Source organism: Amycolatopsis sp. NPDC114503, from assembly GCF_055633655.1.
In genome coordinates this window covers 1-111,519 of sequence record NZ_JBVKDT010000021.1, presented here as the reverse complement: position 1 = coordinate 111,519, position 111,519 = coordinate 1, and the positions used below count along the sequence as shown (strand labels likewise).

The window sequence follows — 111,519 nt, the reverse complement described above, 5'->3', positions numbered from 1 at the left end:
GGGTGCTCGACGTCGACCCGGCCCGGCTCGACTACCTCGCCGACGTCGACCAGGGCGAGGTGCGGCTGCTGCGCGAGCAGATGACGACCACGCTGTTCGACGCGAACCTCGTCGTGCTGGAGCGGATGGCGCTGGCGAGCAGGCTGTTGCCGGCGGGCGTGACCGCGAAGATCGCGGAGAAGGTGTTCGGCCCGCTGCTGTGCGCGCGGATCGCCGGTCTGGTCGACGTGTCGCGCGGCGTCGACGTCGCGAAGCGGCTGTCGCCGAAGTTCCTCGCCTCGGTCGCGGCGGAGCTGGACCCACGACGTGCGACTTCGATCATCACGCGGATCCCGGTGACGACGGTCGTGGCGGTCGCCGAGGAACTGACCCGCCGCGAGGACTGGATCACGCTGGGCCGGTTCGTCGGCCACTTGCCGGACGAAACGGTCCGCCGCTGCATCGGTCTTCTGGACGACGCCGGTCTGCTGCGCACCGCGTACGTGCTGGACGACCGGAGCCGGATCGACCACGTGCTCGCTCTGCTCGGCGACGACCGGCTGCCCGCGCTGGTCCGGACCGCCGCGGCGGACGAGTCGCTGTGGGCACCGGCACTGGACGTCCTGGCCCACCTGAACGAAACTCGCCGGGCAACGGTGCGACCGCTGCTCGACGAGCTTCCGGAAGAACTGCGAACCCGCGCCGAGGCGGCGCTCGCCTAGGCCACGATCAGATAGATCCCGTACCCGATCACCGCGGCGCAGATCGCGAAGCACACGACCGCGCCGGTCAGCTGAACCGTGCCGCTGCCGCCGTGCGCCCGTGCCGTCACGCGCTCGGAGAGCCCACGCACGCCGTACGCGAACAGCCCGGTGAGCACGACCACCGCGGCCAGCGCCACCACGAAAACGATGCCGAGAGCACCCCAGTTGATCGCCATGTCGTGCTCCTCAAGCCGCGACCGGGGCGGCCTCGACGGCCTCCGGCTCGTTGTTGATCGCCATGTCCTGCTCCCTCAAGTCGCGATCGGGGGCGGGTTTAGCGCCGTCCGGCTCGTCGTTGATCCCCATGCCCCGCTCCCTCAAGCCGCGACCGGAGCTGCCTCAGCGCCCTCCGGCTCGTTGTTGACGGTGGCCGGCGTGACCGGATTGCGCCGCGACGCGAGCCAGATGCCCAGCGCGAGCAGCACCCCGACCCCGCCGACGAGGACGGTGCCCCAACTGCCGCGCGTGGAGACCGCGGCCGCGATGGCACCGACGATCGCGGCGGCGGGCAGCGTGAGCGCCCACGCGATCACCATCTTGCCCGCGACGCCCCAGCGGACCTCGGCGAGCTTCCGGCCGAGCCCGGAACCGATGATGCCGCCCGAGGTGACGTGCGTGGTCGACAGCGCGAAGCCGAGGTGCGACGAGGCCAGGATGACCGCCGCGGAACTCGTTTCGGCGGCGAACCCTTGCGGCGTCTGGATTTCGGTGAGCTTCTTGCCCATCGTCTGGATGATCCGCCAGCCGCCGAAGTAAGTGCCGAGCGCGATCGCCGCACCGGAGGCGAGGATGACCCACACCGGCGGATTGGACCCCGGTGCGAGCGAACCCCCGGCGATCAGCGCGAGCGTGATGACGCCCATCGTCTTCTGCGCGTCGTTGGTGCCGTGCGCGAGCGAAACCAGGCTGGCCGAAAGCACCTGGCCGGTCTTGAACCCCTTGCCGACGACGTCCTGGCGGGACTTGGCCGTGATCCGGTAGACGAGGAAGGTGCCGACGATCGCGACGACGCCCGCCACCACCGGCGACGCGATCGCCGGGATCAGCACCTTTTCGACGACCTTCGCGAAGTGCACGGCGTCCGCGCCGGACGCGATCCAGGTCGCCCCGATCAACCCGCCGAACAACGCGTGCGACGAACTCGAGGGCAGCCCGACCAGCCACGTCACGAGATTCCAGACGATGGCCCCGACCAATCCGGCGAAAATCACCACCGGCGTGACCTTGGTGTCGTCGACGATCCCGCCGGAAATGGTTTTCGCGACCTCGATCGAAAGAAACGCGCCGACGAGATTCAATACCGCCGAGATGGCGACCGCGACCCGGGGCTTCAGCGCGCCGGTCGCGATGGAAGTGGCCATGGCGTTGGCCGTGTCGTGGAACCCGTTGGTGAAGTCGAAGGCCAGCGCCGCGACGATCACCACCAAGACGATGAGAGAAAAGTCCATGCCCGCTCTCCACTTCGGAGTGTCCTGCGAGAGTGACGGTACCGACGCGGGCGGGGTCTCCAGATCCCTCAGCGGGTGGCCAGTAGTTGAACTCTGAATGAACGAGATCTTGCCGACGTGGCTGATTTTCCGCTGTTCACCTGCTGGTCCTTTTTCATCGTTGCCCTGATGGTTCGAGACCGCGCGCGAGGCCGGGCGCGGGGGCAGGAACTCTGCCCCCGCGCACTTCTCACGCTGGTTTACAAAACGGATGCCGAGGACATTTCCGGCAATGGATTCTGCCCCAGATGCCGCACCCCATTCGCCGCGGACTCGCGCACCGCAGCGAATCCGCACCGGCGCATTTCCGCCTCGTATTCCCCGATCGCGTCCGGATTTCCGCTGCTCAACGCGGCGGCGAGCGCGGCGCCGTCGCGCATCGCGGTGTTCGCCCCGGCCCCGGCGGCCGGGCTCATCGCGTGGATCGCGTCGCCGACGAGGGTCACCCGCGACGGCTCCCACGGCCCGACCGGCACGCTGGTCCGGATCGAGACGAGGAATATCGTTTCCGGGAGCCAGCTTTCGACGATCCGGCGCACCTTCGGATGCCAGCCGGAGACCCGGTCGAGCGCGAGCTTGTGCATCTCGTCCCCGGACAACGCGCGGAGTTCGTCGTCGGTCAGCCCGAAGATCTCCACGCGCGCACCGAAAGCGCAGGTCATGTACGGCTCGTCGAGGCTGAGCCGCACGTCGGGCGCGAGCCGCGCGCAGGCGTCGGCGATCGGCTCCGGATAGTCGACCGGCGCGACTCCGATCATTGCCTTGCCCGGCCCGGAAATAATGTTGAACACTGAGAACATCGCCGGGTCGAACAACTCCCGGTTCGCCTCGGTGAGCGGAATCTTCCCGTACAGCTGGCGCAATCCGGTGTCGACGACTTGCGCGTGCGGAAGATAGTGGCGGCGCACCGGCGAATTCACCCCGTCCGCGCCGACGAGAAACGCGCCGCGCGCCTGCGTCCCGTCGGCGAAGTGCGCGATCACACCGCTCTCGTGCGTTTCGTACCGGACGAGCTCTTTGCCGAAGTGGACGTTGTCGAGCCCCTCGAACAGAATCTCCCGGAGAGTGAACCGGTTGACGTTGCGCTGGGCGTCGCCGTCGTCCAGCACGAACTCGGTGAGCTGCGTCAGCTGGCTGTCGTAGATCGTGGTGGCGTTGCGCGGCTGGCCCGAGGTGGCCCGGAACAGCTCGTGCAGGTGCGCCGGGAGCACGTCCCGCAACGCCTGGTCGCCGCGGGAATCGACGTGCAGCCGATAGCCTTGCCTGCGTGCGTCCAGCGCGGAATCGCGTTCGTAGACCGCACACGGGATCCCGGCTTTGCGCAGCCCCTGCGCGAGACACAGCCCGCCGAGCCCGGCCCCGATCACGAGGACGGTGTTATCGGCGTTGCCCGCGGCGGCATTATCAGTGTTATTCGCCATCAGCGAAGTCCCTTCCGTACCAAGTTCTGGTTCGAGAGGGACGCACTGGGCTGGCCCGCTTACGCCGGGCGCTTGGAAACAGAGCGAATGGATCGTCCAGCCTAACCCATACCGGACAATGGTCTTTCGCGCGTCCTGTTCCCTTTCACGTTAGCGCAGCGGCGGACTCGGTCGCCACCCGGATTAACGCACCTTTGCCCCTTTCCGCCACACCGAGCGGGTCAACGGGACCCCGGGCCGATAAGCGAGATGCGTGGTGGACGGAGCGTCGAGTACGTGCACATCCGCCCGTGCCCCCGGCCGCAGATACCCGACGTCCTCGCGGCGCAGCGCCCGCGCACCGCCGGCGGTCGCCGACCACACAGCCTCGTCGACTGTCATCCGCAGCTGAAGCACAGCCGTCGTCACGCAGAACGCGACCGACGTGGTGTACGAACTGCCCGGATTGGCGTTGCTGGCCAACGCAACCGTCGCTCCCGCGTCCAGCAGCCGCCGCGCCGGAGCCAACGCCTGCCTCGTGGACAAATCGCACGCCGGAAGGATCGTCGCGACCGTGTCGGACGACGCGAGCGCCTCGACGTCAGCATCGCTCAGGTACGTGCAGTGGTCGACGCTAGCCGCGTCCAGTTCCACCGCCAGCCGCACGCCGGGACCTTCGCCGAGCTGATTGCCGTGCACGCGCAGCCCGAGCCCGCGTTCCGCCGCCGCCTTGAGCACGCGCGCCGACTGAGCCTCGTCAAACGCTCCGGTCTCGCAGAACACATCGGCCCACCGCACGTGCGGCGCGACGGCGTCCAGCATCTCGCCGCACACTAAGTCCACATAGGACTCCGCGTCGGCACCCGGCGGCACCAGGTGCGCACCGAGGAAGGTCACCTCATCAGCGACCGCGCCAGCGATCCGCGCCGACCGCGCCTCGTCAGCGACAGTGAGGCCGTACCCAGTCTTCGTCTCCAGGCAGGTGGTGCCCTGCGCAGCCGCTTCCTCGACATGTCGACGAAGGTTCGCCGCCAGCTGCTCGTCCGAAGCCGCCCGCGTCGCATCGACCGTGACCGCGATTCCGCCTGCCGCGTAAGCCTGTCCGGCCATCCGTGCCTCGAACTCGGCGGTGCGGTCGCCGGCGAACACGAGGTGGGTGTGGCTGTCCACCCACCCGGGCAGCACAGCGCGACCCTCGACGTCCACGCGCTCGTCGGCGTCCGGGGCCCGCGCCGCCGGACCGGCCCACGCGACGGTTTCGCCGTCGAGCACCAGCGCGGCGTCGCGGAGCTTGCCCAGCTCCGGGTCGTTCGTGGTGAGCTCGCCGATTCCGGTGATCAGAACTGCCACAGCGCCTCTATCTCCTTGGCCAGTATGGTTTCCGGTCGTTCGATCAGCACGTGCGCACCGTCGCGCACCACTTCCCGTCCGGCCACCACCACGGTACGGACGTCCGCGGCAGCGGCGGCGAACAGCACGCCGGACGGTTCGATCCCAGCCGTGCGCACCGTATCCGTCGCGACGGTGACCAGGTCAGCCCCAGCGCCCGCCGCGAGAGTGCCGGTCTCCGGCCAGCCCGCGGAGATGTGCTCGGTCCCTGCGGCAAGCAGCTCTTCCGCGGTGAACCGGCCGCGTTCCTCGCTGGCCAGGCGGTCGTCCAGCTCGAGCGCCCGGGTCTCCTCGAACGCGTCGACCACCGCGTTGCTGTCACTCCCGATGCCGAGCCGCGCACCCGCGTCGAGCAGGCTTCGCGCGGGCCCGATACCGTCGCCGAGATCCCGCTCAGTGGTCGGGCAGAAACACGCGCCGCTCTTGGAATCGCCCAGCCACTTGATGTCCTGCTCGGTCAGGTGCGTCGCGTGGACCGCGGTGAGCCGCTCGCCGAGCACGCCGTAATCCCAGAGCAACCCGGTCGGCGTCCAGCGATACGCGGCCTCGCACTGCTCGTTCTCCGCGCGCTGCTCGGACAGGTGGATGTGCAACGGCCGGTCCCGCGGCACCGCGTTGTCCACCTTAGGCAGCTCGTACTCCGGCACCGCGCGCACCGAGTGGATCGCCCCGCCGACGCGGAACAGGTCGTCTTCTTTCAGCAGCGCGACGCGTTCCGCCCAGTTTTCGGCGGAACCGTCCGAAAACCGCTTCTGCGCCTCGTCCGGCGGCACACCGATCCCGCCCGCGAGATAACAGGTGTCGAGCAGGGTCATCCGGATCCCGGCGTCCCGCGCGGCCTGCCGCAGCGCGTCGCCCATGGCGTTGGGCGACGCGTACGGCTTGCCGCCCGGCCCGTGGTGCAGATAGTGGAACTCGGCGACGCTCGTGTACCCCGCCAGCACCATCTCCGCGTAGACGCCGCGCGCGAGCCGGTAGTACGAATCCGGATCGAGCCGGGCGGCGAGCGAGTACATCCGCTCGCGCCACGTCCAGAACGTGCCCCGCTCGTGGTGCGTCCGGCCTCGCAGCGCGCGGTGGAACGCGTGCGAGTGACCGTTGGCGAACCCGGGCAGAGTCAGTCCATTAAGGACAGTTCCGGTCTTGTGGGTGTTGGCCGCCACCGCAACGATCCGGCCGTCGGCGATCTCGATCCGGACCGCGTCCGCGACCCCCTCGGGCAGCCAGGCCCGTTCGCACCAGTAGATGGTCATCTCGCGAGCCGCTCCAGCACCTCGGCGAGCGCCCGCGCACCGGCCTCGACGTCGTCCGCCTCAGCGAATTCCTCCGGCGCGTGGCTGATCCCGGTCGGATTGCGCACGTACAGCATTCCGGACGGCACGAATCCCGCCAGGATCGCCGCGTCGTGCCCGGCACCCGTGGGCAACTCGGGCGGCGCACCCAGCCACTCCCCCAGCGACCGCCGAAGCGACTCGTCGAACACCACGTCGTCCGAGTACGACTCGCGCGTGACCGCCAGCTGGCACCCTTCCGCCTCCGCGGCAGCCTGTGCCTCGCGGGCGATCTCCTCGACCAGCTCCGGCGTCGAAGTACCAGGGACGCGTGCGTCCAGCCAAAGGTCCACAGTGGACGCAATCACGTTCGTCCCGCCCGGCGTGGGCACGAGCCGCCCCACCGTCGCCCGCGCGTCCGACAGCTTCCGCGCCAACCGCCGCACCGCCAGCACGGTCTCGGCAGCAGGCAGCATCGGATCAACGCGGTCCGCGAGCAACGTCGCACCGGCGTGGTTTCCCTGGCCAGCGAACGAGAATCGCCACCGGCCGTGCGCGATCACCGTGTTGCCCACGGCCACCGGCGACCCGAGGTCGATCAGCCCCCTGCCCTGTTCGACGTGCAATTCCAGGAACTGCCCGACCAGCCCGAGCCGATCCGGATCCGCGCCGACGCGGTCGACGTCCAGCCCGGCCTTCGCCGCGGCCTCGGCGAACGTGACACCGGACGGATCCCGCAACGCCCGGGCCCGGTCCGCGTCGATCGTCCCGGTGAGCAGCCGCGAACCGAGACACGGCACGCCGAAGCGCCCGCCCTCCTCCTCGGCGAACACGACCACCGCGAACGGCTTTGCCGGACGGAACCCCTTGGCCTGCAACGCTTCCACCGCCGCCAGCGCACTCACTACGCCGAGTGGCCCGTCGAACGCGCCGCCGCCCGGAACCGAGTCCAAGTGGCTGCCGGTGACGACCGCGTTCGCGCCAGGAGCGCCCCACCACGCCCACAGGTTGCCGTTGCGATCGGTTTCGACGTCGAGGCCCAACTGCTGCGCTCGTTCCACGAACCACGTGCGCAAGTCGTGCTCCGGCGCATCGAACGCGTGCCGCGAGTAACCGCCGCGCCGGGCATCGCGCCCGACGTCGGCGATCTCGCCGAGCAGCCCGGATGCGGTCACGCCTGCTCCCGCATCGGCACCCGCACGCCGCGCTCGTCGGCGACCTCGGCAGCGCGGTCGTACCCGGCGTCGACGTGCCGGATGACGCCCATGCCCGGGTCGTTCGTGAGCACCCGCTCCAGCTTCTGCGCCGCCAGCGGCGTGCCGTCCGCGACGCTCACCTGCCCGGCGTGGATGGACCGGCCCATGCCGACCCCGCCGCCGTGGTGGATGGACACCCAGCTCGCGCCGGACGAGGTGTTGACGAGCGCGTTGAGCAGCGGCCAGTCGGCGATCGCGTCGGAGCCGTCGGCCATGCCCTCGGTCTCGCGGTACGGCGAGGCGACGCTGCCCGAGTCGAGGTGGTCGCGGCCGATCACGACCGGGGCCTTCAGCTCGCCGCTGGCCACCATCTCGTTGAAGCGCAAGCCGGCCAGGTGCCGCTCGCCGTAGCCGAGCCAGCAGATCCGGGCGGGCAGGCCCTGGAACGCGACCCGCTCGCCGGCCATCTTGATCCAGCGCGCCAGCGATTCGTTCTCCGGGAACAGTTCGAGCATCGCCCGGTCGGTCGCGGCGATGTCCTCCGGGTCGCCGGACAGCGCGGCCCAGCGGAACGGTCCGTTGCCCTCGCAGAACAGCGGCCGGATGTAGGCGGGCACGAAACCGGGGAAGTCGAACGCGCGCTCGCAGCCGCCGAGTTTCGCCTCGCCGCGCAGGGAGTTGCCGTAGTCGAACACCTCGGCACCGCGGTCGAGGAACCCGAGCATCGCGTCGACGTGGTCAGCCATCGACTCGCGCGCCCGGTCGGTGAACTCGTCCGGCTTCTTCGCCGCGTAGTCCTGCCAGTCGTCCACGCTGATGCCCTTGGGCAGGTAAGACAGCGGATCGTGCGCTGAGGTCTGGTCGGTGACGATGTCCACCTCGACGTCGCGGCGCAGCAGCTCCGGCAGCAGTTCGGCGGCGTTGCCGACCACGCCGACCGACAGCGGACGCCGTTCCTTCTTCGCCGCGGTGACCCGCCGGATCGCGTCGTCCAGGTCGTCGGCCACCTCGTCGAGGTACCGGTGCTCGACGCGGCGGTGCGCGCGTTGGGCATCAACCTCGATGCACAACGCCACCCCGTCGTTCATCGTGACAGCCAGCGGCTGCGCGCCGCCCATGCCGCCAAGCCCGGCGGTGACGGTGAGCGTGCCGCGCAAGGTTCCGCCGAAACGCTTCTTCGCCACCGCGGCGAACGTCTCGTAGGTGCCCTGCAGAATGCCTTGCGTGCCAATGTAAATCCACGAACCGGCGGTCATCTGGCCGTACATGGTGAGGCCCTGCTGCTCGAGCCGGCGGAACTCCGGCCAGGTCGCCCAGTCGCCCACCAGGTTCGAGTTCGCGATCAGCACCCGCGGCGCCCACTCGTGCGTGCGGAACACGCCGACCGGCTTGCCGGACTGGACCAGCAGCGTCTCGTCCTGCTCCAGCGCGGTCAGCTCGCGGGTGATCGCGTCGAAGCTCGCCCAGTTGCGCGCGGCGCGGCCGGTGCCGCCGTAGACCACCAGGTCGTCGGGCCGCTCGGCGACCTCGGGGTCGAGATTGTTGTGGAACATCCGCAGCGCGGCCTCGGTCTGCCAGTTCTTAGCGGTCAGCGAGGTGCCGCGGGCGGCGCGGACGGTACGGGCGGTGCTGGTCATGCTCAGGCCTCCAGTTCGGCTGCGGCCAGGACAGCGCCCGAGGCCACGAGTTCTTCGGCGGCCGCGATCTCGGGCGCCAGGTGACGGTCGGGGCCAGGCCCTTCGACCTTGGTACGCAGCAGGTCCCGGACGCGTCCGGTGACCGGCGAGGGCTGCAGCGGCGCGCGGAAATCGAGCGCGCGGGCCGCGGTGAGCAGTTCGACGGCGAGCACGGTGGTCAGGCCGTCGACCGCCTTGCGCAGCTTGCGCGCGGCCGACCAGCCCATGGACACGTGGTCCTCCTGCATCGCGCTGCTCGGGATCGAGTCCACCGAGGCGGGCACCGCGAGCCGCTTGAGCTCGCTGACGACGGCGGCCTGGGTGTACTGCGCGATCATGTGCCCGGAGTCGACGCCGGGGTCGTTCGCGAGGAACGGCGGCAGCCCGTGCGAACGCGCCTGGTCGAGCATCCGGTCGGTGCGGCGTTCGGCGATGCTCGCCACGTCCGCCACCGGCACCGCGAGGAAGTCGAGCACATACGCGACCGGCGCGCCGTGGAAGTTGCCGTTCGACTCCACCCGGCCGTCGGCCAGCACCACCGGATTGTCCACAGCGGACCAGAGTTCCCGCTCCGCGACCAGTTCCGCGTGCGTCAGCGTGTCCCGCGCGGCGCCGTGCACCTGCGGCGCGCACCGCAGCGAGTACGCGTCCTGCACGCGGTTGCAGTCCGGGCCGCGGTGGCTTTCCACGATCTTCGACCCCTGCAGCGCCGCGAACATCCGCGCCGCGCTGGTCGCCTGCCCCGGGTGCGGCCGCAACGCCTGCAGATCGGCGGCGAACGCACGGTCCGTGCCCAGCAGCGCCTCGACGCTCATCGCCGCGGTGAGGTCCGCGACGTCCAGCAGCCGGTGCAGATCAGCGGCGGCGAGCAGCAGCATGCCGAGCATGCCGTCGGTGCCGTTGGTGAGTGCGAGGCCCTCCTTCTCGGCCAGCACGACCGGCGTGATCCCGGCCGCCCGCAACGCGTCCTCCGCGGGCTTCCGCTCGCCAGCGTGGAACACCTCGCCCTCGCCCATCAACGCCAGCGCGACCGCGGCCAGCGGCGCGAGGTCGCCGGAGCAGCCGAGCGAGCCGTACTCGTGCACGACCGGCGTGATGTCCGCGTTGAGCAGCGCCGCAAGCGTTTGCGCCGTCTGCGGTCGCACGCCGGTGTAGCCGCTGGCCAGCGTGCGCAGGCGCAGCAGCATCAGCGCGCGCACCACCTCGGTCTCCACCGCCGGCCCGGCACCCGCGGCGTGCGAGCGAATCAGGCTGCGCTGCAGCGCGGCGCGGCTCTCGACAGGGATGTGGCGCGTGGCGAGCGCGCCGAACCCGGTCGAGACCCCGTAGGTCGGCGACGTGGCGTCGGCGAGGTCTTCGATGTGCTGGCGAGTGGCGGCGAGGTTCTTCTCGACCGACTCGGCGAGCCCGACGTGCGCGTGCCCGCGGACAACGTCGACGACCTGCGCCGCGGTCATCGGCTTCGAGCTCAGGAGGACTGGTTCCGGCATGCCCACATTGCACCTCCCGGCGAGCCGCGGCGACAGTGCGGAGTCGGCGGTAGTGTCTGGGATTCAAGACAACACGTGGCGAGAGCCTCGACTACCGGAGCGAACGGACCCCTCATACTCCGTCCGGGCGGTGCGAGGGGTCCCCTCGCGCCATTTCCTGAGGAGGCAGAGGAGTCCCCGGTGAGCAGTTCCGACGTCCCCGCCCTGCGCAACGGCCTCTCCGTCCTGCGCCTGCTCGCCGGCCACGCGGGCCCGGTCTCCGCCGCCGCCATCGCCCGCGACCTCGACCTGCCCCGGTCCACGACATATCACCTGCTCAACGAACTAACCGCGGCCGGCTTCGCCACCCACCTGCCCGCCGAACGCCGCTACGGCCTAGGCATCGCAGCCTTCGAACTAGGCTCGGCCTACCTGCGCCACGACCCGCTGGAGCGCTTGGCCGGGCCGCTGCTGCGCAAACTGGTAGACCGCATCGGCCACACCGCACACCTGGGCGTCCTGCACGGCAACGAGTCCCTGTACCTGATCAAGGAACGCCCAGCCCGCCCGGAAACGCTGGTCACGGACGTCGGCGTACGCCTGCCCGCCCACCTGACCGCCTCCGGCCGCGCGATGCTGCAACACCTGCCAGCCGCACACGTCCGCGCCCTGTTCCCAGCCGCCGCGTCGTTCGTCCTGCGCACTCCCCGCGGACCGAATTCACTGGCCGCGCTACGCCGCACCTTGGCAACCGAACGCCGCCTGGGCTGGTCAGTGGAAGACGGCCACGTGACGGCGGGCTTCGCTTCTGTCGCTGCGCCGGTGTTCGACCACGGGTCCCGCCCGATGGCGGCGATCAGCGTGACGTTGCGTCATCTGTGCCCGGAGGACGTTCCTTGCCAGGAAACCTTCCCCGATTTGGCGGAAGCTGTGGCTGCGACTGCAGCAACACTCACTACCCACATCGGCGGCAACCGGCCGGAGTGAGATCAGGATTTTGCGGCCTGCATGCCCGCGGCCTCGTCGGACTCAGGGACCAGGCTCAGCGCAAGTAGAGGCATGAACTCGCAAAGCACCTTCTGCACGACGGTGCCCCCCGAGAAATCGTGGCAGTCACCAAGCACGCCAACCTAAAACCCGGCGGGCGAGCTGGACACCCTGAGCGCAAACACCGGCTCACGCGAAGAATCCGAAACCACAGCCGTCTTCCGCACCCATTGCCCGCCAAACCACACCAAAGCCGTAGTCCGTGCAGAACCCCGGCTCGTGGCGGGCAGATCCGACCTGCTGGTTCGCTACGTACCGCCGATGACCAAAGGCACCATGTACAAGATGAGACGCCACGTCGCAGCATTAGCCGTCATGAGCTTGGTGCTGACGGCTTGCGGCACCGGGGAGCCCAACCCGATGGACGCTCGACAACAGCAGTTCGCTGAACTGGCACAACGTCCCGACATCGATCAGGCCTCCGCGCGCTACGCCGATATGTCGGCGAAGGTCCGCGACGCCCTCTCCGCCGCGTTCCCGGCGTTGAAGTGGCGACAGACCACTCAATTGACCGGCGCAGCCTGTGGCGAGGACTACCCCGGGCTCAACGGCGACGGAGAAATCCGAGGACTGCCGAACTGGCTGGCCGAAGGCCCCCTCTCCGACGCCCATTGGGAGCAGGCGGCATCCGCAGTCCGCACCGTGGCACACCAGTACGGATTCACTGCAGAACAAGCGACCGTCAACCGACCCGACGATCACGAAATCGTCTTCCGAGACCAATACAGCGCAGAACTGAACTTCGGCGCTGCCGTCAACACGACCCTGCTAGTCCGCACCGGCTGCCACCTGACAACAAACGCGAAAACCCGCAGCCCCCCGCCCGGCACCTAACCCACGCCTCGCCCTCCGTCCCGGAACCCCGCCACACAACCCGACCACAACGACGGGGGTCCAGGGGGCACAGCCCCCTGGCGGGGGTTTGGGGGTCCGACCCCCAAAGCAAAAACGAAGAAGAGCCCTGGCCAACGCGCCAGCGTGGCAGGGCTCTTCTTCGTTTCGAGTGGAGGTGCCGGGAATTGAACCCGGGTCCTCTAGCGCCTCCTCAAGGCTTCTCCGTGCGCAGTCCGCTCTGTCTCTGCTTGGCCCCTTCAGTCACGCGAACAAGCTGAAGTGACGAGCCCAGCCACTGTTTGCTTCCCTACCGGGCCCCGTGGCCGGGACCGGCGGTAAGCCTCCTAGCTGATGCCGGCGACCGGGTCGGAGGCGACCCCGGGCCGACAGACTTGCTCTGCTGCGATCAGGCAGCGAGAGCGAAGTCGCGCTGGCTATTGGCCTTGGCGCTTATTAGGTTGCGATGACGCTTACGGTGGTCTCTCGCCTGCACCGGCACGCTTCCCTTGATTCAACGTCCAGAGTCGAAACCGTTCACCCCCTTGTAGGTGCTTGTAACCTCACCATCATAACTCCCCCGGCAACCCGATAATTCCGGCATGGGCCAGTGCATGGGCCAGCAGGCGGGGTAGGGCTGTCCCCACCTCCAAGATGCCCGCTCGCCCCCTGGTTGCCCGGCACCGGTCCGGCCATGCTGAGCAGGTCAGTTTCCGCAGTGAGGGAGCCCCGCCATGGTCACCGTGCCCGCCGGTCGCAGTTTTGGGCGCCGCACTCCGCCGTTGGGCGGGGCGCTGGCTTATCTGCTGCTCAACCTGCCCATCGGCATCCTCTCGTTCACGCTGATCGTGACGCTCGCGGCGGCCGGGTTCGGGACGCTCATCGTGTGGCTGGGCGTTCCGCTGCTCGCGCTGCTCGTCCTGTTCGCTCGGACCGCGGGGCGGGTCGAGCGGGGGCGGGTGTTCGCGCTGCTGGACGTGTACGTCGACGACCCCTATCTGCCGTTGCCTCCGTCGGGGCTGAAGCAGCGCTGGCTGGCCCGGCTGAAGGACCCGGCGACCTGGCGGGACCTGTCCTACCTGTTCCTGCTCTTCCCGCTCGGCCTGCTGGAGTTCGTGCTGGTCGTGACCGTGTGGGCGGTCAGCTTGGGCCTGGTCGGGCTCCCGATCTACTACCGCTTCCTTCCGGACGGCGTCTACTCCTTCCCGAGCTACGATGTGCCCTGGTTCGTCGTCGACTCGACGGTGACCGCGCTGCCGTGGGCGGCGCTGGGGGTGTTGTTCGCCGCGATCGCCGTGGCCCTGACGAAGGGGCTGGCTGCGCTGCACGCGGCGTTCGCGACCGGGCTGCTGCGGCCCACGGTCGCCCAGCGGCGCCGCATGGAGCGCTCGTGGAACGAGATCGACGGGATCACGGTGGCCGGATGACTTCGCAAGACCCGCCTCCGGAGCACCCCCGTCCGCATCCGGCCCGCACGATCGGGTACATGATCCCGTCGTTCGTGCTGCGGCTGCTGCAGTTCATCCTCATCGTGGTCGGCGGGACCGTCGGCACGGCGACGCTCATCATCTGGATCGGCTTCCCGATCCTGCTGGCCGTCACCGGGTTCATCCGCTGGTCAGGCGACCTCGAACGGCGCTGGGCCCGCCGGATGCTCGGCACCCCGATCGGCCCGGTCGAACGGCTTCCGCTGGACGGGCAGTCGCTGACCCGCCGCTGGCTGACCCGGCTGTCCGACCCGACGACCTGGCGCGACCTGGCCTACCTGATGGTCGCGTTCCCGCTGTCGATCGTCGAACTGCCGATCGCGCTCGCGTCGATCGTGCTGCTGCCGATGGCGATCTGGGTGACGCCCTGGCTGGGCTGGCTGCACGGCAACCTGGCGCTGTCGATGCTCGGCCCGAACCGCACGAAGAAGCTCGAAAAGAAGGCTGAGCACCTGCAGGCGTCGCGGGCTCGTGGCGTCGACGCCGCGGAGGCCGAGCGCCGCCGGATCGAGCGTGACCTGCACGACGGCGCCCAGCAGCGGCTCGTGGCGGTCGCGATGAGCCTCGGCCGGGCGAAGTCGAAGTTCGACAACGACCCGAACGCGGTGCGCGACCTGATCGACGAGGCGCATTCGGACGCCAAGCTCGCCGTTTCCGAGCTGCGCGACCTCGCCCGCGGCATCTACCCCGCCGTGCTCGGCGACCGTGGTCTCGACGCGGCCCTGTCCGCGCAGGCCGCCAAGTCGCCGATCCCGGTGGACGTGCACGTCGACGTCGAGCCCCGGCCGCCGGCCGCGGTCGAGACCACGGCGTACTTCATCGTCGGCGAGACCCTCACCAACATCGCCAAGCACTCCGGCGCGACCGAGGCGATGGTGAAGGTGTGGCGCTCGGACACGCACGTCATCACCGAGATCACCGACAACGGCCACGGCGGCGCCGAGGTCCGCCCTGGCGGCGGGCTCGCCGGGCTGGCCGACCGAGCGGCGACCATCGACGGCGTGATCACCGTCGTGAGCCCGGTCGGCGGGCCGACGGTCATCAGAGCGGACCTGCCGTGTCAATGGTGACCCGTTCGTGAGTGAATAGCCCCCGGGAGCTTTTCACTCACGGACCTGGGGGCTTTGATGCGAGTAGTGATCGCCGAAGACGCCGTGTTGCTTCGGGCGGGGGTCACCCGGTTGCTCGCCGACGAGGGCATCGAGACGGTCGCCGCGGTCGACAATGGCGACGATCTGCTCGGCGCGATCACCGAACACCGTCCTGACCTGGCGATTGTCGACGTCCGGATGCCGCCGACGTTCACTGACGAGGGCTTGCGCGCGGCACTGGCCGCCCGCAAGAAGATCGCTGGACTGCCGGTGCTCGTGCTGTCCCAGTACGTCGAGGAAAGCTACGCGGTCGAACTGCTGTCCGGCGGTGCCGGAGGCGTCGGCTACCTGCTGAAAGAGCGCGTCGCCGACGTGGACGAGTTCCTGGACGCGGTCCGTCGCGTCGCGGACGGCGGCACCGCCATCGACCCCGACGTCATCGCCCAATTGATGGCCCGCGGCCGCCGCAACCCGCTCGATTCGCTCACCGCGCGTGAATCCGAGGTACTCGGACTGATGGCGCAGGGCCTGTCCAACAATGCCATCGCGAACTCGCTGGTCGTGTCGCACGGAGCGGTCGAAAAGCACATTGGCAACATCTTCGCCAAGCTCGGTCTCGAGGCCAGCTCCGAAGAACATCGCCGGGTCCGCGCGGTGCTGACCTACCTTGGCCGTTAAACCTGGCCGCTGAAACCCCTCACTCGAACTGACGGCAGCCCGGGCGGGCATCCCTCGCTTACCATGGACTGATGCCGAGCGAGGAGAACCCGATGTCCGACCGCAGCGTCCGCTTCTTCGGCGGCCCGCTCGACGGCCGGGTGCAGGAACTCGCCGACGAGGAACCGGTTCCGGGCACCGTCGTGCGCCACATCCACCTGCACGGCGGCCCGAAAATCGAGACGCGGTACGAACTCGGCCTGACCGAGAGCGGCTGGGCGTACCGCGTGCAGGCGCGCGAATCCGAACCGGAGCCCGACACTCTCCCGTAGGGGTAGGGCAAACCCCACCTCGCACCCCCTGCTGGCCAGAGCCCCTTTTCGGTGGTCTGCACCGCTGTTTCCGAGCCCGGGAACCGACAGGCTCTTCAGCATGACGACGAGCCAGTTGCCGACCCGCAGCCCAAGGGCGACCCGGGACAAGTTCCTCGACGTGGTGCGCGCCGGAGCGATCCTCGCGGTGATCGCGCAGCACTGGACGATGCCGGTGCTTTCCTTCTCCGGCAACACTCTTGCCACCGGCAACGCCCTCGCGACGCCGGGCTGGTGGATCATCACCTGGGCCTCGCAGGTCATGCCCCTCGTCTTCTTCGCCGGCGGCGCGGCGAACCTGATCTCCTTGCGCCGCGCGGAATCCACCCGTGCCTGGTTCGCCGGGCGCGTGCGCCGGCTGCTCGTTCCGGTCCTGCCGCTGATGGCGGTGTGGCTCGTCGTGCCAGATCTGTTGCACGGCATGGGGGTTCCGTCTCAACCGGTCCAGGTGGCCAGCGCGATCGCCGCGCAGCTGCTGTGGTTCCTCTCCGTCTATCTGCTCACCGTGCTGCTCACGCCGCTGATGGTCGCCGCACACCGCCGCTGGGGTCTCGCGGTGCCGGCGGTACTGGCCGGACTGGGCGTTCTCGTTGACGTGGCACGGTTTTCCGACCTCGGCCTGATCGGGTACGCCAACGCCGTCATCGTCTGGGTGGCCGTGCACCAGCTCGGTTTCCACTACGTCGAAGGACGTCTCGGCTCGCTCAGCCGCCGTGCCGCGCTGGCCGTGTCCGCCGCCGGTTTCGGGGTGACGGCGCTGCTGGTCGCGTTCGGTCCGTACCCGGCGAGCATGATCGGCATGCCGGGCGCGCCGGTGTCCAACATGAGCCCGCCGACCGTCCTGCTGCTGTTCCTGGCGCTCGGCCAGATCGGCTTCCTGCTGGCGTTCCGCGAGAAGCTCGTCTCGCTCCCCCGCGTCACGGCCGCGCTCAGCTGGCTCAGCCCGCGGTTCATGTCGGTCTACCTCTGGCACATGCCCGCGCTGGTCGTGGTTTCCGGCGTGACCGTGTTCGGCCTCGGCTACTCGACGCCGACCCCGGGCTCGTCGATGTGGTTCCTGATGGCGCCCGCCTGGTTCGCGGTGTGCGGCGCGGTGCTGCTGGGCCTGCTGCGCCTGTTCGAACGCTTCGAGATGCAGCCGGACGGCCTGGTCGTGACCGCACGGACGCCCCAGCTGGTGCTGGCGGGCCTGCTCGCCTCCGGCGGTCTCCTCGGCCTGGCCGCGCACGGGTTCGCCCCGCTGAGCGACGGCAACCTGCTGAATGGTCCGCTGCCGTGGGTGGCGCTGGTCGCGGCCGGGTTCGCGCTGGCTGGACGTCAGGTGTCGCTGCCGCGCGGCCGGGCCCTCGTGGCGGTCAAACGCTGAGCAGCTTCGCGGGGGTGTCGTGCAGCACCGCTCGCAGGAAAGGCTCGCCAAGGCGATCGTCGGCTGCCCAGCCGGCGATCGCCCGCAGCTGTGTGGCGTAGGAGTACGGGATGTTCGGGAAGTCGGTACCGAGGACGACGCGGTCGGCCACCTCGGCCAACCGGACCGTCCAGTCCGGCGGCAGCGGCGACATCGCCTCCGCGAACGGCACGCCGACCATGGTGGTGTCCAGGTGCACCCGCGGGTACCGGGCCATCAGCTCGAACGCGGTGGTGAACTGGGGCATCGCCGCGTGCGCGAGGACGGCGGTGAGCCGCGGATGCCGTTGCAGGACTTCCTCGAACACCTCGAGCCCGGTGAAATCGCCGCGCAACGGCCCGTGTCCACAGTGGATCACCACCGGCACGCCGGCGTCGGTCAGCGAGCCCCACACCGCGTCGAGCAGCTCGTCACGCGGGTCGTAGGCCCCCACCTGCACGTGCGCCTTGAAGCACCGGGCTCCCGCGCGCAACGCACTGTCCACATAGGACGCCGCGCCCGGCTCCGGGTAGAACGTGCCGGTCGGCACCGCTTCCGGCACCTGCTCGGCGAACTCCAGCACCCACGACGTGAGCCACTCCGCCATGCCCGGCTTGTGCGGGTACACCAGCGGCGCGAAGGCTTTCACGCCCAGCGCGCGCAGCGTCTCGATCCGCTCCGCCTCGGGCGTGCGGTAGTGGATCGGCCACGGCGTGCCGTAGTGCTGCTCGGCGCGGTCGAAATACGCCCACACCTTGTCCAGCACCGGCTTCGGCAGGAAGTGCACATGCAGGTCGACGATGCCGTCGAGGCCGAGCCCGGCGATCCAGCCCGGGACGTCGGCGTCGGTGGCCGGACCCGCGCTCACTCCGTGAACCGGCCCTTCAACGCCCGCCCCATCGCGCGGCTGATGTCCTTCTGCGCGTCGCGCTTGGCGAGCGACTGGCGCTTGTCGTAGGCCTTCTTGCCCTTGGCCAGCGCGATCTCGACCTTGACCTTGCCGTCCTTGAAGTACATCGACAGCGGCACCAGCGACAGACCGCTTTCCTTGGTCTTGCCGATGAGCCGTTCGATCTCGCGCCGGTGCAGCAGCAGCTTCCGCGTGCGCCGCGGCATGTGGTTGGTCCAGGTGCCCTGGGTGTACTCGGGGATGTGGACGTTGCGCAGCCACACCTCTCCGTCGTCCACCGTCGCGAACGCGTCCACCAGCGACGCTTTGCCGGCCCGCAGGCTTTTCACCTCTGTGCCCACCAGCACCATCCCGGCCTCATAGGTGTCCAGGATGGAGTAGTCGTGCCGAGCCTTGCGGTTCGACGCGATGACCTTCTGTCCACGTTCCTTGGGCATACCGACCACTTTACGTGATGTGTCCGACGGCGAGCAGCGGATTTCTCCGCCGCTAGTGCCGCACGTACAGCCGCAGCGTCACGTATCCGGTGATCGCCGAGATCACGATCGACACCGCCAGCAGGATCGGCGCGACCGGGAACAGCACCTCGAGCGTAGTGATCTGCGGGAACACCTCGCCGGTGAAGACCGTGTCGAGGAAGGACAGCTTCGTCAGAAGCAGGAACACCACCCCGAGCACGGCGCCGACCGTGCCGGCGACCACCGCCTCCAAGAGGAACGGCAGCTGGGTATACCACCGCGTCGCGCCCACCAGGCGCATGATGCCGACTTCCGTCCGCCTCGTGAACGCCGAAACCTGAATGGTGTTCGCGATCAGCAGCAGGGCGGCGACGGCCATGATGAGCGCCATCACGAACGCGATGTTCCGGACTCCGTTGAAGACGTTGAACACGCGGTCGAGGAACTTCTTCTGGTCGTCGACCTTCTTGACGCCGGGCTGGCCGGTGTACTGCTTGATGATCGCGTCGGACCGGTCCGGGTCCTTCAGCTTCACCTGCAGCGACGCGGGCAGCGCCTCGGGACCGGTGAGCTCGAGCAGTTCGGGCTGGCTCGAGAAGATCTTCTTGAACCGGTCGTAGGCCTGGTCGCGGTTCTCGTAGACGACCGACTCGACACCGGGGTTGTTCTGCAGCGACTGGCGGAGCCCGTTGCAGAGCGCCTGCGTGCAGTTCTTGTCGTTCGCGCTCACCTCGTCGACCAGCGAGACCGAAACTTCGACTTCGGCGAGGAAGTTCGCCTTCATCTTGTCGATCGTGCGCACGGCGAGCAGACCGCCGCCGAGCATGGCGAGCGAGACCGCGGTGGTGAGGATCATCGCGATGGTCATCGTGACGTTCCGGCGCAACCCGGTGACGACCTCGCTGAAGACGAAACTGGCTCGCATCGCTCTCGTAATTCCTTGGGTCGGGGCGGAAAAGGGCGGGGTGCGTCAGCGGCCGATGCCGTAGACGCCGCGGGCGTCGTCGCGGATCACGCGACCGAGCTGCAGCTCGACGACCCGCCGCCGCATCGAGTCCACGATGGAATGGTCGTGCGTGGCCATCAGCACCGTGGTTCCGGTGCGGTTGATCCGCTCCAGCAGCAGCATGATGTCCTGGCTGGTGTCCGGGTCGAGGTTCCCGGTGGGCTCGTCGGCGAGAAGCACGAGCGGACGGTTCACGAACGCGCGGGCGATCGCGACGCGCTGCTGCTCGCCGCCGGAGAGCTCGTTGGGCAGCCGGTCGGCTTTGCCGTCGAGGCCGACGAGTTCGAGCACCTCGGGCACGACCTTGCGGATCGTGGGCCGCGGTTTCCCGATGACCTCGAGCGCGAACGCGACGTTTTCCGCGACGGTTTTGTTGGCCAGCAGCCGGAAGTCCTGGAACACGCAGCCGATGGTCTGGCGCAGGCGGGGGACCCTGCGCCGGGCGAGCTTGGCGACGTCGAAGTTCGACACCATGACCCGTCCCTTGGAGGGCACCTCTTCCCGCAGCAGCAGCCGCAGGAACGTCGACTTCCCGGAACCGGACGGGCCGATGAGGAAGACGAACTCACCCTTGTCGATCTCGACCGACACCCGTTCGAGGGCGGGACGGGTCGAGGTCTTGTAGACCTTGGAAACCTCTTCGAGCCGGATCACGGTTCGGCATCCTACCCATGGACCCCGTTAAGCCCGGGTTGCCGGTGCCTTGGGTGACCCGCGCCTCGTCCCGGCGCGGGTCGCGGCCGCTCCCCGGATCAGACCGCGTTCGCCTGCTTGCGCCAGCGGATTCCGGCTTCCAGGAAGCCGTCGATGTCGCCGTCGAGGACCGCGGTGGGGTTGCCGACCTCGAATTCGGTGCGCAGGTCCTTGACCATCTGGTACGGGTGCAGCACGTAGGAGCGCATCTGGTTGCCCCAGCTGGAGCCGCCGTCCTTGAGCGCGTCCATCTCAGCCCGCTCCTCCTCCTTTTTGCGCTGCAGCAGGCGCGCCTGGAGGACCTTCATCGCGGCTGCCTTGTTCTGCAGCTGCGATTTCTCGTTCTGGCACGAGACGACGATGCCGGTCGGGATGTGGGTGAGGCGGACCGCGGAGTCGGTCGTGTTGACGCTCTGCCCGCCGGGGCCGGAGGAGCGGTACACGTCGACGCGGATGTCTTTTTCAGGGATGTCGACGTGGTCGACTTCCTCGACCTCGGGCAGGACCTCGACGTGGGCGAAGGACGTCTGCCGGCGGCTCTGGTTGTCGAACGGCGAGATCCGCACGAGGCGGTGGGTGCCCTGTTCGACCGAGAGGGTGCCGTAGACGTACGGGGCGGTCACCTTGAAGGTGGCGGACTTGATGCCCGCTTCTTCGGCGTAGGAGATGTCGAAGACGTCCGTCGGGTAGCCGTGCCGCTCGGCCCAGCGCAGGTACATGCGCAGGAGCATTTCGGCGAAGTCGGCCGCGTCGACGCCGCCCGCTTCGGAACGGATGTTGACGACGGCGTTGCGGTCGTCGTATTCGCCGGACAGCAGGGTGCGGACTTCGAGCGCGTCGATGTCTTTGCCGAGTGCGGCGAGGTCGCCCTCGGCCTCGGTCATGCTGCCGCTGTCGCCCTCGTCGGCGGCGAGCTCGTAGAGGACGCCGAGGTCGTCGAGGCGCTGGCGCAGTTCGGAGACGCGGCGCAGCTCGGCCTGCCGGTGGGACAGCTGGCTGGTGACCTGCTGGGCCTCTTCCACGTTGTCCCAGAGGGTGGGGCTGGACGCCTGTGCCTCGAGCTCGGCGACCTGGGCCCGCAGCGCGTCGAGGTCCATCACCGACTCGATCTGCGTCAGCTTGCCGGTCAGGTCCTTCAGCGCCGCATCGAACTCATCACTCACGTCGGACAACGTTACGGCAAAACCCACGACCGGTCGCGAACCGGTCGTGGGGCCGTGGCGAAGCTCAGGCCGCCGGGATCGAGTCGAGCAGCTTCAGCGCGGCCTTGGCCTGCGCCTGGGCGAACTCGGCGACTGCCTTGGCGTAGGGGCCGTCGGCGGTCTTGGCGGCGTTCTTGGCCTCTTCGAGCTGCGCCTGGTAAGTGGTGCGGGCGCTGTCGAGCAGGGCGCTGCGCTGCTTGGCCGTCAAGGAGCCGGCGTGCACGAGCCGCAGGATGAGCGGGCTGCGCAGGTGGTCGGGTCCGGCCTCGGACGTGAGCCACGTCTTGAAGGCCTTCTTGCCTGCCGCGGTGAGCACGTACTGCTGGCTCGAACGGGGTCCCTGCTTGCCGAGCCGGACGAGACCCTCTTTCGAGAGCGCCGGGAGCTCGCGGTAGACCTGGCTGCGGGTGACACTGAAAAAGGCGCCGAAGCGCTCGTCGGCGCCCGAGACCAGCTGCCCGCCCGTGGCGGGGCCGTCATGGAGCAGACCGAGCAGAGCGGCGGCGGTTGCATTCAATTCGGACACCCCTCTACGGTCCCACTTATCCGTCGCTGTGTCCACAGTGGTCACCACTGAGTCCATTGTGGCCAGCGGCAACCCCTCTAACAGCCCAGTCCGCAGGTATGTCCACAATAGACTCTGCCACTCTCAGCAACCACCGCCGAAACGATCACCGCGCCGCAACCACCACCCGAGCGACGGCCAAATGGCGCACAAAAAAGCCGGGGCCCGTGCATCCGCACGAGCCCCGGCTTGATTCCAAGTAGCGGGGACAGGATTTGAACCTGCGACCTCTGGGTTATGAGCCCAGCGAGCTACCGAGCTGCTCCACCCCGCGTCGTTGTGAAAACAACAATACACGCCCCTCAAACCCCCCGAACACCACCCCCACAAACACCCCCTGACCAGCAAAAACACCCCAACTCCACTACCCCCGCCCGCCAGACCTCCCCACCACGATCCCCACGAAACCCGCCGCCCAAAGAAACAACCACCACGACTTCCGCACTCCCACACTCCGACCCCACCCCAACGCCGGAATATTCCAACCCCCACAACGATTCCCGACCCTCCACAACAGACAACGAAGAGGTCTAAACCTGCCAAACCCCCCAAGCGACAACCCCAACGCACTTGGCAACCTCAAAATTCTTGCTCTCTAGGCGACTTCACCCCCGCAAAGCCCCAACCCCCAACCCCAAGCCCTCTAACCGCACACGCCCCCGAATTCCCACCGACCGACGCCGAACAACACCACACACACATCGGCCCCGCGCACTCGGACATGGCCTGGCTCGAACCGACGCGAACCAAAAGGCGAGCCCCCACCCTCACGTGCCCCAAACGGGGGTCCAGGGGGCTCGCCCCCTGGCGGGGGTCTGGGGGTTCGACCCCCAGGGCAATAACGAAAGAGACCCGCCTTCGCGCTTTACGCGAAGACGGGTCTCCCATCTCTGTAGCGGGGACAGGATTTGAACCTGCGACCTCTGGGTTATGAGCCCAGCGAGCTACCGAGCTGCTCCACCCCGCGTCGTAGGACCTACCTTACGCCCTGGTTTCCCTAGGGTGCAAAGCAGGTGCCTATTACGTAATCGAGGTCACCCGCCGGGCTTGGACGGCGGCCCGCTGGAGGCGGGCGGAGCGGTCGGTTTGGCGGCGTAGTACTCCTTGGTGGCCGCGTCGAGCGCTTGCATCCCGGCACCGTAGTCGGCGAAGTTGCCGGATTGCTGTGCTGCCTTCATTTTGGCGAGCGCGGCCTGGATGTCGCCGACTGCCTTGTCCATGGCCGGGTTGCTGCCGCCGGTGCTGGGCGGCGGCACCTGGGTGCTGGACGTCGGCGGGGTCGTCGTGGTGCCGGGGTCGCCTTCCTTCGGCGTCGTGGCCGCCGCGCCGGTGCCCTTGCCGAAGACTTGGTCGAGCGCCTCGTTGAGGGTGGACGCGAAGCCGATCTTGGCTCCGTAGGAGACGAGCACGCGCGCCAGCTGCGGGTAGCTCAGCTGGTTTCGCTGGCGGATGTAGACGGGTTCGACGTAGAGGAATCCGTCGGCGACCGGCAGCGTGATCAGGTTGCCGTAGATGGGAATGACGTTGGGGTTGTTCAGCAATGTCCGGTCTTGGGCGACGCGGGGGTCGCTCTGGAACCGGTTTTGCACCTGGACCGGTCCGTCGACCTGGTTCGCGCCGCTGGCGGGCGGCAGTCGGAGGACGCGGATGGTGCCGTAGTCCTGCGGATCGGACGAGATGGACATCCAGGCGGAAAGATATTGCCGCTGCAGACCGGTGAGCGCACTGGTCAGCTGGAACGTCGGCCTGCCTTCGCCCGCCGCGTTGGCGAGGACGTAATAGCCGGGCTGGTTGGCGACATTCGAGCCGGCCGTGGTGGAACTGCCGTCCTCGGTCGGGTCCTGCGGGACGCTCCAGAACGCCTGCTGCGCGTAGAACTCCTGCGGGCTGTCCACGTGGTAGCGGGCGAGCAGTTCGCGCTGGATCTTGAACAGGTCCTCGGGGTAGCGGAAGTGCGAGCGCAGTTCCGGAGAAATCTCCGAGCTGGGCTTCACGACGCCGGGGAAGACGTTCTCCCACGCCTTGAGGACGGGTTCGTTGTCGTCGATCGAGTACAGGTTGACGGTGCCGTCGAACGCGTCGACGGTCGCCTTCACCGAGTTGCGGATGTAGTTGATCGAGTTGTTCGCCTGTTTGGTGACGCCGTTGAGCGAGTCGTTGGTCGCCTCGCCGAGCTGCGTCTGCTGGGCGTACGGGTAGTTGTCGAGCGTGGTGTAGCCGTCGACGATCCACTGGATGCGGCCGTTGACCACCGCGGGGTACGGGTCGCCGTCGAGGGTGAGCCACGGGGCGACCTTGGCGACGCGGTCGCGCGGTTCGCGGTTGTACATGATCTTCGAGCCGTCGCCGATGGCGTCGGAGAAGAGGATCTTCGGTTCGCGGTATTCGGCGGCGAACATCAGCCGGTTGAACCAGTTGTCGAGCGAGACGCCGCCCTTGCCCTGGTAGAGGTAGCCGCGCTGGGCATCGGTGTCGTATTCGCCGGGAGCCTTGCCCGGAGTGCCGCCGACGATCGCGTAATCGGACTGGTTGGTCAGCTCGCCGTAGTAGATCCGCGGCTGGTCGACCTTGATGCCCGGCTGGCCGTTCACCGAGCCCGCGCCCGCGGGGTTCGTGGTGTCGCTCGTGGTGGCGATCGGGTAGCCGCCGTCGGAGTTCGAATCCTTCACCGCACGGTCGATCGTGTTGGCGGGCGCGGCGACGAAACCGTTGCCGTGCGTGTAGACCATGTGCTTGTTGATCCAGTTGGTCTGGTTGCCGCTGAGCCCGTCGGTCTTCATTTCCTTGGCGGCAACGATGTAGTCCTGCGTGGTGCCGCCGATGGTGTAGCGGTCGATGTCCAGCTTGGACGGGAAGCCGTAGAAGTTCTCGCGGCCGACGCGCTGGGTGAAGGTGTCGCTGAGGATGTTCGGGTCGAGCAGCCGGATGTTGGACACCGTGCCGGTGTCGCCCTTCACCGCGTCCGCGGTGGTTTCGGTCTTGCCCGGGTACTGCTCGTACTTCACGTTGGTGAGGCCGTACGCCGCGCGCGTCGCGTCCATGTTGCGCTGGATCGACGGCGCTTCCTTCTCGTTGGCGTTCGGCTTGACGGAGAACTGGTCGAGGATCGCCGGCCAGGCGACGCCGACCAGCACGCTGGAGAGGATCAGCAGGACCAGCGAAATCGCCGGCAGCTGCAGATTCCGCAGGAACGCGCCCGCGAAGAAGGCGATCGCGCAGATCACCGAAATGCACAGCAGGATCAGCTTCGCCGGGAGCACCGCGTTGAGGTCGGTGTAGGTGGCGCCGTTGAACAGCGGCATGTTCCGGTCGGACAGCAGCAGGTTGTACCGGTCGAAGAAGTATTCGACCGCCTTCAGCAGCACGAAAAGCCCGACCGTGATGGCGAGCTGCGCCCGCGTCGGGCCTGCCAGCTGGCCGCCGCGGCCGGCGAGCCGGATGCCGCCGAAGATGTAGTGCGCGATCAGCGCGCCGAAGAACGAAATGACGATGGTGACGAACAGCCAGCCGAGCAGCCAGTTCACGAACGGCAGGGAGAAGGCGTAGAAACCGAGGTCGATGCCGAACTCGGGATCCTTCTGGCCGAACGAGGTGCCGTTGAGGAACAGCTGGATCGTCTGCCAGTCCCCGGTCGCCGACGCGCCGGAGATGACGCCGGTGAGCACCGGGATGCCGATGCCGAACAGCCGGATCCGGCTGACGATCACCGAGCGGTAGCGCGAGAGCGGATCGTCGCGGCCGGACACCGGCACGAACACCGGGCGCGTGCGGTAGGCGATCAGCAGGCTGACCGCCAGCGCCCCGCCGACCAGCAGCCCTACCGCGAGGAAGAGCACGACGCGGGTGACCAGCTGCGTGGTGAACACCGAACGCGCCTGCAGTTCGCCGAACCACAGCCAGTCCACGTAGGTGTCGAGCAACCGGACGCCGGCCAGCAGGGCCAGCACGATCACCGCGGCGATGATGAGAAGGATCCGGCTGCGCCGGGACAGCTTCAGGCTCACCGGGGGCCGAGTCGCCACGGCAATGCTCCTGTCTTCGTGAACACGTTCGCCGGGGACAGCTGTGTCCCCGTGACCTCTAACTCTACGGACGGTGCCCTGAGTTCCCGGGACCACCCAAACCGGGCACGCGCGGCGCGTCGCGGAGACGCCTGACACGATGGTCGCCATGCCACCGAGTGAGCCGTCTGCCGCCCACCCTGTCGCCGGGCTGGCCCGGGAAGTCGAAGAGTTCGTCGCCGCCGCGGGCTGGAACCAGCCGCCGCAGTTGTTCGCGCTGGTGCCGACCGCCGCGCTGCTGGACGAACAGCCCGAACTGGCCGGTCAGCTCGACCGTTCGAACCCGCTGACCCCGGTGGCCCAGGAGGCGCTGCCGGACGGCGATCTCGCCGAATCGCTCGGCCGGATCGCGTGGCCGGACATCGTGGTCGGATGCGCGCTGGCGCAGGAAATCATCGTGCTGCCCCCGGACGTCGAGGCGGAACTCGAAGGAATCGCCGAGGCGGACGCCGAAAGCCTCCGCCGCGCCGCCGCGGACCACCCGCGCCGCACCGAGGCCCGTCTCGTCGCCGCCGTCCTGCGCGAAGGCGACGCGGCTTGCGTCATGCGGCTGCGCGGCGTCCAGCCGGGCGACGAGGACGAGAACGCGGTCGACGAGCTGGTGGAAAGCCCGGATCTCGCGCCGAATCTGGTGGACGCGCTGAAGACAACCCTGCAGCCCTGATCTTGCCCCAACAGTGAAGGCCCCCTCGAAGTTCGAGGGGGCCTTCACTGTGTCTGTGATCCGGTCAGCAGTGCGCTGTCGGTCGACCGGCCTTCAGGTTGTCCAGTTGCTTGAGCGCGTCGTCGAGCGTCGACACCTTGATGAGGTTGAGCCCTTCCGGCGCGGCTGATTTGGCCTCGGCGCAGTTGTGCTCGGGGACGAGAAAGTCGGTCGCGCCCGCTTCCTTCGCTCCGACGACCTTGAACGAGATCCCGCCGATCGGCCCGACCTGGCCGGTCTCGCTGATCTCGCCGGTGCCCGCGATGTGCCTGCCGCCCGCGAGGTCGCTGCCCGGCTTTCCGGGCGGGGTGAGCCGGTCGATGATCGCGAGGGTGAACATCAGCCCGGCCGACGGGCCGCCGACGTCCTGCAGCGAGATGTCGACGGAGAACGGCGCGACCGCGCGGTCGACGGCGGTCAGTCCGAGGAAGCCCTGAGTGCGGTCCTCGCGCTGGGCGAGCGTGACCGGCACGGTGCGTTCCGGCTGGCCGAGGTGCTGGAAGGTGACCTGGACCGAATCGCCCGGCTTGGTGTTGGCGATCGAGGCGGCGACCTCGGCGGCCTCGCGGACCTGCTTGCCGTTGACCGCGATGAGCTTGTCGCCGGGGGCGAGGATGTGGTCGGCCGGACTGCCGGACACGATCTGCTTCGCGACGACCTGCACCGGATAGCCGAGGTGGCGCAGGGCGGCGACCTGGGCGTTGCTCTGCGAGTTCTGCAGCTGCTGGATGTTCTCCTGCTTGACCTGCTCGTTGGTCTCGCCCGGCTTGTAGTACTCCTCGCGCGGCGCGAGCGCGTAGCGGCCGCTGGCCCAGAGGCCGAGCGCGGTGAAGAGGTTGATGCCGTCGTTGAGCGAGACGGTGGTCATCCGCAGTTCGCCGCTGGTGCCGTAGGTCTGCTGTCCCTTGACCTGGATCACCGGGTTGCCCGCGGCGTCGCGGCCGAGGGTGTCGTAGGTGGGTCCGGGGCTGATCGCGACATACGGCACCTGGACCAGGAACCCGGCCACGACGAACACCAGGAACAGCACGCCGCTGACCAGCATCGTCCATCCGCGGCGGGTCATCCGCCGGTCGCTGCGGGCCGGCGCGCGCGACGGCTCGGCGCGGCGGGACTGGTTCGCGGTGTCCTCGTCCGGTTTTGTCACGAGCGACAGCGTACGGTGACTGTGTTCGCTTCCCGGTGAAGGCCACGGTTGACGCGCTGAGCCGAGTCCTACCCGCGTACGGTGGAGCTATGAGCAATCCCCCGTTCGGCTTCGGACCGCCCGATCCCGACAAGCGAGGCGACAACGACCCCTCGAACCCGGGCCAGCCCGGCGGAGCCGAGGCGTTCAACCAGCTCGGGCAGATGCTGAGCCAGCTGGGCCAGATGCTGAGCCAGGCGGGCTCGTCGAGCGGGCCGGTCAACTACGACCTGGCGAAGCAGATCGCACTCCAGAACCTGAGCGGACGGGACGACGCCAAGCTCGGCTTCACCTCCGAAGGCGGCGACTCCGCCAGTGCCGTGCGCGACGCCGCGCACCTGGCGGAACTGTGGCTCGACGCGGCGACGATCCTCCCCGCGGGCGCGACGTCGACCGTCTCGTGGTCGGCGCGCACCTGGGTCGAGAAGACGCTGCCGACCTGGCAGCGGCTGTGCGATCCGGTGGCGCAGCAGGTGTCCGGCGCGTGGATGCAGGCGCTGCCCGAGGAGGCCAAGCAGGCGGCGGGTCCGCTGCTGTCGATGATGGGCCAGATGGGCGGCATGGCGTTCGGGTCCCAGCTCGGCAACGCGCTGGCGCAGCTCGCGCAGGAAGTGCTCACGTCGACCGAGGTCGGCTTGCCGCTCGGCGAGGCCACGACGTCGGCGCTGCTGCCGGCGAACATCGAGAAGTTCACTGAGGGCCTGGAGCTGCCCGCCAGCGAGGTGCTGGTCTTCCTGGCCGCGCGCGAGGCCGCGCACCAGCGCCTGTTCGCGCACGTGCCGTGGCTGCGGCAGCGTCTGCTGGCGACGGTCGAGGAGTTCGCCCGCGGAATCACCGTCGACACCTCCGCGCTGGAGTCCCTGGCCGGAAGCATCGACCCGGCGAACCCGGCGAGCATCGAAGAAGCGATGTCGTCCGGCCTGCTGGAGCCCCAGACCACCCCCGAGCAGCAGGCCGCCCTGAAGCGCCTGGAAACCCTGCTGGCGCTGGTAGAAGGCTGGGTAGACGTGGTGGTGGCGGAGGCCATCGGCGACCGCCTCCCCGGAGCCGAAGCCCTGCGCGAAACGCTGCGCCGCCGCCGCGCGACCGGCGGTCCCGCCGAGCAGACCTTCGCGACCCTGGTGGGCCTCGAACTCCGCCCGCGCCGGATGCGCGCCGCGTCGTCCCTGTGGAAGCTCGTGGAAGACCGCCACGGCGTGGAAAAGCGCGACGGCCTCTGGTCCCACCCCGACCTCATGCCGACCGCCGAAGACCTGGACGAGCCCCTGGACTTCGCCGACCGCATGTCCGAACCGGCGGCTCTCGCGTCGGACCTGGACCCGATCGCGGAGCTGGAGCGGACGGAGAAGGCCGAGCGCGAGGCCCGCGAGAGCAAGTCGGCCGCCGAGGGCGGCGACGAGGCTGGCGGGGCTGGCAGGGCTAAGGACTCCGACGCTGGCTCCGCCGACAAGGGCGACGAGACCCCGAAGGACGAGGGGAACTCGCCTTCCTGAGGCCGCCTGCCCTGGCTGCGCTGCCGTTCACACCCACCATGCGGACCGTCTCACCTGGTTGAGGCGGTCCGCGTGGCGTTTGTACGGCCAGCAGCCCTCTCCGCACACGCTCGCCTTCGCGGCTTCCTGTCATTGCCAATCCGCTGCGGGTCATTGCCAATCCGCTGCGGCTTTCGTCTGCCCGCAGACGGCTGCCCGCTTTCCGGAAGCCCCGTTTTCCGGAAGCCCTGCAGCCGTCTCGTCCTCACTCCGGACCACGACAGCCGTGCGCCTAGCCCTCTTGCGAAATCCTCAGCCCGTCGCCGCAGGCCACGCCCTCCCCCGGACTTCTCGCCAGCCGCACTGGCCGCTGACTCTCCAACGCGTCCCCACCCCCTCAGTCCTCCTCCGAAATCCCCCACCCAGCCGCCGCCGAAAGCCCCTCCAGATACCCGATCGCCCGTTCCGTCTTCGGATACCGGTTGACCAGCGTCCAGAACGCCGCGTCGTGCCCCGGCTCCTTCAAATGCGCCAGCTCGTGGATCAGCACGTAATCCAGCACCCACTGCGGCACCCGCTGGAGCCGATCGCTGACCCGGATGGTCGCGTCCACCGGCGTGCACGATGCCCACCTGGTGCGCATCGGCGGCACCCACCGCACGCTGGCCGGCAGCGCTTTTCCGTCCAGGTACTTCGCCCCGAGCAGGGCACAGCGCGCCAGCAACGCCGCATCCGACGCCTTGGGCGGCGCTGCCTTCCGTCCTCCCGAGCGCAGCAGCCTGCGCTCCATCTCCGCGACCCAGTGTTTCTCTTCCTCGCTGGTCATCCGTGCCGGGATGAGGACCACCAGGGTGTCCTCGTTCCAGTACGCGGTGACCGTCCGGTGCCTGCGCTGGCTGCGCCGCACCTCGACCTTGTGTTGAGAAGTGTCCGACGGGGCCTTCTCGCCCCTGCCTCTCAGTGAGGGCATCCGTGCTTCGACCACTCGACAACGGTAAGGCTCAGCACCGACAACTTGGAGCGCCGAAAGGTCACAGCCCTGAGTTGTCCACAAGTAGATTTCCCTGTGGACAACTCAGCTTCTCACCCGCGAGTGGAGTTCCGGAGCTGCCAAGCTGGCCGCATGACCCTGTCCAGTGTTCCGCCGCCGGATGTGCTCCTCCCGGCTTATCCGACGTTGCTTCCGGGCATCCACGTGCTCGAACGCGACGGCAACGAGATCCAGTTCGGCCTCGACCCCCGCCACGGCATCGTCGCCAACGGCCTGCCCGCTCCGATCGTCGACAGCGTCCGCAGGCTCGACGGACGGCGGGGCCTCGAGGACGTCCTGCTCGCTGTAGGCGAACACCGGGAGCAGTTCCAGCTGCTGCTGAAACAGCTGTCCGCGCTCGGTTTGGTCACGGAAGCGGCGAAGAAGAGCGCGAAACGGGTCGAGACCGGGTTGTGGTCGCTGCGAGCCCGGCACTACCAGCCAGCACTCACGGACCGTCGCTGGCAGAGCCTCATCGCGGTCCATGGCAGCGGACGGATCGCCGTGGCAGTCGCCGCGCTGCTCGCGGCGTCCGGAGTCGGACACCTCGACATCCGGGCGTCCGGCACGGTCACCGAAGCCGACCTCGGCTCCGGGTTCACGCCTGCTGAGCTGGGCCAACCGAGGCAACGCGCGATCCGGACCGTCGTCGCGCGGGTCGCGCCCGACGTCACCACCGCCCGAAACCAGCGACGCCTCCCCGACCTCGTGCTGCTCACCGACACACTCGTCCCGCCGCCGGAAGAAGTAGCCGAACTGGTCGACTCCGCCACCTCCCACCTGCCGGTCCGGGTGTGCGAGGGCACGGGCATCGTCGGGCCGCTCGTCGTGCCTGGTCGCAGCGCCTGCCTCCGCTGCTGTGACCTGCACCGGACCGACGCTGATCTGTCGTGGCCAAGGATCGCGACGCAGCTGGTAGGCCGGATTCCACGAGCGGACCTGGGCGCCGTGCACGCCTGCGCCTCGCTCGCCGTCGCGCAGGCGATGCGGCTGCTCTCGCCGAGCGAAACTCCGCCGCCGACCTGGAACGCCACGCTGGAGATCGACAACTTCGACGGAAAGTTGCACCGCAAGAACTGGGAGCCGCACCCGGACTGCGGCTGCGGTGCGCCCGTTCCCGTGGAAGAAGGTCCGTTACCGGCGCAAGAGGTGCCCGAGGAGGTGCTGCAAGAGACGTAGGACACACCTGGGTGCGGTAAGCAGGCTGCGGACGTCGCGCTCATCAAGGCAGAATCGCAGGGTGACCGACTTTCGCGACCGAACCGGAGACCGCGATTCCGCCATGCCGCGTCGCGGCGCTGCCCGTACCGCGAAGCTGGCGAGCCTTCCGCTCGGCATCGCCGGACGAGCTGTGGGCGGCTGGGGCAAGCGGCTGGCCGGGCAGAGCGCTGAGCAGGTGAGCGCGACGCTCTCGGCCAAGGCCGCTGAGCAGCTGTTCGAGGTGCTGGGCACGCTCAAGGGCGGCGCGATGAAGTTCGGGCAGGCGCTGAGCGTCTTCGAGGCCGCGGTGCCGGACGACATGGCGCAGCCGTATCGGGAAGCGCTCACGAAGCTGCAGTCGGCCGCGCCGCCGATGCCTGCCCGGCAGACCCACCGCGTGCTCGCCGAGCAGCTGGGCCGGTCCTGGGTCGGACGGTTCTCGCACTTCGACGACGAGCCGGCCGCCGCGGCGAGCATCGGCCAGGTGCACCGCGCGACCTGGCACGACGGTCGCGAGGTGGCGGTCAAGGTCCAGTACCCCGGTGCCGACGAGGCGCTGCGCAGCGACCTGCGCCAGCTGCAGCGCTTCAGCAGGCTGTTCCAGGCTTTCGTCCCGGGCACCGACGTGAAACCGCTGCTCACGGAGCTGGCCGAGCGGATGGACGAGGAGCTCGACTACCTCGCCGAAGCCGACAACCAGCGCGCCTTCGCGAAGGCATTCGAGGGCGACCCCGAATTCCTGATCCCGCGCGTCGTGGCGAGCGCGCCGAAGGTCGTGGTCAGCGAGTGGGCCACCGGCACCCCGCTGGCCAAGATCATCTCGGACGGCGATCCGGCCACCCGCGACCTCGCCGGACGGCTGCTCGCGGAGTTCCACTACTCGTCGCCGGCGCGGGCGCATCTGCTGCACTCCGACCCGCACCCCGGCAACTTCATGCTCGCCGACGACGGCAGGCTGTGCGTGATCGACTTCGGTGGCGTCGCGAAGCTGCCGCACGGAATTCCGCGGCACCTGGGCGAAATCACGCGACTCGCCCTGGACGGCCACTCCGACGAGCTGATGCGACTGCTGCGCGAAAACGGTTTCGTGCGGGCGGATTCGTCGCTGGAAGCGGACGAGGTGCTCGCCTACCTCGCGCCGTTCACCGAGCCGCTGGCCGAGCCGACGTTCCATTTCACGCGCCGCTGGATGCAACGGCAGGCGGGGCGCGTCGGCGACTCCCGGGGCAACGACTTCCACGTCGGCCGCTCGCTGAACCTGCCGCCGGAGTACCTGATGATCCACCGGGTCACGGCGGGATCGACCGGCATCCTCTGCCAACTCGACGCCGAGATCCCCGCTCGCGGCATCGTGGAACGGTGGCAGCCCGGGTTCGCCGGCTGAGTTATCCACAAGGCGAGAGCGCAACTCCGAGTTGTCCACAGATTGCGCAAGGTGGTTTCGCGGAGTTGATCAAGCCGTCATTCTCGATGTATGACGACTACGACAAGCACAGATTCCCTCGCTTTCGGTGACCTGGTCTCGCATGGAGTTCTCCATCGACGGCATCTGCGCGTCGCGGGAATTTCCGATCGAAGAGCCGCCCAGCTCTCCGGCCCGGGCGGCCCGTGGCGACAGGTGTATTCCGGCGTCTACCTCGTGCACGACAAACCTCCGAGCCGAGAAGAACTCCTGCACGCAGCCGTTGCCCGGTATGGCCCCGGAACCGTCATCACCGGCACAGATGCGTTGTGCGCACACGGAATCAGCCATCCGCGGACCCCGGAAATCCATCTCCTGGTGCCACACAACCGAAGGCCCGCCAGCGAACCGAGCATCATCACGTACCGCACCGCTCGAATGCCTGAGGCAATCCTGATCGAGGGCCTGCCCTACGCAAGCGCCGCCCGCGCCGCTCTCGACCTGGCCAGGCGGGAAAACGATCCGGACGAGATCGCAAGACTGGTCTCGCTGCCGCTGTATTGGGGTCTGGCGGACCGCGCCGAGCTGACGCGCGAACTGGACAACGGAAACCAGCGCGGCTCAGCGGCCGTACGCACAGTCCTGCGCAGCCTCGACGACCAAGAAACCTTCGCGCACGGACAAGCACTCCGTGTCCTCCAACGAACCCCGCTGCCCACCCCGCAATGGAACGTCGCAGTCTGCGATCGCCGCGGCCGCCGGCTCGGTACCGCAGACGCTTGGTGGGACGAAATCGGCCTCGCCTGGCGCTACCGCACCGGAGCAGGTCCCGACGACTTCAGCCACCTAGCCCTGGCCGCAACCGGGACCGTGCTGTTTCGGTGCACCCCACGCCAACTCCGGGATTCATCAGAGGAGATGAGCGCTGAGCTTCTCAACGCGTACCGCCATGCGGCGCGCACTCCTCGCCCGAAAGTGCGCGCTGTCTACAAGACAGGAAATGCCGCATGACCCAGATCTGACGCACAGGCAAGACGACGCGAGGACCCGCGCGCTGCCATCAGCGCCCGGCAGGCAACTTTGCTTCAGCGTCCCCCGCGGTCGTTGCGCGCGAGCTGAATGACCAGTGCTCAAAGGCATCCAGCCGTCCGTCGTTGAGCACGCAGCCCGGTCACGAACGCTCGCCCGACAGCCTGGGGCTCATTGCGCGCCCGATCACCAGTATTCGTCGGGCAGCTTGCCCTCGATGTCCCGGACGTGGTTGCGCGCGCAGTCCGGGCAGAGCCAGCGCTGCTCGCCGTTTTCCTTGGTGCTGACCCAGGCCAGGGCCGCGAGCGCGTCCGTTTCGGCAGCACGTGCTCGGCCGCACCAGGAGCACGTCGGGTCGGGCGCGGTCACGGTCGACGTCCGTGGTGCACGGTTCGCGCGCCGAGCAGGAAGAGATCGCGGCGTTTGCCGAGGTAATGGGAGCTGTCCGGATCGAGCAAAGAAGCCAGCGTCGCGCGGTCTTCCTCCGCGAGATGGTCGGCACCGTGCGTCGCGAGACGGGAAAGGTGGTGGTGCACATAGTCGGCGAGACCGTCCGGGCCAGGTGCGGGGTGGTCCACCAACGCACTGAACGAGCTGACGTCGGCGAGCCCGGCCCGTTCGAGCGCGACTGTCCAGCCGTACGGCATCGGCACGGCACCGTCGATGCCCTCGCGCATTCCGACGAACCACTCAGCCTGCGCGGCCTGCAGCCGGTCCTCTAGGCCGGGCCGTCCGACTCCGAGATCCCAAGGGAGGCAAGAAAAAGACAACCCGCCCTCAGCGAGAGCGACCACGCCACCAGCCCGCGCGACAGCGGCAAGCGTGCCAATCGCGGCCTGCTGGTCCGGAAGATGATGCACCACGCGCGACGCCCACACGAGATCCGCGGCGGGAAGCAAGTCGGGCAAGGCACCGTCGGCGAGATCGGCGACGATCGCACGAACCTCGACTTTCGGTGTGGCGCCTCCGGCTGATTCCGCATCCCCGGCAGCTCCGTCGGCGGCGGCTCGTACGGCGCGCTCGGCCTCGTGGAGCAATTCGGGAGTCGCGTCGACCAGGATGATTGTGCCGCCGTGCTGGGTGGCCAGGGTTTGGGCGAAGTGGGTGCTCATTCCGCCGGCACCGCAGCCCAGGTCGATCACCGTCGGGTTGGCGGGGAGTTTCTCGATCAGGCGGGCTGCGATCGCGGCTTGCGCGGGAGCGTCGAGGGTGTCGGCTGCACGGAGGAGAACCAGCCGGTCAGCCCAGTCGATGTGGTCGTGCGTATGTCCGGACACGGGCTCATTGAAACACCCGTCCGCGGGCCCGGACGAGAACGAGCCTGGACGGTCCCCCGACAGACCGTCCAGGCTCGTTCCGGCGAAGTCGTGAATCAGCGGCGGAATGGTCGCGCGGACGCCTGCCCCTCCCCATGGGCAATGCGCTTGCGCGGTCGCTCACCGCGAAAACCGTTGCTGGATGCTCGCCGCCCGAGCCGGTTGGGTAGGGCGAATCAGGGCGACGGGCGTCCGATCGCCTGGCTCGCAGCCGGGTGATCGGGCGACCGAACCTGACCGAATCCGCGCGGCCCGGGATGAGCCGGGCAGCGCGGAATCGTGCGGGAGGCGGGATCAACGCCCGGGCGGCCGACGCTCGCCACCCAGGATTGGAGGCAATCCTGGTGGCGGGCATCGGCTCCCGGACACAGGGGCAGCGGCCGGGCCAGACGGGGTTAGCCGAGCCAGGCCGAGGCAGCCAGCCGAGCCAAGCGGGCCAAGCCGGTCAGCCGGGCAGGCCGGGCAGCCGGGCAGGCCGGGCAGGCCGGGCAGCCGGGCAGGCCGGGCAGACCGGGCCGGGCCGGGCCGGGCAGGCCAGCCGAGCCAAGCGAGTCAGCCAAGCCGGTCAGGCCGGGCGGGCCAGCCGAGCCAGGCCAGTCGGCCGCGCCGGGCCAGGCCAAGCCAGGCCGGGCCAAGCCAGGCCGGGCCGGGCCAAGCCAGGCCGGTCAGGCTGAGCTAGCCGGGTCAGGCGAGCCAGCCAGGCCAGTCGGCCGCGCCAGGCCAGTCGGCCGCGCCAGGCCAGTCGGCCGCGCCAGGCCAGGCCAGGCGAGCCAGGCGGGCCAGGCGAGACCAGCCGAAGCTAGGCCCGCCTGGCCGGACTGAGTCACCGTTAATTGGGTGGTTGGTATCGCTCCGCTCGGCTGGTCGCCCAGCGGGCTACCCGCGACCAGCGGCGCGCGGCTCGCGCTTGGCGCCATGGGCGTTGGGTTTCGCATTCGGTTATCAGGTCGCGTATTCGCGCTCGGGACAGTTCTTCGTGAAGCAACATCTTCGTGATCTCCTGAGACTTGTTCTGCTTGGGTTTCGGCTGCACGCGGACCGGTTTTCCGGTGCGGGCCTCGAAATCGCGCGTGGTGATGAGGTCGACGGTCATGCGGCGGCGCTCCGGGCTGCGGCGGCGGGTTCGAGGGCGGCGTTCTTGCGCGGACGACCACGGGGCCGCTTGCGCGCGATCACCGCACCGCGCTCGAAGATCTCCCCTCCCCAGACACCCCACGGCTCACGCCGGGCGAGTGCTCCCGCGAGGCAGGCCTCGCGGACCGGGCAGGCGGCGCAGAATGCCTTGGCCCGCTCGAGTTCCGCGGGCGATTCGGCGAACCAGAGGTCCGCGTCGCGCGAGCGGCAGGGGAGTTCGGGTTCAGCGACCCCGTCGAGCAGGTCGCCGATGTCGAACCCTTCGGCTAAGGGGCCCTCGGCGAGGGCGATGGCAGACGACATTTCCATGCTCCTTTGCGATTCGGTGGTGGTGTGGCGGTGGGCGATCGAACTGGACAACTTGTTCCTTCTTGTTGTGCAGCCACAAAAACACGAAGGCCGCGGATCCGGGTTACCGGTTCCGCGGCCTTCGTGAGCCTTGAGTCCTGACTAGGTCAGGAACTTCGCTCCCGTATCGACAACGGAACACGGAACTGCTTGATGGTCGGCAGATCGACATCAACCTGCGGGTACGCGGCAACAACGGCGGCGGTCGCGAGAGTGATGCCGGCCGGGGCCCCGTTGCGCTCGATGCGACGCAATCCGTCGATGTGACGACGCGTTCCGTCGACGTGCGCGAACATGGACACACCGGTGCCCTGGCGCGGGGCGGCGACGGTCATGCACAGCGACAGACCGGTGCCAGGGTTCGTGTGCATCAGATTGCTGATCATTTCACCGGCACCGCCTTTCTCTGTCGGACTGCGCCGCGCGAAGCGGCAGCCGTCGTTTCCATCCCCAGACCGGGCTCTCGCCCGGGTGCCTACGCAGGTTATGCGCCCCGGCACAACCGGGGCAACTTATTTTCCCAAATCTCTGCCGAAGAGACGAAGATCGCCCCCTAGCAGCAGGTTCGCCGCATCGATCACCGCGAAGACGCGGTCAAGATCGCATCGACGCGCGGACCACGTCGAGCACTTCCGCGCCGAACCGCTCCAGTTTCGTCGCGCCGATCCCGGAGATCGACACCAGCGCGCCGTCGTCGGTCGGCCGTTGTTCGGCGATCGCCATCAGCGTCGCGTCAGTGAACACGACGAACGCCGGGACCTTCAACTCCCGCGAACGCTCCCCGCGCCAGGTCTTCAGCTTCTCCAGCAGATCCTCATCCACTGTGGACGGGCACTTCCCGCACCGCCCCAGCTTGACCTCCATGGTCTGCACCAGCGGACCGCCGCACAGCCGGCAGCGCGCGACGTTCGAGCCGGGCTTCGACACCTGCTGCGAACGGGCGATGCGCGCGGCCGGGTGGTCCTCCGGGATCAGCCCGTACAGGAACCGCGACCGTCGCCGGTTGCGTCCCCGGCCCTGCCCGCGCGAGAGCGACCACGACAGGGACAGATGCTCCCGAGCCCGCGTGACCCCGACGTAGAACAGTCGCCGTTCTTCTTCGATCGCGGCATCGTCGCCGTCCGCGTGCAGGATCGGCATGGTGCCCTCAGACAGCCCGACGAGGAACACGGCGTCCCACTCGAGCCCCTTCGCCGCGTGCAGCGAGGCGAGCGTGACGCCTTCGACGGTCGGCGGGTGCTGCGCCACCGATCGCTGTTCGAGCTCCGCGACGAATCGCGGCAGGTCCGCGTCCTCGACCGACGCCGCCAGCTCCTCGGCCAGTTCCACCAGCGCGAGCAGCGCGTCCCACCGCTCCTTCGCCGCTCCGCCGGACGGCGGCTGCTCGGTGAGCCCGACCCGCGCGAGCACCGAGCGCACCGCGGTGACCAGCTCCAGCGAGGTCGACTCCATCGACGCTGTGCGCAAGGCCGACATCGCCTGCCGCACCTCGGTGCGCTGGAAGAACCGCTCGCCGCCGCGGACCAGGTACGGGATCCCGGCTTCGGTGAGCGCCTGCTCGTAAGCCTCCGACTGCGCGTTCACCCGGAACAGCACCGCGATCTCGCTGGCCGACACGTCCGCGTCGAGCAGTTCTCGGACCCGGCGGGCGACCGCGCTGGCCTCGGCGGCCTCGTCCTCGTACTCGGCGAACCTCGGCTCCGGACCCTCCGGCCGCTGTCCGATGAGCTTCAGCCGCGAACCGGCCGGACGTCCGCGCGCGGCGCCGATCACGCGGTTCGCCAGCGCGACGACCTGCGGCGTGGACCGGTAGTCGCGTTCGAGGCGCACGACGGTCGCCTCCGGGAACCGCCGCGTGAACTCCAGCAGCGACTTCGGCGAGGCGCCGCCGAAGGAGTAGATGGTCTGGTTGGCGTCGCCGACGACAGTGAGGTCGTCGCGGCCGCCTAGCCACGCGTCGAGCAGCCGCTGCTGCAACGGCGTGACGTCCTGGTACTCGTCGACCACGAAGCAGCGGTACCGGTCGCGGAACTCGGCGGCGACCGCGTCGTGTTTCTCCAGCACCGCGGTGGTCTGCAGGAGCAGGTCGTCGAAGTCGAGGACCTGCGCGTTCGTCTTCAGCTCCTCGTACCAGCGGTAGACCTCGGCGACCTGCGCGACCGGCGCGGGGGTGTCGCGCTGCATCCGCGCGGCGACCGAGGGGTAGTCGTCCGGCGACACGAGCGACGCCTTGCTCCACTCGATCTCGCTCGCCAGGTCGCGCAGCACCTCGGTCTCGGTGCTCAGCCGGACGCGCTGGGCGGCCTGGGCGACGAGCCGGAACTTGTTGTCGATCAGGTCCCACGGCCGGTCGCCGACGACCCGCGGCCAGAAGTAGCGGAGCTGACGGCGGGCGGCGGCGTGGAACGTCAGCGCCTGCGCCGCGTCGACGCCGAGTCCGCGCAGCCGGGTGCGCATCTCCCCCGCGGCGCGCGTGGTGAAGGTGACGGCCAGTACTTGCCCGGGCGAGACGTGGCCCGATTGCACCAGGTGGGCGATGCGGTGCGTGATCGTCCGGGTCTTGCCGGTGCCCGCGCCGGCGAGGACGCACACGGGACCGCGGGGGGCCGCCGCGGCGGCGCGCTGCTCGGGATCAAGCCCGTCGAGCAGGCCCGCGCGGCTCTGCCGGCTCTGGGGAGACGATGCGATGGCCACCCCGCGATCCTCGCAGAGGGGGCCGACGGATTCCCGGCCGGGCACGCGGCCGTATCCTGGTCATATGGCGGGCAAGCAGGACAAGGAAGCGGCCAAGCAGGCCAAGCGGGAAAAGCGCGCTGCGAGCAAGGCACGGCGCGGCCAGCTGTTCGAGGCGTTCAAGATGCAGCGCCGCGAAGACCCGATGCTCATCCCCTGGATGGTCGGTTCGATCGTGGTCGTCGCCGGTGTGCTCTTCGGCATCGGGTTCATCTTCGACATCCAGTGGACGCTGCTGCCGCTGGGCATCGTGCTCGGCATCCTGCTCGCCGTGATCATCTTCGGCAGGCGCGTGCAGCGCACGGTCTACGGGAAGGCCGACGGCCAGCCCGGCGCGGCCGCCTGGGCGCTGGAGAACCTGCGCGGGAAGTGGAAGGTCACGCCGACCGTCGCCGCGACGACCCAGCTCGACGCCGTCCACCGCGTGCTCGGCCACCCCGGCGTGATCCTCGTGGCCGAAGGCGCCCCGCACCGGGTGAAGAGCCTGCTCGCGCAGGAGAAGAAGCGCGTGTCCCGGCTGGTCGGCGACACCCCGATCTACGACGTCACGATCGGCCACGAGGACAAGCAGGTCCCGCTCAAGAAGCTGCAGTCGCACCTGACGAAGCTGCCGCGCAACCTCAAGCCGGCCCAGATCGACGCCCTCGAAGCGAAGCTGGCCGCTCTCGGCTCGCGCGGCGCGGCGATGCCGAAGGGGCCGATGCCCGCGGGCGCGAAGATGCGGAACGTGCAGCGCACCATCCGCCGTCGCTGACGCTGCTTACCGAGAACCCCCGGCCCGCTGCGGCCGGGGGTTCTTTTGTTTTCGAAACAAGCGCGGCTTGAGCAGGTCCGGCCGACGCCGTGCGCGTCTCCGACCGGCGTCAGCGCATCCGGATGACGACGGTGTTGGTCGCGCGGTCGAGCCAGTTGCGGCCGTCGGCGTTGCGCACCAGCGGCGGGAGCAGCAGCGCCGTCAGCACCATCCGCACCAGCGCACGCCACGCGCCGACCATGGTCGCGCCGTCCAGGCGGGCCACCCGGATGCCCAGGACGGTCATGCCGGGGGTGAAGCCGAAGAACGTCACCGGGGCGACCGTGATGACCGCCCAGACCGCGCCCGCCCAGAGGTTGAACGTCTGCATCGCGGCGGCGTTCTGCAGGTCGTAGCGCACGAAGAGGGCGGTGATCAGGGACGCGAGCACCAGGTCGACGACCAGCGCGAGGAAGCGCGGACCGCCGCCGGCCACCGAGCCCACGCCGGATTCGGGCAGGCCCATCGACTCGCCGCGCCACTTCGGGGCCTCGCGCGGGCCCGCAGTGGTGGAGCCGTCGCCAGCGCCCGGCAGCCATTCACCCGTCCATCTCGCCACCCGTCCAGGGTATGCCGGTGGCGCGGACCACATCCGGCCTGGTCGACTGGGCAGTGACGGGAGCCCGTTAACACCGGCGAAACATTCGGGTGACGGTCGGGCAACACCGCCCTCTTAGCGTGAGCCGAAGAGAGTACAGCCGCCGGTAACGAACGAGAAGGAGTCACCGAGGGTGCCCACTACTCCAGACGACATTCAGCGCCTCATCGCCGACGAGAAGGTCGAGTCGATCGACGTCAGGTTCTGCGACCTGCCGGGCGTCATGCAGCACTTCACGGTGCCGGCCAAGGCGTTCGACCTGGAGGCGTACGAAGAGGGCCTCGCCTTCGACGGCTCCTCGGTGCGCGGCTTCCAGTCGATCCACGAGTCCGACATGCTGCTGCTGCCGGACCCCGAGACGGCGCGGATCGACCCGTTCCGCAAGGCGAAGACGCTCTCGCTGAACTTCTTCGTGCACGACCCGTTCACCCGTGAGGCCTACAGCCGCGACCCGCGCAACATCGCGCGCAAGGCCGAGCAGTACATCGCGGAGTACGGCGTCGCCGACAACGTCTTCTTCGGCCCCGAGGCGGAGTTCTACATCTTCGACTCGGTCCGCTTCGAGGACGCCGAGCACCTGTCGTTCCACGAGATCGACTCGATCGAGGGCTGGTGGAACACCGGCGCCGACACCGAGGGCGGGAACCAGGGCTACAAGACGAAGTTCAAGGGCGGCTACTTCCCCGTCCCGCCGGTCGACCACTTCGCCGACCTGCGCGACGACATCGTCCGCCAGCTGACGAACTCCGGCTTCGAGATCGAGCGCGCGCACCACGAGGTGGGCACGGCTGGTCAGACGGAGATCAACTACAAGTTCAACACGCTGCTGCACGCTGCCGACGACCTGCAGCTGTTCAAGTACATCGTGAAGAACACCGTGTTCGCCGCGGGCAAGACCGCGACGTTCATGCCGAAGCCGCTCGCCGGCGACAACGGCTCGGGCATGCACTGCCACCAGTCGCTGTGGAAGGACGGCCAGCCGCTGTTCCACGACGAGTCCGGCTACGCGGGCCTGTCCGACACGGCGCGGCACTACATCGGCGGCCTGCTCAAGCACGCGCCGAGCCTGCTGGCCTTCACCAACCCGACGGTGAACTCCTACCACCGCCTGGTGCCGGGCTTCGAGGCGCCGGTTTCGCTGGTGTACTCGCAGCGCAACCGCTCCGCCTGCGTGCGCATCCCGATCACCGGCAACAACGCGAAGGCCAAGCGCGCCGAGTTCCGCTGCCCGGACTCCTCGGGCAACCCGTACCTGGCGTTCTCCGCGATGATGATGGCCGGGCTCGACGGCATCAAGAACAAGATCGAGCCGCCGGAGCCGATCGACAAGGACCTCTACGAGCTGCCGCCCGAGGAGGCCAAGAACGTCAAGCTGGTCCCGGGCGACCTGGGCACCGTGCTGGACACGCTGGAGCAGGACCACGACTACCTGCTCGAGGGCGGCGTCTTCACGCCCGACGTGATCGAGACGTGGGTCCAGTACAAGCGCGAGAACGAGATCGACCCGCTGCGGCTTCGTCCGCACCCGTACGAGTTCTCGCTGTACTACGACGTGTGATGCGGGTGGCCGTCACCGGGCCGTTCAAGGTCAGCAGGTGACGACCCACTAGGCACGGGACGGCGGTCGAGGGAATTCCTCGGCCGCCGTCCCGTTTTTCATGCGTTTGAATGAGGCGGCTTTGAGGGCCGCACGTCCGAGCGTGCGTTTTTCTTACCGTTGTTGAACTTTCGTTCGTCTAATGTGGACTATTTCTTTCCGGGCTCTCCCTCCTCGGACGGGGAGGAAAGTCTTGCCGCTTGACGTTCTTCGTAGTCGGCCCAGTACAGGGCTTCGTGGTGGTGCCAGCGGTCGAAGTCCGCGACGGTCCGATACATCCCCGCGTTCGCCAGGTGGAATGCCACCCATTCCGAACGGGCCGCGCCGGACGCGGGACGCCGAGCCGTTGCGGAGGAGTGGGCGTCTTCCAGCGTGGCCGGTTCAGCCTTGGTCGTCATGTGCCGGTCCTGCCAGTGTGTCGAGGACGGCGGCCAGTTGGCCCGCGTCGTCGCGGAGTTGGCGAAGGGCGAACTTCTGTCTCTGCGTCGGATCGGTCAGCGGGCTGCCCTTGTTGAGGCAGCACACCAACTCCTGCAGGGTTTCCGGTCCATTGGCGTGCATTCCCGCCACCGCTTCCGGGCCAAGCGTCCAGATCCCGTTGAACAGCACCGTCTTGTCCTCCCTTTCGCTGCCAATGGCGTGCCTGGTCCTCGAATGCCTCGGCCGCGGACTCGATCGCGGCCAACATCCACCAGGCCAGGTCTTGACGCTCCGCCGCGATCGCCCGCCAGGCCTCAGCGACGACCCACGAAGCGTGCGCCATGACAGACGCCGCCTCGTGGTCGCCCTGACCCGCACGAGCCGCGAATTCCGATGCGGCACCGTACTTGCGGTACGCGTCCTCCCACGCCTTCACCGATTTCTTGATCACCATTGCGACTCCCAGTCAGGCCGCCGTCAGCGCCGTCACGCGGCCTTAGCCGTCTGCTCCTGCTGCGCCGAACTCGACCCGCCGCCGTCCGCGACCGCCTTGAAGCCCGTCGCGCGGTAGCCGCAGGACCGGTACTTGAACTCCGCGTTGCCCGCGACGCACGGTTCCGCCGTCAGCCCCTCCAGCTCGATCGGCCGCATCCCCGGCAGAACCTCACTGGTCGTCGGCACCGGCTGCACATCCGCCAGAAACGTCACCTCATACGACGCGCGCTTCGCGTTCGGCTCGCTCAGGCCGGTGACCGTCCCCTTCCACTGCCGCTTGCCCGCCGACTCGTCGACCCGCTGCTGAGCAGGCCGACCTGCCGCCCGGTCCTCTCGCGACTGGCACTCGTTGTCCGGCGACACCTCGCCAACCATCACCGAACCCTGCGGGAACGCCTCGTCGAACTCGACCGGAAACCGAAAGCCCTTGCTGATCGCCATGTTGGATTCACCTGCTTCACCGTTGTGTCCCGCCTCACTGGCGGCTACGTACACAATCGGCTGACCAGGAGTTTCATCGAGATGGCGCGGAGGTCTCGTCCCGAACTTCTGACCATCATCGAGTCTCGTCTTTGTCTCATCCGCCTGCTACGGTGGTCGCATGGCGGACCACGACGCGGGACCGGCGACCGAGAAAGCGAACGTGCTCAAGGTGCTGTTGAAGCAGCGGCACCTACAGGGCCATCGGGCGTTCTGCCGCGAGTACGACAAGCACGCCGCCAAGATCGACGACACGTTGAAGGGCGGCTATCCCAGCAAGGCGCAGTTCTACCGGTGGCTTTCCGGGGACGTCCGCGGCCTGCCTTACGCCGACCACTGCCGGATCCTGGAGAGCATGTTCCCCGGGTGGACTGCCGAGCAGCTGTTCCAGGAGCACACCGGGGGAATCGGGTTCGTGCCCGAGCCGCCGTCGACCAAGCCCGCCGCGCCAGCCGCACCACCGGTTGCCCGTGCCGAGGGCATGGCCGACGTGACCGCCGTGTTCACCACGCGGCCGGAGTTCAGCCACGAAATGCCGCCGCACCGGCTGTTCGACGACGCGGACTCGATCAGCATTGTCGGGCTGTCGCTCAACGCCCTGTGCCAGCAGTACTCCGACCGGTCGCTCATGGAACTGCTGGAGAACGGCACCACGGTCCGAGCACTGTTCCTCGACCCTGCCGGGGAGTACATCAAGGCGCGCGAACGCGAAGAGGGTCACCCGCCGGGCGTTCTCACCACGTTGACGACGCTGAACATGCAGACCTTGCAGCGCCTCCACTCCAAGCTCAGCCCGCCCGCGCGAGAGAACTTGCAGATCCGCACCTACGACGAGCCTGTGCGGTTCAACATCACCGTCATCGACAACGACACCTGCGTAGTCCAGCCCTACCTACCGGACGCGCGAGGTGTCGAGTCACCGACGCTGGTCATGGAACGGCAGGCAGGCAAGCCCGCCGGCCTTTTCGACACGTTCGCCCAGGTCTTCGAATCCATGTGGGCGCGTTCGACGGAGGTCACCGCGTGAAGAACGACGACCTTGACGCGATGCTCGCCGTGGCACAAGAAGCCGTAGAGATCGGGCACAAGCTCATGACGACCCAAGGGCCGGGCGAGGTTCACGCCAAGGGAGACCGCGACCTCGTTACTGATCTAGATCTTCGGATCCAACGAGAGGTCCGGGCGTTCCTGGAACGCGCCACGCCGGAGATCGGCTTCCTCGGAGAAGAAGAAGGCGGCGGCACCATTGACCCAAGCACACCCCAGGTCTGGGCGCTGGACCCCATCGATGGCACGTCCAACTTCGCACACGGCATACCGCTCTGCGCGACCCAGCTAGCACTTGTCCACCACGGCAAACCCGTGGTCGGTGTCGTCGTCGCCCCGTTCTTGGACCTCAGCTATTCCGCGGTTGAGGGGACGGGCGCGTACTGCAACGGCAAGCCAATCCAGGCCAGCACCAACGGCAGCCTCGCCCGCGCCATCGTCTCCATCGGCGACTACGCCACCGGCACAGGCGCAACAGAGAAGAACCGCCGCCGGTTCACCATCACCCAGGCCTTGGCCGAGAACGTAGAGCGCGTCCGCATGTTCGGGTCGGCAGCACTCGACCTCGCATTCGTCGCCGAGGGCCGCATAGACGCATGCGTCATCTTGTCCAACAAACCATGGGACACCGCAGCCGGTGTACTCGTCGCGCGCGAATCCGGTGCACGCGTCACTGACGCCGCAGGCACGCACCACACCATCAACTCTGCCGAGACCATCGGAGCGTCACAAGCAATTCACCGCGCGGTGATGACAGTTCTTAGCTGACAGCCAGCGTCAAACAATACTCAAATTATGAGCCTATCAACGACGGAGAACTCCGAGATAACCATGGGAAAGCGCACATTGCGCCCGCAGACTCCCTTCATCCGGTTGACAAGATAACAAACATTCCACCCGCATATGACAGTGACACACTCAGGATCGAGCAAATATACCAAACCGCTTAATCCGAGATTTTACTTTCCTATTTCGCAGCCCCTCAAAATCGTCTACCGCCAGATGCTCCCTGACGGACGATACTATCTCACTGGCGCATTCCTCCAGCCCAAAGACCTTATCATTAAATCGATTGTATATCCACGAGTCGTTTGCATTCCCAATATCTTCAATCGTCGGGTAATTCTCTACCATTTCCGGCGCACACTCAGTGAGCAATTTTCCGAGAATAGACAGATTTTCATGATTTCTATCTTTCATATTTTTAATCGCGGACACGCATGAGCTTGGCATATAAGGGTTCTGCATAAAGCCATCGAGCTTTTCGTCGAACTCCGCCATCTTTCGCGGCACATGAAGCTCCAGGTGCTCATACCCCTCACTCCATCTACCTTGCTGCCTAGCCAGAATTCGCCTCTTTTGCTCAGCCGCGTCAGCCGAATCGAGCTTTTCGCGAACGGGCTCATTTGCATGCGTGAATAGCTTGTTCATGGCATCCATCGAGAATACGGAGGATGGACACCTGCTTCGAGCATACGGGCGAGATTCGGGGTCGACGGGCATCATTGAAAATTTTGCCATAGTGTAACTGTCGTACATCGCTGCAACATTGGCAGAAAAAGCGTCTTCCTGGCCTGAAATCCTGCGGAGACGACCCTCGTCAGCTCCGACAAAATAAGTTAGAACATTCGATAACTCTTCAATTTGACGTTTAAAAAATTCTGTTCTCATAGGTTGAAGAATCGTTTTTCTGGCATGCAAGTAGGTCAGTACAGTGACAGTGCCGACTGCCACCCAGAAGACTGATTGAATTATAGCCGGGACCACCTGCCACCAACCCGGGTCGTCCGTTTGCTCAGCGAGGTGCAACATCCCCTTACCGTACATCAGGTTTCGGGGTCCTACATTGACCCAATGTCTCGTAGCCGGATCCAGAAGGAGTATTTGTGCAACATGTGTCAAACACGGACACCGGTCGAGGGCAGGTCAACGCTAATCGCCCACCGCCAGATCCCCGCTCCGCAAAATCACCTTAACCATAACAAAACTAATTCCTGGTCGGCACAGCCTGCCACTCAATTCGTGCGCAAGGCGCTCATCTTTTCGCTACTTATCAGCTGAATCCAACTCGCCTTTCGGTGCCGAATTAGGACCGACGGTAAGCTGCTGAACACTATTACTCGACCCAATTTGATACTGTTCAATATATTGCTGAATCTGAACCACGGCAGGCGTGGGCTTAGGCTCTCCTGGCACGGCTTGTGCAATTTGCAGGCTGTTTGCACCTAGATTGATCGCGAGATCAAGGGCGACAATCAATCCGAGCACCTTCTTCGCTACCCCACTCTTCGCGACAACGGATATTCTTTCACGCTTCGTCTGCAGGCCGCCCACGATCGCATCGTTCACCGTTGCAAGATCTCTGATCCCGAACTGCGCAGGATGCTCTAATACAAGTCTGATCTCGCGAAGCCGACCAAGCAACCAGTCGAGAATTTCTCCTTGCAGGTCAACAGAGTTCTCGACCTCCTCGATCAGCGACAAGACCTGTTCAAGCAAAGAACCTCGTTCGGAATCGCTTAGCTGCCCCTCCGACCTCTTGCCATGAAGAATAGCTGAGCAAACCTTTAGCGAGTGTATACCAGACCGTTCGTCCAGTGGTGCCAAGAAATCTGCCATAGCAGTAGTCGAACATCGAGCAAACGCAGTGATAACTTCGTCGACTTGACCAAAATGCTCCAGGTGAATTTCATGAAGTTCAGGTTCAACTTCTTTCATTTGAATGCGGGTATCAACGGCCATCTTGGCCACATTTGCGATCGCACGAAAGAACTGAGGACTGAATTGATCCACTTCGAATACAGTCGCCCATTGCTGAGACGCCGATGCGCTTTGCGTCGTTCCGCGCGCCAACTCCAGTAGCGCCAGCAGTCTTCCTGCAGGGTTGTCCAGATAGTCCGACATGGGAACACTCTACGTGATCAACAGCGGGACACGGCACCTCACTGGAACAGACCGTCTGCAAATCGGAACAAAGAGCGAGCAGTAGATCATCTTCGTGGGCAACACACCTCCATCTCGCTAGCAGGATGAAACAGAGTCCGCCCGTGAAGCGACTAAGAGTCTGCAACGCAGACGACGGTTCGACATGACGCCTGACGAAGTGGCGGCATGAGACGCAATTTCTTACCCACGACCTTGGGCAGCAGCGAGCCGGGACCCGTGTCCGGGTCGATCTCTGGGGGGACGGAGGCGAACGTTCAACTCGTCGACTCCATGAACCTGGCCGCCTACAAAACTGGGCGCAGCTATCAGCACGTGGGTGGCCGCTACAACCAGTCACCAGTGATCATGGCTGTGCCCACCACAGGCCACTTGCATGTCACTGTCGATCATGGCGGCCATGCAGGCACCAGCGACGTGACTGTGAGGGTACTCAGGGGCGGCCAGTTGTAGGACCGCCTAACCACATTGAGCCGATATGGCACCGGCTAGCGACAATGCAGGATCACCGCTAAGAATCGAGAGATTCCCTAGCCAACCGGTACACCCGGATAGCTGCACAGGTCGTCGACCGGTTGAATAAGTGCGAAAGGGTGCCGGCTGCACAGTCGACAGCGTCCTGCTGCCGAACTTGGCTCTATGGGATCAAGGCGCGCCGCCGTTGGCGGCGCGCGGGTCACCTCCCGTACGGCGGGCTCCGCCCAATGGCGGACGCGAGCCTGCCGCTCCGCTCCGGCCCGCGCCGCCGGGCAAGCCCGCCGTAGACCAGGTAACGCGAGCGCACCGCCAACGGCGACGGAGATTCATCGAGCTGCCCAGCTCAGTCCCCCGACTTACGGCAGCCGACGCTGAGTGGTCACCAAGGGTCCCTCGTTACTCAGCGTCTAACACCGGGTCGGCCGCATCAAGGCGGGAAAGCGTGCCTTGACACGACCGCCCGGCGCTAGAGGCAGCAGGGACGAGGGAGAAGGGGGCGAACAGGAACCCCACGAGGCCAGTTCCGCGGTCGGCCGCCGGACAGGTGCGAGAAGGACCCGCCAGGCCGTCAGACGTCGGCGACTGTTGACCATGAACGACCGACGACAACCGCTAACCAGCAGGTCAGAAGGGGTACAACTGGGCAGACCGCAGGTCAGCGCCGAGGCGTGACAGACCTACGACGTGTGATGCGGGTGGCCGTCACCGGGCCGTTCAAGGTCAGCAGGTGACGACCCGCTAGGCACGGGACGGCGGTCGAAGGAATCCTCGGCCGCCGTCCCGTTTTTCATGCATTTGAATGAGGCGGCTTTGAGGCCACATGGAAAAATCCGCGGGTGGACCGACAGCGATGGGTAGGCGGCTACCCGGCCGAGCTCAGTCGGCGTCAGCGACGGTGGGTTCTCGCTTGCGCCATCGCCAGTACGTGCAGCGTCCTGATGTGGCTTGCACTGGCCGTGTTCTTGAGCCAGTGGACTTCATGGATCTTTGCGGCGTTCTTCGTCGCAAGCGCGGCGTACAACTGGCGCGTCTACCTGACTCGACGCCTTAGGTGCTAGCGCTGGAGCCGTGCACATCGCGTGCGGCGACGAAGGCAGCGACGCAGCGGTCCAGGTCCTCGCGCGAGTGCTCCGACGAAATCTGCACCCGGATGCGCGCCTCCCCCAGCGGCACCACCGGATAACTGAACGCCGTCACATACACGCCCAACCGCCGCATCCGTTCGGCCACGCGGGCAGCCTCGCCTGCGTCGCCGAACATGACCGGCACGATTGGGTGTTCGCCGGGCAGGAGGTGGAAGCCCGACCGTTCCATGCGGGCACGGAAGCGAGCGGTGTTGCGGTGGAGGGCCTCGCGGCGGGAGGAGTCGGCGAGGTCCAGGGCGGCCAGGGCGCCTGCCACGATCGCGGGCGGTAGGGCGTTGGAGAACAGGTACGGCCGGGAGCGCTGCCGCAGGAGTTCCACGATCTCGGTATGGGCGCTGACATACCCGCCGGAGGCGCCGCCGAGTGCTTTGCCCAGCGTGCCGGTCACGATGTCGACTCGGTCGCGGACTCCCAGCAGTTCGGGGGTTCCGGCGCCGGTCGGGCCGAGGATTCCGGTGGCGTGTGAGTCGTCGACCATGACCAGGGCGTCGTAGCGGTCGGCTAGGTCGCAGATTTCTCGCAGTGGGGCGATGGTGCCGTCCATGGAGAAGACGCCGTCGGTCACGATGAGGCGGCGGCGGGCGGCGGTTGCCAACTGAGTTTCTAGCTCGGTCAGGGTGCGGTACAGGTGGCGGCGCGCCTTTGAAAGGCGGATGCCGTCGATGATTGAGGCGTGGTTGAGGGCGTGGGAGAGAACGGCGTCCCGCTCGTCCAGCAGGGTGGCGAAGACGCCGCCGTTTGCGTCGAAGCAGGAGGAGCAGAGGATCGTCGCGTCGGTGCCCAGTAGCGCTGACAGGCGCGATTCCAGGGTGGTGTGCTCGGTATGGGTACCGCAGATAAAGCGGACGCTGGCCATTCCGAAGCCACGGGTTTCGAGGGCGTGTTTGGCGGCGTCGATTACTGCGGGGTGGTCGGCCAGGCCTAGGTAGTTGTTGGCGCAGAAGTTCAGGACTTCCCGTCCCTCGACGACAATCCGCGCCGATTGCGGCGAGCTGAGGCGGTGTTCGGTCTTGGACAGGTTTGCGCGGCGGAGTTCGTTTAGCGCGGTGCGCAGTTCGAGTTGGACAGAAGCGTAGGTCATGAGCGGGGCCTGAATTGCTGGACCTCGCGTCGGCGGCCGTCCCATCCGGTGCGGTGCAGCCAGTCTTCGAAGGTCATCAGTCCGGGGTGGAGGCGCCGCAGCAGGGCGAGGTCGCGGTCGTGCGCGGCGACGTCGTGTTGCTGGAAGAAACCGAACATTCCGGCGTAGTCGTGGCCGACGTCGGGGATGCTCGTGCGGAGGGCGTCGAGCGGCAGGTTTTCGTAGCGGGAGGGCGTCCCGGTTACGCGCTCGAAAGTCTCGGCGATCTCGGTGCCGGTGAGGCTGTCCGAGGAGACGGCTAGATCGCGTGCGCCCCAGGATTGCCAGTGTTCCAGCATGTGCACTGCGAACCAGGCGATGTCGGCCAAGGCGATCATGGGGTATCGGCCGGAGCCGAGCGGGAGGGTGAAGACCACGCCGTCGTCGAGTGCGCCTTCGGGCGACAGGCGTGATTGGAGGTTCTCGAAGTACGGCGAGGTCACGAGGATCGAGACGTGCTCGGAATACCAGCCGTCCGGTTCGTGCCGCATCATTTCTTCGGATCGGTGGAGCTGGATGTGTGCGGCGACTGCGGCTTTGGCCTCGTAGTGCGGCGCGAGAACGCGTCCGGAGGTCAGGGTCGCGGCGCTGTCCAGCGATGACCACACGAATCGGTCGACGCCGTGTTGCCGGGCGGCTTCAAGGATGTTCATGCCTTGCGTGAACTCGGCTAGCGGGCTTTTGGCGGAGAAGAAGTCGGTGTTGCAGAAGACCCGGGAGACGCCGTTCAACGCGGACTCGATGCTGCGCGAATCGCTTGCGTCGCCTCGAATCAAGCGCACGCGGTCGTGGGCTAGAGACGCTGCGCGCGGCGAATCTGGGTCGCGGGTGAGGACCGTGATTTCGTCGTCGGTGTCGGCGAGGAGTCGTGCGACGACCCGGCTGCCCATGGCTCCGGTTCCGCCGATGATGAGGGTGCGGGTCATGATGCGGCTTTCTCGGTGTGAAGCACGTGCTCGGCCAGCTCGTGGTGGGTGGCGATCCAGAGGTCGTCTCGGAGGAGGGCGATCTGCTGGAGCAGCTGGTCGAACTGGTCGGCGAACAGCGGGCGTCCGCCGACATGTGCGTGGACGGTCAGGTTGAGGATGCCTGGCGTCGGCTGGCGGAGGAGGTAGTCGAGAAAGTCGACGTGGATGTCTCGGTACGCGCGCGGGCCGGCCATTACGCCGCGTACGTCGGTGAAGTCGCTGTGCATGAGGTAGGCCAAGGGGCCCGCGGAGGTGGCCGCGATATAGGGCAGGTCGCGGTCGCTGCGGTCGCCGGACCAGAGGTAGCCGGACGCGGCGAGGAGGGCGGGGGTGTGGCGGGATTCGGTGGCTCGCGGGCTGAGCCAGCCGGTCGGCCGGGAGCCGGTGACCTGGCGCAGGATATCGGTGCAGCGATTGATGTTTTCCGCTTCGGCGTCGGCGCTGAGCTGTCCGGGGATGATGTCCTGGGCGTAGGAATGCGCGGCGATCTCGTGGCCGGCGGCGTGCGCGGCCAGGACGGGTTCGGGATGCCGTTCCGCGAGGAGGCCGCTGACGCCGAAGGTGGCCGGCAGGTCATGCCGGTCCAGGATCTCGAGCAACCGCCACACTCCCGTCGTCGCCCCGTATTCGGCCCACGACATGCTGTGCCGGCATTCGACCTCGGGCAGCGGCCACGCGGCGGCCATCGGCGCGTAGACCGGCCAATGGCCGTCAGACCACGATTCGAGCGCGACGCAGATCTTCACCGCGACCTTCTTGCCGTCCGGCCAGGCCCGCACGGGTCCCATGGGCATTCTCCGCTTCTTTCCGTCGGAATGTTCCTCACGGTAGCCGCGGGAGAGGGATTCATTTAGCCTCGTCGGCGGAGAGGATTTATCCACGCGATGCATAAGCCAGAAGTCACGCTCGATCGAATGCGCACGTTCGTCCGGGTCGCCGAAAGCGGCAGCTTTTCCGCTGTCGCACGGGATCTCGGGGTCGGGCAGTCCACCGTCACGCGGCACGTGAGCGACCTGGAGGAGGCGCTCGGGGTCTCCGTGTTCAGCCGCACCACCAGGAGCATTTCGCCGACCGAGGAGGGTCGCCGTTATTACGCTCGCGCCACGGAGATCCTGCGGCTGGTCGAGCAGGCGCAGCAGGAGATCGAGGACGCCAAGGCGGGCGCGTCCGGGAAGGTGCGGATCTCGTGCTCGGCCTTCTTCGGGGTCATGCATCTGAGCCGGCTGATCTTCGACTTCCAGGATCGCTATCCCGACATTCGCGTCGACTTCGTTCTCACCGACGAACGCTCCGACTTGATCCGCGACGGCGTCGACGTCGCCATCCAGATCGGACCGCAGCCGGACAGCGAACTTCGGCTGCGTCCGCTCGGGATGGCGCACCAGATCCTGGTCGCGGCACCCGATTATCTCGCGCGGCGAGGGACGCCTGATTCGCCAGAAGATCTGTCGTCGCACGACGTGATCCGGCGGACGAGCGTCGCCAAGAGCGGCGAGCTGACGCTCATCGACGAGCAGGGCGCGGCGCACATCGCGACCTTCACGCCACGGCTTCGCGTCGACCATGGGCTTGCCGCGAGGGAGGCGCTTGTCGCTGGACGCGGGATCGCACCGGTGCCGCGGTGGCTGGTGGACGATCTTCTCCGGGACGGGAGGCTGCGGGCGGTGCTGCCTGGGTACGGGTGTGCGCCGTTGCCGTTGAATCTGCTCGTCGTGCCGGAGCGGGCGGAGTTGACCCGGGTGCGGCTTTTGCGGGACTTTCTCGCGGAGGAGATCACCCGAGTTCCGGGAGTGGGACCGCTTCCCCGTCAGTGAGGCTTGTCGGCGCGGACGATCGCCGAGTACAGCTTGTTTCCGACCTCGTGAGTACGCCGGACGTCCACGTTCACCAAGCCCGCGGCGTGAAGCAAGGCTCGGTAATCGTCAGCCGTGAGTGCCCCGCCGAGGCATTCCTCGTCAGCGGCCGCACGCTCCGCGTCGGTCAGGGTTTCCTCTGCGAGGAGGTCGGTCACTCCGAGGCGGCCGCCGGGACGCAGAACGCGCGCGATGCCCGCGAAGACAGCCGGTTTGTCCGGCGACAGGGCGATGACGCAGTTGGAGATCACGACGTCCACGGTGTTGTCCGGCAAGGGAATGGCTTCGATCGTGCCCTTGACGAACTCGACGTTCGCGAGACCCGCCTGCGCGGCGTGCCGCCGGGCGAGGGCCAGCATTTCGTCGGCCATGTCGAGACCGATGGCGCGGCCGGCGGGTCCGACGCGCCGGGCGGAAAGCAGGACGTCCAAGCCCCCGCCGGAGCCGAGGTCGAGGACAGTTTCACCGGGTCGCAGATCCGCGACGGCGAGCGGGTTTCCGCAACCGAGGCTGGTGGCTGCCACCGTTTCGGGGACGCTCTCTTCGGTGTAGTGCACTGCACCGAGTCGTTCGGATTCGGATAGCAGGCCGGTGGCCTCGCCTGCCAGTGCCCGGCGTGCGGCATTGGCGTAGCGGTCACGGATAGCGTCCTGGCCTGGCCTCAATTCGGTGCCTCGCAAGCGATGTCGGCGAAGGGGATGGCCGCGCGGCCCATCACGACATCGGCCGCGCTGGGGAAGCAGGACAGGCATTGCTCGTTCACCCGGTACAACCGGGCGGTGCCGTGCGGTTGCACGAGGACGAACCGGGCTTCGGTCAGGATCTTCAAATGCGCCGAGACGGTCGATTGGCTCACGCTCACCTGCTCGACGATCTCGCCGACCGACAGCGGACGATCCGCGGAGGCGATCAGGTGCAGGACCTGGACGCGGGTTGGATCCGCGAGTGCGCGGAACCATCCGGCGTAGGTCTCCGCGACGGTGCGGTCCAGCATGACAACCTCCTTCATCGTCCATCGACGATAGACGATGAAGGGCTCAGCCGGCTAGTTCGGCGAGCAAAGCCCGGACCCTCCGGTCGATCTCGTCTCGAATGGGGCGGATCTGGTCGACCGGAAGGCCTGCGGGGTCGTCGAGTTTCCAGTCGAGGTAGCGCTTGCCAGGGAACACCGGGCAAGCGTCGCCGCAACCCATGGTGATGACGACGTCGGCGGCGCGGACCGCTTCGGCGGTCAAGGGCTTGGGAAATTCGCGGGTCAGGTCGATGCCGAGTTCGGCCATGACCGCGACGACGGCGGGGTTGAGCGTGTCGGCCGGCGCGGATCCGGCAGAGCGGACGACGACCTTGCCGCGCGCGTGATGGTGCAGCAGCCCGGCCGCCATCTGCGAGCGCCCGGCGTTGTGGACGCAGACGAAGAGCACTTCGGGGACTGTCATGGCGAAACCTCCGCAGTTGCGAATCGACGCCGAAGCGCGAGAGACACGTAGACCAGCCCGACAAGGACCGGGACTTCGATGAGCGGCCCGACGACTCCCGCGAGAGCTTGTCCGCTCGTAGCACCGAAAGTGGCGATCGCGACGGCGATAGCGAGTTCGAAGTTGTTGCCCGCGGCGGTGAACGCCAGCGTCGTGGTCCGTTCGTACGACAGGCCGACCGCCTTGCCGACCGCGTAGGAGCCCGCCCACATGAGTCCGAAGTAGACCAACAACGGCAGCGCGATCCGGGCTACGTCGAGCGGGCGACTGGTGATTTGGTCGCCTTGCAGCGCGAACAGGACCACGATGGTGAACAGCAGTCCGTACAGCGCGACCGGGCCGATCTTCGGCAGGAATCGGGATTCGTACCAGGTGCGTCCCTTGGCGCGCTCCCCCAGCTTCCGCGAGAGATACCCGGCGAGCAGCGGGATGCCCAGGAACACCAGCACGCTCTTCGCGATCTGCCACGCGGAAACGCTCAGATCGGCTTGCGGCAGGCCGAGCCAGCCGGGCAGCACGGCGAGGTAGAACCAGCCGAGGACACCGAACATCACGACCTGGAACACCGAGTTCAGCGCGACCAGCACGGCGGCGGCTTCCCGGTCGCCGCAGGCCAGGTCGTTCCAGATGATCACCATCGCGATGCAGCGGGCGAGGCCGACGATGATCAGCCCGGTCCGGTATTCCGGCAGGTCGGGCAGCAAAAGCCAGGCGAGCGCGAACATCAGCGCCGGGCCGATCAGCCAGTTCAGCACCAGCGACGGCCACAGCAGCCGCCGGTCGGCCGTCACGCCGCCGAGCCGGTCGTAGCGGACTTTCGCCAGCACCGGGTACATCATCACGAGCAGCCCGAGGGCGATCGGCAACGAGATCCCGTCGACGGACACCGCGTTCAAGACCCCGGCCAGGCCTGGAATCCACCAGCCGGCCAGCAATCCGAGCACCATCGCGGCGGCGATCCACACCGGAAGGAATCGGTCCAAAGTGGACAGCTTGCCGACGACGCCGGTTTCCGCCGTCATGCCAGCGCCTCCGTGCCGCCCGCGACCAGCACCGCCGAGAGCCGGGCCAGGACCTCGGGGTGGACGCGGTAGTAGACCCAGGTGCCGCGCCGTTCCCCGGTGATCAGACCGGATTCGCGCAGCACCTTCAGGTGATGGGAGATCGTCGGACCGGTCAGGTCGAACGCGTCGGTCAGGTCGCAGACGCACGCTTCCCCGCCGGCGTGGGACGCGATCAGCGACAGCAACCGCAACCGCACCGGGTCGGACATCGCCTTGAACAGCTTCGACAGCTCCACGGCCTGGTCGGCCGTCAGCGGCTCGCGCGCCAACGGGGAGCAGCACGCGTCCATCGCGGCCAGCGGCAGTTGCTTCGACATGCGTCTATCTTGACAGATCTCTATATAGACAGCAATCTGGGTCCCAGCTTGTTTCGACAATCATCTATTCAAGGAGGACCGATGTCCCGAGTTCAGCTCGCCCTGCGGGTCGGAGACCTGGCCGGTTCGATCGACTTCTACTCGAAGCTGTTCGACGTCGAACCGGCCAAGCTCCGGCCCGGTTACGCCAACTTCGCCGTCACGGAGCCCGCGCTCAAGCTCGTGCTGCTGGAAGGCGAGCCCGGCCAGGCCACCGTCCTGGATCACCTCGGCGTCGAGGTCGAGTCGACGGACGAGGTCAACGCAGCCAGCAAGCGCCTCACCGGCGAGGGTCTGGAGACGTTGACCGAGGACAACACCACCTGTTGCTACGCCGTGCAGGACAAGGTGTGGGTGCACGGCCCCGGGCAGGAACCTTGGGAGGTCTACACGGTCAAGGCGGATTCCCAGACGTATGGCTCCGACAGTGCCGCGCTCGCCTCTTGCTGCACGTCCGACGAAGCCGTCAAGCCCGAGGGCTGTTGCGCCTGACCGAACTCGGCAGCTCGCTCGCCGTCGACCGGGTGCGGCGGGCGAGCTGCCGGGTTCGGCCCGGGCAACCGGGATCCGGAGCACCGGCTCCTCGGGCAGCGGTCCTGGCAGCGCGTGAACTGTTTGCGATGCCACTGCCGCTCGCCTTTCCCGGCGCGGTGAATCGCTGGCGAAAGATCTTGCCTCAGCCAATTCGCCGCGGCACGCATGCCGCCGGGGTCGCGTCGCTCAGCTGGCCCCGGACGCCCCGCGTGCGCGCGACGGGATCGGAATCAGTTCCTTGATCCGGAGCGGCGACACCTCTTGCCACCAGCCGTCCGGCGCCGTTATGTTAATGAGAAATCACTTCTTCCGAGACTGTCGACAGAGGGCGGCGAGCAGCCCCTGGCCGGTAATGGGATGGCAACGACGCCTACCAGAGAGGCAGACAAGTACATGGAGAATCTCAGCAGAAGGAAGGTGCTGACCCTCGGCGCGGCGTTGGGCATCGCGGGCATGGCGGGCACCACCGGCACCGCGTGGGCGTGGTCGGGCAAGGGATCCATCGCCGGGAGCGGCACGGGGGCTGACCCGTTCCAAGTGTGGGACGACACTGCGGACGCGGTGGCGAAGGCATTGCTGGCCGAGGGCAAGATTCCCGCGGTCAATACGGCCTGGCAGGGCTGGATCGACAACAACGCTCCGTTGCCCGCGGGCATGCCGGATTATCTGGTCGCGTATCTGAGCCAGGTCAACAAGCTTCCGTCGTGGGCGGATCCGGCCAAGCTGGCCGCTTCGGAGAAGCTTTACACCCGGTTGAGCAGTTATCTGTTCGTCTCGGAGACCCTGGGCAGCGGGATCATGAGCACCGTCATTCCGCGGGAGGCGCGGGCGGTTTACTGGTCGGCCGGCGGCGCGGACATGAAGCAGCGGGCGGCCAAGACGTTCACGTTCGGCTACGACCTGCATAATTCCAAAGCCTGGGCGCCGGACGGGCATTTTGTCGTCACGGCCAACAAGACTCGGCTCGTGCACGCCGTGGTGCGGAATTTGCTGCCGACCTCCGCGAAGTACCAAGCCGGAGCGGATCAGCCCAAGCCGATCAGCAATGGCGATATTCTGCGGACCTTCCATTCGGTGGCGACGTTCGCGCGCAGCAACATGCTCAAGTGGAACATCGCGTTGTCGGCCGCGGAGCAGGACGCGGATCTGCACGCCTGGCAGGTCGCGCTGCATCTGCTCGGCGTGCAGGAGCAGTTCATTCCGCAGACCTGGGCGGACGCGGAAGCTCAGGCGCAGCAGATGTTGTGGCCGGTGCTCGGGCCGACCGACGAAGGGGTCAACCTGGCGCAGACATTGCTCGGGTACATCGAGAAGCCGACGCTCGGGCTCGATTCCGGATTTGTCAACGAGCTGGTGCGGTATCTGCTCAATGACCAGATGGGCGATTGGCTCGGGCTCCCCCGCGATTACGCGCAGGCGGCGCTCGTGCGGATCGAGTGGCCGGCGTATGTAGCGTTTCGGGAGGGGGCGTCCAAGATCATGCCGGGCAGTTTCTACCTCTTCGACCAGTTCGTGCGCGGCATTTCGATGCTGTACCTCAACAATGGGACGTCACCCACGCAGACGCCGATCACGCTTCCGACGGCGAATCGGCCGGGCGCTTAGAGTCCCAGCGCACTCAGCAGGAAGGCAGTGACGGCGGCGCGGTGGCCGGGGGTGTCCTCCCATCGCAGCCGCCGTCCGGTTTCGACGACTGCGCCGAAGCCCGCGTGCACCAGCACGCGGGCTTGGTGCGCGTCCAGATCCGGGCGGGCCAGGCGGAGTTGTTGTTCCCAGACGGCGATGTGCTCGCGTTGGGCGAGGTTCAGCGGGCGTTGCAACGCGGCGGGAAGGCCGCCCAGTTCGGCGGCGGCGACGTTGGTCAGGGCGGTGTGTTCGAAGCTGTACGCCACGTAGGTCGCGGCTAGCACGGGCAAGGCTTCCGCGCCGGTGGTGCCGTGGAGGTTTTGTTCTACCGCCTGCGACAGGAGTCCGGCGGCTTGCAGGCAGGCGGCCGCCAGGATTTCGGCTTTGTTGGGGAAATGGCGGTAGAGGGCTGAGGGCACTAAGCCCACGGCTTCGGCGATTCGGGCGTTGGTGACGGTGGCGAATCCGTCGCGTTCGAACAGCGGGACGGCTGCGGCGAGGATTTGCGCGCGGCGGGTTCGCGGAACGGGCTGGGTGGGCAGCGAGACCGAGGGCGCGGGCACGGAGGTCGTTGCGATGGCTAGGCGCAGGGCGGATTCGGTCAGCAGATTCTCGGCGCGGTGGTGGGCGATCGACGTGCGGTGCATGGTGATCGAGCCGATCGCGCCGAGTGCGGCTACGGCGCGGAGATCCGCGTCCGGGGACGGCTGCACCACGTCTGTCACGCGCGCGACGACTCGGGCGAACTTGGCGCTCAGGACGCGGCGGTCGGCTCGGTCGAGGTAGCGGGCCTCCCAGCGGTACAGGCCGCCGGACTCGCGGTGGGCGACCGTGACGCGGGCCAGCGGGCGGAGGACGTCGTCGGCGGGGGCGTCAGCGGGGACGGCGTCCAGCGCGGCGACCAGTCGGTCTGCCATCACGTTGGCGCATTCGGTGAACAGGGCGTACTTGTTCGGGAAATGCCGGTACAGCGCCGCCGCGGTGATTCCGACGGCGGCGGCGATCTCTTCCATGGACGCCGCGTGGTAGCCGCGTTCGCTGAAGGCCCGGCCCGCCGCTTCGACGATGAGCTGCTTGCGGTTGCGCGGACGGGTGGCCGCAGCCGGTTCGGAGGTCACTGCGGACCCCGAGCACCCGGATGCGGAAGTATGGCCATGCCGGCCAGTCAATCACGAGACGGGCGGGTCTTCACGCGGGACGCGGGGTCATCGCCACCGCTTGATCCAGGTCAGGAGTTCCGCGTCCCGCAGGGACGGGACCACGACGTCGGCGGGGAATTCGGTGCCGGGCAACGTCGGGACGCCTACCACCGGCACGCCAGCGGCGCGGGCGGACCGCAGGCCGGTCATCGAGTCCTCGAAGGCGAGGGCCGACGCCGGGGCCACGCCCAGCCGGGCGCAGGACGTCAGGTAGATCTCCGGCGCTGGCTTTGGCTCGGCGACCTCGTCGGCGGCCACGCTGATCTGGAACTCGAAACCGCCTCGCGCCAGTGCGGCTTCCAAGAGCGCGCGGGGCGAATTGCTGGCCACTGCGACCGGTACCGCGGCGGCGGCCAGTTCGACCAGTTCGTGGGCGCCGGGCATCGCTTCGGCCTTGGCGGACACCACTTCGGTCACCATGGCCAGCAGTTCGTCCGCGATCGCGGGGCCGTTGCCCGGTTCGCCGAACACCTCGGCCATGGTGTCGGCGGCCGCGGCGACTGATTTGCCGATGACCAGCGCCTTCTGCTCCGGACCGAACGGGAGGCCACGGCGGGCGAACAGCTCGGTTTCGGCGACGGACCAGCAGGGTTCGGTGTCCATCAGCAGGCCGTCACAGTCGAAGACGACCGCCTCTGGCGTCCAGTCGAACAGCATCAGGTCCCCCTCCAGGCAGCAGACCTTCAGTCTGTCATCGCCCGGCTCCCTGTTCGAGGTTTCGGCGGATTCGGTCCCTGGCCGAGGAGTCGCCGGTTCCCCAGTCGGTGCTGCGGACTTCGTGGTGGAGACCGTCGGCCATGACGAAACGGGGGTGGCGCAGGGAAGCCAACGACTCGGTCGGGTCGCCGGCTACCGCGATGAGGTCCGCGCGGAGGCCAGGAACCACTCGACCGGTTACGTCCGCCAGGCCGCAGACTTGCGCGGCGATTGAGGTGGCGCTGGCAAGTGCTTGCCGGGGAGTCATTCCGGCCTCGGCGAAGGTGTCCAGGCAGTCCGCGTAGCGTTCGAAGTGGACTAACGGGATTCCGGCATCGGTTCCGGCGACGATGTTGGCACCCAAGGAAATCAGTGCGCGGAGGTTGCCGACGACGGCGTCGCGTTCGTCCCACGGACACATGTAATCCGCTGCGGTGCAAGCAGTGTTCATCGTCGGGCTGACGGCGATTCCGCGCGCGACGATCATCTCGGCGATCCGGGGGTCGAACTGCGTGCCAGTGCGGGTGACCCAGCCGCAATGCTCGATGCAGTCGACACCGGCGAGTACCGCTCGTTCGATGCCTTCGACGCCCAAGGCGTGCGTCGTGACCGACAATCCGCACGAGTGCGCTTCAGACACCAAGGCAGTGAGCTCATCCACCGTGTAGCGCGCTTCGGACGGATGGCTGCCGGGGGTCATGAAGCCGCCGGTGGTCATGACTTTGATCAGGTCGACGCCGTCGTCAGCGTGTTGTTTGACCATCGTGCGGACCTGGTCGACGCCGTCCGCGATCCCGCCCATCGACGCGGCATGGCCGCCGGTGACGGTGATCGGAGCGTTCGCGGCGAGCATTCGCGGGGTGGCTTCCGGTGTGACGGCAAGGAAATCCCGCACGCGGGTGCCCAGGGTGCCGGGTGCGCCCAGATCGCGCGCGGTGGTGACGCCAGCGTCCAGCAACCGGTGCGCGTTGGCGATCATCCGGCGGGTCAGCGCCTCGTCGTCGACGGACATTTCCAGGGTGACCTCGCCGGCACCTGGGTCCTGGCAGAGGTGGACGTGACAGTCGATCAATCCGGGCATCAGGGTGACGTCGCCGAGGTCAGTCACCTCGCCGGCGGGGGCGGAATTCCTTGGCCCGGCATAGACAATCACGCGGTCCGCGACGGCTACGGCGGCGTCGTGGATCACTGAGGCGGACGCGTCGGTCAGCAGCCGCGCGGCGGTGAAAATCATGTCTGCCTCCGGTATTCCGCGAGAGCTTTCGTCAGCCACAGTGAACAGCCAGCACTTCCACTGCGCAACCCTCTCTTGCGTCCACCCGATCGTCGTCATTGACGCGACACAAGTCATCGCTCACACTGATGCACATTCACTCAGGCTGAACACAGAGACGTGGGTAGCTGAGGAGCGATCATGGCCCGGACCGCCAACCGCCGCTGGCATTGGCTTCTGCTCATCGTCCCGTTCGTGTGGTGCGTCGCGGCGATTCCCCTCGTCAACCGGATCGACTACGCCTTCGGCTCGATCCCGTTCCTGCTGGTGTGGATGACCGCGGGCGTCCTGATCGGCTCCGGCGCGATCGGTCTCGTCTACGCGATCGACCGCCGCCGCGGCGACCTGGACCAGGTGTAGCGCGATGGCACTGGCGCTCGCTCTCGTCATCGCGGTCGGCTCGATCGTCTGGGGCACCGTCGCCGCCGCGCGCGGCCGGACGATGAATCTGCAGGAATGGTCCGTCGGCGGACGCCGGTTCGGCACCTGGCTGTTCTGGTTCCTGCTGGTCGGCGAAACGTTCACCACGTTCGCGCTGCTCGGCGCCTCGCAAGGCGTGTTCAGCAACGGCGCGCCCGGGTTCTACGTCCTCGGCACGGTCGTGCTGACCGCGGCGGTCGGCTACTGGGTGGTGCCCAGGATCTGGCGCGCGGGCAAGCAGCACGGCCTGGTCACCATGGCCGACTACTTCACCACCCGCTTCGAAGCCCGCTGGTTCGGCGGGCTGGTCGCCGTCTTCGGCATCGTCGCACTGCTGCTGTACGCCCAGGTCCAGCTGACCGGGCTGAGCCTGATCCTGGCGAGCCTGTTCGGCGGGGAAGTCCCGTCGCTGGTCTACGTCATCGCCGGCGGGGCGCTGGTCGCCGGGTTCGTGCTGGTCGGCGGGATGCGCGGAGCCGCGTTCACCGCGATCGTCAAGGACGTGCTGCTGATCGCGATTCTGCTCGTGGTCGCGATCGGCGCGGCGAACGCGGCCGGCGTGAGCGGTCCGCTTGGCGTGTTCGACGCGATGAAACAAGCGCATCCGAGCGGCGCGACCCTGCCCGGCCTTCACGGGTCGACCGCGACGAACACCTGGTGGTGGATGAGCTTCCTGCTGCTCACGCCGCTGGGCTCGTTCGCGCTGCCGCACATGTTCCAGGTGTCCTACAGCGCGAAGGACGTCGCGACGATCCGTCGCAATCAGGTGATCCAGCCGCTGTATTCGCTGTTCTACGTCCTGATCGTGATGATCGCGCTCGCCGCGGTGCTCGCGCTGCCGAAGCTGACCGACAAGCAGGCCAACGCGTCGCTGCTGATTTTCGTGCGCGAGAAGTATCCGGAATGGGTCATCGGGTTACTCGGCGGCGCGGGCATTCTCGTCGCGCTCGTGCCGACCGCCGTGCTTGTCCTCGCGGCCAGCAGTCTCTTCACCCGCAACGTGCTCGGGGCGCGCTCGACGAAATGGGCCTCGTCGCTGACTGCGATGCGCATGGGAGTTCTTGTTTTCACTGCGCTTTCCGTACTTCTTGTCGCGCACAGCAACGAAAAGCTGTTGAGCATCATGACGAGCGTGTACAGCGCCGTCGGACAGCTGGCCCCCGCGCTGTTCCTCTCGATGCTGTGGCACCGGGTCACCGCGCCCGGGCTGGCGGCGGGTGCGTTGTGCGGCGGGCTGATCGTCAGCGTGCCCGCGCTGGGCTCGCTCGTCGCGCACACCATGCCGCCCGGAACCGTCGTCGGACTGCCGGCGCTCGTCGTCAACTTGATCGTGACGGTGGCGGTCAGCCTGGTGACCCGGCCGCCGTCTCAGACCGCGGTCGACGTCGGGGCCGGGGACCGCTCACCGGCCCCCGCGGAGGCCGGTGACCTGCGCCGGAGCGCCGTTTGACGATAATGATCGGGTGACCGTGACGAGGATCCGCGAGTTCCGCACCCTGCGCGGGCTGACCGTGCGCCAGCTTGCCGACCAGGCGGGAGTGTCGACCGGCTTGATCAGCCAGGTCGAGCGGGGCGTGACCGACCCGAGCCTGGAAACCATGCGGCGCATCGCCGAGGTGCTCGACGTCCCGCTGTTCAGCCTGTTCCAGGAGCCGGACGAGGAAACCGTCGCGGTGATCCGGCACGACGACCGATATCGGATCTCCTCGCCGCACCACGCGATCACCTACACCCGCGCGTCGCCGGGCGGCGCGAAGCTCGAAGTGCTCGAAGGCGTGCTCGAACCCGGCGGCGTCTCGTCCGACGAACTGCGCTCGCATCCGTCCGAGGAATGCGTGGTGGTGATCGCCGGACGGCTGACCGTCCAGGTCGGCGAGCAGACGCACGTGCTCAAGACCGGCGACAGCTGTCACTTCGATTCGGCGATCCCGCACCGCTTCCGCAACGACGGCCGGACCACCGCCCGGTTCCTCGTCAGCGTCACTCCACCGAGTTACTGATACTTCCGTCGGAGGCATCCGCCCGCGAATTGGTCTAGACTTTTCGTTCCGAAACCGGCGAAAAGGACGGACTGATGCGTGGGACGACGGTGCCCCCGGGAATGTGCTGCAGACCGGTCAAAACCGGTGAACTTCCGCTGCACCGGCTTGAGGTGCCCGCGCCCGACGCGGTGCCGTTCGCGGTCGGCTCTTTCGACGCGGTGGGACCGTTGTCGCGGGCGGAATTCCCGCACCGGCACACATTCTACGAAATCGTGCTCGTCACCGGCGGGACCGGCGCGCACGTCGTCGACCTGACGCGGTGGGAGCTGAGCCCGCCGCACCTCGGCGTCGTCACGCCGGGCCAGGTGCACCATTGGGAGGCGAGCGGGCTCACCGGATCGGTCGTGCTGTTCACCGACGACTTCCTTTTCGACCATCCGGCCGACCGCGAAACCCTGCGCAGGCTGCGCGAACGGCCGTGGCTGCGGCTGGACGGGACCGAGCACGACCGGACCGCGCGGCTGATCGCCGAACTCGAGGAGGAATTCCGCCGAGGCGGCGAGGACGGCGAATCCGTGCTGCGCGCGCTGCTGCACGTGCTGATCGTGCGCGCCGGAAGGCTTCCCGGCATTCCGCCGGCGCCCGCCCCCGTCCGTGCCCGCGCGGTAGCGGCGGAATTCGCGCAGCAGGCGGAAAAATCCGAGCTGGGACTGTGGTCGGTGCGCGCGCACGCCGAACGGCTCGGCGTCACTCCCGGCTACCTCACCGAGGCCGTCAAGGCGGCAACCGGGCGTACCGCGGCGGAATTGGTGCGCGAGGCGCGAACCCAGGAGGCGAAACGGTTCCTGCTGCGGACGAATCTGTCCGTGCGGCAGGTGGCGAGTCGCGTCGGATTCGCCGATCCAGCCTACTTTTGTCGGTTCTTTCGGCGTGAAACCGGCTTGAGCCCCGGCGGATTCCGCCGCACCGGCGACACCGCCCCGAAGATTCACCACGACTGCATGACTCCGTCCATCGCTGCGGGCTGATCTTCTCCCTACGGTCGAGGGGAATCCCGAGCCCCCACCGAGGAGCAGGCATGAACGAAGACAGGAAGTTCAGCCGCAAAACAGTGTTGAAAGCCGCGCTGGCCGCCGGAGTCGCCGCGCCGGTCGCGCTCGTCGGCGGTCCCGCGCTGGCCCGCACGAATTTCGCGGGCGGGCAGAAGGTCGAGCCGACCCCGTACTGCCACGACGGCGACGAGCCGACGATCGACCAGACCGAAGGCCCGTACTTCACGCCGGGCTCGCCCGAGCGCAGCGTGCTCGTCGACGGGAACACCCAGGGCACGCGGCTGACCGTGAGCGGGTACGTCTTCGGAACGGCCTGCCAGCCGATCGGCCGCGCGCTGCTGGACTTCTGGCAGGCGGACGACAACGGCGCGTACGACAACGTCGGCTACAACTTCCGCGGCCACCAGTACACGAGCGACCTCGGCGAGTTCAAGCTGACCACGATCGTGCCCGGCCTCTACCCCGGCCGGACGCGGCACATCCACGTCAAGGTGCAGGCCCCCAACGAGCCGATCCTGACGACGCAGCTGTACTTCCCGGGCGAGCCGCGGAACAACACCGACACCATTTTCGACCCGCGGCTGCTCATGACGGTCCGCGACGCCCCGAACAACGCCAAGGAGGCGGCGTTCGACTTCGTGCTGAACGTCGCGCAGACGCCGACCGGCGGACCGACCACGGGACCTCCGACCGGCCAGCCGGGCGGGACGTCCTGGGCCACCGGCAAGGCGTACACCGCCGGTACGCGCGTCACGTTCAACGGGGTCGGCTACGTGTGCCTGCAGGGCCACACCGCCCAGCAGGGCTGGGAACCGCCCAACGCGCCAGCGTTGTGGCAGAAGGGCTGACCCCCTCCTGAAGAGAACGGCGGGCTCCCCCGGGCCCGCCGTTCTCCGTTTTTCCGGGAAGCCCGGTCCGCGCTGTCGAGTTACGGTCGACTCATTCGTCTTCCATTACGACGACGCCGGACCGGCTCTCGGAGGACACATGCTGTACCTGCTGGTGATCTACAACTGCGACCGTCCCGAACCGGGCGATCCGGCCTTCCCGGACGCGCTGGCCAGGGTGAACGCGTTCGCCGACGAATGCCGCCGGCGCGGGGTGTTCGTGTCCGGGCATCCTCTTCAGGGCGAGCACACCGCGACCACGGTCAGCGTCCGCGAGGGGAAGACGCTGATCACCGACGGGCCGTTCCTGGAGACCCACGAGCATCTCGGCGGCGTTTACGTCCTCGACTGCCGCGATCTCGACGAAGCCCTCGAGCTCGCCGCGCTGTGCCCGATGGCCGAGGTCGGCACCGTCGAGGTGCGGCCGGTCGCCGGCGTGCCTGGGCTGTCCCACCAGGCATGACCTCGGCGTTGCTGCGAGAGGCCTACCGCGAGCACCGGGCCCGGATGCTCGCGGCGCTGGTCCGCGTCCTCGGCGACTTCGAGCTCGCCGAGGACGCGCTGCAGGACGCGTGCGCGCTCGCCCTGCGCAACTGGGGCGACGAGCCGCCGGACGACCCCGTGGCGTGGCTGCTGACCGCCGCCCGCAACAGCGCGATCGACCGGCTCCGGCGCGCCCGCCGCGGCCAGGAGAAGCTCGCGCAGCTCGAAGAGACCACGAGCGCGGCACCGGCCGAGAAGCGCCTGCTCGAGATCGGCGACGAACGGCTCAGCCTCGTCTTCACCTGCTGTCACCCCGCGCTCGCCGAGGAAGCGCGCGTCGCGTTGACGCTGCAGGCGGTGGCCGGGCTGACCGCCGGGCAGATCGCGCGGACGTTCCTGGTCAGCGAGGCGACGCTGGCGCAGCGGCTGGTGCGGGCCAAACGCAAGATCCGCGACGCTGGGATCAGCCTCGCGGTCCCGCCCGATCATCTGCTGTCCGAGCGGCTGTCCGGGGTATTGGCGGTGCTGTACTTGATCTTCACTCAAGGCTACACCTCGCCGGAGCATCGGGAGCTGCGGCAGGAAGCGATCCGGCTGGCGAAGCTGGTCGCGACGCTCATGCCGGACGAACCGGAAGCGCTCGGCCTGGTTTCGCTGCTGCTCGTGCACGATTCGCGCGCCGCCGCCCGGTACACGCCCGGCGGCGACGTGGTGTTGCTCGAAGACCAGGACCGAAGCCGTTGGGACCACAGCGAAATCGCCGAGGCGATCGGACTGCTGGACCGTGCGCTGCGGTTCGGGATGGCGGGGCCGTATCAGCTGCAGGCCGCGATCGCCGTTCAGCACGCTCAGGCGCGTTCCGCGGCGGACACCGACTGGGCGGCGATCGCCGGGCTGTATCAACGATTGCACGAAACGAATCCGTCGCCGGTGATCGCGTTGAACCACGCCGTCGCGGTCGCCATGGCCACCAGCCCGGCAGAGGGCCTAGCGCTCATCGACGGCATCGAAGGCCTTGACCGGTACCACCTACTGCACGCCGCGCGCGCCGATCTGCTCCGCCGCCTCGGCCGTACCGCCGACGCGATGGCCGCGTACCGGCGCGCGCACGAACTCGCCGTCAACCCAGCCGACCGGCGATTCCTCGCGGGCCGCTTAGCCACTTTGGAGTCCTGATGAGACTGTCCATTCTCGACAACGGACATCGCCTGCGGGCCAAGCTGTTCCTGTCGATCACCTCGAAACAGCCGCCGGACATCGTGAAAATGCTGCTGTACCGTCCCGGTTTCCTCACCCGGCCGCTGCTGGACATCACCGTTCCGGCGATGCGCGGCCCGTCGTATTGGACGGCAGGCGAACGCGAATTCCTCGCCATGTCAACGGCGTTGCTGCACGAGTGCCCGTTCTGCGTCGACTCGCACGCGGAGCTGACCCGGATCGCCGGAACCGGTGAGATCGACCCGTCGCGGCCGGACGCGGCGCGGCCCGAAGTGCGCGCCATTCGGGCGTTCCTGGAGACCGTCACGCTGAACCCGGAGCAGATCGTGCTGCCGGATCTTCCGCCGGCGGCGATTCGCGAGGCGCTGCGGGTGAATCTGGTGTGGAACGTCGTGAACCGGCTCGCGAACGCATTCGGTTTCGTGCTCCGCGAAGGTCAGCTGGAGAGCGGAACCCGTGCCCTGCACAAATTCGGGTACCGGTTCCCGGGCTTCCTGCTCGCCGGCGGTCCGGCGGACACGCACGAGGACCCGGTGGAGAACATGCGGTATTCGGTGTTCACCGCGCCCGCCGTGACCGATCAGGCGCTTCGCCGCGCGGCGGCGAGCGGCGACGGCCTGCCCGCGCCGTTGCAGCCGTTCGCGACGAAGGTCCGCGACGCGTCCTACCGGCTCACCGACGCTGATTTCGCCGAGCTGGCCGCGAAATACCAGGAAGACGAGGTCTACGAGATCACCGTCGCCGCTGCCGTCGGTGCCGCGTTGCGCAGTTTCGATGCCGCGCAACAGAAAGTCGACGCCTAACGCGAACCGGCGGCCGGGGTGCGATACCCCGGCCGCCGGTTCCTGTTCTCCGCTCAGGGGCGGTAGAGCTCCTTGGCGACGTCGATGTTGTCGTTCTTGTCGACGTGGATCTCGGCGAGCGGCGGGGTCGGGCCGGCCAGGGCCTCCATCAGCGCCTGCTCGGTGCACGGGTTCGTGCCGCGGCCCTGCTGGTCGATGGCCACGTCGCCGCCCGGGCACAGTTCGGCCGCGCCGAACACCTGCGCGGTCTTGCTCACCGGCAGCCGGTAGGTCTTGCCGTCGCCGGGAACCGGCACGAAGTGCCCGTTGTCCGCGCCGCCCTTCTTCCAGGTGATCAGCTGGAACTGGGCCATGTTGACCGAACGGTCGAAGCCGGTGAACTGCACGGTCTGCGTCGTGTTCGGGAAGCGGCGCGTCGGGGCGGCGGGCTGCTCGCCGGAGCCCTTGCCCGCGGTCGGCGCGGTCTTGATCATGAACTCGCTGCCACCGTCCTTGCCGCAGTTCACGACGCCCTGGGTGAATTCTTCTTCCGCACCCAATGCGCAGTCCCAGTGTCCTTCAATTCCGAGAACACGGTGGCCGGGGCCCTCGCCCTGCGACGGCGCCAATTCGTAGTACTTCGTCATCACAGTGAACGCTTCGGTGCAGCCGGGAATGCTTCCGTTGGTGCTCTGCACCGCGATCAGATCCATTTGCTTGCCGCCGGCCGGGCCGACCTGCCCGCCGAGCTTGCTGCAGTTGACGTCGCCGTTCGACGTGGCCGCGGTGCCCGCCGCACCGGCCGAACCGCCCTGCGGGCCCTGCTTGACCGCCGCCGCGTCGGAAATGCTCTTCGCCGCGGAACCATTTCCGTCGACATTGTTTCCGCTGCACGCGGAAAGCAACGCGGTCGCGGCGACCGCCCCGCCGACCATGACCAGCTTCATCGACTTCATCGCGGTGAATCCCATTGTGCGCTCCCCGTGTCTTTGGCGAATCTCTAACCCCAAAGACGTGAAGCACCGAATGACGTTGCTCGGAAGTTCCGCGGAAAGCCATAGTTGCCCCAATGTCGCCCCCGCCTGGTCCGTGCGGGCAGGACCTCGGCGGGCCTCGCAACCCCGGCCTAGAACACGTCGCGCAGGGTCTCCAGGAGGAGGGCGATGTTCGCCTCGTCGCGGCGGTAGTAGGTCCACTTGCCCCGCCGGGTGGCGACGACCAGCCCCGCCTGCCGCAGCATCGCGAGGTACTGCGAAGTGGTCGACTGGCCGAGGCCCACGCGCTGCTGGATGTCGGTCACGCAGACGCCGATCTCGACGTCTTCGCGCTCCTGACCGGGGAAGCTCATCGGATCCTTGAGCCAGACCAGCATCTGGCGGCGGGTCGGGTTGGACAGGGCTCGGAACACCGCCAGCAACTCCGCCTCCGAGAACACCGGACGATCCTAACGCGCACTTTCATATTGACAATTCGCGATATGTAGATCTATGTTGGCCGCATGCCGACTTCGATGCGCGTGGCGGAACTCGTCCGCTTCGGGGCCGCGGACGCCGCGTTCGCCGCCCGTGAGCTGCCAAGACCCGTTCCCGGACCCGGACAGGTGCTGGTACGCGTGGAGGCCACGTCCGTGAACCCGCTCGACCTGCAGACCCGGCGCGGCGACTACCAGGACCAGGTCGCGCTGCCCGCGGTGATCGGCAACGACGTGTCCGGCGTGGTGGTCGAGACCGGCCCCGGGGCGGACGACTTCCAGCCGGGCGAGGACGTTTGGTACCTGGCGCCGGTGTTCGCCGGGCCGGGCACGTACGCCGAGTTCCACGTGGTCGACCAGGCCCTGGTCGCCCGCAAGCCCGAGGGGTTGTCGCACGTCGAGGCCGCCGGTCTCGCGCTCGTGGGCGTGACAGCGTGGGAGGCGCTGGTCGAACGCGCCGGAGTGCGGGCCGGGGAACGGGTCCTGGTGCACGGCGGGGCGGGCGGGGTCGGTTCGGTCGCCGTGCAGCTCGCCAACGCGCTGGGAGCCGAGGTGGTGACCACCGCGCGGGCGAAGGACCACGAGTTCGTCACCGGACTGGGCGCGCACGTCGCGATCGACTTCTCCGCCGGGGACTACGTGCCGCAGGCCCGCGCGGTGGACGTCGTACTGGACACGGTGGGCGGCGACACCCTGACTCGCAGCCCGGAGGTACTCGCCGATCGCGGTCGCGTTGCGTCCATCGTGGACATCCCCGAACCGCAGAACCTGCTCGCCGCGTGGGGCGTCAACGCGACCTACCACTTCCTGTTCGTCAGCCCCGGGCGCACGAAGCTCGAGTCCCTCGGCCGCCTGGTCGACCTGGGCAAACTCCGGCCGGTGATCGGGGCCGTGCTGCCGCTGTCCGACATCGCGAAGGCGCACGCCTTGGTGGAAGGCGGTTCCGCTGGCGGACGTCCGCGCGGCAAAGTCGCCATCGCGGTGGGCTAGGTCGTGAGGCCGAGCGCCGCCAGCCACACCCGAGTCAGCGTCGCCGCCGCGTCGTCCAGCGAGCTGCCGGCGACAAACGCCTGGTAGAAGACGCGTTCGGTCATCCAGACCAGCGCCGCGGCGACCTCCGCCGCGGTTCCGGACGGCAGTCCGGCGCGCTCGGCGACACCGCGCATGGTGTCGGCGAGCGCGACCACCGCGGAACGCCACGCCTGGTCGATCGCCGGAACCGACGGCGACAGTTCGACAGCCGTGCGCATCACCGTGCCGTGCTCGCGCCACATCCGCGCGGTCTGCTCGATCCCCTGCCGGACCGCGTCGCCGGGAGCCGCGGCGGCCGCGTCCACTGCGTCGACCTCGGTGCGCAGCTTGGTCACCGTCCGCTCGACCAGCGCGGCGAGCACCTCGTTCTTGGACCCGAAGTAGAAGTAGAGCGCGCCCCGGGTGATCCCGGCCTCCTGCGCGATCGTCGCGACGGTCATGCACGATCCGCCCGTCGAGTTCAGCTGCTGCTCCGCCGCGTCGAGAATCGCGCGTTCGCGCAGGTCTCCCTTGGTCGGAGCCGTCCGGCGACGCGGGCGGATGTCTCGCTCTTCCACCTGCACGTTCTATCACGCCGACTATTTTTGACGCAGTGCAGATTTTTCTCAACACGGTGTAGAGTCGGCTTCATGACCAAGATCTTCCTGATCACCGGCGCCAGCTCCGGCCTCGGCCGCGCGTTCGCCGAAGCCGCGCTCCAAGCCGGCCACACCGTCGTCGGCACCGTCCGCAAGCAGGCCGACGCTTCGGAGTTCGAGCAGCTCCAGCCGGGGAAATCCCTCGCGCGCCTCCTCGATGTCACCGACGACGACGCCGTGTTCCGGACCGTCGACGAGATCGAGGCCGAGGTCGGCCCGATCGACGTCGTCATCGCCAACGCCGGGTACGGCCACGAGGGCGTCTTCGAAGAGTCGACGATGGCGGAGCTGCGGGCACAGTTCGAGGTGAACGTGTTCGGCGTCGTCGCGACCGTGAAGGCAGTGTTGCCATATCTGCGACAGCGGCGGCGCGGGCACATCCTCGGCGTCACGTCGATGGCCGGGCTGATCACCGTGCCGGGCACGTCCTTCTATCAAGGCAGCAAGTACGCCGTGGAAGGCATCCTCGAAACCGTCGGCAAGGAGGTCGCGCCGTTCGGCGTGCACGTCACCGCGATCGCGCCGGGATCGTTCCGCACCGACTGGGCGGGCCGGTCGATGGTCCGCACCGACCGTTCCGTGCCGGACTACGACCAGGTCATGAACCCCATCCGGGAACACCGCCTCGCCGCCAGCGGCAACCAGCTCGGCGACCCGCGGAAGGCCGCGGAGGCCGTGCTGCGCATCCTCGACGTCCCGAACCCGCCCGCGCACTTGGTCCTCGGCTCGGACGCGCTGCGTCTCGTCGCGAATGGCCGCGCGGCGGTCGACAAGGAGATCGAGGAGTGGGCCGAGCTGAGCCGGTCTACCGACTTCCCGGACGGAGCCCAGCTGTCTGGCTGAGCCTTAGCCCACGTACGCGGTGAAGGAATGCTTGGCCTGGTACCAGATCGAGATGCCGATGGCCCCGGCCGCGGCCGCGCTGCGCAGGTCCAGCGGGCCGGGCCGGTCGGAGAGGAACGTGAAGTTCCGGATCTGCGCGCCCGGCACGAAGTCGCCCTGGGTGCCTTCCTTGGTCGAGCGCACGAAGTCCATCTGCTTGATCTCGATGGTGTCGCCGTATCCGGCGAACAGATACAGATACGGCGGACGGCCGGCGAGCGGAATGTAGAAGTGGTCGCCGTTCGGGGCTGCGGGAATCAGCATCAGAGTCTCCTCGTCATTGCCGGGGGCGGGCCCGGCGCCGCCGCCGCCGGGAAGCGGGATGTATTGCTCGTCGATGTCGCACGTGATCCGGTCGACCTTGACCTTGCCGTCGTTGCGCTGCCACAGATGGGTCCAGGTCTTCTCCGCGGCCGTGGGCTGCGAACCGCAGCGCCAGTACCAGGACACGGCCCCGGCGTCGTGCACCGCGCGCAGCGTCTCGGAAAACCCGTAAAACCCGGCCCGGTTCCGGCCGACCACGCTGGCGAACCCGTTCGCGAACCGCACGACGTCGTCGAGCTGGTAGGCCGCCGCGTGGGCGTCGGCGGCGCAGGCCATCAGCGCGGAGTCCGGGACGCCCATGCCGCGCGCGTCGGCGAGGCCCGCCTGCCCGAACGCGACACCGCGCGCGAAGTCGTCGTCGTTCCCGCTTCCCCACGCGTCGTCGGTGCCCAGTTCGATGACCAGTGCGACGGTCATCCCGCCGCCGACGAGAGTCCGGTATTCGGTGCCGGTGAGCCGTTTCGTGCCGCGGCCCAGCCCGGCGTAGCGGATCACGCCGTCGAAACCGGCCGCCTTGAGCGCCGACGGGCTCGGCGGCCCCTCGGAATAGTCAGCCCAGCGCATGGTGGTCCGCCCCGGTTTCGGCGTAGCTCGGCGGCCGGTTGGAGCCGAGCAGGATCCGCGTGAGCCACGGCGGCATCTGCGGTTCGAGCTGACGCAGCAACGCGTACACGATGGCCAGCACGACCGGGACGATCACCTGGTTGCCGAGCCCGGCCACCGCGTCGGTCACCGAAGCGGGCAGGCCGAGCGAGACGAGCCACGCGACGAGCGCCGACCACAGGCCGGGGACGACGGTGCGCAGCCAGGAGGTGAAGTGGTCGCCGAGTTGCGTGGTCGGTTGGGTGGTCTGTTGCGGCATGGCTGGTTCCTCCGGCTCGGTGGCGGGTGTGGTCGGGGGCGCGGACGGCTCGGTGGTGGCCGGGGGCTCAGGTTCGGCCGGTTCCGTGGCGAGATCCGCAGCGAGCGGGTCGACGGAATCGGCCGATGCCGGGGTGAGATCCACCGTGGGCGACTCGACGGGATCGGCCGGTTCCGGGACGTCGAACGACGTTTCGGCCGGATGCGGCAACGCCGAGCTGATCCCCGGCGAGGGCGTGGACGAACCGCCGTTCCCGCCCGCCCCGGCGGTCTTCGCCGCAGGAGCCGGGCTCGCCTTCGGCTGGAGCGCCGCCGAGCCGGAGGCCGCGGTCGCACCGGCTGATTTCTCCGCCGCGAACACCACCGAATCAGTCGGATGCGCGACCGGCGGCGCATCGATCTCGGCCACCTTCTTCGGGGCCTCCGCAGGAGGTGCGGGCGCGACGGGATTCGGTCCCGGCCGGAAGAGCGGTTCGAAGGCGTCCGGCGGATGGCTCACCTTGCCGTCCCCGTCGAGCACGCCCAGCACCGCGTAGCGGTATTCGACCCCGTGCGGCGGCATCGGACGCGGGCCGTCGTCGTCGCGAGGCCATTCGACGTCTCCGGTCACCGTGCGGGCCGGGATCTGCCAGAAGTCGCCGCGCCGATAGGTGCCCGGCTGACCGGCCGGGACCTCCGCCGACGATCTCGGCGGGGCCTCGAACCGGACCTGGACGCCGTCCTCCAGGTCGATCCAGGTGTTCTCGACCAGCGGCACCGCGCCGTCCTCGCTGTCGTCCGGGGCGAGATGGTCCCAGCGGCGCAGGAACGGATGCAGGTCCGCGTCGGAGCCGGGGCCGCAGCGTCCGTCGAGTTCGTCGTCCAGCGTGACCAGCCGGTCCGCCGGGTCGATCGCCACGACTTTCCGCAGTGCGGGCGCGGATTCGGGCCGGTCCTCCGCGGGGAGGTCGTCCGCGACGCGGGTGGCGGCCGCGTCGTCGAGCAGTTCGACCCAGTCGCCGACGTCCAGGTCCAGTTTGCTGTCCCGGCCCAGCGTGCCGAGGGTCACCGTCGCTCCGGACACCGAGACGATCGGGAACACCACCGACGCGTTCTCCCGCGACCATTTGAAAGTCGCACCGTGCAGCGTTCGACCGAAACCCTTGGTGGGCGAGGAATCCGTCCATCCGCGACCACCGGTGTGCACCTCGACGCGGTACAGCTGGTTCTCCTGACCGCGGAACCGCGCTTCCGGCGGCAGGTGACAGGCATCGGTGTCGCCCGGATGTTTCGCTTGGGCGGAGAGAAGGCCGGGTTCCGGGTTCAGGGATTTCCGGAAGGTCTCGAAATCGTCGACGGTCGTTCCCGCGCACCAGGCCACCTGCCAGACAACTTTGGCCCGCGCCGCGGTGTCCGGACCGGGGTCGCCGAGCGCGATCTCGCGGATCGCCGGGTCCTGCACCGCGGTGATCAGCCGTTCCCACACCCGCAGGTACACCACGAACGGCCCGGTCTCGGGGAGTTCGTCCTTCTCCGGGTCGAGGTAGCCCTCGGGTTGGGTCCAATAGGTCGTGGCCTGGTCGTTCTCGACCAGCAGTCCGTCGACGTATAGCCGGCCGGCCGAGATGCTCAGGTCGTCAATTTTCGAGTGGTCCTGGTGCGGGTCGATCCGGAACCCGTGCGCCCCGGCGGGCGCGGCGGACTGGCCGAGCAGATCGGCCACCGTGGTCCGGAGCTGGTACAGCAGGATCGCGGCCTGCTCGTTCGCGTCCGCGTCGAGCTGGACCCGGCCCTGCTGCGCCAGCACCGCGGAGAAATGCTTCAGCGAGTCGAAGGTGCGGCGCGAGAAGTCGGCTTGCATGACGGTCTCCTAAGTGGCGAACAGGATGCCGGCGTCCGTGCCGGCCGGGGTGTACTCGGCGAGCCGCAGCCGGAGACTGTCCTCGCGTTGCGGATGGAAAAGGTCGTGGAAGACCCCCATTTCCGAACCGTCCTCCGCGCCGCGGCTGATTTCTTCCGGCCCGGACCGCGCGAGTTGCGCGTAGCCCGGGGTGCCGTAGCGGACGGAGGTGAACTGGGGGACGACGCGGACCGGATCGCCGGAATGCTCCGGCTCGCAATGGAATCGGGGCGGGGTGCGCGAATTCTCCGGCAGCCAGCAGAACCGCACGCAGCCGGCTTGACGCCGGGCGATCCGCACCCGACCGTCCATAATGGAGTTTTCGAGCAATCCGGCGGCATGGGCGAAGACGGAACCCAACACCGTGCACCGGCGAATGTCGACCACCGCGTGCGCACAGCCGTCGTCCGAGCCGCTCAACGCGGCGAGGCCGGGTCCGGCGGCATCGAGAATGCTGTCGCTGAGCCGGATCTGGTTGGGTTCGCGGTGCACTTCGTCGGCGGTGACGAGGATCGTGCCGAGGATGCTGTGTTCCACGCGGAGACACGCTGACGTGTCAGTGAGTTCGACACTCGCCTCTTCCTCGTGTTCCGGACAGCATCGCGTGTCGAGCGACCACCCCGGCACCAAAGTGCAGTGCCGCAAGGCGAACTGCCCGACCGGACCGTGCACCTGGACGCTGCGCCCTGTGATCAGGAGCCCGTCGAAGACGACCTTGGGCAGCGGATCGTCTTTCGCGCCGCGGTCGCTCCCGATGATCCGCAGCGCGTCCGGACGGTTGCTGGTCCAGTCGAGCAGGCGCAGCACCGGACGTTTCCCGTCGGCCGCCCGCAGGGTCAGGCAATCGCCGCGGTCGACCACCAGCTTGATTTGTTCCTGATACGCCCCGCTGTCGGTGAACTCGATGACCGCCTTGCGCGCCTTCGGATTGGTTTCCTTCGCCCGCTGCCACTCCTCGACGGCTTCCATGACGAATTCGTGGTGCCCAGGACCGACGCGATAGACGGGCTTCACTGCGTCCGTCTCGCGCGGATACTCACCAGCGCCGAGGTCGCCGGAAAACCCGTAGTGGTAGTCGACCCACACCCCGGATTCCGGCGCCTGCCGGGCGGGGAAGGCGATCCGGCCGAGCACCGGGTCGAGCGCGACCTTCCCGTGCGCGGGCCGGTAACGCCAGCCGGACAGATCCGCGGGCACGATGTCGGCCAGCGGGATCGGATTCCCGTCGCTGAGGTAGACGCACAGGCTCTTCTCGGGTCCATAGTAGACCGCCGGACGCTCGGCAAAAGCTTGCCGTCGAATGAAAACCGGCACGTTCGTCTCGTCGGCGATGTGATTCGGCGACGGCTCCCGCACCGGAGAAACGATCAACGGAGTGTCGTTGCCGAGGATGCTGAACGTGAACCGGGTCCGCGCCCGGTCCTCGCAATACGCGGGCCCGCGCGTGATCGAATACGGCTTCAGCCGCCACACGTACAGACCGATCTCCGGGATGCCATAGCGGCCGGTCCCCCGGTGCGACGTGATCCGCCGGACGTCGGTCGAATGCGCCAACTCGTCGAACGGCCCGTCGAGCCGGTCGAGCGCGTCGGCTCCGTGAAGGTCGGCCAGTGCTCCCCTGGTCAGCCTCCTCCGGTCGGCTCGCGGGTCTCGGCCGTGCAGCCGGATGGCTTGCGAAACCGCCAGCAGCTGACGGAATTCGACCGCCCGCGCCGGCCACTCCGCGACATCCGCAGCGAGCTGTTCCAGCAACGCCAAGGTCCCTTTGCGCCGCCGGTTTCCGACGGTGTGCGCGACATCGCGGCGAGGCGCGAGAGCCGACAACAGCCGCCGGGCCGCCGCCGATCCCGTCGCGAGCGTTTCGTCGGCGCCCGGCAGGATCTGGTACCCGACGAGATCGCCGAGGTACGGCGCAACCCAGTCCTGACAGGTCTCGATGAACCAGTCCGCGTACTGCGCGTCCAGGTCTGCGCCGATCAGGTCGGCCTGTTCGGTGATCACGCCGAGCAATGCCTTCAGCGGCCCCGCATTTTCCTCGTCGTGCCGCCGGTAGACCGACGGCATCAGCTCGTAGAGCCGGTCCGGATTGCGAGTCACGGAATCCTCACCACCATCAACGCCTCCGGAACCCCGGCCGGGAGCACGGCGAGCCGCGCGGGCCGGATTCCGCGGTACACAGCCAACTTCTGTCCCGCCTCAAGCTCCGTCGAATCCAGCCCCGGGTTCAACCGGACCAGTTCGTCCACCGTCAGCCCGTGCCGGAGCGCGATGGTCGTCAAGGTGTCCGCACCGAACGAATCCACGAAGCCCACCTCGTCGAAAACCTCCTCGAACCGCGCCCCGGACGCCCCGACGCACGGCTTCGCCTCGGTGAGCCGGTCCGCGACCGTGGCCAGCTCGATCGGCGTGACGTCGCCGCCGATGCCGTCGAACACAGTGATCGCGGCGTAGTCGACACCCGGCACGGCCTGGATCGCGGCGAACGCCTCGCTGAGGAACGCAGGTTCGCCGAGTTCCCTGCGCGCAAAGGAAAACTTGTCCAGCAACGCGGCGCGCACCGCGGATTCCACCAGCTCCCACGAGTAGTCCGGCAGCACCTTGATCCCGGCGCGCAGCACGAGCAGCACTCGTTCCCGCACCGCGACTCGCACCTCGACACCGCGATCGCCGAAGCCGGCCAGCGCCGCTTCCAACGCGACCACCGAGCCGGAGGACGAGTCGATCCGCGCGTCACCGGTCGCCGCGACCGTCACGTGCACGACCCGCCGTCCGCCGTCAGACAGCTTGACTGCCTTGGCTTTCCCGATCCCGGCCCGCGCCCGCGTGAAGTCCTCGTAGTCGCGGACCGACACCAGCCGGTCGAGCGCGAGCATCCGCAGCGGAATCGACGCCCGGGCGTCGGCCGGTCCGTCGCCGTCCGCTCCCCCGCCGGACGCCAGCGGGTTGGTCACCGCGCGCACGCCCGGCGGCCGGCCGGTAGCCTGGCTGATCTGCCCGGCCGCGACATTCCCGTCGTGGCCCGCGCCGATCCGGTAAGCCGCCGTCACGTTCTCCACCCCCGCGGGAATGCGCGCTCCATGGACACCGTCGCCGAACCGAAGCGAGCGGGTGCCGCCCGCGCCGACGGAGACCTCGTAGTCGTGACTCGTCGGCCCGGACCACACCAGTCCGTCGGTTTCGTGCCAGCGCACGCCAGCCACGCGAGCGATGAGGGTGCTCTCCGCGCCGGAAGCGTTGGCGGACGGCCGGAACGTGAGCGGGTTGCCCGCATTGGCCTGGCGCAGCTGGAAAATCTGATTCGCGACGCCCGGGTCTCCGCTGCCCAGCACCTCGGTGCGGGTCTCGCCCTGGTCCGCCTCCACGACGTTGCCGTAGACAGTCACGGTGTCCCGGCGGTAGCGGTAGGACAACTCCGTGGCCAGCGACAGGAACGTGCGGACCCGGCTGCCGTAGCGGGTCGGTTCGACTCGCTGCCGGATCCCGGCGGCCATCGTCACCTCGGCGGCCTGGACCCCGCTGGTGTGCGGCACGTCGGTGCGTTCGCCGGACACCACCAGCCACCGTCCCGGCCGCAGCCCGTCGTAGACCCGCGACAGCTCGATCTCGGTGCCTTCGACGTCCTTAGTGATCGGGTCGCCAACCGCGGTGAGCGTTTCGCCGCGCGCCCAGACGACCGTGCCCGCCGCCGGAACCGGCGAAACGACCTGGTTCACCGTGATCTTGGTGACCTGCTTCTTCCCGACCGGCTCGGACTTTCCCGGAACAATCACGTCCACGCTGGCCAGCTCCACCAATGTCACTTGCGCGGCGGACTGCTGACCGTCCGGCGATTCCAGCACGACCCAGCTGCCGCCCGCGATGCCGTCGTACACCGCGTCCAGCCACACCTTCGTGGTGCCCGCCGGGTCCGCCTGCGCGCCGGCCGGGCGAGCGATCGCGACCGCTCTGGTCCGCATCACCTGGAGGCCGGACAGCGCGGGCGGCGGCGCGATCTGCTCGTTCGCCCAGGCGTGGTGCAGGTTCTGCCCCAGCCGGGGGTCGGCCTCGATGAGCAGCTTCGGGTGCACGTCCGAACCGGCGTGGAACAGCTGATCCACTGTGGACGGAAGATCGACCGCCTTGCGCGGCGGACGGGACGGCTCTCGACGCAGCCACGGCAGCACCGGGGTGAGCCCGACCAACGCCGCCCCTCGGTCGCAATCAGTGCCATAGCTGCTTCCGCATCCCTCGAAGCGGTATCCCGGCGACGAGCAGAACAGTGCCCTGGCGAAGTTGCCCAGGTAGCGCAGCTCCGGATGGCTTTCGCGCAAAGCCGCGGTACAGAGCTTCAGCAGCACGTCCGTCGCGTCCGAAACCGGCCCGACGAAATCGCGGAACCAGTCCTGGATCGCACAGCTCGCGTGCGCCCGGGCGAGCGCGGCCTGCTCCGCCAGCTCGGTGCTCGCCTGGTAGGCCGTGCGAGCAAGGACATAGGTCACCGTGGCCGAGGTGCCGAGACTGGCCAGATAGGTCTGGGTGGCGGTCAACGCCTTTACCGTGTGGTCGCTCCAGGGCGACGACGCGGGCCGGAGGTCCAGTGCGGTTCCGATCGCCTTGAGCAGGTCGGCGATCGCCTGGTTCAGGTCGTCGAGACCCGAGGTGACCAGCTTTACGGTCGTCCGATTGGCCTGGAAGTCCGCAGCCGCTTCGGCGACCACGCGGATCCTCGGCGGGAACGTGCCGAACAGCAGGAGCAACCGGTCCCCCGGCTTGAGCGCCGCGGTGGTGCCTTGTACCCCGATCCTGGGGATGTCGCGGGCGCTCTTGTCGGTGATGTCCACCGGGTCGGCAGTGGCGACCTGGAGCGCGTTCCACTCCTCGCGGGCTTGGAGTTCCGTCGTGGTCTCGAACGTCTGCGGCAGCTGGTTCTGCGCGGGCACGCTCTTCGCTGCGGTGCCCGCCGGAATCACCGTCCGCGCGCCGGGATCCAGCGTGTACGCGAGATACGTGGTCGCCGCCAGCGCGGGTCGCGGCGTGTAGCCGACGAGAGCGCCGAGGTGGTTGAGCGATTCGGGTTCGGCGGCGGTCCGCAGGTAGCCCTCGTTGGCGATCCGCTCCTGGTAGAAGGTCAGCACGTCGCCGACGACGGCCCAGCAGTCCAGCAGCGCGATCGCCGGGTCGTCCGGGTCGCGCGTGGTGAGCGGGGCCAGCGCCGCCCGGCTCGCCAGCCGGGCCAGCATCGACTGGCGGAACCGCGCGTAGGTGCCGATCCGCCGCGACAGCGCGGGCAGGCCGGGGCGCTGGTAGGTCGTCGCCGGGGTGGTTCGCGCGCCGTTCATCGTCCGCCTGCCAGGTCGAGGGTGAGCTGCCCGTTCTCGGGACGGCTCGGGTCGTCGTCCAGCTGCGCCACCTCGAGCGGCCCGATCGGCAGGACGCCGGTGGCGAGTGCGGTGCCGGGCGGGCCGAACAGCCGCTCCAGCCGGGTCACCTCGGCGTGCCGGACCCCGGGTACCGCCGCCGCGGCCGCGACGAGCCGGCCGACCCGGATCGGCGTGCCGAAGGTGAGGCGATCCGGCTGGAAGAACGCGCCGAGAGCCCGCCGCAGAGCCGTCCGCACGTGTCCGGCGATGTGGTCCGGCAGCACCTCGACGTGCACCGTGAGGTCGAGCGGGACGAGGGCCGCGGTGAAGACCGAAAGGTCGTGGCCGATCCGGCGGTAGCGGTACAGCCCGGCGCGGGTTTCGTCGAGCAGCCAGCTCGGCGCGACCTCCGTGCCGAGCGGATCGATCGCGACCTGTGCCTCGTACCAGCTGCCTGTCCACCGCAGGTCGCCCGCCGCCCGTTGGACGCTCGGCGAGGCGCCGGCCAGCGTCGCGTAGTCGTCGGCCGTGATGGCGCGCAGCAGACGACGACGGACCTCCTGCGGAGCACGCCGGCGGACCTCGGGCACCGGCTCGGGATCCACCCCGCCCTTAGCAGGCAAAGGATTCCGCACGTTTCGGATGCCGGGTACGTCAGTGCGGTCGAAGATGATGCTGCTGATGGCTTCGCGGCCGACGTTCCCGGCCAGACCGGTTCCCACGCGCAGTGACGCGGTTAGCTCGCCGCCTAAGGGAAACTTCGCGCCATTGCGGCCGTCGCCGAACCGCAGCACGGTCGCACCGGTATCAGTGACCTCGCCGACGAAGTGCCGGTCCGCCGGTCCGCTGTCGAGCAAATCCCGCTGTGGCAGCCAAATGCCATGATTTCGGTCAGTGACCGTCACCGCGGGCAGCGCCGCGCGCGGATCCGGTTGCGCGGCGAGACTTGCCGGACCACGGAAGGCCGCACGGTGCTCGTCGAGCTTCGCGCCTTCGTCCGCACCCCAGCTCTGACCGATCTCCCAGCCCTCGTTCTTCGCCGTAAGCACGTATCCAGCACGCGCCTGGCGGATGAGGTCTTTCAACCGTTCCAGTTTGGTTTCCAGCAAGTCGTCGAAACACGCCAGCAAGTACCGCAGCGCCCGTCGCGGATGCTCGCGGAGGTGCAGCTTCTTGACGAGCTTGGCCCCGAAAAGCACGGTGACGAACTTAATGTCCTCTTCGGACAGTTCGCTCCGCCACAGCTTGATCAGCCTCGCGCGGATCCGGCTGGGGAGGCCGACCAGCCATCGCGCCTGCGCGGCCGCGACGTCGGCGGGATCCGGGAACGGAACGCTCTGCGTGACCGGCTGATGTCGCAGCTGCGGCTGAACAACCACCGGCAATGGCGGGTAAGCAGGTTTGGGTTCAGCCTCGCCGCAACCGCAGTCACAGTCGCGCGGACACTGCGGTTCCTCCGGCGCGGGGTCGGGAACGCAGTGGCACTCCGGGTCGATCCGCTTGCCGTGCTCAACCAGCACCACGTTGCCGCGGGCGACGCCGACCTCAAGGTCGACACATTCGGGTCCGCCGCGAGCGTTGACGCACAAGGGGTAGGTGAGCGCATCTTCGCGAGCCCACGTCACCTCCAGCAGCTTTTGCTGGTACAGCTCGTCTTCCGTCTCGCTCACCGACGTCAACCGGACTGCCTGCCGGTGCGTGTGGTCAGCGTCGGCCGGAAGACCGGACGGCACGCCGATCAGTTCCTCGAAGAGCAGCACGTCCCCGGAAGCGAGACACAGCGCCCGGTCACTGTCCACAAGGGTCGCCGAAGTCGCCCCGGCGGGCAGGCAGCAGTCGTGGTCGCCCCACGTCCAGAGGCTGATCCGGTTGCGCGCGGGGATCAGCCGAACCTCTTCGTCGTGGACCGGCTCGAATACCTCCGATGCACCGCGAAGATCGCTTTCCCTCAAGGAGGTGCCGGGCAGCGTGCTAAACCGGAAAGTCCCCTTCGGGAGCGAGACCTCCTCGTCCGCTTCGATACACACCCAAGCCCGCGCGGAACATCCGTCGTGCATCGGGTAGTCGACCAGCCGGGCGTGCCGCCGCACGGAAACACGCAGCCTTGCGGTGTCCAGATACGCCTCGGTCGCCACGGCGTCTTGCTGATAGCTCAGCCGGTCGCCTTCGTAGGCGAGCAGTTCCGTGAGCATGATGCCGATGTCGGGGACGTGTCGTTCGGTCCAGGACGGCATCGTCAGCTTCAACCGGTCCAGCAGGAGTTGCCGGAAGCTGGCGTAATCCTTGCTGAGGTAATCGATCTCGACCACGGCTTCGGCCGGTGGCACGCTTTCCTCGACCGGCGCGCAGTCGACGTCGCCGCAGCTGCCGAACGTGAAGTCCACATGGGAGTACCGCGGATCGAAGCCCGGATACGGCCTCGTCCCCGGTTTGCCGATCGGACCGCATTCCACAATCGACAACCGGTAGGCCGACAGATCTCCGGCCCGGTCGACCGTCAGCCGCACCGCTTCGGCAAGGTCGGGATCGTCGCTCGCCCACAGTTCGACCGCGACGACAGCGATCCCAGTCACGCGCCGACCGCCGTCGATCCGGAAGTTCGCCGGTACCAGCTCTTCCGGTGCCTTGCCGAAGAATCCCACCGTGAGGCTGCGACCGTCGTCGCTCACGCCCACCGAGTCGATCCCGTTGCCGCCCGCGACGCGCACATCCGCCCGGCGGCGTTCGTCCGCACAGCCGATCATGCCGCCCTCCCGGTGATGACGTCCTCGCGCCGTTCGCCGGTCGCGAGGAGGACGTAGCCGATCTCGATCCGCAAGGTGCTTTCCTCAGCGGTGACTTCCAGGTGCTGCACCGTGATCACGTCGCCGAGCCAGCGGTGCAACGCTCCCTCCGCCGACGCCTGCACCGCCGCCGCCAGCTCCGGGCTGTTCGGTTCGAACACGAGGTCCAGCAGCCCGCAGCCGAAGTCCGGGCGCATCACGCGCTCCCCTGGCGTCGTGAAGAGCAGTTGCTCGATCAGGTCGAGCACGTGGTTGGCGTAGCCGGTTTCCGCGACCCGGCCGCGCTGGTCGAAGTGGAACGGGAAGTCGATGTCCACAGTGGTCACCTCCCCGTGACAAACTGTTGCATGACAAGCACTATCGGCGGACCGGGCGAAAGCGATCCGAGACAGGTTCCGCCTCCCTGTCCGGCCGGAGGCAGTTGCGTGAGCACCGGAGTCCCGCCCGCCAGCAGCGACGAAATGTTCGTCCACTGCACCGTCGCGCACGGCGGAGTCAGCGCGCATCCGGCGACGATCAGCTGGTCTTTCGTGGTGAGCACGGGCATTCCGTTCACCAGCGCCGCGGGCGGTCCGGCCGGGATCGCGGTCACCGCGCCGCCGTGCGGACAGGTCATCGTCATTCCGACGTGGAGCACAAAGCCCGGCATGCCCGCACCCCCTAGTTCGGAACGACGAAGGTGCCGTTGTTGATGACGACCGACGTTCCGGCGAGCCGGATCGAGGCGAGGCCGGGACCGCAGGACAGTTCGATCCCGGTCTCGTTCAGCTTCACGTACGGCCCGGACGGCCCCATGATCTGCAGCTGGATGCCGCCGGTCGGCCCTGGCTGCTGGGTGATCAGCAGGTAGTTCTGCGGAGGCAGGCCGACCGTGGTCAGCGGCGTCCCGATGACGACCTGCGGCACGCCGGGCGGAATGCTCGACGCGATCGGCGGCCCTTCCTCGGCCACGTCGCGCCGGAATCCGGTCCACACCGCGCGGCCGATGTCCCCGCCCTGGAACTCGACCCACACCCCGGACCCGATCAGCGGCACCACGTTCATGCCCGGCGTCGCGGTGCACGCCCGTGCCCAGATCGCGTTGTCGCCCAGCACGTCGCCGACCCGCACGAGCAGCCGGTCGAGCCCTAGCGGGTCTACATTGGACACCACCTCGCCCTGGTAGGTGCCGTCGAACCGCGTTTCCTCGGTCATGCGCTCACCTGCTGGGAGAAGGGGACGAAACCGTCCCTGGCCAGGCCGAAACTCTGCTTGTACTCGCCGCGTTTGATCTCATGGGTGACCCGGTTGACGTAGTAGAGGCCGTCGTACGCGAGCCCCGCGCCGCGCACCCCGACCAGCGCGCGTGCCTTGAGCACGTGGCCGTACCGGAGCACGTCGAGCTTTCCCTGTCCGGTCACCGCGTCGGCGGCTTTCGCGGTTTTGCTGAGGCCGCGCAACAAGATCTCCGTCGTGGACCGGCCGGCCAGATCTGGCAACGGCTGCTCCTGCAGGGCCACCGCGGGACGAGCGGCCAGCGGCGGCCGCAGCAACGCGATGTCCGGCACCGGAATGGAGAAGCCGATCTTCGTGTGGGGCTCGGTGATCCGGATCGTGTACTGCTTCCCGGACATTCCGTCGAAACTGAACGACAGGGATTCCACATTGGTCGCCGTCCCGGAATCGACGGTGAGCGCGGGCTGCACGACCCCGGCCCGGATTTCCGGACCCCAGTACCCGATGCTCGCACCCGGCACCGGCCCCGGGATCAGGTAGAACGAATACCCCGCCTGCCGCGCCAGTTCCCGGAGATAGCTGAGATCGCTGCCGGACTGGCCGTCGATTTTCGACTGCGGCGGCTCCGGTTCCCACAGCAGCACCGGCGCCGGCGCGGGCACGACGCCGTACATCGCGTACTTCGCCAGGATCTTCAGCACCCGCACCTGCAGCGGCATCCCGGGAAAAGTCTCCCGCTCGTACCGCAGGTCCATCAGCGCGGTGAGGTCCTCGCCGGTCACCGTGAGCCGCGACTCGCCGGGACCCGCGCCCGGGCTCATCTCGTGCCGGGTGATCACGCCGTCCATCAGCACGTCCGCCGAGCCGCCGACGATCGCCGAGAGCACGACCCGCGCGGGCGGATCGAGCAGCCCGGACGGCAGCAACGCCGTGGTGAGGACCGATTTCCGGCTCACCGCGAACGTCAGCTGGAACCCGCTGCGCTCGCCCGCGGACGAGGTCACCTGCACGGACTGCAATGCGTCGATCAGTTCGCGGGGCACCGGCGCGGCGAGGACCCGGCCGGCCATCAACTGCAGCTGAAAGCTCTTACCCACCAGTCCCTCCCGCCGGAATCCCGGGCGGCAGCGTGATCCGCAGCCGGCGGCCCGGCTCCGCAGTCAGCGCGTCCGGATCCATCGCCCGGTTCGCGTCGGCGATCCGCCAGTACTGCTCGGCGTCGCCGAACACGTCGCCCGCGATGCGGTCGAGCCGGTCCCGGGGTTTGACCACGCGCTCGCCGATCTGCGCGAGCTGCTCAGGCTGTGGCAGCAACCGCCGCTGGACGAAGCGGACCGAGCGACCGTCCGGAAGGTCGCACACCGCGGTAGGCAGGCCGTAGTAACGACTGGTCGCGGAGAACATCAAGCACCTCCTAGACGGTCGGCACGCCGACGTCGGTCACCGGGTTGTTGACGCGATCGGCGAAGCGTTCTTTCTGCTGGAGATACGTCAAGTACAGCGTTCCGCCCTTGGCGCGCGCTCCCGGATCGCCGGGATGCGGGTAGCCGAGATCGTCCACAGTGAGCACCCGGACGGTGACGCTGACCTTGGCCCGGATCGGATTGAGCGCGGCGTCGAACGCTTCCTCGGCCACGCTGAAGTCCGTGATTCGTACCGGTAGCACACGTTTAGGCCCAAGCACGAGCACCGTCAGCGGTGCCTCGACCGGCACGATTTCCAGCTGTCCTCGTCCAGCCAGCAGATCTTCGTTTTGCAGCTGGGCGTACGTCGGCGAAAGGCTTTTCTCGAGTGCGCACAGCACCGGGAACAATCCGTCGGGGAATTTGTCAGGTGCCGCGGTAGCGTCGAACTCGGCCTCGAACCGGTACGACTCGTGCGAAGGCCCCTTGAGCCGCAACGCTTCCAGCCGGTCGCCCGGTTCACCGCCGAGGCCCTGCACCTGCAGGGTGCGAGTGAGCGTGTCCGGGTTGTACTGGAACGGAATCGTCTTCGACGCCCGCCCGCTGTCCGGATCCACCAGCACGAACCCGCCCCGGACGGGATTCAGGCTCTGCGGAAAGGTGGTCATCGTCGTAGTCCTCCCCAGCGAACGGCGGAACGCCTTGCCTCAAAGCGTGCCGGGACCGCGTCACCGAGCCGTCACCATTCAGTCAGCCACCTCGCGGATGCCGCGGTGAATCGCGCGGGCGATCGCCTCCGCGAGCGTGCCGTCCGACAACTCCGCCACCACGACCCGACGCCGCGACGCCCGCCAACCCCGACGCGGCGCGGCGGCCATCTGACGAACCAACTCCGCCCGCACCGCGTCCCGAAGCCGACCAGGCTCCTCGGCCAGCCCGGTCAGCACCAGCCGATCGATCCGGATCGAGATCACCGCCGGAAATCTCGTTCCGGCACCGGAAGTTCAAGCTTCCGGAACTCAGTACGCGCGGCGGCCAGCACAGTCTCCATCCGGATCGGCGACCCGGCCGCCGCCGCCAGGAAGGCCGCGTTGAGCGCGATGTTGCGGATCATCGCACCGCTCGTCTGCAGCTGCGCCAACCGGCCGAAATCGATCCCCTCGCACGGAGCACGCGTCGGAAACGCCTTCTGCCACATGATCTTCCGCTCGACCGGCCCGGGAAAGGCGAACTCGACCACGAACCTCAGCCGGCGCATGAACGCGGTGTCCAACGCCGAGCGCATGTTGGTCGCGAGGATCGCCAGTCCGCGGTGCGCTTCCATCCGCTGCAACAGGTAGTCGACCTCGATGGTGGCGTACCGGTCGTGTGCGTCCCGGACCTCGCCGCGTTTGCCGAACAGCGATTCCGCCTCGTCGAAGAACAGGATCGCGCCCTCGGCGGCGTCGAACAGCTTCCGCAGGTTCTTCTCCGTCTCCCCGATGTACTTGCTGACCACTGTGGACAGATCGATCCGGTACAGGTCCAGCGCCAGCCGGTTCGCGAGCACCTCGGCCGCCATCGTCTTGCCGGTTCCGGTCGGTCCGGCGAACAGCACGCTCAAGCCGGCCCCGCGTTCGCCGAAACCCCACGTCTCGTGCACCGTCGTGCGCTGGCCCACCTGGTCGGCGATCTCGCCGAGCAACCGGCGGGACTGTTCCGGCAGCACGAGATCGTCCCAGCCCGCGGCGGATTCGAGCCGTTGCGCGCGTCCGTCCAGCCTCGGCCGGGTGCGGACCCGGCATTCCTGCCACACCTTCTCCGGATCGGCTCCGGCGACCGCGGTCACCGCCGCGATGCCCGGCAGGTCGAGCGCGAACTGTGCGGCCAGCGCATCGATCACCGGCTGCTCGCTCCCGAGCGCTTCCCGCCACGCCAGCGCCCGTTCCGCCGGCGTCGGCGGGCCGACCTCGATCGACCGGAGCCCCGGCCCGCCTTCCCGCACGGCCAGCACCGCAGGCCCGGTGATCCGGTCGAGAAACCGGGAACCGTCCGCGTCGTCGGCTTCGAGGTACAACGCCAGCGGCAGCAGCGCGGCCTCGCGCTGCCAGCTCCGGGCCAGAAGATCCAGCTCGACCGGCTGCGTAGGCAGCGAGGCCGCTTCAAGTCGGTACGCCGCCAGCCCGGAGATCTCCGCCGCGTGCGCGGTGACCTGTCGTTTGGCGGCCTCGTCGGCACCGGTGAGCTGAACCGGACCAGCGAGCGCCCACTGACTGGCGACTTCCTCGGCCACCCTTCGCTGCGAAGCCGACAGCTCGGTGAGAGCCAGTGGCGTGACCAGCGGACTCAGCCGGCCGTCAAGAGTGTTGAGCCCCTTCAGATAGTTGACCGCACGCTCGGCGGCCCGCAGCGGCGCGGACACCACGCCATGCCCGGCGACACCCTCGATGAGCTGCCAATACCGCAGACCGCCTTGCGGCGACACGGCTTCCCACGCCGGGTCCGGCAGTACGCGAAGAGCCAACCCGAACGTCGGACAGGCCAGGTGCGGGTTGCCGTGTGCCTCGGCGCAAAGCCCGGCGATCGACGGATCCAGCTCGACCGCCGCGCACAGCAGCAAGGTGTCCCGCTCGAACCGGGACAGCCCGAGCCGCGCCGCCAGTACCGTCAGCGCGGGCGGCGGGTCGATCGCCTCGGCTTCCTCGACAGCGGCGGTCGAGATCTCTTCGCCGGGGTGTCGCAGCGCCTCCCGCAACCACGCCAGCGACGCGGCGAGGAAGCGTCCGTTCGCCGCCTCCCAGGTCATGAGATCGTCACCGTCTGAGTGGCGTCGAACACCGGCTTCGGCCCGGTGCGGTCGACCAGCAGACTGTCCACGCCGCCGATCCGGAGCCGCGCGAGATGCGTGCCCACCGGCGCGTCCGGGACGTCGAAGGTCAGGTCCGCGCCGGTCACCGGGTCCTCGGGCTGGGCCGCGACCGCGCGCCGCTCCAGCACCGATCGCGACCCGAGGACCAGCAGCACCGGCTGCCCGGTCCGCACCGGAGGACGGCAGACCAGCCGGACCACCGCGGCGGTGCCGTCGCGGTGCACGGTCATCGGCATCGCGCTGGTGATCTCCGGCGCGACCGCGAGCGAAACCTCGTTCGTCGCCGTCGTGCCGGACGCCACCGCCACCGACCACAGACCAGCCGGAAACGCCTGCGGCGGCCCCGTCAGCTCAAACCGGACCTCGGCCGCGCTGCCCGGCACGACCGGAATCGAAACCGGCCCGGGGAGCAGCGGATGCGACAACCGGACCTCGTTCGCCTGGTCGAGATTCGCGCCCCGCAGAACGACGCGCCCGCCGAGCTTGGCCGACGCCTGTTCGTGCTCGAGACCGTCGGCGCCGACCGCGACCGGCACGGCGGCGGTGAGCTGCGGGTACGGCGATTCGACGCTGGCAGCCGCTTCCGGCCCCCGGTCCTGCGCACCCCGGCGCAACACCGGCACCGACGTGCGCGGAGGGCGGCGGCTGTCGATGAACACCGGCCCGGCCTCGAACGCGACAGTGAGCCGGTAGCTGGTCTGGAACGCCGACCAGAGCGAGTAGATGTCCTTCTCCTCGAAGGATTGCCAGGTGAGCCGAACCAGTTCGGACTGCTCCGAGACGTCGCTGGGCGACTGCACCTGCCTCAGCCGCGCACGGCTGAGGTGCGGGTGTTCGTGCAGCGTCCGCAGCGCACCGCCGAGCATCCGGTGCGCGATGGTGTCCGCGCCGCCCGGGACGTACGCGGTGAGCAGGTAGTGCAGGACGAGCGGCAACTGCGGATCGCCGTGCTCGCCGGGTCGCAGCCCCACGGGATCCTCGTTGCGCAGCGCCTCGTCGATGTCGATTTGGTACAGGAACAGGTTCAGCTGCGGATCGCCGCTCGGCCCCGGCGTCTCGTGCGGCGGCCGCGCTTCGACCTTCGCGCCGCTCTCGACCTCGCGCGCGCCTTCGAGGACCAACTGGACCAGCGCCTCGGTCACGGCCTCGATCGCGTTGGCGTCACTCATCCCCGCTCCCGGAGGTAGTCGTCCAGGCTCAGCAACGGTTTCCGTTCCTTCGGCGGTTTCGGCGGTTTCGGCGCCGCCGCCGGGTCCGGACGGGCGACGACCTCGACCCGGCCGATGCTGATGTGCACGTCCGGTTCGGCCGGTGCTTTCTGCCGCCGGATCACCAAAGGCTGTTGCAGTTGCTGCTGAGGCGGCGGTCCCGGTTCCGGCCGAGGGCGCGCGACTGGATGCGCCCGGACCGGTTCAGCCGCCCGTACCCGCGCGGGCCGGTCTGGGCCTGGAGGCACCGGGACGGTTTCTCGCTCCGGCGCGGTGACTGGCTGCGGTACCGTCTCTCGCTGCAGGTGTTGGGTCTGCACTTCGCGTTCCAGCAACGATTCTGTGACCTGCTCCGAGTTGAAGACGGTCGCGCGCTCGGTGTGTGTCCGAGATTCGACAACGTTTTCTCGGACCACCTCGCCCGGTTCGCTTGGCTCCGGAGTCGGCACCTCATGGAAGTGTTCGACCAGGTGCGTCGGCCGCACCGAGGTTTCCCGGCTTCGCTCGACGGGTTCCGGTGGTGGCACCCGGGTTTCATGGATGCTTTCGACTCGCTCCGTGTGCGACACTTCGCGCTCGCGGACGCGCTCGACTGGCTCCGGAAGCGTCGCCAAGGTCTCCCGGATAATCCGCCCCAGGCTCGGAACCTCGCGGACGCGTTCGGTTTCCTGTGTCACCAAGGGATTCGGGTCCGATGTGGTGAACGTGCCCATCGGCAAATCGGGCTCCGCCCCGACCGGGCTGACGGGTTCGAACAACGTCGGCACGAGCGGCCGGATCGGCGGCGCGTCGATCCGGCCCAGCAACCGGTCCACGAAATCGTTCATGCCCCAGTCCCCGCGAGTTCCAGATAGCGTCGGCGCCGCCCGGGGCTCACCGCCAGCACTTCCGCCTCCGACCAGCCATAGGCGAGCGCCAGCGCGTGCACGTCATACAACAGCCGCCGCGCGCGAGCTTCCAGTTCAGTCCACAGATAACCCGCGATGTCGAAGGGCGAAGCCCACCGATGACCGCACACCGCACAGTCCAGGTCAATCCGAACGTCAGCCCGCGGATCAGCCGCGGCAAGCGCGGACGGCAACGCGGCGAGCACCGCGTCCGACAGTTCGCCGGCCCGTACGGCAACCACACACCGTTCGAGCAACGCCCGTCTACTGTGGACTTCCAGCAGATCCCGGCTCGTCACCGCACGGAACTCGACCTCGTACCCGTCGACAGCCACGACCCTCGACGCGTCCACTTGCGACGGACGCAGATCCCGGCTCGACAGTTCCAGCTCAAGTTCCCCGTCGCACGAAGGACAGCTCACCAGGCACGGAAACGCGGTCCCGAAGCACCGTTCCCGCAGGGCCAGCAGGAACTCGTCCCGCCGGCCCACCGCGAGATCGCCGACCTCAGCCGCCTCCGCACCACCGGCGACCGCCAGCGCGAGCGCCCGCTGTACCGCGTCCAGACCGTGCGCCACCTCCCATACGTCGAGAAGGTTCGCTTCGGTGAACATCACGCCGGATCTTCGAAGAACGTCTCCTGCGGCTCCGGAACCTCCTCGGCGACCCACCCCTCGTTCTCGACCTTGATGTGCTGCACGGCGACCGCGTTGGCATTGGAGTCCAAATCGGACACCGGCTGCCATTCCGAGACCCAGCAGTTGAAGACCTGATAGGACAGTACTTTCTGGCCGCCCTCGTCGAAGACGTCGACGATGAGGTCGCGGCGGAAGTCCTTGAGCGAGGTCTCCAGTCCCTGCCCGGAGTTGGCGAAACTCCACACCCGGTTCGCCCACTGCGCGAACACCTTGTCCGCGGTGACGCCGCGTTCGAGAGTGATCGCGTCGTATTCGGTGCGGCCGGGGAGTTTCGCGCTGGTCGCCGGATCGCCGCCGGACCGGTGCTTGATCACCTCGGTGCTCCGCTTGAATCCGGTGATCTTGCTGACCCCGAGCAGATAGTCGCCGCCGGCGAACTTCACCCGGAACCGGAAGTTCTTGTACGGATCGCGCCGCTTCGTCTTGCTGTCGGACATGACGTCTTCCTCCTGCTACACCTGGATCTGGCCGGCGAGCTGCTGGATGTGGATGAGCACGAACTCGGCGGGCTTCAGCGGGGCGAACCCGACCAGGATGTTGACGATGCCGCGGTCGATGTCGTTCTGCGGATTGTTCGTCGCGTCGCATTTCACGAGATAGGCGTCCTTCGGCGTACGGCCTTGGAACGCGCCTTGCCGGAACAGGGTGTTCATGAACGCGCCGACGTTGAGCCGGATCGACGACCACAGCGGTTCGTCGTTCGGCTCGAACACGACCCACTGCGTGCCGCGGAAAAGGCTTTCCTCGATGAAGAGCGCCAATCGCCGCACCGGAAGGTATTTCCACTGACTCGCGAGCACGTCCGCGCCGCGTTGAGTGCGCGCGCCCCAGATCACATTCCCCACCGAAGGCATGCCGCGCAGGCAATTGACGCCGAGCGGGTTGAGCACGCCGTTCTGCAAGTCGGTCAGCGGCACGGTGAGGCCGCTGATGCCGCTCAACGTCGCCTCGGTTCCCGCCGGAGCCTTCCAGACACCCCGCTGGACGTCCGTGCGCGCCCACGTTCCCGCGATCATCCCGCACGGAGGGAACTCGCGAACCTTGTTCTCCTGCTTGGGATCCGACTGCTTGACCCGGGGGAAATACAGTGCCGCGTTGCGCGCGCTGTCGTCGTTCAGCACGAAGTTGAAGTTCTTCACCGCACTGGCCGCGTCATTCGCCGTGAGCCACTTCGGATCCGGGTCCACGATCAGCATCGCCCGGCGGTCCAGGCACAGCTTGAGCGCCTTGGTCAGTATCTGCGCCGGGCCGCCGATCAGCCCCGGCGCACCGGGCAGGCAGAGCATGTTGAAGATGTCGGTCTTGAGCAACGCGTAAATGCCGCTCTGCTGTCCCGGATCGCCGAGGAAATCCTCGGCTCTCGGCGTCGGACCGTCGTCTCCGTGGTCTGCGGCGGTGTACCAGACGCCGTTCTTCTTGTCGTCGCCGAACGGGTCCTGGCCTTCTTCCAACCCGGCGGAACTGTGCGCGTCCGGCCGGTTCCCGGCATGCTCCACCGACGCGATCAATCCCGAGGACGAGATGACATTCCCCAGCGAGCGCGGGGAATTCTGGTCGATGCTGACGTTGAGATACTGCTCGGTGACCTTGCTCTTCGCATCGCGGATCGTCAGGTTGTACAGCTGGTGATTGTCGTCCTTGACGGTGTTGTAGTCGACCCGCGCCAGCAGCGTTCCGTTGGCCCAGGCCCCCTCTCCGCGCGCGTGCAGGGTCGGCCCGTTCGGCAAGGCGATCGTCGCGGCGAGGGCTGTGCGGGGCGGCGTGGTGTCCTCGGCCTCCGGCTGACCCGTGCCCGCCGGCGGAGTGGACGTCGGGGGCGGAGTTCCGTACACCCGAACGATTTCCGCTTCGCTGCCGCCGTTCTGGTAGAACTGCCAGACCGCGTAGCTGAGGTCGCTCGCCGGGTCGAGGCCGCCGAATTGCTGTTCGTAGTCCTCCCAGCTCGTGATGTGCACCGCCACGTTCGCGACGCCGCGCGGTGCGGTGCCGACGAAAGCCGCGACCGAGGTGGGCACCCCGGTGATGGTCCGAACCGCGCTCGGCAGTTCGTCGATATAGACACCCGGAAAGGTGGGCGTGATGGGCATGGCCGTCTCCCTCCGCGGCTTTCTCGGCCGTGGTCGTGAGCGTGCACTGGTTCCGTCACCGCGGCGTCACGTCGCCGTCGCCGGCGCCGATCCGGCTCAGCCAGCGGTCCACCGACGCGAGAACCTGTTCGCGGGTCGTGAGAACCTCCGACGTCGTCGCGTCGGTGCGCACGTCCGCGGTGGTCGTGATGCGGACCCGCAGCTGTCCTTCGGACGTGCACCACGCCCGAAGGACGTGCAGCGCGATTCGCTCCGGGTCCGCACCTGCCATACGGTGCAGTACAACGGTTCCCCGTCACCGCACCGTCACCCGGATCAAGCGAGCAACGCCCGCACGCCCGGGCTGGGCCGCACGCCGAGTTCGGTGTGCAGCAGTTCCGCCAAGGCGCGATAAGCCCGCACCGCTTCGCCGCGGTTCCCTTCGAGAAGGTGAACGCGGATCAGGCAGCGGTGCGCGCTTTCCCGCAGCGGTTCGGCGTCGACCGCGGTGAGCGCGGCGTCGATCGCCTCGGAGAACCGGCCCGCCTCGCCGAGCCGTCCGGCCAGGCATTCCAGCGCGTGCAAGCGAAGCTGCCGCCACCGCTCGCGGAAGACGAACAGCCAGTCGTCGTACCAGTCCGGCAGCAAATCGGTCGACAGCAAGCCGATCACCAGTTCGCTGTCTTCGGGAAGCTCCCCGCCGGCGGACGCGAGAGAACGCGCCAGACTCGACGCTGCTTGTACATCGACGGCCGCGGTATCGGCGAGCGACAGCCGCTCAGCGGTCGCCTGCACCAGATCCCGATGCACCCGGCCGATCCGCCACAACGTGGTGCGGAGGCTCGCCGCACCGTGTTCCTCCGACGAGTCCGCCCACAACACATGCGCGACTTCAGCCCGCCGCACAGGCCGGTCTCGAAGCGCTAGGTAAGTCACTAACCTTTGAGCCGCACGGGAAAGCGGCCTCGCGTCAGCCGCGCCTCCCACCGCGAAGGCCGGCAACATCTGCACGACAAGCACCGACGCCGTTCCAGTCCCCTCCCGCGATTCGTAGTCCACCGTTTTCGTCCGCGAACCGACCATCCGAACCGACACCCCCTCGATCCACGGCAGCCTCCCCCGCGAGCACTGCCGGTCGTACTCCGATGGTCGTGACCGCCCCGCCGCCGCGCCATCCGTGCTACCACGTAACTTCGCTGGTCCCGCAGAAAGGAAAGGAACTGAAGATAGGTGCGCTGGTTGAACGCGTTGGCGGGCCAGATCTCATCACCCGGCCGCAGCGCCGCACCAGCCATTCGGCGGTACCGCGAACCCCACCCCCGCGAGCAGTTTCACCACGACGTTGACGCTTCCGCCCGCATACGCGCCGGAAAGTTTTCCCGCCCGGCCAGCCGGACCGAGCCGGAGCGCCACCGCTGACCGTTCGAACTGATGGCCTGCCGCCGGTCCACCGCCACGCCGCTGCTGGACCACGCGCGCCAGCTCACGCGCGAGGAATCGCTTGCCGGACGTCCCAGCGCGGGCACCCGGACGTGCTGCTCCATCGAGAACCCTCCCGATCACTGGGCCACCGGGGCAGTGTCACCGGAATCCGTCACCGCGACGTCACCGTTTCCCCGCGACGGCCGGTAAATTCGGCATATTCCTTTTCCGTGGCCCGACCGTCGGTCAGCGAGCACCGTTCTCGCCGCGCCGGTCGCGCACCCACTGCGCCAGCCGAACCCGCGATTTGAGGCCGAGCTTGCGGTAGACGTTACGGAGATGCGTCTCCACAGTCCGCTCACTGAGGAAGAGCGCGGAGGCGATGTCCGCGTTCGACAGCCCCTTTCCGACCAGCACGGTGATCTCTGACTCCCGCCGGGTGAGCGGCCCGGACCGCTGCCCTGAAACCGAATGCCCCTGCTTCACGATCCGCTCCGGCCAGGGAGTACTGCCCGCCGCGGTGAACGCCGCCGTCGCCGAGGACGCCATCACCTCGGCTTCCGACGGGTCCAGCAGTTCGGCCAGCTCCACTTCCGCCTGTGCGGCAAGCAGATTCATCCCGAACCCGCGAAGCACGGTCGCCGAACCACGCAGCCGGTCGACCGCCTCCGTCGCGTTTCCCCGGGCAGCATCGGCGAATCCCTGCTGCCGGTCGGCGAGCGCGTGCAACACCGGAGCGTTGCTGCCCGCCCCTCGAAGCAGGCCGACCACACGGTCAGCTTCCGCCAGATCTCGCCGCTGCACCGCTGCGTATCCGGCGAAGGACACCCGAAGACAGTTGAGCTGCGTGTCGCCGAACGGCAGTGTGTCGGTCAGTGCCGGAGCTTGCGCCGCCACCCCGCGCCGCACCGCCAATGCCGTCGCCGCCAGGTCGAACGCGTCCAAGAGGTCGATCTGCGAAGGATCGTAGTGGCGGCGCGCGTCGGCCAGATCCGCCGCCGCTTCGTCAAGGTGACCTCGTTCCGCACGGACAAACGCCCGTCCAGCAAGGGTTCGTCCCACCAGCCGGTCCTGCCCGACCCGGCGCGCCTCCGCCACCGCACTGTCCATTTCAGACAGTGCGGTCCGGAGGTCCCCGGAGAAGTACCTCGTGGTCGCGAGCATTGTCTGCAGATAACACGAGGCAGACGGCAACCATTGCCGCACCGCCGGAGTACTGCTGACGTCCGCGACCCGGATCGCCGTGACGAGATCGCCGCGCAGCGTCGACAAGCCGTTGAGCATCATCCGCGGAGCGAACGCGAGCCGCGGGCCTTCGTCGCCACACCGAAGCGCAAGCTCCAGCGCACTGCGCAACTCCACGACCGCCGTTTCGACGTCACCCGACAACGCCGCCAGCGCCCCGGCCCCCAGATGCGCGACCGAATGCGCCCCCGGAGTGTCGCTTGTGGACGGCAGGGCGACGAGTTCCCGCGAAATCACCGCCAGCTCGGGAAAATCGCCGTGCCGCAACGCGATGATCCAATGGATCAGCAACCGCGTCGGCGGATCCGTCTCTGGACGGCGACCGCTGGCCCTCGCCAACCCGACCGCCGCCGGAAGATTCCCGCGCTCGACTTCGAGCAGCGCCTGCAAATGCCGCCACGCCCGCCGTCGCTCGGTGTCCTGCCCACGCCGCTCGCTCAGCGCGACCGCGTCCCGCAACAGCTCGGCGGCCTCGTCCAACCGGCCACGGCCCTGCTGCAACCTCGCTAAATCGACAAGCAACGCCGGCACCGCGTCCGGCCGCGCATCCCGCGCCCGCCGCAACGCAGCCGCGAGATACTCAGCAGCTTCGTCCAGATCCCCGACGGTCAACGCGCGGGTCCCCGCCGCGCTGAACGCCTCGATCGCCCGATCCACCGGAACACTGTTCCCGCCAGCCGCGTAGTGCGGTGCCGCCGCGACAGTACGGTCCGCGCGATGCAGCGCCGCTCCGATCGCCGCGTGCAGCGCCCTCCGCTCAGCGAGCAGGAGTTCGTGATAAACCGCCTCGGCGTAAAGAGGATGCGCCACTTGATAATGCGGCTCGATCTCGGACTGATGCTCAGTGACCAGCCGGCGCCCGACCAACCGCCGCAGCGCCGCGTGCAGCGCGGACAAGCTCATCCCGGAGACATCGGCGAGCACCTCCGGCCGCCCGTGCGTCCCGGCGACCGCGACCACCTCCAGCAGCCGCCGGTCCACCTCGCCGAGCCTGCTGATCTGCTCCCGCACGACGTCCCGGATCACTTCAGGCAGCGGTCCGCACATCCGGCTAGCGACAAGATGCCGGGTCAGCGCGACCACGAACAACGGGAACCCGGACGCCCGAGCCGTGACCGCCCGCAGCAACGCGAGCGGCGGCGGCGTGCCCAGGACGTGCTGCACCAGTTCGCGCACCGCCTGGTCGGTGAGCGGCGCGAGTTCGAGCAGCCGGTCCGCCTGATTCCGCCGAGTCGCCTCCGCCATCGCCTCGAGCGCCTCGTTGTCGACGCCCGAGCGGAAACACCCGACCACGAGCAGCGGCAGTTCCTCCGCGTTGCGCCCGAGATAGTGCAGCAGTTCGACGGTCCCCCGATCAGCGCAATGGAGGTCGTCGACGACGAGCAGCACCGGACTGCGGAGGGTGAGCTGCCGCGTCGCCGCGAGCACCGCTTCGCACATCCGGGTGCGCTGCAGTCCCGGATCCCCGGCTTCGGGTGAAACCGGACGCAGATCGGGGAACAATGCGCCGAGATTACCGGGCTCCGGAGAAAATCCGGCGGATTCACTCAGATGGCCGCGGAAAGCCTGGACGATCGGCGCGTAGGAAAGGCCCGACAACAACGGGTCCGCGCGCCCCTCGACAATCGCGAATCCCTTGCCCCGAGCCGCCCCGATCGCCTCGGCGGCCAGCCGGGACTTGCCGATCCCCGGCTGCCCGCACACCACGACCGCGCCCCCTCGCCCGGCACCCGCAGCGTCGATCGCCCCTGCCAGCACAGCGAATTCGGCGTCCCGGCCGATCAACGGAACGCCCGGCTCGGATCCGCGATACGAGGCGCCCCCGCCTCTTCGAGGCAGGTCCGCACTCCCGGCCGGTACGGCGTCCATTCGCCAGCCTCCCCGAACAAGTGCCCACGAAACCATACCGCCCGCGAGCAGGAAGACGAGCGAATTTCTCGGGAGGGGAAAATGGCGAGGAGAATCTGGCCGCTGACCTGCGGACGACGCATCCGAGCCGCTCGTGGCCAGCCTGCGGCGCACAGCTGAGGACAATTTTCCGGATGTGGGCAATGGGGTGAATGGGACCGAGGAGCAGTTCCGGCGACGGTTCAGGGTGCGGTGCGGAAACGGCGTGCGCGTGGGCCTGGGCGGGTTCTGCCGTGGCACGCTCCGCGTGCGAGACGAGGCGAACCGCGAACCTCACCGGCTTGCGGCCCGGTGCAGTGCTCCGCCGGTGTTCCAGGATCGCCCGGCACGCGCTGCCCGGCGCTCCGCGATCGAGCGCGCACGCACTCCGGCCCGCGCTGCCCGGCCTTCCAGGATCCACCGCGCACGCGCTCACTTGCTCGGCGCTGGGGACCCGTCTCACACACCGCTCTGGCCCACGTCACCCACCCGCAGCGCCAGGCCCGCCGCACACAACGCCTCGGCCCGCACCGCCCTCACGCCAGAGGCCCACGGCACGCGCCCTCCGGCGCACCACCCGCACACCGCCGCAAACACACCGCGCACAACACCCCCAGCGCGCCACCCGCCACAGCTCCGCACCCAGCGCGCCACCGACCCACGCCAGACCCGCCTGGCCGAGCCCCGCGAAGGGGCGCCCGCACCCGGACGCCCCCACCCGGGTCACTCCACCAGCAGATCCTCGATCATGATCGGAATGCTCCGCACCCGAACCCCGGTCGCGTTGCACACCGCGTTCGCCACCGCGGCCGCCATGCCCACCGCGCCGATCTCGCCTACTCCGCGGGCTCCGACCGCGTTGTGCAGCGTGTCCGGGTATTCGACGAACTGCACGTCGATCTCCGGGATGTCGGCGTTGACCGGCAGCAGGTAGCTCGCGAAGTCCGCGTTCGCGGGACGTCCGCTCGGCTCCGTTTCCAATCCTTCGTGCAGGGCCGCCGACACGCCCCAGATCATGCCGCCGGACAGCTGGCTCCTCGCCTGCGTCGGGTTGATAATCCGGCCGCCGTCGAAGACGCCCAGCATCCTCGACACCCGGACCTCGCGGGTCAGCCGGTGCACCCGGACCTCGCAGAACTGCGCGCCGAACGAGCTGAACGAATGCTTCGTCATCTCCTCGCCCGGTGCGGAGGAACCCCTGGCGGACAAGGATTCCCGGCCGATCGCGCGCAGCAGTTCACCGAACGGCATGGTGCCGCGGTTGCCGTGCAGCAGGCCCTCGGCGTACGTGACCACCTCGCCCTCGAACGGCGCGCCCGGTTCGGCGGCGAGCGCCACCAGTTCGTCGAGCAGTGCGGTCGCCGCGAGCATGATCGCGGTGCCGGTGCTCGCCGTCGCGGTCGAGCCGCCGGACATCCCGCCCGGCGCGTACCGGGAATCGCCCAGGTGCGGGGTGACGCGTTCCGGGTCGATGTCGAGGGATTCGGCCCCGATCGTGGCCAGCACGGTGAGCAGCCCGGTGCCCGGGTCGGCCCCGCTCGTGGAGACGTCCGCGGTCTCGTCCGCGTTGAGCGTGATCTCGACCGTCGCCGGGAAGCGCAGGCCCGGGAACATCGCGGTCGCCGTGCCCATGCCGACGAGCCAGTCCCCGTCGACGTGCCCGCGCGGCGACCGGTTCGCCCAGCCGAACCGCTGCGCCCCGATCTCGTAGCACTCGTCGAGGTGCTTGCTCGACCACTGCAGGTCGACCCCGGGAGGAGCGAGCGAACTGTTGCGCCTCCGCAGTTCGATCGGGTCCATCTCGAGCGCGATCGCGAGTTCGTCGACCGCGCTCTCGAGCGCGAACGACCCCGACGCCTCCCCCGGCGCGCGCATGAACGTGCCCGGCGGAATGTGCAGCGGCACCATCTTCTGGCTGATCGACAGGTTCTGCGTCGCGTACCACTCGCGCGAGGTGCCGTGCGAAGTCGGCTCCACAAAGGACCGGCTCATCGACGTGGCCGACCAGGAATCGTGCTGCACCGCGATCAGCGTGCCGTCGCGGTCCGCGCCCAGTGCGACCTTCTGCACCGTGGCCGGCCGGTTCGCGGTCGCCGTGAACACCTGCTCGCGGGTGAGCGCGCACTTCACCGGACGGTCCAGCGCCTTGGCTGCGGCCGCGGCCAGCATCGCCGGCGCCGAGGTGCCCGCCTTGCCGCCGAACGCTCCGCCCACGTACGGGTTCACCGCGTGGATGGCCGACGGCTCGATGCCCAGCACCCCGGCCATTTCCGCGGCTTGCAGGTGACTGGCCTGGTTTCCGCTGTAGAGGGCCAGCTCGCCGCCGTCCCACTTCGCGACCGCCGAATGCGGTTCCATCGCCGCGTGGTTCTGCGTCGCGGTGCGGTAGGTCTGCGAGACGACGACCGGGCTCTGCGCCAGTGCGTCCACAATGGACTCGACGCCGTCGGCGAGTACCTCGATCGACGGCGGGGCACCCCGACTCTCCGGCGCGTCCTCCGCGGTCGCGAGCCCATCCTCCATCGACGTCCGCGCGGGCTTCTCCTGGTACGAGACCTCGATCAGCCCCGCCGCGTCCCGCGCCTGCTCGAACGTTTCCGCGACGACCAGCCCGATCGGCTGTCCGTAGAACACCACGTCCCGGTCGTGCAGCGGCAGCCACACGTCGCCCATCAGCTGCGACTTGAACGGGTGCAGTTCGAGCGGGTCGAACGGGCTGTAGACGCTGACCACCCCGGGCGCGCTCTTCGCCGCGGTCACGTCCATCGCGGTGATCTCGCCGTGCGCGATCGTGCTGAGCACGATGTACCCGTACAGCATGCCCGGGAGAGTGCGGTCCAGCGCGTAGTCTGCGGCACCGGTGACTTTCCGCGGAGCGTCCAGCCGCGCACTCATGCCCGGCTCCCTTCGGTCAGTTCGAGCAGCGCGCGGACGATCGTCCGCTTCAGCAGCGAAGGTTTGAACACGTTGCCGGACAACGGCTTTGCCCCGTCCACCGCGACCGCGGCGGCAGCCGCGAAGGCTTCCTCGGTCAGCTCCGCACCGCGCAGCGCCTCTTCCACGGCGGGCAGCCGCCACGGCACCGTCCCGACCCCGCCCGCCGCCACACGGGCATCGGCGATCTTCCCGTCGCGCACGTCGAGCGCGACCGCCGCCGAGCACAGTGCGAACTCGTACGACTGCCGGTCGCGGATCTTGACGTACGTGGAGTTCTCCGCCCAGTCGAGCCGCGGCACGCGCACCTCGGTGATCAGCTCGCCGGGGCGCAGGTCGTGCTCGATTTCCGGGGTGTCGCCCGGTTCGCGGTAGAACTCGGTCAGCGCGACGGTCCGGGTTCCCTCGGCACTGGCCAGCACGACCTCCGCGTCGAGCGCGACCAGCGCCACCGCGACGTCGCTGGCGTGAGTGGCCACGCACGAGTCGCTGGTGCCGAGGATCGCGTGCATCCGGTTGACGCCGGAAATCGCCGAACAGCCACTGCCCGGCGAACGCCGGTTGCACGGCATCGCGACGTCACGGAAGTACGAGCACCGCGTGCGCTGCATCAGGTTTCCGCCGATGCTGGCCATGTTCCGCAGCTGCTGCGACGCGCTGAGCAGCAGCGCGCGCGAGATCGCCGGGTACACGCCGGGATGCGCGGCGATGTCGCCCATCCGTTCCAGCGCGCCGAACCGCAGGCCGTCGGCGGTGTCGATGCCCCGCAGCGGCAGGTCGTTGATGTCCAGCACCTGCTGCGGGGTCAGGACGTCGAGCTTCATCAGGTCGACCAGGGTGGTGCCGCCTGCCAGGTAGGCGCCCGCGCTGCCCAGCGCGTCCTCGACCGTGGCGGGTGCGGTGAGCTCAAACGGTCGCATCGGCCTGCCTCGCCTGTTCCACGGCGCGCACGATGTTCGGATAAGCCGAACAGCGGCACAGATTTCCGGACATGAACTCGCGGACGTCGGACACGTCGTCGCGCACCGCGGCGACCGCCGACATCACCTGCCCGGACGTGCAGAACCCGCACTGCAGCGCGTCCTGGTCCACGAACGCCTGCTGCACCGGGTGCAGTTCGTCCTCAGTGGACAGTCCTTCGACGGTGGTGACGGGACCGCGCACGGCGGCCGCGAGCGTGAGGCAGGACAGCACCGGCTTGCCGTCGACGTGCACGGTGCAGGCGCCGCACTGACCGCGGTCGCAGCCCTTCTTCGGGCCGGTGATGCCGAGCCGCTCGCGCAGCGCGTCCAGGAGGGTCACTCCCGGCTCGACGCCGAGTTCCTCGGTTCTTCCATTGACTTCAAGGGAAATGTCCACAGTAGGGTTCGCTTTCCCGCAGTCCGTCCGCGGCGGACGTCCTGCGGCGTGATGGTGGTGGTGACGGCCCTTCGGGAACACGAGCCGCCGGAGATAAACCGGATATTCATCCGCTTGGCTCGCTTTGCACGAGGCTAGCGGATTAGAATCCGGTACGCAACGAAGTGGAGCTACTCCAGGTGCGGCTGGAGCGGCTCCAGGGCAGACAAACGAAGAGACGCGGGAGGCGCGATGCCGGTGAGCCCGCGGCGGGCGGATACCCGGCGCAACCACGAGCGGATCCTGGCGGTGGCGGCGGAAACCGTGAGCCGGGCAGGAGAGGTGTCGTTCAACGCGGTCGCCAAGGAAGCGGGCGTCGGCGTCGGCACGGTGTACCGGCACTTCCCCACGCCGGAATCGCTGGTGCTGGCCGTCTACGAGCGCGAGGTGAACCAGCTCGTCGAGATCGTGCCCGAATTACTCGCCAAACATTCCCCCGATCAGGCGTTGCGCGTCTGGATCGTGGACCACCTGGCGCACTACATGATGACGAAACGCGGGCTGGCCAACGCGTTGCGCGCGTCGCGAAGCGAGTTGCCGACACAGGCGTACGCGCGGATGCTCGACGCGCTGGACACGCTGCGGAAGGCGAACGCCGAAGCAGGCACGATCCGGCCGAATCTCACCACGGAAACGCTGATGCGCGGCCTCGGCGGGCTGTTCTTCCTTACCCCGGAAGGAGATTGGAAGGCAGAGACCGAAGGAGTGGTCGACCTGGTGTGGCACGGAATGCGGCTGGACTGACCGGCGTCACGCCGCGGTGAGGGTTTCGATGATGGTCCTCGCGCTGGCTTTCGGATACGCCGTCGGGCCGTTGTGACCGCCGGGCCACGGGGTCAACGGCAGGTCCAGTTCTCGTGCCAGTGCTTGCGCGCAGCGGTGAGTCCACAGCTCGCCGGACTTCTCGCCCGCGCCCACGATCAACCGGTCCCGATGCGCGCGAAGAGCCTCGACATCCAAGCGGTAGGCGCGCCCCGCGCCAAGATCGTGTTCGAAGTAGAACGACATGTCCTGAATGAACTGCGGCGTCACCACGAGTGCCGGGGCATCGGCCTCGCGGTCGGCCGGATTCATGCCGATCAGGGCGGCGAGTTGCCCCAGAGCCGCTCCCGCACCAGAGGTCTCGAAAGTCTGGGCCAGGCGCGCGAGCCCGGCGTCCGCTTCTTCCCGCACCGCGCCGCTGAGCAGATGAGTGTCCGGAGGCTCGTGCGCGACCAGCTTCACGACGTCCTGCGGATAGCGAGCCAAGAGATCCAGAGCGATCAGGCAGCCGATGCTTGTAGCGAAGAGACGCACACCGCCACCGCCGAGCGTCTCGATCAAGCTGTGCAAGTCATCGGCATGCGTCTGGATTGTCGGAGACGGCGCGCCCAGGGCAAGAGGGCTGCGCGAGACGCCGCGGCGGTCATAGGAGACCACGGTGAAACGCGGCTCGAGCATCTCCCGCATCGGGTCTGTCTGACTAGCCTGTCCAGCTCCGCCCGGCACCATCACCAGCACCGGACCGTCTCCGGCTGCCTGCCCGCGAACTACGCAGCCAGCAAGAGACACGTGCAACGAGCTTCCCACCACGAGCACTCCCCCTTGAGCTTTGGGCCGCCGCACCAGGCGCGATCACTCCGAGGTCGACAACACCTTCAAATCGACCCCAGCACGCTCGAAATGCCCCCGCGGATCCGGCACCAACTTGCGCTTCTCCAGATCCATCAGCCCCAGCGTGCACTTGATCTCGGCCGACAGCGTCCCGTCCACCTTGATGATGCGCGAGGTCATCCAGAACACCTTGCCGTCGCCGAACGAGGCATCGCAGGTCACGTCCACCTCGTCGCCGGCGCGCAGTTCCCGCCGGTAGACGATGTTCGATTCGAGCAGAACCGGCGCGAGCCGCGATTCGTGCAAAGCACCGCCGCCGGCTGCCTCGAAGACTTCCAGCCGGGAGACCTCGCCGTACGAGTGGTACACGGCATGGTTCAGGTGGCCCAGCGTGTCGAGTTCGTAGTGGCGCACCTTGATCCGGGTGCGGAACGGTTCGCGGTCGGTCACGAGGCCCAGGTTAGTTGTCGTAGAAGAGTTCCTCGACCACAGCATGCGCGTGCCTCGTCACACGGCGGTAGGCGTCGAGGAACTCGCCAGGGTCGTCGTCCACCGAGTAACCGAACACGCGCGCCACCGCGGCGAGGTCACGGCCAGTGCCGGGCACCTCGTCCGCTGCTTTCCCGCGGACCAGCATCGTCGCGTTGCGCACGCGGGTGGCCAGCAGCCAGGCCTCGCGCAACGACTCCACCGACTCGGCCGGCGCGAGACCCGCTTCGGCCAAGGCGGTCAGCGCGTCGAGAGTCGACGTCGTCCGCAGGCCAGGCACCTCGTGCGCATGCTGCAACTGCAGAAGCTGGACAGTCCACTCGACGTCGGCGAGACCGCCTCGGCCGAGTTTCGTGTGCCGCGTCGGGTCGGCGCCTCGCGGGAGACGTTCGGTCTCCACCCGGGCCTTGATCCGCCGGATCTCGCGCGCGTCCGTCGGGTCGAGCCCGCCCTCGGGATAGCGCAACGGGTCGATCATCTCGATGAACCGCCGGCCAAGCTCCTCGTCACCGGCGGCGAACCGGGCCCGCAGCAACGCCTGCGACTCCCACACCTCGCCCCAGCGCTGGTAGTACGCCCGGTACGACTCCAGCGTCCGCACGAGCGGTCCGCTGCGTCCTTCCGGCCGGAGATCGGCGTCGACGACCAGCGCCGGGTCCGCGCTCGGCGCGCCGAGGATCTTCCGCACCGTCTCCGCGACCGACGAGGCGAACCGCAGCGCTTCGGCGTCCGGAACCCCTTCGGCGGGCTCGCAGACGAAGAGAACGTCGGCGTCCGAGCCGTAGCCCAGTTCCGCGCCGCCGAGCCGCCCCATGCCGATGACCGCGATCGTCGCCGGGGTACGTCCCAGCTCAGCCTGCCGTTGCCGGTAAGCCGCCGACAACGCTCCCTGCAACACGGCCACCCACACGCTCGACAGCGCTTCGCAGACCGAAGGAACATCAAGCAGTCCCAACAAATCCGCGCAGGCGACGCGCAACAGCTCATGCCGGCGCAACGACCGCGCGGCGGTGACGGCAGCGCTCAACCCGGGCTGACGGCGTACGGCGGCCCGCAGCGACGTCGCCACTTCGGCCGGCGTGCGTCCGGTCAGCCGAGCCGGATCTCCCAGCAGCTGCAGCACTTCCGGCGCGCGGACGAGCAGGTCCGGCACCAAATTCGACGTGCCGAGCAGGAAAGCCAGCCGCTCGACGACCGTGCCCTCGTCACGCAGCACGCGCAGGTACCAAGGCGTGTCCTGAAGCGCCTCGGACACCTTGCGGTACGAGAGCAGGCCGCCGTCCGGATCCGGCGTATCGGCCAAGCAGTCGAGCAACACCGGGAGCAGCGCCTGCTGGATAGCCGCGCGCCGCGACACCCCCGAGGTCAGCGCCTTGATGTGCTGCAGCGCGCCTTCCGGTGCGGCATACCCGAGCGCGGCGAGCCGGCTGGCGGCCTGTTTCGTGGTGAGCCGCAACGCTTCCGTCGGCACATTCGCGACCGACTGCAGCAGCGGACGGTAGAAAACCTTCTCGTGCAGCCGCCGAATCCCCTGCGCGTGGCGGCGGAACTCGGCAAGCAGCGCCTCGCCTTGGCTGCGTCCGCGAACCGCCCGAATCCCACAGGCACGCGCGAGAATGCGCAGCTCATCGGTGTCCGAGGCGGCCGGGAACAGGTGGGTACGCCGCAACCGGCGCAGCTGCAGCCGATGCTCGACGGTGCGCAGGAACTCATATGACGAGCTCATCTCCGCCGCATCCGCGCGGCCGACGTACCCACCGTCGCCCAGCGCGGCCAATGCCTCCAAAGTGGACGGCGAGCGCAGCGCCGGATCCACCCGGCCGTGCACGAGTTGCAGCAGCTGCACCGCGAACTCGACGTCCCGCAGTCCGCCGCGGCCCAGTTTCAGCTCGCGTTCGAGATGCTCCGACGCGACGTGGTCCTCCACCCGCCGGCGCATCTGCTGTACCTCGGTCACGAAGTTCTCGCGGTCCGCGGCCGACCACACCATCGGCGCGACCATCTCCGCGTACTGACGGCCCAGTTCGACGTCGCCCGCCACCGGACGAGCCTTCAGCAAAGCCTGGAACTCCCAGGTCTTCGCCCATTTCTGGTAGTACGCGGTGTGCCCTTCGAGCGTGCGCACCAACGCGCCGCTCTTGCCTTCCGGCCGCAACGCCGCGTCGACCTCGAAGCACGCGTTGCCGACGAGGCGCATCATCGTGCTGGCCAACCGGGTCGCGACGCCGAGATCACCGGCCCCGACGAAGATGACGTCGACGTCGCTCACGTAGTTCAGCTCGCGACCGCCGGTCTTGCCCATCGCGATCACCGCGAGCGTGCCTTCGGCGGACGCGCCGACCTCCTGAGCGGCGACCACGAGCCCGGCCTGCAGCGACGCTTCGGCGAGGGTGGTCAGCTCGCTGGCGATGTCGCGGAACTGCGGGTGTTCCAGCCCGGGCTCCACGAGATGACCGAGGTCAGCCGCGGCGATGCCAAGCAACAGTCCGCGATAGCCGGCACGCAACTCATGTTCGGCCGCCGTCCCGGTGACGTACGTTCCGTCGTTCTGCCGAACCCGCTCAAGCAACCGTTCCGCGAACTTCGCCGGATCGGTGCAGCGGTTGTCCGCGAGACAGCGCCACTCACCGGGATTGGCGACGAGGAAGTCCGCCAGCGCGGTGGAGGTGCCGAGCACGCCCAACAGCCGCCCGCGGAACGTCCGGTTCTCGCGGAGCGCGCTGTCCAGTTCGGGCCAACCTGGTTCGTCGGCCTCGCGGATGCGGTCGAGCCCGGCTAGCGCGAGGTCGGGATCCGCGGCACGGGACAGGGCGAGCAGGACGTCAGTCGCGCCGTCGGCGGGTCCGCCTTCGGTCCACCAGCCCGCTGCGCGCAGTTGACCGTCGGCCCGGGTGTCAGTGAAGCCGTACCTGGCCGCCGAAGCTGTAGTCCGCGCGCGCTCTGCCATCGCTCACACCGTAGCCGGACATGGGGCGGTTCAGGCAGCCAGGCGGTCCGGTTCGGTGTCGGCGGCAGAAGGTTCGGGGACCTGGAAGCTGTGCGCGGTGACGGGTTTGCGCCGCGACAGGAGGTAAATCCCGGCCGCGAAGAGAATCCCGGCGACGCCGACCGCGATGGTCCCGGCCTCGCCGAGCGACGCGATCTTGCCCGCCGCCGCGCCGACGATCGCCGCCGCGGGCAGCGTGAACAGCCACGCGAGCACCATCCGGCCCGCCATCCGCCAGCGCACCGGAGCCTCGCGACGGCCGACGCCGGAGCCGACGATCCCGCCCGAGCACACGTGCGTGGTCGACAGCGGGAAGCCGAGGTGCGAGGACAGCAGGATCACGACAGCGCTGCTGGTCTGCGCGGAAAAGCCCTGCGGACCTTCGATGTCGGTGAGGCCCTTGCCGAGGGTGTGCGTGATCCGCCAGCCGCCCAGGTACGTGCCCAGCGCCAGCGCGGACGCGGCGCTGATGATCACCCAGACCGGCGGAGCGGACCCGGCGGGGAGACTGCCCGCCGCCACGAGCGTCAGGGTGATGACGCCCATCGTCTTCTGCGCGTCGTTGGTGCCGTGCGCGAGCGAGACCAGCGACGCGGAGACGATCTGTCCGACCCGGAACCCGCGGCCTCCGCGCTTGCGGACCAGGAACCGGTAGACGAGGAAGGTGACCGCGGCCGCCGCCACGCCCGCGATGATCGGGGACGCGGCGGCCGGAACGAGCACCTTGTCGACGATCTTGGCGAAGTGGACGGAGTCCGCGCCGGCGGACACCCAGGTCGCGCCGATCAGGCCGCCGAACAGCGCGTGCGACGAACTCGACGGCAGGCCGACGTACCAGGTGAAGAGGTTCCAGACGATCGCCCCGATGAGCCCGCCGAACACGATGGCGGGCCCGATCCTCGTTTCGTCGACCAGACCGCTGGAAATCGTTTTCGCGACCTCGACCGACAGGAACGCGCCTGCCAGGTTCAAGACCGCGGAGATCGCGACGGCGACGCGGGGCCGGAGTGCTCCGGTGGCGATCGAGGTCGCCATCGCGTTCGCCGTGTCGTGGAAGCCGTTGGTGAAATCGAAAACCAGCGCCGTGCAGATCACGACGACGACGAGCAGCGAGGGGTCCACCCCGACCTCCGAACCCTACGGAAATACCTCTCGCAAGGTACCTGACCGTTTGGGTGAACCGTTAACTCGCCGTAAGTGATTCCGACGTCATCCGTTAAGCCAGCGGCAACTGGCGTTGACTTTCCGGAGCCGCCTGCAGCTGACCGGCGGCCAACTGGACGAACCTGCGCGCGAACGGACGCCACGTCTCGGCGATCTCCGCGTGCGCTGAGATCAAGGAGTCGCCCTCGAGCGCGCCCGGACGGGTGAGTTCCGCCATTTCCGGCTCCGCCTCGGCCCAGGCGAGGACGACGTCCGGAGTGGTCTCGATGTGGAACTGGACACCGTAGACACAACGGTTCATCCGATACGCCTGGTGCGGGTACTTCGGCGTGGACGCGAGCAGCTCGGCGCTCGCCGGCAGGACGGTGATGACGTCGCGGTGGAACTGCAGGACATCCGGGAGGAAGGGCATGTCCGCGAAGAGCGGATCGATCCACGCCGCGTCCTTCTTGGACACGAGCCCCGGCCCGACCTCAGGCCCGGCCGCGCCCTCCGCGACCTGCCCGCCGGTCGCGACGGCGAGCAGCTGCGCGCCGAGACAGATCGCGAGCGTCGGCACGGCCTTCCCCACCGCGGCGGCGAGAAGCTTCCGGACGTCGACGAGCCAGGGGTGCTGGGAGTCGTCGAGCGCGCCCATGCCGCCGCCGAGACAGATCAGCCCGTCGTAGCCGTCGAGACTCGCGGGCAGGCCCTGCTCCGGCGGCAGCCGCACGTCGAGCTCCGCACCCGCCTCGGTGAGCCACTCCCCGAGCGGGCCGAGCGGGTCAGTGGCGTCGGGCTGGATGATGAGCAGACGAGTCACGGCGTCCAGGGTACGGCCATGCCGGCCTCCGTCGGATAGCCGTGGGCGAGCCAGGTCGTGATGCCGCCGGAGAGCCGCTTCACCGTGAAGCCGAGCCGCGCGAGCCGGTACGCGCCCTGGGTGGCGGCGTTGCAGTAGATGCTCTCGCAGTAGCAGACGTAGACGAGGCTCCGGTCGAGGTCACGGGTGCTTTCTTCGGTCATTTCCCGGTACGGCAAGCAGATCGCGCCCGGCAGGTGCGCTTCGGCGAACGCGCCGGGGCTGCGGGTCTCGACGAGGACGTAGCCGTCGGTGCGAGCGTCCGCGAAGTCCAGGGCGAGATCGACCGGGTCGACCTCGAAGGCGAGTTCGCGCCCGAAGTACTGGACGGCGTCGGCGGCTTCGCTGGGGAGGGAAAGGATCCGTGGTTTCACGCTGTTGATCCTCCCGTTCCGCCGCCGGTGGGAGACAGGGGAAGATCCAGGTGTTCCGCCGTCTTCACCAGGGTTTTCCGGGTCTGGACGGCAGTTAGCCTGGAGCTTGGGAAAGGGGTGCTGCGAGTGGATCTGGACGACGTTGATCGGCACCTGCTGGAGCTGCTCCAGTCCGACGGCCGCCTGACGTTCTCGGAACTCGGCCGCCGGGTTTCGCTGTCCGCGCCTGCCGTGACGGAGCGGGTGCGCCGGCTGGAACAGCGCGGAGTGATCACTGGCTACTCGGCACGGGTCGACCCTGAAAAACTGGGTCGTCCGATCCAGGCGATGATCCGGGTCCGCGTCCGCAGCCTGGACGGGCCGCGGTTCCGCGAGGCGATCCTCCCGCTGCCGGAGATCACCGACGCCGATCACGTCACCGGGGACGAATGCTGGCTGCTCCGGGTGCACTGCCGGACGACGGCGGAGCTGGAGCAGTTCGTGGAACGAGCCCAGCGCTACGGCGAGACGACGACGTCACTGGTGTTCTCGTCTCCCGTTCGGAGCCGCGGGCTGCCGCTGTGACCTGGATACGACGAAGGCCCGAACCTCGCCTGAGGTTCGGGCCCTAATGGTCCGGAAATAAGCCTGGGCCCCGGGAGAACCGCGTGGGTTCTCGACCGGGGCCCAGACCATTCAAAGTAAGTTCGGCGGTGTCCTACTCTCCCACAACCCTTCGGTTG

At 68.3% G+C, this 111,519-nt stretch carries 107 protein-coding genes, 2 tRNA genes and 1 other RNA gene (1 of these 110 only partly in view); 33 read left to right on the top strand and 77 right to left on the bottom strand.

Annotation, left to right across the window (positions count from 1 at the left end; translation table 11 throughout):
• Window positions 1–701, top strand: partial view of a hypothetical protein gene (locus tag ACZ7OI_RS46790; RefSeq protein WP_470270560.1) — the 3' portion only. It extends 28 nt beyond the left edge of the window; only the last 701 of its 729 coding nucleotides appear in the window; its start codon lies beyond the left edge, outside the window; it ends in the stop codon at window positions 699–701.
• Here ACZ7OI_RS46790 and ACZ7OI_RS46785 read toward each other — a convergent pair.
• The 8 genes from ACZ7OI_RS46785 to hutH form a co-directional block, all read right to left on the bottom strand.
• Complete coding sequence (locus ACZ7OI_RS46785; RefSeq protein WP_182895320.1) at window positions 698–919, bottom strand: hypothetical protein; 222 nt, start codon at window positions 917–919, stop codon at window positions 698–700. The two genes, ACZ7OI_RS46790 and ACZ7OI_RS46785, sit on opposite strands and share 4 nt — an antisense overlap.
• A gap of 141 nt (window positions 920–1,060) precedes the next feature.
• Entirely contained in the window at window positions 1,061–2,191 is a 1,131-nt protein-coding gene (locus tag ACZ7OI_RS46780; protein WP_344268928.1) for an inorganic phosphate transporter, read from the bottom strand.
• Window positions 2,192–2,430: 239 nt separating this feature from the next.
• Window positions 2,431–3,651, bottom strand: coding sequence for an FAD-dependent oxidoreductase (locus ACZ7OI_RS46775; RefSeq protein ID WP_470270559.1), 1,221 nt, complete (start codon window positions 3,649–3,651; stop codon window positions 2,431–2,433).
• 183 nt (window positions 3,652–3,834) lie between these two features.
• A complete protein-coding gene (gene hutI / locus ACZ7OI_RS46770; protein WP_470270558.1) occupies window positions 3,835–4,980 on the bottom strand; it encodes an imidazolonepropionase in 1,146 nt (381 codons plus the stop codon).
• Window positions 4,968–6,272 carry a formimidoylglutamate deiminase gene (locus tag ACZ7OI_RS46765; RefSeq protein ID WP_470270557.1) on the bottom strand — a complete coding sequence of 435 codons (1,305 nt, stop codon included), beginning with the start codon at window positions 6,270–6,272 and terminating at the stop codon, window positions 4,968–4,970. The genes hutI and ACZ7OI_RS46765 overlap by 13 nt, the downstream gene beginning before the upstream one ends.
• Window positions 6,269–7,465, bottom strand: a complete 1,197-nt coding sequence (locus tag ACZ7OI_RS46760; protein ID WP_470270556.1) for an allantoate amidohydrolase — start codon at window positions 7,463–7,465, stop codon at window positions 6,269–6,271. The genes ACZ7OI_RS46765 and ACZ7OI_RS46760 overlap by 4 nt, the downstream gene beginning before the upstream one ends.
• Complete coding sequence (gene hutU, locus ACZ7OI_RS46755; RefSeq protein ID WP_370940066.1) at window positions 7,462–9,123, bottom strand: urocanate hydratase; 1,662 nt, start codon at window positions 9,121–9,123, stop codon at window positions 7,462–7,464. Before hutU ends, ACZ7OI_RS46760 begins: the two co-directional genes overlap by 4 nt.
• A 2-nt stretch (window positions 9,124–9,125) precedes the next feature.
• Window positions 9,126–10,652 (bottom strand): histidine ammonia-lyase, encoded by a 1,527-nt coding sequence (hutH, locus tag ACZ7OI_RS46750; RefSeq protein ID WP_470270555.1) that lies wholly within the window; start codon window positions 10,650–10,652, stop codon window positions 9,126–9,128.
• Between the two features lie 180 nt (window positions 10,653–10,832).
• Here hutH and ACZ7OI_RS46745 point away from each other — a divergent pair, with 180 nt between their 5' ends.
• Both ACZ7OI_RS46745 and ACZ7OI_RS46740 read left to right on the top strand, forming a co-directional pair.
• A complete protein-coding gene (locus tag ACZ7OI_RS46745; protein WP_470270554.1) occupies window positions 10,833–11,618 on the top strand; it encodes an IclR family transcriptional regulator in 786 nt (261 codons plus the stop codon).
• Window positions 11,619–11,939: 321 nt separating this feature from the next.
• Window positions 11,940–12,512 carry an LppA family lipoprotein gene (locus ACZ7OI_RS46740; protein WP_470270553.1) on the top strand — a complete coding sequence of 191 codons (573 nt, stop codon included), beginning with the start codon at window positions 11,940–11,942 and terminating at the stop codon, window positions 12,510–12,512.
• A 167-nt stretch (window positions 12,513–12,679) separates the two neighbouring features.
• Here the strand turns inward: ACZ7OI_RS46740 and ssrA are convergent.
• Window positions 12,680–13,054: a transfer-messenger RNA gene (gene ssrA, locus ACZ7OI_RS46735) on the bottom strand.
• Window positions 13,055–13,243: 189 nt separating this feature from the next.
• On the opposite strand from ssrA, the gene ACZ7OI_RS46730 reads away from it, so the two are divergent.
• The 5 genes from ACZ7OI_RS46730 to ACZ7OI_RS46710 all read left to right on the top strand — a co-directional run bounded on the left by ACZ7OI_RS46730 (window position 13,244) and on the right by ACZ7OI_RS46710 (window position 17,481).
• On the top strand, window positions 13,244–13,936 hold the full coding sequence (locus ACZ7OI_RS46730; RefSeq protein WP_470270552.1) for a sensor domain-containing protein: 693 nt from the start codon (window positions 13,244–13,246) through the stop codon (window positions 13,934–13,936).
• Window positions 13,933–15,066: a sensor histidine kinase gene (locus tag ACZ7OI_RS46725; protein WP_470270551.1), complete on the top strand. Its 1,134-nt coding sequence runs from the start codon at window positions 13,933–13,935 to the stop codon at window positions 15,064–15,066. Before ACZ7OI_RS46730 ends, ACZ7OI_RS46725 begins: the two co-directional genes overlap by 4 nt.
• Window positions 15,067–15,123: 57 nt before the next feature.
• Window positions 15,124–15,765 carry a response regulator transcription factor gene (locus ACZ7OI_RS46720; protein ID WP_470270550.1) on the top strand — a complete coding sequence of 214 codons (642 nt, stop codon included), beginning with the start codon at window positions 15,124–15,126 and terminating at the stop codon, window positions 15,763–15,765.
• Window positions 15,766–15,857: 92 nt separating this feature from the next.
• Complete coding sequence (locus ACZ7OI_RS46715; protein ID WP_470270578.1) at window positions 15,858–16,076, top strand: hypothetical protein; 219 nt, start codon at window positions 15,858–15,860, stop codon at window positions 16,074–16,076.
• Window positions 16,077–16,176: 100 nt separating this feature from the next.
• Window positions 16,177–17,481, top strand: coding sequence for an acyltransferase family protein (locus ACZ7OI_RS46710; protein WP_470270549.1), 1,305 nt, complete (start codon window positions 16,177–16,179; stop codon window positions 17,479–17,481).
• On the opposite strand, the gene ACZ7OI_RS46705 is transcribed toward ACZ7OI_RS46710, so the two are convergent.
• From ACZ7OI_RS46705 to ACZ7OI_RS46665, 9 genes are all read right to left on the bottom strand, one after another.
• Window positions 17,471–18,367 carry an amidohydrolase family protein gene (locus ACZ7OI_RS46705; protein ID WP_470270548.1) on the bottom strand — a complete coding sequence of 299 codons (897 nt, stop codon included), beginning with the start codon at window positions 18,365–18,367 and terminating at the stop codon, window positions 17,471–17,473. The genes ACZ7OI_RS46710 and ACZ7OI_RS46705 overlap by 11 nt on opposite strands.
• On the bottom strand, window positions 18,364–18,846 hold the full coding sequence (gene smpB, locus ACZ7OI_RS46700; protein ID WP_449671826.1) for an SsrA-binding protein SmpB: 483 nt from the start codon (window positions 18,844–18,846) through the stop codon (window positions 18,364–18,366). The genes ACZ7OI_RS46705 and smpB overlap by 4 nt, the downstream gene beginning before the upstream one ends.
• Before the next feature lie 52 nt (window positions 18,847–18,898).
• Window positions 18,899–19,792, bottom strand: coding sequence for a permease-like cell division protein FtsX (gene ftsX / locus ACZ7OI_RS46695; protein WP_470270547.1), 894 nt, complete (start codon window positions 19,790–19,792; stop codon window positions 18,899–18,901).
• Between the two features lie 45 nt (window positions 19,793–19,837).
• Window positions 19,838–20,527 carry a cell division ATP-binding protein FtsE gene (ftsE, locus tag ACZ7OI_RS46690; RefSeq protein ID WP_009073292.1) on the bottom strand — a complete coding sequence of 230 codons (690 nt, stop codon included), beginning with the start codon at window positions 20,525–20,527 and terminating at the stop codon, window positions 19,838–19,840.
• 98 nt (window positions 20,528–20,625) lie between these two features.
• Window positions 20,626–21,729: a peptide chain release factor 2 gene (prfB, locus tag ACZ7OI_RS46685; protein ID WP_470270546.1), complete on the bottom strand. Its 1,104-nt coding sequence runs from the start codon at window positions 21,727–21,729 to the stop codon at window positions 20,626–20,628.
• 64 nt (window positions 21,730–21,793) lie between these two features.
• Window positions 21,794–22,294 carry a PadR family transcriptional regulator gene (locus ACZ7OI_RS46680; RefSeq protein WP_470270577.1) on the bottom strand — a complete coding sequence of 167 codons (501 nt, stop codon included), beginning with the start codon at window positions 22,292–22,294 and terminating at the stop codon, window positions 21,794–21,796.
• 239 nt (window positions 22,295–22,533) lie between these two features.
• Window positions 22,534–22,607: transfer RNA gene (locus tag ACZ7OI_RS46675), tRNA-Met, on the bottom strand.
• Between the two features lie 619 nt (window positions 22,608–23,226).
• Window positions 23,227–23,300: transfer RNA gene (locus ACZ7OI_RS46670), tRNA-Met, on the bottom strand.
• 67 nt (window positions 23,301–23,367) lie between these two features.
• Window positions 23,368–26,337, bottom strand: a complete 2,970-nt coding sequence (locus tag ACZ7OI_RS46665) for a UPF0182 family protein (protein ID WP_470270576.1) — start codon at window positions 26,335–26,337, stop codon at window positions 23,368–23,370.
• A gap of 166 nt (window positions 26,338–26,503) precedes the next feature.
• Between ACZ7OI_RS46665 and ACZ7OI_RS46660 the strand changes: the two genes are divergently transcribed.
• Window positions 26,504–27,058 (top strand): PPA1309 family protein, encoded by a 555-nt coding sequence (locus tag ACZ7OI_RS46660; protein ID WP_470270545.1) that lies wholly within the window; start codon window positions 26,504–26,506, stop codon window positions 27,056–27,058.
• 64 nt (window positions 27,059–27,122) lie between these two features.
• Here ACZ7OI_RS46660 and ACZ7OI_RS46655 read toward each other — a convergent pair whose 3' ends face one another.
• Complete coding sequence (locus tag ACZ7OI_RS46655; RefSeq protein ID WP_377928550.1) at window positions 27,123–28,142, bottom strand: YlbL family protein; 1,020 nt, start codon at window positions 28,140–28,142, stop codon at window positions 27,123–27,125.
• Window positions 28,143–28,333: 191 nt separating this feature from the next.
• On the opposite strand from ACZ7OI_RS46655, the gene ACZ7OI_RS46650 reads away from it, so the two are divergent.
• On the top strand, window positions 28,334–29,776 hold the full coding sequence (locus ACZ7OI_RS46650) for a zinc-dependent metalloprotease (protein ID WP_470270544.1): 1,443 nt from the start codon (window positions 28,334–28,336) through the stop codon (window positions 29,774–29,776).
• A 376-nt stretch (window positions 29,777–30,152) separates the two neighbouring features.
• On the opposite strand, the gene ACZ7OI_RS46645 is transcribed toward ACZ7OI_RS46650, so the two are convergent.
• Window positions 30,153–30,662 (bottom strand): M48 metallopeptidase family protein, encoded by a 510-nt coding sequence (locus ACZ7OI_RS46645; RefSeq protein ID WP_470270575.1) that lies wholly within the window; start codon window positions 30,660–30,662, stop codon window positions 30,153–30,155.
• 216 nt (window positions 30,663–30,878) lie between these two features.
• On the opposite strand from ACZ7OI_RS46645, the gene ACZ7OI_RS46640 reads away from it, so the two are divergent.
• The 3 genes from ACZ7OI_RS46640 (at window position 30,879) to ACZ7OI_RS46630 (ending at window position 34,398) form a co-directional block, all read left to right on the top strand.
• Window positions 30,879–31,964, top strand: a complete 1,086-nt coding sequence (locus ACZ7OI_RS46640; RefSeq protein ID WP_470270543.1) for a ThiF family adenylyltransferase — start codon at window positions 30,879–30,881, stop codon at window positions 31,962–31,964.
• 103 nt (window positions 31,965–32,067) lie between these two features.
• Window positions 32,068–33,369, top strand: coding sequence for an ABC1 kinase family protein (locus ACZ7OI_RS46635; RefSeq protein ID WP_470270574.1), 1,302 nt, complete (start codon window positions 32,068–32,070; stop codon window positions 33,367–33,369).
• Between the two features lie 234 nt (window positions 33,370–33,603).
• Complete coding sequence (locus ACZ7OI_RS46630) at window positions 33,604–34,398, top strand: hypothetical protein (RefSeq protein WP_470270542.1); 795 nt, start codon at window positions 33,604–33,606, stop codon at window positions 34,396–34,398.
• 204 nt (window positions 34,399–34,602) lie between these two features.
• Here the strand turns inward: ACZ7OI_RS46630 and ACZ7OI_RS46625 are convergent, their stop codons facing one another.
• From ACZ7OI_RS46625 to ACZ7OI_RS46595, 7 genes are all read right to left on the bottom strand, one after another.
• Window positions 34,603–34,785: a hypothetical protein gene (locus ACZ7OI_RS46625; RefSeq protein ID WP_470270541.1), complete on the bottom strand. Its 183-nt coding sequence runs from the start codon at window positions 34,783–34,785 to the stop codon at window positions 34,603–34,605.
• Window positions 34,782–35,693 carry a class I SAM-dependent methyltransferase gene (locus ACZ7OI_RS46620; RefSeq protein ID WP_470270540.1) on the bottom strand — a complete coding sequence of 304 codons (912 nt, stop codon included), beginning with the start codon at window positions 35,691–35,693 and terminating at the stop codon, window positions 34,782–34,784. The genes ACZ7OI_RS46625 and ACZ7OI_RS46620 overlap by 4 nt, the downstream gene beginning before the upstream one ends.
• A gap of 434 nt (window positions 35,694–36,127) precedes the next feature.
• Window positions 36,128–36,292: a hypothetical protein gene (locus ACZ7OI_RS46615; protein WP_470270539.1), complete on the bottom strand. Its 165-nt coding sequence runs from the start codon at window positions 36,290–36,292 to the stop codon at window positions 36,128–36,130.
• 269 nt (window positions 36,293–36,561) lie between these two features.
• Window positions 36,562–36,825, bottom strand: a complete 264-nt coding sequence (locus tag ACZ7OI_RS46610) for a hypothetical protein (RefSeq protein WP_470270538.1) — start codon at window positions 36,823–36,825, stop codon at window positions 36,562–36,564.
• A complete protein-coding gene (locus tag ACZ7OI_RS46605) occupies window positions 36,822–37,169 on the bottom strand; it encodes a WhiB family transcriptional regulator (protein ID WP_470270537.1) in 348 nt (115 codons plus the stop codon). Before ACZ7OI_RS46605 ends, ACZ7OI_RS46610 begins: the two co-directional genes overlap by 4 nt.
• 152 nt (window positions 37,170–37,321) lie before the next feature.
• On the bottom strand, window positions 37,322–37,600 hold the full coding sequence (locus ACZ7OI_RS46600; RefSeq protein ID WP_470270536.1) for a hypothetical protein: 279 nt from the start codon (window positions 37,598–37,600) through the stop codon (window positions 37,322–37,324).
• A gap of 208 nt (window positions 37,601–37,808) precedes the next feature.
• Entirely contained in the window at window positions 37,809–39,908 is a 2,100-nt protein-coding gene (locus ACZ7OI_RS46595; RefSeq protein WP_470270535.1) for an ATP-dependent DNA helicase UvrD2, read from the bottom strand.
• 64 nt (window positions 39,909–39,972) lie between these two features.
• Here ACZ7OI_RS46595 and ACZ7OI_RS46590 point away from each other — a divergent pair, with 64 nt between their 5' ends.
• On the top strand, window positions 39,973–40,701 hold the full coding sequence (locus ACZ7OI_RS46590) for a DUF4191 domain-containing protein (RefSeq protein WP_470270534.1): 729 nt from the start codon (window positions 39,973–39,975) through the stop codon (window positions 40,699–40,701).
• Between the two features lie 109 nt (window positions 40,702–40,810).
• On the opposite strand, the gene ACZ7OI_RS46585 is transcribed toward ACZ7OI_RS46590, so the two are convergent.
• Window positions 40,811–41,299, bottom strand: coding sequence for an RDD family protein (locus tag ACZ7OI_RS46585; protein ID WP_470270533.1), 489 nt, complete (start codon window positions 41,297–41,299; stop codon window positions 40,811–40,813).
• Window positions 41,300–41,471: 172 nt separating this feature from the next.
• Between ACZ7OI_RS46585 and glnA the strand changes: the two genes are divergently transcribed.
• Window positions 41,472–42,896 carry a type I glutamate--ammonia ligase gene (gene glnA / locus ACZ7OI_RS46580; RefSeq protein ID WP_470231608.1) on the top strand — a complete coding sequence of 475 codons (1,425 nt, stop codon included), beginning with the start codon at window positions 41,472–41,474 and terminating at the stop codon, window positions 42,894–42,896.
• A 188-nt stretch (window positions 42,897–43,084) separates the two neighbouring features.
• Here glnA and ACZ7OI_RS46575 read toward each other — a convergent pair whose 3' ends face one another.
• The 3 genes from ACZ7OI_RS46575 to ACZ7OI_RS46565 form a co-directional block, all read right to left on the bottom strand.
• Entirely contained in the window at window positions 43,085–43,333 is a 249-nt protein-coding gene (locus ACZ7OI_RS46575) for an AMED_5909 family protein (protein WP_470270532.1), read from the bottom strand.
• On the bottom strand, window positions 43,317–43,544 hold the full coding sequence (locus tag ACZ7OI_RS46570) for a hypothetical protein (protein ID WP_470270531.1): 228 nt from the start codon (window positions 43,542–43,544) through the stop codon (window positions 43,317–43,319). The genes ACZ7OI_RS46575 and ACZ7OI_RS46570 overlap by 17 nt, the downstream gene beginning before the upstream one ends.
• 297 nt (window positions 43,545–43,841) lie before the next feature.
• A complete protein-coding gene (locus ACZ7OI_RS46565; RefSeq protein WP_470270530.1) occupies window positions 43,842–44,291 on the bottom strand; it encodes a hypothetical protein in 450 nt (149 codons plus the stop codon).
• A gap of 160 nt (window positions 44,292–44,451) precedes the next feature.
• Here ACZ7OI_RS46565 and ACZ7OI_RS46560 point away from each other — a divergent pair, with 160 nt between their 5' ends.
• The gene (locus ACZ7OI_RS46560; RefSeq protein WP_470270529.1) at window positions 44,452–45,357 is read left to right on the top strand and encodes a DUF5919 domain-containing protein; all 906 of its coding nucleotides are present in this window, start codon (window positions 44,452–44,454) and stop codon (window positions 45,355–45,357) included.
• A complete protein-coding gene (locus ACZ7OI_RS46555; RefSeq protein WP_470270528.1) occupies window positions 45,354–46,145 on the top strand; it encodes an inositol monophosphatase family protein in 792 nt (263 codons plus the stop codon). Before ACZ7OI_RS46560 ends, ACZ7OI_RS46555 begins: the two co-directional genes overlap by 4 nt.
• Window positions 46,146–46,295: 150 nt before the next feature.
• Here the strand turns inward: ACZ7OI_RS46555 and ACZ7OI_RS46550 are convergent, their stop codons facing one another.
• Both ACZ7OI_RS46550 and ACZ7OI_RS46545 read right to left on the bottom strand, forming a co-directional pair.
• On the bottom strand, window positions 46,296–47,189 hold the full coding sequence (locus ACZ7OI_RS46550) for a hypothetical protein (protein WP_470270527.1): 894 nt from the start codon (window positions 47,187–47,189) through the stop codon (window positions 46,296–46,298).
• Window positions 47,190–47,423: 234 nt separating this feature from the next.
• Complete coding sequence (locus ACZ7OI_RS46545) at window positions 47,424–48,281, bottom strand: hypothetical protein (RefSeq protein ID WP_470270526.1); 858 nt, start codon at window positions 48,279–48,281, stop codon at window positions 47,424–47,426.
• Between the two features lie 207 nt (window positions 48,282–48,488).
• Here ACZ7OI_RS46545 and ACZ7OI_RS46540 point away from each other — a divergent pair, with 207 nt between their 5' ends.
• Entirely contained in the window at window positions 48,489–48,773 is a 285-nt protein-coding gene (locus tag ACZ7OI_RS46540) for a DUF1883 domain-containing protein (protein WP_470270525.1), read from the top strand.
• Between the two features lie 1,071 nt (window positions 48,774–49,844).
• On the opposite strand, the gene ACZ7OI_RS46535 is transcribed toward ACZ7OI_RS46540, so the two are convergent.
• Genes ACZ7OI_RS46535 through ACZ7OI_RS46525 form a run of 3 tightly spaced genes read right to left on the bottom strand, consistent with a single transcriptional unit; the run spans window position 49,845 to window position 52,824 of the window.
• Complete coding sequence (locus tag ACZ7OI_RS46535; protein WP_470270524.1) at window positions 49,845–51,023, bottom strand: glycine C-acetyltransferase; 1,179 nt, start codon at window positions 51,021–51,023, stop codon at window positions 49,845–49,847.
• A complete protein-coding gene (locus ACZ7OI_RS46530; RefSeq protein ID WP_470270523.1) occupies window positions 51,020–51,988 on the bottom strand; it encodes an NmrA/HSCARG family protein in 969 nt (322 codons plus the stop codon). Before ACZ7OI_RS46530 ends, ACZ7OI_RS46535 begins: the two co-directional genes overlap by 4 nt.
• Complete coding sequence (locus tag ACZ7OI_RS46525; RefSeq protein ID WP_470270522.1) at window positions 51,985–52,824, bottom strand: polysaccharide deacetylase family protein; 840 nt, start codon at window positions 52,822–52,824, stop codon at window positions 51,985–51,987. Before ACZ7OI_RS46525 ends, ACZ7OI_RS46530 begins: the two co-directional genes overlap by 4 nt.
• A gap of 120 nt (window positions 52,825–52,944) precedes the next feature.
• Here ACZ7OI_RS46525 and ACZ7OI_RS46520 point away from each other — a divergent pair, with 120 nt between their 5' ends.
• Window positions 52,945–53,844 carry a LysR family transcriptional regulator gene (locus ACZ7OI_RS46520; RefSeq protein ID WP_470270521.1) on the top strand — a complete coding sequence of 300 codons (900 nt, stop codon included), beginning with the start codon at window positions 52,945–52,947 and terminating at the stop codon, window positions 53,842–53,844.
• Here ACZ7OI_RS46520 and ACZ7OI_RS46515 read toward each other — a convergent pair.
• The 5 genes from ACZ7OI_RS46515 to ACZ7OI_RS46495 all read right to left on the bottom strand — a co-directional run bounded on the left by ACZ7OI_RS46515 (window position 53,838) and on the right by ACZ7OI_RS46495 (window position 56,739).
• The gene (locus tag ACZ7OI_RS46515) at window positions 53,838–54,440 is read right to left on the bottom strand and encodes a methyltransferase domain-containing protein (RefSeq protein ID WP_470270520.1); all 603 of its coding nucleotides are present in this window, start codon (window positions 54,438–54,440) and stop codon (window positions 53,838–53,840) included. The two genes, ACZ7OI_RS46520 and ACZ7OI_RS46515, sit on opposite strands and share 7 nt — an antisense overlap.
• 104 nt (window positions 54,441–54,544) lie before the next feature.
• Window positions 54,545–54,877 carry an ArsR/SmtB family transcription factor gene (locus ACZ7OI_RS46510; protein ID WP_470270519.1) on the bottom strand — a complete coding sequence of 111 codons (333 nt, stop codon included), beginning with the start codon at window positions 54,875–54,877 and terminating at the stop codon, window positions 54,545–54,547.
• Window positions 54,878–54,920: 43 nt separating this feature from the next.
• Window positions 54,921–55,319 (bottom strand): arsenate reductase ArsC, encoded by a 399-nt coding sequence (locus ACZ7OI_RS46505; protein ID WP_470270518.1) that lies wholly within the window; start codon window positions 55,317–55,319, stop codon window positions 54,921–54,923.
• Window positions 55,316–56,380, bottom strand: coding sequence for an ACR3 family arsenite efflux transporter (gene arsB / locus ACZ7OI_RS46500; RefSeq protein ID WP_470270517.1), 1,065 nt, complete (start codon window positions 56,378–56,380; stop codon window positions 55,316–55,318). The genes ACZ7OI_RS46505 and arsB overlap by 4 nt, the downstream gene beginning before the upstream one ends.
• On the bottom strand, window positions 56,377–56,739 hold the full coding sequence (locus tag ACZ7OI_RS46495; protein WP_470270516.1) for an ArsR/SmtB family transcription factor: 363 nt from the start codon (window positions 56,737–56,739) through the stop codon (window positions 56,377–56,379). Before ACZ7OI_RS46495 ends, arsB begins: the two co-directional genes overlap by 4 nt.
• 81 nt (window positions 56,740–56,820) lie before the next feature.
• Between ACZ7OI_RS46495 and ACZ7OI_RS46490 the strand changes: the two genes are divergently transcribed.
• A complete protein-coding gene (locus ACZ7OI_RS46490) occupies window positions 56,821–57,270 on the top strand; it encodes an ArsI/CadI family heavy metal resistance metalloenzyme (RefSeq protein ID WP_470270515.1) in 450 nt (149 codons plus the stop codon).
• A 435-nt stretch (window positions 57,271–57,705) separates the two neighbouring features.
• The gene (locus ACZ7OI_RS46485; protein ID WP_470270514.1) at window positions 57,706–58,917 is read left to right on the top strand and encodes an oxygenase MpaB family protein; all 1,212 of its coding nucleotides are present in this window, start codon (window positions 57,706–57,708) and stop codon (window positions 58,915–58,917) included.
• Here ACZ7OI_RS46485 and ACZ7OI_RS46480 read toward each other — a convergent pair.
• The 3 genes from ACZ7OI_RS46480 to ACZ7OI_RS46470 form a co-directional block, all read right to left on the bottom strand.
• A complete protein-coding gene (locus ACZ7OI_RS46480) occupies window positions 58,914–60,056 on the bottom strand; it encodes a TetR/AcrR family transcriptional regulator (protein ID WP_470270513.1) in 1,143 nt (380 codons plus the stop codon). The two genes, ACZ7OI_RS46485 and ACZ7OI_RS46480, sit on opposite strands and share 4 nt — an antisense overlap.
• A gap of 87 nt (window positions 60,057–60,143) precedes the next feature.
• Window positions 60,144–60,794: an HAD family hydrolase gene (locus tag ACZ7OI_RS46475; protein WP_470270512.1), complete on the bottom strand. Its 651-nt coding sequence runs from the start codon at window positions 60,792–60,794 to the stop codon at window positions 60,144–60,146.
• Window positions 60,795–60,828: 34 nt separating this feature from the next.
• On the bottom strand, window positions 60,829–62,067 hold the full coding sequence (locus ACZ7OI_RS46470) for an amidohydrolase family protein (RefSeq protein WP_470270511.1): 1,239 nt from the start codon (window positions 62,065–62,067) through the stop codon (window positions 60,829–60,831).
• A gap of 180 nt (window positions 62,068–62,247) precedes the next feature.
• On the opposite strand from ACZ7OI_RS46470, the gene ACZ7OI_RS46465 reads away from it, so the two are divergent.
• From ACZ7OI_RS46465 to ACZ7OI_RS46430, 8 genes are all read left to right on the top strand, one after another.
• Entirely contained in the window at window positions 62,248–62,466 is a 219-nt protein-coding gene (locus tag ACZ7OI_RS46465) for a DUF3311 domain-containing protein (RefSeq protein ID WP_470270510.1), read from the top strand.
• Window positions 62,467–62,470: 4 nt separating this feature from the next.
• Window positions 62,471–63,976, top strand: a complete 1,506-nt coding sequence (locus ACZ7OI_RS46460; RefSeq protein WP_470270509.1) for a sodium:solute symporter family protein — start codon at window positions 62,471–62,473, stop codon at window positions 63,974–63,976.
• A 13-nt stretch (window positions 63,977–63,989) separates the two neighbouring features.
• Complete coding sequence (locus tag ACZ7OI_RS46455; RefSeq protein ID WP_470270508.1) at window positions 63,990–64,526, top strand: helix-turn-helix domain-containing protein; 537 nt, start codon at window positions 63,990–63,992, stop codon at window positions 64,524–64,526.
• 74 nt (window positions 64,527–64,600) lie between these two features.
• Window positions 64,601–65,536, top strand: a complete 936-nt coding sequence (locus tag ACZ7OI_RS46450) for a helix-turn-helix transcriptional regulator (RefSeq protein WP_470270507.1) — start codon at window positions 64,601–64,603, stop codon at window positions 65,534–65,536.
• Window positions 65,537–65,586: 50 nt separating this feature from the next.
• Window positions 65,587–66,408 carry a dioxygenase family protein gene (locus ACZ7OI_RS46445; RefSeq protein WP_470270506.1) on the top strand — a complete coding sequence of 274 codons (822 nt, stop codon included), beginning with the start codon at window positions 65,587–65,589 and terminating at the stop codon, window positions 66,406–66,408.
• A gap of 139 nt (window positions 66,409–66,547) precedes the next feature.
• Complete coding sequence (locus ACZ7OI_RS46440; RefSeq protein ID WP_354747874.1) at window positions 66,548–66,910, top strand: YciI family protein; 363 nt, start codon at window positions 66,548–66,550, stop codon at window positions 66,908–66,910.
• Window positions 66,907–68,106 carry an RNA polymerase sigma factor gene (locus ACZ7OI_RS46435; protein WP_470270505.1) on the top strand — a complete coding sequence of 400 codons (1,200 nt, stop codon included), beginning with the start codon at window positions 66,907–66,909 and terminating at the stop codon, window positions 68,104–68,106. Before ACZ7OI_RS46440 ends, ACZ7OI_RS46435 begins: the two co-directional genes overlap by 4 nt.
• Complete coding sequence (locus ACZ7OI_RS46430; RefSeq protein ID WP_470270504.1) at window positions 68,106–68,951, top strand: carboxymuconolactone decarboxylase family protein; 846 nt, start codon at window positions 68,106–68,108, stop codon at window positions 68,949–68,951. Before ACZ7OI_RS46435 ends, ACZ7OI_RS46430 begins: the two co-directional genes overlap by 1 nt.
• A gap of 53 nt (window positions 68,952–69,004) precedes the next feature.
• Here the strand turns inward: ACZ7OI_RS46430 and ACZ7OI_RS46425 are convergent, their stop codons facing one another.
• The gene (locus tag ACZ7OI_RS46425; protein ID WP_470270503.1) at window positions 69,005–69,901 is read right to left on the bottom strand and encodes a hypothetical protein; all 897 of its coding nucleotides are present in this window, start codon (window positions 69,899–69,901) and stop codon (window positions 69,005–69,007) included.
• Window positions 69,902–70,056: 155 nt separating this feature from the next.
• Window positions 70,057–70,365, bottom strand: a complete 309-nt coding sequence (locus ACZ7OI_RS46420) for an ArsR/SmtB family transcription factor (RefSeq protein ID WP_470270502.1) — start codon at window positions 70,363–70,365, stop codon at window positions 70,057–70,059.
• Between the two features lie 63 nt (window positions 70,366–70,428).
• On the opposite strand from ACZ7OI_RS46420, the gene ACZ7OI_RS46415 reads away from it, so the two are divergent.
• Entirely contained in the window at window positions 70,429–71,391 is a 963-nt protein-coding gene (locus tag ACZ7OI_RS46415) for a zinc-binding dehydrogenase (protein WP_470270501.1), read from the top strand.
• On the opposite strand, the gene ACZ7OI_RS46410 is transcribed toward ACZ7OI_RS46415, so the two are convergent.
• Window positions 71,388–71,990 carry a TetR/AcrR family transcriptional regulator gene (locus tag ACZ7OI_RS46410; RefSeq protein ID WP_470270500.1) on the bottom strand — a complete coding sequence of 201 codons (603 nt, stop codon included), beginning with the start codon at window positions 71,988–71,990 and terminating at the stop codon, window positions 71,388–71,390. The genes ACZ7OI_RS46415 and ACZ7OI_RS46410 overlap by 4 nt on opposite strands.
• 72 nt (window positions 71,991–72,062) lie before the next feature.
• On the opposite strand from ACZ7OI_RS46410, the gene ACZ7OI_RS46405 reads away from it, so the two are divergent.
• Entirely contained in the window at window positions 72,063–72,914 is an 852-nt protein-coding gene (locus ACZ7OI_RS46405) for an oxidoreductase (protein ID WP_470270499.1), read from the top strand.
• A gap of 3 nt (window positions 72,915–72,917) precedes the next feature.
• On the opposite strand, the gene ACZ7OI_RS46400 is transcribed toward ACZ7OI_RS46405, so the two are convergent.
• The 24 genes from ACZ7OI_RS46400 to ACZ7OI_RS46285 form a co-directional block, all read right to left on the bottom strand.
• A complete protein-coding gene (locus tag ACZ7OI_RS46400) occupies window positions 72,918–73,841 on the bottom strand; it encodes a glycoside hydrolase domain-containing protein (protein ID WP_470270498.1) in 924 nt (307 codons plus the stop codon).
• Window positions 73,828–75,978, bottom strand: coding sequence for a DUF6519 domain-containing protein (locus tag ACZ7OI_RS46395; protein WP_470270497.1), 2,151 nt, complete (start codon window positions 75,976–75,978; stop codon window positions 73,828–73,830). The genes ACZ7OI_RS46400 and ACZ7OI_RS46395 overlap by 14 nt, the downstream gene beginning before the upstream one ends.
• A 9-nt stretch (window positions 75,979–75,987) precedes the next feature.
• On the bottom strand, window positions 75,988–78,114 hold the full coding sequence (locus ACZ7OI_RS46390) for a hypothetical protein (protein WP_470270496.1): 2,127 nt from the start codon (window positions 78,112–78,114) through the stop codon (window positions 75,988–75,990).
• Window positions 78,111–81,335 carry a putative baseplate assembly protein gene (locus tag ACZ7OI_RS46385; RefSeq protein ID WP_470270495.1) on the bottom strand — a complete coding sequence of 1,075 codons (3,225 nt, stop codon included), beginning with the start codon at window positions 81,333–81,335 and terminating at the stop codon, window positions 78,111–78,113. The genes ACZ7OI_RS46390 and ACZ7OI_RS46385 overlap by 4 nt, the downstream gene beginning before the upstream one ends.
• Window positions 81,332–84,100, bottom strand: coding sequence for a putative baseplate assembly protein (locus ACZ7OI_RS46380; RefSeq protein ID WP_470270494.1), 2,769 nt, complete (start codon window positions 84,098–84,100; stop codon window positions 81,332–81,334). Before ACZ7OI_RS46380 ends, ACZ7OI_RS46385 begins: the two co-directional genes overlap by 4 nt.
• Entirely contained in the window at window positions 84,097–84,456 is a 360-nt protein-coding gene (locus tag ACZ7OI_RS46375) for a GPW/gp25 family protein (RefSeq protein ID WP_470270493.1), read from the bottom strand. Before ACZ7OI_RS46375 ends, ACZ7OI_RS46380 begins: the two co-directional genes overlap by 4 nt.
• Window positions 84,457–84,461: 5 nt before the next feature.
• Window positions 84,462–84,788: a hypothetical protein gene (locus tag ACZ7OI_RS46370; protein ID WP_470270492.1), complete on the bottom strand. Its 327-nt coding sequence runs from the start codon at window positions 84,786–84,788 to the stop codon at window positions 84,462–84,464.
• Between the two features lie 11 nt (window positions 84,789–84,799).
• Window positions 84,800–85,333, bottom strand: a complete 534-nt coding sequence (locus ACZ7OI_RS46365) for a phage baseplate assembly protein V (protein WP_470270491.1) — start codon at window positions 85,331–85,333, stop codon at window positions 84,800–84,802.
• The gene (locus ACZ7OI_RS46360; RefSeq protein WP_470270490.1) at window positions 85,330–86,451 is read right to left on the bottom strand and encodes a hypothetical protein; all 1,122 of its coding nucleotides are present in this window, start codon (window positions 86,449–86,451) and stop codon (window positions 85,330–85,332) included. The genes ACZ7OI_RS46365 and ACZ7OI_RS46360 overlap by 4 nt, the downstream gene beginning before the upstream one ends.
• Complete coding sequence (locus ACZ7OI_RS46355; protein ID WP_470270489.1) at window positions 86,444–86,758, bottom strand: LysM peptidoglycan-binding domain-containing protein; 315 nt, start codon at window positions 86,756–86,758, stop codon at window positions 86,444–86,446. The genes ACZ7OI_RS46360 and ACZ7OI_RS46355 overlap by 8 nt, the downstream gene beginning before the upstream one ends.
• A gap of 10 nt (window positions 86,759–86,768) precedes the next feature.
• Window positions 86,769–87,425 carry a hypothetical protein gene (locus ACZ7OI_RS46350; protein WP_470270488.1) on the bottom strand — a complete coding sequence of 219 codons (657 nt, stop codon included), beginning with the start codon at window positions 87,423–87,425 and terminating at the stop codon, window positions 86,769–86,771.
• A gap of 78 nt (window positions 87,426–87,503) precedes the next feature.
• Window positions 87,504–87,731 (bottom strand): hypothetical protein, encoded by a 228-nt coding sequence (locus ACZ7OI_RS46345; RefSeq protein WP_470270487.1) that lies wholly within the window; start codon window positions 87,729–87,731, stop codon window positions 87,504–87,506.
• Window positions 87,728–89,542 (bottom strand): ATP-binding protein, encoded by a 1,815-nt coding sequence (locus ACZ7OI_RS46340; protein ID WP_470270486.1) that lies wholly within the window; start codon window positions 89,540–89,542, stop codon window positions 87,728–87,730. The genes ACZ7OI_RS46345 and ACZ7OI_RS46340 overlap by 4 nt, the downstream gene beginning before the upstream one ends.
• Complete coding sequence (locus ACZ7OI_RS46335) at window positions 89,539–90,774, bottom strand: Pvc16 family protein (RefSeq protein ID WP_470270485.1); 1,236 nt, start codon at window positions 90,772–90,774, stop codon at window positions 89,539–89,541. The genes ACZ7OI_RS46340 and ACZ7OI_RS46335 overlap by 4 nt, the downstream gene beginning before the upstream one ends.
• Window positions 90,771–91,640: a hypothetical protein gene (locus ACZ7OI_RS46330; protein ID WP_470270484.1), complete on the bottom strand. Its 870-nt coding sequence runs from the start codon at window positions 91,638–91,640 to the stop codon at window positions 90,771–90,773. The genes ACZ7OI_RS46335 and ACZ7OI_RS46330 overlap by 4 nt, the downstream gene beginning before the upstream one ends.
• A complete protein-coding gene (locus ACZ7OI_RS46325) occupies window positions 91,637–92,317 on the bottom strand; it encodes a hypothetical protein (RefSeq protein ID WP_470270483.1) in 681 nt (226 codons plus the stop codon). The genes ACZ7OI_RS46330 and ACZ7OI_RS46325 overlap by 4 nt, the downstream gene beginning before the upstream one ends.
• Window positions 92,314–92,835: a phage tail protein gene (locus ACZ7OI_RS46320; protein WP_470270482.1), complete on the bottom strand. Its 522-nt coding sequence runs from the start codon at window positions 92,833–92,835 to the stop codon at window positions 92,314–92,316. The genes ACZ7OI_RS46325 and ACZ7OI_RS46320 overlap by 4 nt, the downstream gene beginning before the upstream one ends.
• A gap of 15 nt (window positions 92,836–92,850) precedes the next feature.
• Window positions 92,851–94,485, bottom strand: coding sequence for a phage tail sheath family protein (locus ACZ7OI_RS46315; RefSeq protein ID WP_470270481.1), 1,635 nt, complete (start codon window positions 94,483–94,485; stop codon window positions 92,851–92,853).
• Between the two features lie 55 nt (window positions 94,486–94,540).
• Complete coding sequence (locus ACZ7OI_RS46310) at window positions 94,541–94,756, bottom strand: hypothetical protein (RefSeq protein ID WP_470270480.1); 216 nt, start codon at window positions 94,754–94,756, stop codon at window positions 94,541–94,543.
• Window positions 94,757–94,800: 44 nt separating this feature from the next.
• Window positions 94,801–95,370 (bottom strand): AfsR/SARP family transcriptional regulator, encoded by a 570-nt coding sequence (locus ACZ7OI_RS46305; RefSeq protein ID WP_470270479.1) that lies wholly within the window; start codon window positions 95,368–95,370, stop codon window positions 94,801–94,803.
• A 762-nt stretch (window positions 95,371–96,132) separates the two neighbouring features.
• Window positions 96,133–99,000, bottom strand: a complete 2,868-nt coding sequence (locus ACZ7OI_RS46300; RefSeq protein ID WP_470270478.1) for a helix-turn-helix transcriptional regulator — start codon at window positions 98,998–99,000, stop codon at window positions 96,133–96,135.
• A 741-nt stretch (window positions 99,001–99,741) separates the two neighbouring features.
• On the bottom strand, window positions 99,742–101,913 hold the full coding sequence (locus tag ACZ7OI_RS46295) for a xanthine dehydrogenase family protein molybdopterin-binding subunit (protein WP_470270477.1): 2,172 nt from the start codon (window positions 101,911–101,913) through the stop codon (window positions 99,742–99,744).
• Window positions 101,910–102,872 carry an FAD binding domain-containing protein gene (locus ACZ7OI_RS46290; protein ID WP_470270476.1) on the bottom strand — a complete coding sequence of 321 codons (963 nt, stop codon included), beginning with the start codon at window positions 102,870–102,872 and terminating at the stop codon, window positions 101,910–101,912. The genes ACZ7OI_RS46295 and ACZ7OI_RS46290 overlap by 4 nt, the downstream gene beginning before the upstream one ends.
• Window positions 102,859–103,311 carry a (2Fe-2S)-binding protein gene (locus tag ACZ7OI_RS46285; RefSeq protein ID WP_470231658.1) on the bottom strand — a complete coding sequence of 151 codons (453 nt, stop codon included), beginning with the start codon at window positions 103,309–103,311 and terminating at the stop codon, window positions 102,859–102,861. Before ACZ7OI_RS46285 ends, ACZ7OI_RS46290 begins: the two co-directional genes overlap by 14 nt.
• Before the next feature lie 231 nt (window positions 103,312–103,542).
• Here ACZ7OI_RS46285 and ACZ7OI_RS46280 point away from each other — a divergent pair, with 231 nt between their 5' ends.
• Window positions 103,543–104,094 (top strand): TetR/AcrR family transcriptional regulator, encoded by a 552-nt coding sequence (locus ACZ7OI_RS46280; protein WP_470270475.1) that lies wholly within the window; start codon window positions 103,543–103,545, stop codon window positions 104,092–104,094.
• Window positions 104,095–104,100: 6 nt separating this feature from the next.
• Here the strand turns inward: ACZ7OI_RS46280 and ACZ7OI_RS46275 are convergent, their stop codons facing one another.
• The 6 genes from ACZ7OI_RS46275 to ACZ7OI_RS46250 all read right to left on the bottom strand — a co-directional run bounded on the left by ACZ7OI_RS46275 (window position 104,101) and on the right by ACZ7OI_RS46250 (window position 110,797).
• Window positions 104,101–104,841: an alpha/beta fold hydrolase gene (locus ACZ7OI_RS46275; protein WP_470270573.1), complete on the bottom strand. Its 741-nt coding sequence runs from the start codon at window positions 104,839–104,841 to the stop codon at window positions 104,101–104,103.
• A 123-nt stretch (window positions 104,842–104,964) separates the two neighbouring features.
• On the bottom strand, window positions 104,965–105,393 hold the full coding sequence (locus ACZ7OI_RS46270; RefSeq protein ID WP_470270474.1) for an acyl-CoA thioesterase: 429 nt from the start codon (window positions 105,391–105,393) through the stop codon (window positions 104,965–104,967).
• Window positions 105,394–105,403: 10 nt separating this feature from the next.
• Window positions 105,404–108,379, bottom strand: a complete 2,976-nt coding sequence (locus ACZ7OI_RS46265; RefSeq protein ID WP_470270473.1) for a bifunctional [glutamine synthetase] adenylyltransferase/[glutamine synthetase]-adenylyl-L-tyrosine phosphorylase — start codon at window positions 108,377–108,379, stop codon at window positions 105,404–105,406.
• A gap of 30 nt (window positions 108,380–108,409) precedes the next feature.
• Window positions 108,410–109,540, bottom strand: coding sequence for an inorganic phosphate transporter (locus tag ACZ7OI_RS46260; RefSeq protein ID WP_470270472.1), 1,131 nt, complete (start codon window positions 109,538–109,540; stop codon window positions 108,410–108,412).
• A gap of 94 nt (window positions 109,541–109,634) precedes the next feature.
• Complete coding sequence (locus ACZ7OI_RS46255; RefSeq protein ID WP_470270471.1) at window positions 109,635–110,384, bottom strand: type 1 glutamine amidotransferase; 750 nt, start codon at window positions 110,382–110,384, stop codon at window positions 109,635–109,637.
• Window positions 110,381–110,797: a rhodanese-like domain-containing protein gene (locus tag ACZ7OI_RS46250; RefSeq protein ID WP_470270470.1), complete on the bottom strand. Its 417-nt coding sequence runs from the start codon at window positions 110,795–110,797 to the stop codon at window positions 110,381–110,383. The genes ACZ7OI_RS46255 and ACZ7OI_RS46250 overlap by 4 nt, the downstream gene beginning before the upstream one ends.
• 126 nt (window positions 110,798–110,923) lie before the next feature.
• On the opposite strand from ACZ7OI_RS46250, the gene ACZ7OI_RS46245 reads away from it, so the two are divergent.
• Window positions 110,924–111,361 carry an Lrp/AsnC family transcriptional regulator gene (locus tag ACZ7OI_RS46245; RefSeq protein WP_470270469.1) on the top strand — a complete coding sequence of 146 codons (438 nt, stop codon included), beginning with the start codon at window positions 110,924–110,926 and terminating at the stop codon, window positions 111,359–111,361.
• Window positions 111,362–111,519: the final 158 nt, after the last annotated feature.

What these genes read in the sequence shown, in the direction of transcription:
- ACZ7OI_RS46395 (WP_470270497.1), bottom strand. Translation starts at nt 75,978, where the DNA reads ATGCAAGCCGACTTCTCGCGCCGCACCTTCGACTCGCTGAAGCATTTC.
- ACZ7OI_RS46715 (WP_470270578.1), top strand. Translation starts at nt 15,858, where the DNA reads ATGTCCGACCGCAGCGTCCGCTTCTTCGGCGGCCCGCTCGACGGCCGG.
- ACZ7OI_RS46725 (WP_470270551.1), top strand. Translation starts at nt 13,933, where the DNA reads ATGACTTCGCAAGACCCGCCTCCGGAGCACCCCCGTCCGCATCCGGCC.
- ACZ7OI_RS46430 (WP_470270504.1), top strand. Translation starts at nt 68,106, where the DNA reads ATGAGACTGTCCATTCTCGACAACGGACATCGCCTGCGGGCCAAGCTG.
- ACZ7OI_RS46315 (WP_470270481.1), bottom strand. Translation starts at nt 94,485, where the DNA reads ATGCCCATCACGCCCACCTTTCCGGGTGTCTATATCGACGAACTGCCG.
- ACZ7OI_RS46485 (WP_470270514.1), top strand. Translation starts at nt 57,706, where the DNA reads ATGGAGAATCTCAGCAGAAGGAAGGTGCTGACCCTCGGCGCGGCGTTG.
- ACZ7OI_RS46425 (WP_470270503.1), bottom strand. Translation starts at nt 69,901, where the DNA reads ATGGGATTCACCGCGATGAAGTCGATGAAGCTGGTCATGGTCGGCGGG.
- ACZ7OI_RS46520 (WP_470270521.1), top strand. Translation starts at nt 52,945, where the DNA reads ATGCGCACGTTCGTCCGGGTCGCCGAAAGCGGCAGCTTTTCCGCTGTC.
- ACZ7OI_RS46470 (WP_470270511.1), bottom strand. Translation starts at nt 62,067, where the DNA reads ATGATTTTCACCGCCGCGCGGCTGCTGACCGACGCGTCCGCCTCAGTG.
- ACZ7OI_RS46340 (WP_470270486.1), bottom strand. Translation starts at nt 89,542, where the DNA reads ATGACCTGGGAGGCGGCGAACGGACGCTTCCTCGCCGCGTCGCTGGCG.
- ACZ7OI_RS46565 (WP_470270530.1), bottom strand. Translation starts at nt 44,291, where the DNA reads ATGGCGATCAGCAAGGGCTTTCGGTTTCCGGTCGAGTTCGACGAGGCG.
- ACZ7OI_RS46650 (WP_470270544.1), top strand. Translation starts at nt 28,334, where the DNA reads ATGAGCAATCCCCCGTTCGGCTTCGGACCGCCCGATCCCGACAAGCGA.
- ACZ7OI_RS46490 (WP_470270515.1), top strand. Translation starts at nt 56,821, where the DNA reads ATGTCCCGAGTTCAGCTCGCCCTGCGGGTCGGAGACCTGGCCGGTTCG.
- ACZ7OI_RS46780 (WP_344268928.1), bottom strand. Translation starts at nt 2,191, where the DNA reads ATGGACTTTTCTCTCATCGTCTTGGTGGTGATCGTCGCGGCGCTGGCC.
- ACZ7OI_RS46720 (WP_470270550.1), top strand. Translation starts at nt 15,124, where the DNA reads ATGCGAGTAGTGATCGCCGAAGACGCCGTGTTGCTTCGGGCGGGGGTC.
- ACZ7OI_RS46310 (WP_470270480.1), bottom strand. Translation starts at nt 94,756, where the DNA reads ATGGCAGGTGCGGACCCGGAGCGAATCGCGCTGCACGTCCTTCGGGCG.
- ACZ7OI_RS46370 (WP_470270492.1), bottom strand. Translation starts at nt 84,788, where the DNA reads ATGCCGGGCTTTGTGCTCCACGTCGGAATGACGATGACCTGTCCGCAC.
- ACZ7OI_RS46460 (WP_470270509.1), top strand. Translation starts at nt 62,471, where the DNA reads ATGGCACTGGCGCTCGCTCTCGTCATCGCGGTCGGCTCGATCGTCTGG.
- ACZ7OI_RS46610 (WP_470270538.1), bottom strand. Translation starts at nt 36,825, where the DNA reads ATGACCGTCGACCTCATCACCACGCGCGATTTCGAGGCCCGCACCGGA.
- ACZ7OI_RS46445 (WP_470270506.1), top strand. Translation starts at nt 65,587, where the DNA reads ATGAACGAAGACAGGAAGTTCAGCCGCAAAACAGTGTTGAAAGCCGCG.
- ACZ7OI_RS46355 (WP_470270489.1), bottom strand. Translation starts at nt 86,758, where the DNA reads ATGTTCTCCGCGACCAGTCGTTACTACGGCCTGCCTACCGCGGTGTGC.
- ACZ7OI_RS46640 (WP_470270543.1), top strand. Translation starts at nt 30,879, where the DNA reads ATGACCCTGTCCAGTGTTCCGCCGCCGGATGTGCTCCTCCCGGCTTAT.
- ACZ7OI_RS46730 (WP_470270552.1), top strand. Translation starts at nt 13,244, where the DNA reads ATGGTCACCGTGCCCGCCGGTCGCAGTTTTGGGCGCCGCACTCCGCCG.
- hutU (WP_370940066.1), bottom strand. Translation starts at nt 9,123, where the DNA reads ATGACCAGCACCGCCCGTACCGTCCGCGCCGCCCGCGGCACCTCGCTG.
- ACZ7OI_RS46295 (WP_470270477.1), bottom strand. Translation starts at nt 101,913, where the DNA reads ATGAGTGCGCGGCTGGACGCTCCGCGGAAAGTCACCGGTGCCGCAGAC.
- ACZ7OI_RS46405 (WP_470270499.1), top strand. Translation starts at nt 72,063, where the DNA reads ATGACCAAGATCTTCCTGATCACCGGCGCCAGCTCCGGCCTCGGCCGC.
- ACZ7OI_RS46365 (WP_470270491.1), bottom strand. Translation starts at nt 85,333, where the DNA reads ATGACCGAGGAAACGCGGTTCGACGGCACCTACCAGGGCGAGGTGGTG.
- ACZ7OI_RS46415 (WP_470270501.1), top strand. Translation starts at nt 70,429, where the DNA reads ATGCCGACTTCGATGCGCGTGGCGGAACTCGTCCGCTTCGGGGCCGCG.
- ACZ7OI_RS46530 (WP_470270523.1), bottom strand. Translation starts at nt 51,988, where the DNA reads ATGACCCGCACCCTCATCATCGGCGGAACCGGAGCCATGGGCAGCCGG.
- ACZ7OI_RS46525 (WP_470270522.1), bottom strand. Translation starts at nt 52,824, where the DNA reads ATGCCCATGGGACCCGTGCGGGCCTGGCCGGACGGCAAGAAGGTCGCG.
- ACZ7OI_RS46550 (WP_470270527.1), bottom strand. Translation starts at nt 47,189, where the DNA reads ATGTTGCACCTCGCTGAGCAAACGGACGACCCGGGTTGGTGGCAGGTG.
- ACZ7OI_RS46710 (WP_470270549.1), top strand. Translation starts at nt 16,177, where the DNA reads ATGACGACGAGCCAGTTGCCGACCCGCAGCCCAAGGGCGACCCGGGAC.
- ACZ7OI_RS46740 (WP_470270553.1), top strand. Translation starts at nt 11,940, where the DNA reads ATGACCAAAGGCACCATGTACAAGATGAGACGCCACGTCGCAGCATTA.
- ACZ7OI_RS46785 (WP_182895320.1), bottom strand. Translation starts at nt 919, where the DNA reads ATGGCGATCAACTGGGGTGCTCTCGGCATCGTTTTCGTGGTGGCGCTG.
- smpB (WP_449671826.1), bottom strand. Translation starts at nt 18,846, where the DNA reads ATGCCCAAGGAACGTGGACAGAAGGTCATCGCGTCGAACCGCAAGGCT.
- ACZ7OI_RS46600 (WP_470270536.1), bottom strand. Translation starts at nt 37,600, where the DNA reads ATGATCAGCAATCTGATGCACACGAACCCTGGCACCGGTCTGTCGCTG.
- ACZ7OI_RS46655 (WP_377928550.1), bottom strand. Translation starts at nt 28,142, where the DNA reads ATGCTGGTCAGCGGCGTGCTGTTCCTGGTGTTCGTCGTGGCCGGGTTC.
- ACZ7OI_RS46590 (WP_470270534.1), top strand. Translation starts at nt 39,973, where the DNA reads ATGGCGGGCAAGCAGGACAAGGAAGCGGCCAAGCAGGCCAAGCGGGAA.
- ACZ7OI_RS46335 (WP_470270485.1), bottom strand. Translation starts at nt 90,774, where the DNA reads ATGAGTGACGCCAACGCGATCGAGGCCGTGACCGAGGCGCTGGTCCAG.
- hutH (WP_470270555.1), bottom strand. Translation starts at nt 10,652, where the DNA reads ATGCCGGAACCAGTCCTCCTGAGCTCGAAGCCGATGACCGCGGCGCAG.
- ACZ7OI_RS46505 (WP_470270518.1), bottom strand. Translation starts at nt 55,319, where the DNA reads ATGACAGTCCCCGAAGTGCTCTTCGTCTGCGTCCACAACGCCGGGCGC.
- ACZ7OI_RS46280 (WP_470270475.1), top strand. Translation starts at nt 103,543, where the DNA reads ATGCCGGTGAGCCCGCGGCGGGCGGATACCCGGCGCAACCACGAGCGG.
- ACZ7OI_RS46605 (WP_470270537.1), bottom strand. Translation starts at nt 37,169, where the DNA reads ATGTCGTCTGCCATCGCCCTCGCCGAGGGCCCCTTAGCCGAAGGGTTC.
- ACZ7OI_RS46535 (WP_470270524.1), bottom strand. Translation starts at nt 51,023, where the DNA reads ATGACCTACGCTTCTGTCCAACTCGAACTGCGCACCGCGCTAAACGAA.
- ACZ7OI_RS46435 (WP_470270505.1), top strand. Translation starts at nt 66,907, where the DNA reads ATGACCTCGGCGTTGCTGCGAGAGGCCTACCGCGAGCACCGGGCCCGG.
- ACZ7OI_RS46635 (WP_470270574.1), top strand. Translation starts at nt 32,068, where the DNA reads ATGCCGCGTCGCGGCGCTGCCCGTACCGCGAAGCTGGCGAGCCTTCCG.
- ACZ7OI_RS46275 (WP_470270573.1), bottom strand. Translation starts at nt 104,841, where the DNA reads ATGGTGCCGGGCGGAGCTGGACAGGCTAGTCAGACAGACCCGATGCGG.
- ACZ7OI_RS46765 (WP_470270557.1), bottom strand. Translation starts at nt 6,272, where the DNA reads ATGACCATCTACTGGTGCGAACGGGCCTGGCTGCCCGAGGGGGTCGCG.
- ACZ7OI_RS46775 (WP_470270559.1), bottom strand. Translation starts at nt 3,651, where the DNA reads ATGGCGAATAACACTGATAATGCCGCCGCGGGCAACGCCGATAACACC.
- ACZ7OI_RS46290 (WP_470270476.1), bottom strand. Translation starts at nt 102,872, where the DNA reads ATGCGACCGTTTGAGCTCACCGCACCCGCCACGGTCGAGGACGCGCTG.
- ACZ7OI_RS46320 (WP_470270482.1), bottom strand. Translation starts at nt 92,835, where the DNA reads ATGTCCGACAGCAAGACGAAGCGGCGCGATCCGTACAAGAACTTCCGG.
- ACZ7OI_RS46560 (WP_470270529.1), top strand. Translation starts at nt 44,452, where the DNA reads ATGGCGGACCACGACGCGGGACCGGCGACCGAGAAAGCGAACGTGCTC.
- ACZ7OI_RS46400 (WP_470270498.1), bottom strand. Translation starts at nt 73,841, where the DNA reads ATGCGCTGGGCTGACTATTCCGAGGGGCCGCCGAGCCCGTCGGCGCTC.
- ACZ7OI_RS46495 (WP_470270516.1), bottom strand. Translation starts at nt 56,739, where the DNA reads ATGTCGAAGCAACTGCCGCTGGCCGCGATGGACGCGTGCTGCTCCCCG.
- ACZ7OI_RS46330 (WP_470270484.1), bottom strand. Translation starts at nt 91,640, where the DNA reads ATGAACGATTTCGTGGACCGGTTGCTGGGCCGGATCGACGCGCCGCCG.
- ACZ7OI_RS46450 (WP_470270507.1), top strand. Translation starts at nt 64,601, where the DNA reads ATGCGTGGGACGACGGTGCCCCCGGGAATGTGCTGCAGACCGGTCAAA.
- ACZ7OI_RS46475 (WP_470270512.1), bottom strand. Translation starts at nt 60,794, where the DNA reads ATGCTGTTCGACTGGACGCCAGAGGCGGTCGTCTTCGACTGTGACGGC.
- ACZ7OI_RS46575 (WP_470270532.1), bottom strand. Translation starts at nt 43,333, where the DNA reads ATGACGACCAAGGCTGAACCGGCCACGCTGGAAGACGCCCACTCCTCC.
- ACZ7OI_RS46350 (WP_470270488.1), bottom strand. Translation starts at nt 87,425, where the DNA reads ATGACCACCTTTCCGCAGAGCCTGAATCCCGTCCGGGGCGGGTTCGTG.
- ftsX (WP_470270547.1), bottom strand. Translation starts at nt 19,792, where the DNA reads ATGCGAGCCAGTTTCGTCTTCAGCGAGGTCGTCACCGGGTTGCGCCGG.
- ACZ7OI_RS46300 (WP_470270478.1), bottom strand. Translation starts at nt 99,000, where the DNA reads ATGGACGCCGTACCGGCCGGGAGTGCGGACCTGCCTCGAAGAGGCGGG.
- ACZ7OI_RS46465 (WP_470270510.1), top strand. Translation starts at nt 62,248, where the DNA reads ATGGCCCGGACCGCCAACCGCCGCTGGCATTGGCTTCTGCTCATCGTC.
- ACZ7OI_RS46540 (WP_470270525.1), top strand. Translation starts at nt 48,489, where the DNA reads ATGAGACGCAATTTCTTACCCACGACCTTGGGCAGCAGCGAGCCGGGA.
- ACZ7OI_RS46385 (WP_470270495.1), bottom strand. Translation starts at nt 81,335, where the DNA reads ATGAACGGCGCGCGAACCACCCCGGCGACGACCTACCAGCGCCCCGGC.
- ACZ7OI_RS46510 (WP_470270519.1), bottom strand. Translation starts at nt 54,877, where the DNA reads ATGCTGGACCGCACCGTCGCGGAGACCTACGCCGGATGGTTCCGCGCA.
- ACZ7OI_RS46660 (WP_470270545.1), top strand. Translation starts at nt 26,504, where the DNA reads ATGCCACCGAGTGAGCCGTCTGCCGCCCACCCTGTCGCCGGGCTGGCC.
- ACZ7OI_RS46380 (WP_470270494.1), bottom strand. Translation starts at nt 84,100, where the DNA reads ATGATCGGCTGTGCGGACGAACGCCGCCGGGCGGATGTGCGCGTCGCG.
- ACZ7OI_RS46545 (WP_470270526.1), bottom strand. Translation starts at nt 48,281, where the DNA reads ATGTCGGACTATCTGGACAACCCTGCAGGAAGACTGCTGGCGCTACTG.
- ACZ7OI_RS46265 (WP_470270473.1), bottom strand. Translation starts at nt 108,379, where the DNA reads ATGGCAGAGCGCGCGCGGACTACAGCTTCGGCGGCCAGGTACGGCTTC.
- ACZ7OI_RS46440 (WP_354747874.1), top strand. Translation starts at nt 66,548, where the DNA reads ATGCTGTACCTGCTGGTGATCTACAACTGCGACCGTCCCGAACCGGGC.
- arsB (WP_470270517.1), bottom strand. Translation starts at nt 56,380, where the DNA reads ATGACGGCGGAAACCGGCGTCGTCGGCAAGCTGTCCACTTTGGACCGA.